The sequence below is a fragment of the Streptomyces sp. NPDC057137 genome (genome assembly GCF_042670825.1).
Taxonomy (GTDB): domain Bacteria; phylum Actinomycetota; class Actinomycetes; order Streptomycetales; family Streptomycetaceae; genus Streptomyces.
In genome coordinates this window covers 1-82,137 of record NZ_JBHUUW010000035.1, presented here as the reverse complement: position 1 = coordinate 82,137, position 82,137 = coordinate 1, and the positions used below count along the sequence as shown (strand labels likewise).

The 82,137-nt window shown below is 70.3% G+C and carries 71 protein-coding genes, 1 rRNA gene, 1 pseudogene and 1 riboswitch; of the genes and pseudogenes, 37 read left to right on the top strand and 36 right to left on the bottom strand.

Annotated features, from left to right (window positions below; genetic code table 11):
• Positions 1 to 83: 83 nt before the first annotated feature.
• Positions 84 to 1,949 (bottom strand): CocE/NonD family hydrolase, encoded by a 1,866-nt coding sequence (locus ACFT9I_RS25250; RefSeq protein ID WP_382567710.1) that lies wholly within the window; start codon positions 1,947 to 1,949, stop codon positions 84 to 86.
• Positions 1,950 to 2,386: 437 nt separating this feature from the next.
• On the opposite strand from ACFT9I_RS25250, the gene ACFT9I_RS25245 reads away from it, so the two are divergent.
• Positions 2,387 to 3,178, top strand: a complete 792-nt coding sequence (locus ACFT9I_RS25245) for an alpha/beta fold hydrolase (protein ID WP_382567708.1) — start codon at positions 2,387 to 2,389, stop codon at positions 3,176 to 3,178.
• Positions 3,179 to 3,258: 80 nt separating this feature from the next.
• On the opposite strand, the gene ACFT9I_RS25240 is transcribed toward ACFT9I_RS25245, so the two are convergent.
• A complete protein-coding gene (locus tag ACFT9I_RS25240) occupies positions 3,259 to 3,939 on the bottom strand; it encodes a TetR/AcrR family transcriptional regulator (RefSeq protein ID WP_382567706.1) in 681 nt (226 codons plus the stop codon).
• Between the two features lie 152 nt (positions 3,940 to 4,091).
• On the opposite strand from ACFT9I_RS25240, the gene ACFT9I_RS25235 reads away from it, so the two are divergent.
• Complete coding sequence (locus ACFT9I_RS25235) at positions 4,092 to 4,613, top strand: hypothetical protein (protein ID WP_382567704.1); 522 nt, start codon at positions 4,092 to 4,094, stop codon at positions 4,611 to 4,613.
• Positions 4,614 to 4,849: 236 nt separating this feature from the next.
• Here ACFT9I_RS25235 and ACFT9I_RS25230 read toward each other — a convergent pair whose 3' ends face one another.
• From ACFT9I_RS25230 to ACFT9I_RS25220, 3 genes are all read right to left on the bottom strand, one after another.
• Positions 4,850 to 6,415, bottom strand: a complete 1,566-nt coding sequence (locus ACFT9I_RS25230; protein ID WP_382567702.1) for an oxygenase MpaB family protein — start codon at positions 6,413 to 6,415, stop codon at positions 4,850 to 4,852.
• A complete protein-coding gene (gene uppS, locus ACFT9I_RS25225) occupies positions 6,325 to 7,122 on the bottom strand; it encodes a polyprenyl diphosphate synthase (protein WP_382567723.1) in 798 nt (265 codons plus the stop codon). The genes ACFT9I_RS25230 and uppS overlap by 91 nt, the downstream gene beginning before the upstream one ends.
• A 303-nt stretch (positions 7,123 to 7,425) precedes the next feature.
• Positions 7,426 to 8,415 carry a GlxA family transcriptional regulator gene (locus ACFT9I_RS25220; protein WP_382567700.1) on the bottom strand — a complete coding sequence of 330 codons (990 nt, stop codon included), beginning with the start codon at positions 8,413 to 8,415 and terminating at the stop codon, positions 7,426 to 7,428.
• Positions 8,416 to 8,539: 124 nt separating this feature from the next.
• On the opposite strand from ACFT9I_RS25220, the gene ACFT9I_RS25215 reads away from it, so the two are divergent.
• The 3 genes from ACFT9I_RS25215 (at position 8,540) to ACFT9I_RS25205 (ending at position 10,901) form a co-directional block, all read left to right on the top strand.
• Complete coding sequence (locus ACFT9I_RS25215; protein ID WP_382567698.1) at positions 8,540 to 9,424, top strand: NAD(P)-dependent oxidoreductase; 885 nt, start codon at positions 8,540 to 8,542, stop codon at positions 9,422 to 9,424.
• Between the two features lie 121 nt (positions 9,425 to 9,545).
• Positions 9,546 to 9,728: a hypothetical protein gene (locus ACFT9I_RS25210; RefSeq protein ID WP_382567697.1), complete on the top strand. Its 183-nt coding sequence runs from the start codon at positions 9,546 to 9,548 to the stop codon at positions 9,726 to 9,728.
• A 510-nt stretch (positions 9,729 to 10,238) separates the two neighbouring features.
• On the top strand, positions 10,239 to 10,901 hold the full coding sequence (locus ACFT9I_RS25205) for an O-methyltransferase (RefSeq protein WP_382567721.1): 663 nt from the start codon (positions 10,239 to 10,241) through the stop codon (positions 10,899 to 10,901).
• On the opposite strand, the gene ACFT9I_RS25200 is transcribed toward ACFT9I_RS25205, so the two are convergent.
• From ACFT9I_RS25200 to ACFT9I_RS25155, 10 genes are all read right to left on the bottom strand, one after another.
• Entirely contained in the window at positions 10,879 to 11,979 is a 1,101-nt protein-coding gene (locus tag ACFT9I_RS25200; protein ID WP_382567695.1) for an HAD-IIIC family phosphatase, read from the bottom strand. The genes ACFT9I_RS25205 and ACFT9I_RS25200 overlap by 23 nt on opposite strands.
• A gap of 83 nt (positions 11,980 to 12,062) precedes the next feature.
• Complete coding sequence (locus tag ACFT9I_RS25195; protein ID WP_382567693.1) at positions 12,063 to 13,187, bottom strand: acyl-CoA dehydrogenase family protein; 1,125 nt, start codon at positions 13,185 to 13,187, stop codon at positions 12,063 to 12,065.
• On the bottom strand, positions 13,162 to 13,509 hold the full coding sequence (locus tag ACFT9I_RS25190) for an acyl carrier protein (protein ID WP_382567692.1): 348 nt from the start codon (positions 13,507 to 13,509) through the stop codon (positions 13,162 to 13,164). Before ACFT9I_RS25190 ends, ACFT9I_RS25195 begins: the two co-directional genes overlap by 26 nt.
• Positions 13,506 to 14,399 (bottom strand): 3-hydroxyacyl-CoA dehydrogenase family protein, encoded by an 894-nt coding sequence (locus ACFT9I_RS25185; RefSeq protein WP_382567690.1) that lies wholly within the window; start codon positions 14,397 to 14,399, stop codon positions 13,506 to 13,508. The genes ACFT9I_RS25190 and ACFT9I_RS25185 overlap by 4 nt, the downstream gene beginning before the upstream one ends.
• A 65-nt stretch (positions 14,400 to 14,464) precedes the next feature.
• The gene (locus ACFT9I_RS25180) at positions 14,465 to 15,571 is read right to left on the bottom strand and encodes a Rieske 2Fe-2S domain-containing protein (protein WP_382567689.1); all 1,107 of its coding nucleotides are present in this window, start codon (positions 15,569 to 15,571) and stop codon (positions 14,465 to 14,467) included.
• A 4-nt stretch (positions 15,572 to 15,575) separates the two neighbouring features.
• On the bottom strand, positions 15,576 to 17,036 hold the full coding sequence (locus tag ACFT9I_RS25175; RefSeq protein ID WP_382567688.1) for a cytochrome P450: 1,461 nt from the start codon (positions 17,034 to 17,036) through the stop codon (positions 15,576 to 15,578).
• Positions 17,033 to 18,082 (bottom strand): 3-oxoacyl-[acyl-carrier-protein] synthase III C-terminal domain-containing protein, encoded by a 1,050-nt coding sequence (locus tag ACFT9I_RS25170; RefSeq protein WP_382567686.1) that lies wholly within the window; start codon positions 18,080 to 18,082, stop codon positions 17,033 to 17,035. Before ACFT9I_RS25170 ends, ACFT9I_RS25175 begins: the two co-directional genes overlap by 4 nt.
• A 50-nt stretch (positions 18,083 to 18,132) precedes the next feature.
• The gene (locus ACFT9I_RS25165) at positions 18,133 to 24,222 is read right to left on the bottom strand and encodes an SDR family oxidoreductase (RefSeq protein WP_382567684.1); all 6,090 of its coding nucleotides are present in this window, start codon (positions 24,220 to 24,222) and stop codon (positions 18,133 to 18,135) included.
• On the bottom strand, positions 24,219 to 25,649 hold the full coding sequence (locus tag ACFT9I_RS25160) for an acyltransferase domain-containing protein (protein ID WP_382567683.1): 1,431 nt from the start codon (positions 25,647 to 25,649) through the stop codon (positions 24,219 to 24,221). Before ACFT9I_RS25160 ends, ACFT9I_RS25165 begins: the two co-directional genes overlap by 4 nt.
• Positions 25,650 to 26,126: 477 nt before the next feature.
• On the bottom strand, positions 26,127 to 26,435 hold the full coding sequence (locus ACFT9I_RS25155) for a MarR family transcriptional regulator (protein ID WP_382567681.1): 309 nt from the start codon (positions 26,433 to 26,435) through the stop codon (positions 26,127 to 26,129).
• Between the two features lie 378 nt (positions 26,436 to 26,813).
• Between ACFT9I_RS25155 and ACFT9I_RS25150 the strand changes: the two genes are divergently transcribed.
• The 12 genes and pseudogenes from ACFT9I_RS25150 to ACFT9I_RS25095 all read left to right on the top strand — a co-directional run bounded on the left by ACFT9I_RS25150 (position 26,814) and on the right by ACFT9I_RS25095 (position 39,445).
• Positions 26,814 to 27,458: a GntR family transcriptional regulator gene (locus ACFT9I_RS25150; RefSeq protein ID WP_382567680.1), complete on the top strand. Its 645-nt coding sequence runs from the start codon at positions 26,814 to 26,816 to the stop codon at positions 27,456 to 27,458.
• Entirely contained in the window at positions 27,455 to 28,402 is a 948-nt protein-coding gene (locus ACFT9I_RS25145; protein WP_382567678.1) for a dihydrodipicolinate synthase family protein, read from the top strand. Before ACFT9I_RS25150 ends, ACFT9I_RS25145 begins: the two co-directional genes overlap by 4 nt.
• Entirely contained in the window at positions 28,399 to 30,162 is a 1,764-nt protein-coding gene (gene araD / locus ACFT9I_RS25140) for an L-arabinonate dehydratase (RefSeq protein ID WP_382567677.1), read from the top strand. Before ACFT9I_RS25145 ends, araD begins: the two co-directional genes overlap by 4 nt.
• Positions 30,163 to 30,236: 74 nt before the next feature.
• Positions 30,237 to 31,196, top strand: a complete 960-nt coding sequence (locus ACFT9I_RS25135) for a carbohydrate ABC transporter permease (RefSeq protein WP_382567675.1) — start codon at positions 30,237 to 30,239, stop codon at positions 31,194 to 31,196.
• Positions 31,197 to 31,204: 8 nt separating this feature from the next.
• Entirely contained in the window at positions 31,205 to 32,098 is an 894-nt protein-coding gene (locus tag ACFT9I_RS25130) for a carbohydrate ABC transporter permease (RefSeq protein WP_382567719.1), read from the top strand.
• Positions 32,095 to 33,237 (top strand): annotated as a pseudogene (locus ACFT9I_RS25125) (Gfo/Idh/MocA family protein); the annotation flags it as partial. The gene ACFT9I_RS25130 and the pseudogene ACFT9I_RS25125, both read left to right, overlap by 4 nt.
• Before the next feature lie 9 nt (positions 33,238 to 33,246).
• The gene (locus ACFT9I_RS25120; RefSeq protein ID WP_382567718.1) at positions 33,247 to 34,140 is read left to right on the top strand and encodes a PmoA family protein; all 894 of its coding nucleotides are present in this window, start codon (positions 33,247 to 33,249) and stop codon (positions 34,138 to 34,140) included.
• Positions 34,141 to 34,193: 53 nt separating this feature from the next.
• A complete protein-coding gene (locus tag ACFT9I_RS25115) occupies positions 34,194 to 35,531 on the top strand; it encodes an ABC transporter substrate-binding protein (RefSeq protein ID WP_382567674.1) in 1,338 nt (445 codons plus the stop codon).
• Positions 35,532 to 35,698: 167 nt separating this feature from the next.
• Positions 35,699 to 36,058 (top strand): hypothetical protein, encoded by a 360-nt coding sequence (locus ACFT9I_RS25110; protein WP_382567673.1) that lies wholly within the window; start codon positions 35,699 to 35,701, stop codon positions 36,056 to 36,058.
• A complete protein-coding gene (locus tag ACFT9I_RS25105; protein WP_382567671.1) occupies positions 36,051 to 37,103 on the top strand; it encodes a polyprenyl synthetase family protein in 1,053 nt (350 codons plus the stop codon). Before ACFT9I_RS25110 ends, ACFT9I_RS25105 begins: the two co-directional genes overlap by 8 nt.
• Before the next feature lie 86 nt (positions 37,104 to 37,189).
• Positions 37,190 to 38,389 (top strand): oxygenase MpaB family protein, encoded by a 1,200-nt coding sequence (locus tag ACFT9I_RS25100; RefSeq protein WP_382567670.1) that lies wholly within the window; start codon positions 37,190 to 37,192, stop codon positions 38,387 to 38,389.
• A gap of 138 nt (positions 38,390 to 38,527) precedes the next feature.
• The gene (locus ACFT9I_RS25095; protein WP_382567716.1) at positions 38,528 to 39,445 is read left to right on the top strand and encodes an endonuclease/exonuclease/phosphatase family protein; all 918 of its coding nucleotides are present in this window, start codon (positions 38,528 to 38,530) and stop codon (positions 39,443 to 39,445) included.
• Positions 39,446 to 39,462: 17 nt separating this feature from the next.
• Here ACFT9I_RS25095 and ACFT9I_RS25090 read toward each other — a convergent pair whose 3' ends face one another.
• A complete protein-coding gene (locus tag ACFT9I_RS25090) occupies positions 39,463 to 40,644 on the bottom strand; it encodes a 4-hydroxybenzoate 3-monooxygenase (protein WP_382567669.1) in 1,182 nt (393 codons plus the stop codon).
• Positions 40,645 to 40,890: 246 nt separating this feature from the next.
• Here ACFT9I_RS25090 and ACFT9I_RS25085 point away from each other — a divergent pair, with 246 nt between their 5' ends.
• The 10 genes from ACFT9I_RS25085 (at position 40,891) to ACFT9I_RS25040 (ending at position 51,340) form a co-directional block, all read left to right on the top strand.
• Positions 40,891 to 42,126, top strand: coding sequence for an amino acid ABC transporter substrate-binding protein (locus tag ACFT9I_RS25085; RefSeq protein WP_382567667.1), 1,236 nt, complete (start codon positions 40,891 to 40,893; stop codon positions 42,124 to 42,126).
• The gene (locus ACFT9I_RS25080) at positions 42,126 to 43,010 is read left to right on the top strand and encodes a branched-chain amino acid ABC transporter permease (protein WP_382567666.1); all 885 of its coding nucleotides are present in this window, start codon (positions 42,126 to 42,128) and stop codon (positions 43,008 to 43,010) included. Before ACFT9I_RS25085 ends, ACFT9I_RS25080 begins: the two co-directional genes overlap by 1 nt.
• The gene (locus tag ACFT9I_RS25075; protein WP_382567664.1) at positions 43,007 to 44,866 is read left to right on the top strand and encodes an ATP-binding cassette domain-containing protein; all 1,860 of its coding nucleotides are present in this window, start codon (positions 43,007 to 43,009) and stop codon (positions 44,864 to 44,866) included. Before ACFT9I_RS25080 ends, ACFT9I_RS25075 begins: the two co-directional genes overlap by 4 nt.
• The gene (locus tag ACFT9I_RS25070; RefSeq protein ID WP_382567661.1) at positions 44,863 to 45,675 is read left to right on the top strand and encodes an ABC transporter ATP-binding protein; all 813 of its coding nucleotides are present in this window, start codon (positions 44,863 to 44,865) and stop codon (positions 45,673 to 45,675) included. The genes ACFT9I_RS25075 and ACFT9I_RS25070 overlap by 4 nt, the downstream gene beginning before the upstream one ends.
• The gene (locus tag ACFT9I_RS25065; RefSeq protein ID WP_382567659.1) at positions 45,672 to 46,793 is read left to right on the top strand and encodes a hypothetical protein; all 1,122 of its coding nucleotides are present in this window, start codon (positions 45,672 to 45,674) and stop codon (positions 46,791 to 46,793) included. The genes ACFT9I_RS25070 and ACFT9I_RS25065 overlap by 4 nt, the downstream gene beginning before the upstream one ends.
• A 129-nt stretch (positions 46,794 to 46,922) precedes the next feature.
• The gene (locus ACFT9I_RS25060; protein WP_382567657.1) at positions 46,923 to 48,179 is read left to right on the top strand and encodes a DUF5624 domain-containing protein; all 1,257 of its coding nucleotides are present in this window, start codon (positions 46,923 to 46,925) and stop codon (positions 48,177 to 48,179) included.
• Entirely contained in the window at positions 48,176 to 48,997 is an 822-nt protein-coding gene (locus ACFT9I_RS25055; protein WP_382567656.1) for an HpcH/HpaI aldolase/citrate lyase family protein, read from the top strand. Before ACFT9I_RS25060 ends, ACFT9I_RS25055 begins: the two co-directional genes overlap by 4 nt.
• A complete protein-coding gene (locus ACFT9I_RS25050; protein ID WP_382567655.1) occupies positions 48,978 to 49,853 on the top strand; it encodes an amidohydrolase family protein in 876 nt (291 codons plus the stop codon). Before ACFT9I_RS25055 ends, ACFT9I_RS25050 begins: the two co-directional genes overlap by 20 nt.
• Positions 49,854 to 49,960: 107 nt before the next feature.
• Positions 49,961 to 50,656 carry a GntR family transcriptional regulator gene (locus tag ACFT9I_RS25045; protein ID WP_382567654.1) on the top strand — a complete coding sequence of 232 codons (696 nt, stop codon included), beginning with the start codon at positions 49,961 to 49,963 and terminating at the stop codon, positions 50,654 to 50,656.
• A 183-nt stretch (positions 50,657 to 50,839) separates the two neighbouring features.
• On the top strand, positions 50,840 to 51,340 hold the full coding sequence (locus ACFT9I_RS25040; protein ID WP_382567652.1) for a Rieske (2Fe-2S) protein: 501 nt from the start codon (positions 50,840 to 50,842) through the stop codon (positions 51,338 to 51,340).
• A gap of 7 nt (positions 51,341 to 51,347) precedes the next feature.
• On the opposite strand, the gene ACFT9I_RS25035 is transcribed toward ACFT9I_RS25040, so the two are convergent.
• Positions 51,348 to 52,271 (bottom strand): LysR family transcriptional regulator, encoded by a 924-nt coding sequence (locus ACFT9I_RS25035; RefSeq protein ID WP_382567650.1) that lies wholly within the window; start codon positions 52,269 to 52,271, stop codon positions 51,348 to 51,350.
• 73 nt (positions 52,272 to 52,344) lie between these two features.
• Between ACFT9I_RS25035 and ACFT9I_RS25030 the strand changes: the two genes are divergently transcribed.
• Positions 52,345 to 53,391: a DMT family transporter gene (locus ACFT9I_RS25030; protein ID WP_382567648.1), complete on the top strand. Its 1,047-nt coding sequence runs from the start codon at positions 52,345 to 52,347 to the stop codon at positions 53,389 to 53,391.
• On the opposite strand, the gene ACFT9I_RS25025 is transcribed toward ACFT9I_RS25030, so the two are convergent.
• Positions 53,382 to 54,713, bottom strand: a complete 1,332-nt coding sequence (locus tag ACFT9I_RS25025) for an aminotransferase class I/II-fold pyridoxal phosphate-dependent enzyme (RefSeq protein WP_382567647.1) — start codon at positions 54,711 to 54,713, stop codon at positions 53,382 to 53,384. The genes ACFT9I_RS25030 and ACFT9I_RS25025 overlap by 10 nt on opposite strands.
• 35 nt (positions 54,714 to 54,748) lie before the next feature.
• Here ACFT9I_RS25025 and ACFT9I_RS25020 point away from each other — a divergent pair, with 35 nt between their 5' ends.
• On the top strand, positions 54,749 to 55,429 hold the full coding sequence (locus ACFT9I_RS25020; protein WP_382567645.1) for a pyridoxamine 5'-phosphate oxidase family protein: 681 nt from the start codon (positions 54,749 to 54,751) through the stop codon (positions 55,427 to 55,429).
• A 25-nt stretch (positions 55,430 to 55,454) separates the two neighbouring features.
• Here ACFT9I_RS25020 and ACFT9I_RS25015 read toward each other — a convergent pair whose 3' ends face one another.
• The 3 genes from ACFT9I_RS25015 to ACFT9I_RS25005 all read right to left on the bottom strand — a co-directional run bounded on the left by ACFT9I_RS25015 (position 55,455) and on the right by ACFT9I_RS25005 (position 58,260).
• Positions 55,455 to 56,438 (bottom strand): DMT family transporter, encoded by a 984-nt coding sequence (locus ACFT9I_RS25015; RefSeq protein ID WP_382567643.1) that lies wholly within the window; start codon positions 56,436 to 56,438, stop codon positions 55,455 to 55,457.
• Positions 56,439 to 56,599: 161 nt separating this feature from the next.
• On the bottom strand, positions 56,600 to 57,625 hold the full coding sequence (locus tag ACFT9I_RS25010) for a DMT family transporter (RefSeq protein ID WP_382567641.1): 1,026 nt from the start codon (positions 57,623 to 57,625) through the stop codon (positions 56,600 to 56,602).
• A gap of 83 nt (positions 57,626 to 57,708) precedes the next feature.
• Positions 57,709 to 58,260 (bottom strand): Clp protease N-terminal domain-containing protein, encoded by a 552-nt coding sequence (locus ACFT9I_RS25005; protein ID WP_382567640.1) that lies wholly within the window; start codon positions 58,258 to 58,260, stop codon positions 57,709 to 57,711.
• A 233-nt stretch (positions 58,261 to 58,493) separates the two neighbouring features.
• Between ACFT9I_RS25005 and ACFT9I_RS25000 the strand changes: the two genes are divergently transcribed.
• A complete protein-coding gene (locus ACFT9I_RS25000) occupies positions 58,494 to 58,688 on the top strand; it encodes a hypothetical protein (RefSeq protein WP_382567638.1) in 195 nt (64 codons plus the stop codon).
• A 94-nt stretch (positions 58,689 to 58,782) separates the two neighbouring features.
• Here ACFT9I_RS25000 and ACFT9I_RS24995 read toward each other — a convergent pair whose 3' ends face one another.
• Positions 58,783 to 59,418, bottom strand: a complete 636-nt coding sequence (locus ACFT9I_RS24995; protein WP_382567637.1) for a PadR family transcriptional regulator — start codon at positions 59,416 to 59,418, stop codon at positions 58,783 to 58,785.
• Positions 59,419 to 59,693: 275 nt separating this feature from the next.
• Between ACFT9I_RS24995 and ACFT9I_RS24990 the strand changes: the two genes are divergently transcribed.
• The 3 genes from ACFT9I_RS24990 to ACFT9I_RS24980 all read left to right on the top strand — a co-directional run bounded on the left by ACFT9I_RS24990 (position 59,694) and on the right by ACFT9I_RS24980 (position 62,089).
• The gene (locus ACFT9I_RS24990) at positions 59,694 to 60,020 is read left to right on the top strand and encodes a hypothetical protein (protein ID WP_382567635.1); all 327 of its coding nucleotides are present in this window, start codon (positions 59,694 to 59,696) and stop codon (positions 60,018 to 60,020) included.
• Positions 60,021 to 60,092: 72 nt separating this feature from the next.
• Positions 60,093 to 60,563: a hypothetical protein gene (locus ACFT9I_RS24985; protein WP_382567634.1), complete on the top strand. Its 471-nt coding sequence runs from the start codon at positions 60,093 to 60,095 to the stop codon at positions 60,561 to 60,563.
• A 704-nt stretch (positions 60,564 to 61,267) separates the two neighbouring features.
• Positions 61,268 to 62,089 (top strand): PhzF family phenazine biosynthesis protein, encoded by an 822-nt coding sequence (locus tag ACFT9I_RS24980; protein ID WP_382567632.1) that lies wholly within the window; start codon positions 61,268 to 61,270, stop codon positions 62,087 to 62,089.
• 32 nt (positions 62,090 to 62,121) lie between these two features.
• Here the strand turns inward: ACFT9I_RS24980 and ACFT9I_RS24975 are convergent, their stop codons facing one another.
• Positions 62,122 to 62,862, bottom strand: coding sequence for a CPBP family intramembrane glutamic endopeptidase (locus ACFT9I_RS24975; protein ID WP_382567714.1), 741 nt, complete (start codon positions 62,860 to 62,862; stop codon positions 62,122 to 62,124).
• A 225-nt stretch (positions 62,863 to 63,087) separates the two neighbouring features.
• On the opposite strand from ACFT9I_RS24975, the gene ACFT9I_RS24970 reads away from it, so the two are divergent.
• Entirely contained in the window at positions 63,088 to 64,854 is a 1,767-nt protein-coding gene (locus ACFT9I_RS24970; RefSeq protein WP_382567630.1) for a substrate-binding domain-containing protein, read from the top strand.
• Positions 64,855 to 64,916: 62 nt separating this feature from the next.
• On the opposite strand, the gene ACFT9I_RS24965 is transcribed toward ACFT9I_RS24970, so the two are convergent.
• Positions 64,917 to 66,449, bottom strand: coding sequence for a glutamate--cysteine ligase (locus tag ACFT9I_RS24965; protein ID WP_382567628.1), 1,533 nt, complete (start codon positions 66,447 to 66,449; stop codon positions 64,917 to 64,919).
• 517 nt (positions 66,450 to 66,966) lie between these two features.
• On the opposite strand from ACFT9I_RS24965, the gene ACFT9I_RS24960 reads away from it, so the two are divergent.
• Together ACFT9I_RS24960 and ACFT9I_RS24955 are read left to right on the top strand one after the other, a co-directional pair.
• Positions 66,967 to 67,584: a hypothetical protein gene (locus ACFT9I_RS24960; protein WP_382567626.1), complete on the top strand. Its 618-nt coding sequence runs from the start codon at positions 66,967 to 66,969 to the stop codon at positions 67,582 to 67,584.
• Positions 67,585 to 67,938: 354 nt separating this feature from the next.
• On the top strand, positions 67,939 to 68,145 hold the full coding sequence (locus tag ACFT9I_RS24955) for a DUF5999 family protein (protein WP_382567625.1): 207 nt from the start codon (positions 67,939 to 67,941) through the stop codon (positions 68,143 to 68,145).
• A 139-nt stretch (positions 68,146 to 68,284) separates the two neighbouring features.
• On the opposite strand, the gene gcvP is transcribed toward ACFT9I_RS24955, so the two are convergent.
• Positions 68,285 to 71,170: an aminomethyl-transferring glycine dehydrogenase gene (gene gcvP / locus ACFT9I_RS24950; protein ID WP_382567624.1), complete on the bottom strand. Its 2,886-nt coding sequence runs from the start codon at positions 71,168 to 71,170 to the stop codon at positions 68,285 to 68,287.
• A gap of 178 nt (positions 71,171 to 71,348) precedes the next feature.
• Positions 71,349 to 71,446, bottom strand: a riboswitch (glycine riboswitch).
• Between the two features lie 112 nt (positions 71,447 to 71,558).
• Here gcvP and ACFT9I_RS24945 point away from each other — a divergent pair.
• The gene (locus ACFT9I_RS24945) at positions 71,559 to 71,954 is read left to right on the top strand and encodes a PRC-barrel domain-containing protein (RefSeq protein WP_382567622.1); all 396 of its coding nucleotides are present in this window, start codon (positions 71,559 to 71,561) and stop codon (positions 71,952 to 71,954) included.
• Positions 71,955 to 71,968: 14 nt separating this feature from the next.
• Here ACFT9I_RS24945 and ACFT9I_RS24940 read toward each other — a convergent pair whose 3' ends face one another.
• The 11 genes from ACFT9I_RS24940 to rrf form a co-directional block, all read right to left on the bottom strand.
• Positions 71,969 to 73,393 (bottom strand): DNA polymerase IV, encoded by a 1,425-nt coding sequence (locus ACFT9I_RS24940; protein WP_382567620.1) that lies wholly within the window; start codon positions 73,391 to 73,393, stop codon positions 71,969 to 71,971.
• Positions 73,394 to 73,477: 84 nt separating this feature from the next.
• Positions 73,478 to 74,044 (bottom strand): MerR family transcriptional regulator, encoded by a 567-nt coding sequence (locus tag ACFT9I_RS24935; RefSeq protein ID WP_382567618.1) that lies wholly within the window; start codon positions 74,042 to 74,044, stop codon positions 73,478 to 73,480.
• Between the two features lie 185 nt (positions 74,045 to 74,229).
• Positions 74,230 to 74,703, bottom strand: a complete 474-nt coding sequence (locus ACFT9I_RS24930; protein WP_031232239.1) for a bifunctional nuclease family protein — start codon at positions 74,701 to 74,703, stop codon at positions 74,230 to 74,232.
• 53 nt (positions 74,704 to 74,756) lie between these two features.
• On the bottom strand, positions 74,757 to 75,509 hold the full coding sequence (locus tag ACFT9I_RS24925; RefSeq protein WP_382567616.1) for a MerR family transcriptional regulator: 753 nt from the start codon (positions 75,507 to 75,509) through the stop codon (positions 74,757 to 74,759).
• Positions 75,510 to 75,526: 17 nt separating this feature from the next.
• Positions 75,527 to 76,438 (bottom strand): FHA domain-containing protein, encoded by a 912-nt coding sequence (locus ACFT9I_RS24920; protein WP_382567712.1) that lies wholly within the window; start codon positions 76,436 to 76,438, stop codon positions 75,527 to 75,529.
• A gap of 85 nt (positions 76,439 to 76,523) precedes the next feature.
• Positions 76,524 to 77,327 (bottom strand): DUF881 domain-containing protein, encoded by an 804-nt coding sequence (locus ACFT9I_RS24915; protein ID WP_382567614.1) that lies wholly within the window; start codon positions 77,325 to 77,327, stop codon positions 76,524 to 76,526.
• A 5-nt stretch (positions 77,328 to 77,332) separates the two neighbouring features.
• On the bottom strand, positions 77,333 to 77,665 hold the full coding sequence (locus ACFT9I_RS24910; protein WP_023543062.1) for a small basic family protein: 333 nt from the start codon (positions 77,663 to 77,665) through the stop codon (positions 77,333 to 77,335).
• Entirely contained in the window at positions 77,662 to 78,591 is a 930-nt protein-coding gene (locus tag ACFT9I_RS24905) for a DUF881 domain-containing protein (RefSeq protein ID WP_382567613.1), read from the bottom strand. Before ACFT9I_RS24905 ends, ACFT9I_RS24910 begins: the two co-directional genes overlap by 4 nt.
• A gap of 97 nt (positions 78,592 to 78,688) precedes the next feature.
• A complete protein-coding gene (locus ACFT9I_RS24900; protein ID WP_382567611.1) occupies positions 78,689 to 81,184 on the bottom strand; it encodes a sugar phosphate nucleotidyltransferase in 2,496 nt (831 codons plus the stop codon).
• 114 nt (positions 81,185 to 81,298) lie between these two features.
• Positions 81,299 to 81,907 carry a CDP-diacylglycerol--glycerol-3-phosphate 3-phosphatidyltransferase gene (gene pgsA, locus ACFT9I_RS24895; RefSeq protein WP_023543059.1) on the bottom strand — a complete coding sequence of 203 codons (609 nt, stop codon included), beginning with the start codon at positions 81,905 to 81,907 and terminating at the stop codon, positions 81,299 to 81,301.
• 138 nt (positions 81,908 to 82,045) lie between these two features.
• Positions 82,046 to 82,137: ribosomal RNA gene (rrf, locus tag ACFT9I_RS24890) — 5S ribosomal RNA — on the bottom strand; the annotation flags it as partial.

Here is an 82,137-nt window from a genome sequence, read left to right as displayed (position 1 = left end):
CCCACCCCCGCGCCCGCCCGCGGGGCCCGGGCGGCGCCCCGCTGCTCGGGTGGGCACAGGGTCGGCGGACGCCGACCCGAGGATCAGTGGCGCCCGGTGGTGGGAACCGTGAACGACGCGGGGCCGGCCGGCAGGTCCACCGTGTACTGGCGCAGATAGGTGTCCAGGAACGGTGAGCGAGCCCCGGCGGTGGGGCGGTCGTCGGCCGGGCCGTCCAGGGCCAGTTCGAGCCGCGCGTTCTTGACCTTGATCGTCTCGCCGGAGGGCGTGTCGCGCCATGAACCGGTCTGGATGGAGCCGATTTCCACCGCCAGGACGTGTCCGGAGGCCAGAGTCCAGTCGGTCGCCTTGAGGTCGACCGTCAGCTTGCCCGTGTCCAGCAGGGAGACCTGCTCGTCGAACATGACGGCGGTGCCGTCCGGGGCCACGTCGTACAGCTTGACCATGACATTGCCCCCGCCCTTGGCGGTCAGGGAGACCTGTGGGGTGCCGGTGACACGCACGGCCCGCTTGACCGGCTTGGACCACACGAAGAAGCTCGACGTGATCTCACCGGCTTTCTGGCGCTTCGCCTGCCCCTCGGCCAGGCCCTTCGGCGCGGCCGGGTCGAGCGCGGGAGCGTTCTCCATGTCCCACTCGCCGGACGGCTGTTGGCGGGGCCCCGGCGTCGCCTCGCCGGACGGGGCCAGGCCCACGCGTGCGGAGGCACCGCCGTCGTCCACGTACGAGCCGTCGCCGAGCGGGAGGGTGACGGGCCGTTCCACGACGGGCCACGTCTTCTGGGCACGCCAGGTGCCGGTGGAGTCCTGGACCGAGTAGGCCGGGTAGTCGACCTTGGGTTTGATGCCCTTGAGGTACTGGTCGTAGAAGGAGAGTGTCTCCTCGTACCAGCCCTCGCGTCCCATGGCCAGGCGCCCGTCGCCGGTGACGTCACCGCCACGCACGTGGTCCCACTGGCCGAGCCATCCGCGCTCGGGGCCCTGGTGATTGCCGAGGTACTCCTGCATCTCCTCGGGCTTGGTGTTGTTCTCGATGAAGCCCTGCGTGACGAACAGCGGGGTGTCGGTGCGCTTGGCCATCCTGGCCAGGTCGCGGGAGGTCCAGTGCTTGTCCCGCTGGTCGGCTATTCGGTATCCGGCCGAGTTCTCCGTGAGGCACTCCGGGTGGGTCTCCTCCCACCGGGAGTTGGCCAGGTAGCGCGGGTCGTCGTCCGCCATCTGGTCAGTGGTGGCGATGGAGTTGTAGGCGTTGGCGGTGCCGGTGACGTTCGGGCGGGGCACACCGTTGGAGTAGATGTACTGGTACATGTCCCACACGGGCTCCTGGGCGACGACGGCCTTGAGCGCCCGCTGGTCCAGGTTGTTGCCGATGAGGCCGGTGACGGCGTCGTACGACTTGCCGTACATGCCGACCGCACCGGTGGACCACGGCTGCTTGGCCGCCCAGTCGACGGCGGCCTTGACGTCGGCCTGCTCGCCCGGTCCGCCCCAGTCGAGGCAGCCGGTGGAGCCGCCGAAGCCGCGCAGGTCCACCATGACGAAGGCGTATCCCTCGTCGAACAGGTCCGTGCCCTCGATGAAGTCCTGGAAGCGGTTCGAGGGACCGGTGTGCGTCCAGTCCTCGGGGCCGGTCTGCCCCGAGTGGCCGAAGTACGGGCCGATCGACAGGATGACGGGCACGCGCTTCTTCTTGGCCAGTGCCTCGGGGAGCAGGACGTCGGCGTGCAGTTCGGTGCCGGAGTCGTCGGAGGACGGGAAGTAGCTCTGCGTCCAGACGGAGCCCTCGGGGACGCGGTCGTTCTCCGCGTGCGTGACGGGGTCGGTCGCGGTGGCGACCACCGCACCCGCCCGATCCTGCGCCGCGGCCACGGGGCCGGTGAGCGTGCCGGTCAAGGCGAGAGCTGCGACGAGTGATGAGGCGGCCCAAGTGGTCGCGCGACGTCTTTTCACATGCGTCTCCCAGAGTCGTGGGTGCGGAGCGGTGCGGCTGTAGCGGCTGTAACGGTCGAGCAGTGGCCCTGACCTGCGGTGGAGGAGGCGACGGCAACTCCCCCGCACTCGCGGGGGAGTTACGTCATGGACATGGCCGAAACCGACGGCGAGGCAGCCTACGATCATCGGTAAATCACGTCAACGGGGCAGCGTGTGAGGTGGGGGCGAAGGTCTCCCGGATCGACGTCGTGGCTCCGCCGGCCGACGCCCACCCCCGCGACTCCCCACGCGCGGGAGAACGTTCCGTCTACCGGCCCGCGCTCGGCGGCCCGCACGCTGGATCGTCTGACCTGCGAAGACGGGCCGGACGGCAGACAATGGACGGTAAGGGACCGACAGGTGGTTCGCCCTGAGGTCATGGCTACCGGCGTGACACCCCAGAGAGGGGAAACCTGGTGAACAGTACGCGGCACACGACCCTCGCCGGCCTCGCCGCCGACATCCACGGCACCTCCGACGCCCGGCGGCCGATCATCCTGCTGCACGGCCTCTCCTACGACCGGAGGCAGTGGGGCCCGCTCATCGACGAGTTGGACGCCGTGGACCCCGGCCGCCGCGTGCTCGCCGTCGACCTGCCGGGCCACGGCGGCTCGGCCCGCCGCCCCTCCTACCACCTGGACGTCGTGGCCGAGCAGGTGCACGACGCCGCGACGGAGGCCGGGTTCGACACTCCCGTCGTGGTCGGACACTCCCTCGGCGGCGCCCTGGCCACGGTGTACGCGGCGGCCCACCCGGCCGCCGCCGTCGTCAACATCGATCAGCCGCCGCTGGCCGGACCGTTCAGGGACGTACTCCTCCGGGCAGAACCGGTCCTGCGGAGCCCCGCGTACGGGGAGGTCTGGGAGACGATGCTCCAGGGCATGGGGATCGACCTGCTCCCGCCGACGGCACGCGAACTGGTCGGCACGGCGACAACTCCCCGGCAGGACCTGCTCCTCGGGTACTGGGACGAGATACTCACCACGCCGGCGGAGGTCCTCACCGAGCGGCGGACGCGGGACATGGGCGCCCTCCGGGACCGCGGAATCGCCTATCACCATGTGAGCGGGGAGGAGCTGCCGCCCCCGTACCGCCAGTGGCTGGAGACGGTGCTGCCGGACGTCACCGTGACGGTGATCCCCGGCAGCGGGCATTTCCCGCACCTGGCGCGCCCGGCGGAGCTGGCGAAGATCCTCGCCGCGTACTGACCTACGCCCCGCGACTTACGCCGCCGACGGGCCGCCGCCGGCCGGTTCGCGCAGCCGGCGGTGTTCGAGGTGAGCCCCCGCTATCCGCCCGCCAGACGGCGTTCGAACCCGTCCAGGATCGCCGTGAGGCCGAAGGTGAAGCTGTCCTCGGGCGCCTGGCCGTACTCCGTTCCCGAGGCCGCCTTTTCGACGCGCGCCCGCAGTCGTGGGTACCGCATCGCGAACTCCCCTGCCCGCTCTACCGTTTCCGCCATCAGCACGTCCGGGTCGCCGCCGGCGCGGGCCAGGCGCCGGGACAGGGCGACGTTGGCCGACGCGCCCGCCGCACCGCCGAGCGCGAACATGAAAACGGTCGCGGCGGCCTGGTCGGCGTCGGAACCCACGAAGCCCGCCTTCTCGTACACGGCGAGCATGTGGTCGTCGTGCCGGGCCTTCGCCTCCCCGTACAGCAGATGACCGGCGATGGCCTGCACCAGCCAGGGGTGCCGGTTCATCATCGCGTTCAGGCCGGCCGCCATCCGGGTCGCGGCGGTGCGCCAGTGGAGGGCGTCCAGATCGGGCAGCTCGACCTCCCGCCAGACCTCGTCGACGGCGAGCCGTACCAGGTTGTCCTTGCTCTTCACATGCCAGTAGACGGCCGTGGCGGCGGAGTCGAGACGGCCGCCGAGGCTGCGCATGTTCAGCCCGTCGAGCCCTTCCGCGTCGAGGAGTTCGATGGCGGCCCGGACGATCTGCTCTGCGGTGAGTGTGTTGCGTGCCATGCGAGCGAGCGTACTTGAACTTAGTACAGGAAGTTCGCGAACCCGTCTTGCACTTAGTTCAACTACTGGGCTAACTTCCTCTTGCACTTAGTACAAGGACTCGGGGGGATGCCCTCGGGACCACCCAGAACCCACACCCGACGGAGTCCGCCATGACCGCCATCACCGCAGTCGTCCAGTTCCTGGTCGCCCTCGCGTTCGTGACCATTCCGATGGTCCGCAGTCGCTACGGCGCACAGGCACAGGCTGCCGCCGAGGCCGAGCTGACCCGACAGGGTGTGCGCACCACGGTGCTCGCCGACAACGGGATACGGTTCGACGCCGGCGGCCACGAGACGATCGCCCCGGTGACCCTGGCCCTGATGGCAGCCGTCCCGGCCTGCCTGACACTGACGGGCGGCGACTTGGGCGAGACGCTCTCCTGGTATCTGATGCCGCTGGTCCTCCTCGCCGACGTCGGCATCCTGTACAGCCAGTTGACCGCCGAGAAGTCCGTCACGGCCGCCTTCGCCAAGAAGGGCGACCCGGAACTGACCCGGATCGACGTCCGATCCCTGCTCGACACGGCGGAACGAGCCTTCCCGTCCTGGGTCTTCCCCCACCTGCAGAACGCCCGGCACGGGGTGGTGATGGGCGGCGCGGTGCTGACCCTGGTACTCCTCGCCCTCAACTGAGGACGCCGCGCTCCCCGCACGCGCGGGGATGATCCCTCCCGAACTTCTCGGCGAACGCCTCCGCCGCGCCGCGTACACGCTCCGCCGTCGGACGACGAACGATTCCCGTGGTCTCCATGACGACCGACCCTGGACAGCGGGCGCGAAGCGCGCCTGAGGCGCAGGACCTACTCCAGCGACCGATGAACCCGGCACAAGCCCCCGGTGGCACCGGCGTCGCCCGGTCGCGTACAGATCTATGCCTCGGTGAGCAGTGGGTCGTAGGCGGTTGAGCGCTGACGGCCCGCCATGAAGGAGAGGAAGTCGTTCAGGAACGCGCTGCGCGAGTACGTTCCCCCGGGGCTGTCCATGTCCCGCTGGAAGCCGGTGCGGAACAGGGCCCGGTACTCGTCCGCGTCGATGGTCTGGTTGCCGTCCTTGTCGGTCGCGTCGAAGAGCACTTCGGCGACTCGGATGAGGGCGGGGCCGGCGAGGGAGGGGACGGCGGCGGCATACTCCTGGGCGCTGACGCGGCCGTCGCCGTCGGCGTCGAGGGCCGTCTGGAGTTCCTTCCACCACTGGGCGTACGCGTCGTAGAGGCGGGTCTCCTGTGGTTCGTCCAGGTCGAGGCGGCCGGAGAGTTCCCGGGCCATGGCGGCGAGGTCGGGCCAGTCCAGATACCCGTCGCCGGTCTGGTCCAGCACCGCGTGGAAGAACTCCTCGGCGCTGCGCCGCGGCGCGGGCGCGCGGGTCGGTTCGGGCTGTGCGGGAAGGGGCGTGATGAGCCTGATGAAGGCGCCGGCCCGTTTCATCACGTCCCGCACCGTGGTGACGCTTCGCGCCCGGGGGTCGTCGCTGTCGGGTGAGAGGAAGAGCAGTCCTGCGATGCCTTCGGCCTGGATCCAGTTGTCGGGCAGGAAGCGTGCCAGACCGGCGGCCAGATAGGCGCTCTGCATGAGCGTCTGCGCTCCGGGGATCTCGGGCAGGCCCGCCTTCCGGCGGAACGGTTCGGGAAGGGAAGCCACGGTGATGGCGCCGATGACGGGTCCGGCCAGCGTACGGCCGGCGGCCCACACCGTAGGCAGTCCGTCCAGTACCGGCGGCGCGGGAAGGTGGTCGAAGAGCTTGTACAGGATGATGCGCAGGGCTTCGGTGTTCTCCAACTCCTCCTCGACCGTGCGGTCGAAGTAGGGCCAGAATTCGTTCAGGGTCGGCGGCAGATGTCCGGCCTGGTCGCCCATGGTGGCGAGGAAGGCCTGGAACTCGGTGTACAGCTTTTCCATGGTGGCCTGTTCGAGGGGCTGTCCGCCCAGGCGGCACATGGTCACCGCGCTTTCGAACAAGGTCGCCACCACCCAGGCCCGCACCCCGGGCTCCATCGCGTCATAGGGCCGGCTGCGGGCATCGGTGCCGTTCAGGCGCGCGTGCAGCCGGTTCAGGCGGGCCGCCTCCCGCTGCCGGGCGTGGTCGTCGGCGCAGAACATGCGCTGCATGCTCTGGAAGGTGTTGCGCAGCCGCCGCCAGGGATGCGCCACGAAGGTCGAGTTGTCCAGGAGGGCGGCGCCGATCTGCGGGTGCGCGGCCTCCAGCACGGTCGCCCGGATCATGGCCAGCGCCCAGCGCGGGTCGTTGAACAACGCGTTGAACTGCGACCCCGGACCGAACAGGGGATCCGCGGAGGGAATGTCGGAGGTGCCGGGGCCGGGGCTGGAGGTGGGGGCGGCGGTGTTGGTCACGGTGGGGATACTCCGTCTGCTTGGGGTGCCGGTTGGGGTGCCAGACCGCCGAAACGACGGCTGCGCTGCCGGTAGGTGTGCAGGCATTCCACGAAGTGCGCGGCTCTGAAGTCCGGCCAGAGCACCGGGGGGAAGATGAATTCGGCGTAGGCGACCTGCCAGAGCATGAAGTTGGAGATGCGCTGTTCCCCCGAGGTCCGGATGACCAGGTCCACGTCGGGGGTGTCGGGGTGGGGCAGGTGCGCGGCGAAGCTCTCCTCGCTCACCGCTTCGGCCGGCACCTGGTTGCGGATCAGGGAGCGTGCCGCTTCGACGATGTCCGAGCGGCCGCCATGATCGAACGCCACCGTCAGCGTCATGCCGCGATTCCTGCTCGTCAGCGTCGTCAGATCGGCGAAGTCCCGGGCCAGTTCGGCGGGGATCTGAGAGTCGGTGACGCCGAGGAACCGGCAGCGGATCCCCCGGGCCTGCAGCAGTGGGGCATGCTTGCGCACCACGCGGCGCACCAGCCGCATGAGGTAATCGACCTCGCTGCCCGGCCGCTGCCAGTTCTCGGTGGAGAACGCGTACAGACTCAGCCACTGAACCCCGGCGGCCCGCGCGGCCTCGATGACATCGATCACCGTCGCCTCCGCGGCACGGTGACCCGATGTCCTCGGCAACGACCGGAGCGCGGCCCACCGGCCGTTGCCGTCCATCACACAGGCGACGTGCCGTGGAACCGGCGCCCGGGAGTCCGCGCCTCCCGGGCTGTGGGCGGCGGGGCCGACGGGCGCAAAGGCACTGGGGGCCATGGCTCGTTCAACCTTCACGCGGACTCCTCACCTGCCTCCACGAACACCACCGGCCTGAAGATCGGCGGCCACACCTCTGGGATGTGTGCGGTGCAGGTGTCAGACACCCGGATCGACAAGGAACAGCGTGCCGGGACCCGTCGGCCGGCAGAGCACGATCACTCGACATTCATCCCAACGTGGGCCATGCCGCACAGACGAACGACAAGCACCCGCTGATGCGGTCCTGGAGACCCGTGTCGTGGGTGTCGTGGGTGTCCTGGATGTCGTGGGTGTCGTGGGTGTAGTGGGTGTCGTGGCCCGCTACGTCCGAGGGAAGGCCCGCCGGTAGTCGCTCGGCGACACCCCGATCTGCTTGAGGAAGTGGTGGCGGAGGTTGTTCGCCGTGCCGAGGCCGCTCAGTTCTCCGATCCTGGCGATCGGCAGGTCCGTCGATTCCAGCAGGCCCTGGGCCCGTCGCAGACGCTGGTTGAGGAGCCACTGCAGCGGAGTCGTCCCGGTGGCCGCCTGGAGTCGCCGGTAGAAGGTGCGCGGGCTCACCGCGGCCTGCTGCGCCAGGTCCTCGACCGTCAGCGGTCGGTCGAGGTGCGCCCGCGCCCAGTCCAGTACGGGCCCCAGGCCCCTGTCGTCGGTGGCGGGCATGGGCAGGTCGATGAACTGCGCCTGGCCGCCGGGACGGTGGGCGGGGACCACCATGCGGCGCGCCAGCTGGTTGCCGACGTGCGGGCCGAGGTCGCGGCGTACGAGATGGAGGCAGAGGTCGAGTCCGGCGGTCAGGCCGGCGCTGGTGAGTACGTCGCCGTCGTCCACGTACAACACCGAGTCGTCGACGTGCACCTTCGGGTAGCGCGCGGCCAGTTGGGCGGTGTGCATCCAGTGGGCCGTGGCGCGGCGGCCGTCGAGGATGCCGGCCTCGGCGAGTGCGAAGGCGCCGGTGCACAGGGAGACCATGCGGGCGCCGGCGTCGTGGGCAAGGCGCAGGGCCGTGATCAGTTCCGGAGACAGTGGTCTGTTCTCGTCGACGCAGGCATCGGGTACCGAGGGCACGATGACCGTGTCGGCGCCGGCGATGTCGGAGAGGCCGTAGCGGGTGTTCAGGGACAGTCCGGTGCCGATCGCGGGAGTGTTCTGATCGGGCTCCTGGGCGCCGCACAGGCGCAGTTCGTACCAGGGGTCCGCCAGGTCGGGCTGCGGCTTTCCGAAGACGGTGCAGGGGATGCTCAGTTCGTACAGGCTCCAGGAGGGGACCCCGATCCCCTCGGTCACGACCACGGCGACAGAACCAGCGCTCATGCCTGTCAGCGTATGGCAGCAATTTGGTGGTCGCCGTCACCGGTGTCACTGTTCCCGGTCGCCGCGTGCTGCGAGCGTGGTGCGTACGTGATCAACCACGTACGTACAGAAAGGGAGTTGGGACATGGATTTCGATCGTTCGGCTGTGACCGTCGTCGGACTGGGCGCGATGGGTTCGGCGCTGGCCACCGTGTTGCTGGAGCGGGGCCACGCGACCACTGTGTGGAACCGTTCGGCGCACAAAGCGCAGCCGCTGGTCGACCGGGGCGCCAAGCTGGCCGCGACGCCCGAGGAGGCGGTCGCGGCGAGCCCGCTGATCATCGCCTGCGTACTGGACCACGAGGCGCTGCACGCCGCCCTGGACCCCGCCGCGGGCTCCTTGGCGGGCAAGGCCCTGGTCAACCTCACCTCCGGTTCCCCGGAGCAGGCCCACGAAGCCGAGGTATGGGCCCGCTCGCACGGCGCCGACTACCTCGACGGCGCGATCATGACCACCCCGCCGGGGGTCGGCAGCCCCGAGATGATGTTCCTCTACAGCGGGTCGCGGACCGTCTTCGAAGCCCATCGTCCGACGCTGGCGTCCCTGGGCGACCCTCTGCACCTGGGCACCGACCCGGGCCTGGCCTCCCTCTACGATGCCGCCCTGCTCGGCCTGATGTGGTCCGCCATGACCGGGTGGCTGCACGGCACCGCGCTGGTCGGCGCGGAGAAGACGGAGGCCACGGCCTTCACCCCTGTCGCGATTCGCTGGCTGAGCGCCGTGGCCGGTTTCCTGACCACCTACGCCTCCCAGGTCGACGCCGGCCACTACCCGGGCGACGACGCCACCGTCGACGTACAGATCGCGGCCATCGACCATCTCCTGCACGCCTCGGCGGCCCGCGGTATCGACAATGCCCTGCCCGAACTCCTCAAGGCCACCATGGAACGGACCCGGGCGGCTGGCCACGGCTCCGACAGCTACGCGAGCGTGATCGAAGTCCTGAAGAACCCGGCGGACGCCGAATGACCGTGGCACCGGCAGTGGCCGCTTCACGGTCGGTCAGCCAGAGGGCGGAGTGATCAGTGACCGATGAGCGGATCCGGCGTTGATCACCGCGATTCACCTCGTCCCCTGAAAGGAGCCAGCGATGCGTCATCGCTTCGCCGCCCTCGTATGCGCAACGGTCGCCCTGGCCGCCGCGTACGCCGTCCCGGCCCAGGCAGCGGCCAACCACTCCCCGGTGCCCCCCGCCGCTGAGTCCCTCCTCAAGGACGGGCTCACGATCGAGGGCCCTCTGATCAACAACCTCGACCTGCAGCAACTGCTGTAACGAGAGCGAAAAGCCCGGCTGGGGCGCCCCAGCCGGGCCTCGTGTGTCTGTGGAAGCGCGCCCGTCCGAGCGCTCGCGCGGCGTTTCGGTGACGGGCCGAATCAGGCAAGGGCTCAGAAGGTGAGGCCGCCACCAAGGTCGATACCGATGGCGGAGGCGGGCGCGGCAAGGGCGGTGACGAGGGCGAAGGCCCCGACCAGGACAGTGGCGATCCGACGGCGCATGGAGCTGCCTTTCTCTTCAGGAACTCGGAGTGAGCGCTGCCAGTCTGAAGATCACGGACGCCGAATTCCGTGAGAACCACGCCGGAAACACCTGAATGCATGGTTGAGGGGCGCATACACCTAGCGAGTCCCTGTCCGGAACGTGTCGATGTCCTCGCCGGACCCAGCTCGCGGAAGGGCCGTCCCGGTCCGTCCACGAGCTGGGTCCGGACACCCGGCAGAGCCCGCACTCCAGTGCGACAATGCGTTATTGAAACTCGCCGGAAGCTCACCTACCATTTTCCGTATGGCGAATCAGACTGCGGCCGGAACGGAACTTCTCACATACGTGCGGGAGTTCTCGCTCAGGGAAGATGACATTCTGCGCGAGCTGCGCCAGTTGACCGCGGAACTGCCCGGTGGGGAAGCGATGCAGGTCATGGCCGAGGAAGGGCAGTTCCTCGCGTTTCTCGTGGCGGCGACCGGTGTTACGGACGTGCTGGAGATCGGCACCTTCACCGGCTACAGCACCCTGTGCATGGCTCGCGCGCTTCCGGCGCACGGGAAATTGGTCACCTGTGACATCACTGAGCGGTGGCCCGACATCGGTGCCGACTATTGGCGGCGGGCCGGTGTTTCCGAGCGGATCGACGTGCGCGTCGGGGTGGCGACCGAAACTCTTGAGCAAATGCTCACCGACGGTTCTTCGAATAGTTTCGGTCTCGTTTTCATCGATGCCGACAAGGCGAATTATCCGCGTTATTACGAGCTGGCTCTGCGGCTCGTACGGCCGGGCGGGCTGGTGGTCGTGGACAACACGCTGTTCTTCGGACGGGTCATCGACCCGGCCGCCGACGACGCGGACACCGTCGGTGTCCGTGAGGTCAATGCCAGGATCCGGGACGACCGGCGGGTCGACGTCTCCATGCTCCCGATGGCCGACGGCATCACGCTGGTCCGCCGGAGGTGAGGTCCGGAGCGATGAGCCGGGCCGTCGTGGGGGCGTCGCGTCGCGTGGCGACCAGGTGCAGCAGTTGGACGTCCTCGCCGGAAATCCCCGAGAGCGGGCCCCGGCAGTCGCAGGGCCGGTCGTCGAAGCCGGCGAACCGGTAGGCGACCTCCATCATCCGGTTGCGGTCGGTGGGGCGGAAGTCCGCCAGCAGATGGACACCGGCGCGGGCGGCCTGGTCGGCCAGCCAGTTCAGGATGATCGTGCCGGCGCCGAACGCCACCACACGGCACGAGGTCGCGAGCAACTTGAGGTGCCACGCCTTCGGGTGCTTCTCCAGCAGCAGCACGCCCACGGCACCGTGCGATCCGAAGCGGTCGGTGAGTGTCGTGACCAGGACCTCATGGCCGGGGTGGGCGAGGAGCGCGCGCAGTGCCTCGTCCGGGTAGTGCACGCCGGTCGCGTTCATCTGGCTGGTGCGCAGGGTCAGTTCCTCGACCCGCGACAGCTCGTCCTCCGTGGCCCGCCCGATGCGCATCACCATGTCCAGGGAGCGGAGGAAGTCCTCGTCGGAGCCGGTGAACCGGGTCTGCTCGGCCGTACGCCGGAAGCCTGCCTGGTACATCTTCCGGCGCTGACGCGCGTCGACGGTCACCGACCTCGGGCTGAACTCGGGCAGGTCGAGCAGCGTCTTGGCGTCCTCCGCCGGGTAGCAGCGCACGTCCGGCAGATGGAAGGCGACCTCGGCCCGCTCGGCCGGCTGGTCGTCGATGAAGGCGAGGGTGCCGGGGTCGAAGTTCAGCCGCTCGGCGATCCGGCGTACGGCGTCCGACTTGCGGCCCCAGCCGATCTCCGGCACGACGAAGTAGTCGGCGACGCCGAGCGCCGCCAACTGGGCCCAGGCGAGGTCGTGGTCGTTGCGGCTGGACACCGACTGGAGTACGCCCCGCGCGTCCAGGCCGACGATCACCTCGCGGATCGCCGCGGGGAGGTCGACGTTCTCGTCCTCCAGCAACGTGCCGTGCCAGAGCGTGTTGTCGAGGTCCCAGACCAGGCACTTCACGGTCGTGGGCGGGACCGTCGGGGTGGTGTCGCCCATGTTCATCTCCCTGTGTCGACGTGACGGCGTGTCGATGTAACGGCGTGTCGGTGTAACGGCGAGACCGCCCGACGGCCTGACGGTCACCGCCGACTGAGCGCGTGGTCGGCCAGGATCAGCTGGCACACCTCGTTGCTGCCCTCGATGATCTCCATGAGCTTGGCGTCGCGGTACGCCCGCGCGACGACATGGCCGTCCCGCGCACCGGCCGACGCGAGCACCTGGACAGCGGCGGCCGCGCCCCTGGCCGCGTGGCCGGCGCTGACGTACTTCGCCAGCACGATGGCGGTGCCCAGGTCGGCGGCGTTCTCGTCCCAGCGGCGGCTGGCGTACTCACAGGCCCGGGTGGCGATCTGCTCGGCGGTCCACAGGTCGGCCAAGTGCCTGGCGACGAGCTGGTGTTGCGCGAGCGGGCGGCCGAACTGGTGCCGGGATCCTGCGTGTTCGACGGCCGCCGCCACGCAAGCGCGCAGGATCCCGACGCACCCCCAGGCGACGGAGATACGGCCGTAGGCCAGGGCCGTCGTCACCAGCAGGGACAGCGGCTGCCGCCCGCCGCCCAGCAGACTGCTGAGCGGCAACCGCACCTCGTCGAGCCGGAGATCCGCGTGCCCGGCCGCCCGGCAGCCCAGCGGATCGGCCACCCGCCGCAGTCGTACCCCGGGGGCCGTGCGGGGCACCACCACCACGGCGCCCTCCTCGCCCATCCGTGCGACGACCAGGAGGAGATCGGCGTACTCGGCGGCGGTCACCCACTTCTTGCGGCCGGTGAGCACCAGGGTGTCGCCGTCGACGGTGACGGTGGTCTCGATGGCCGACAGGTCGCTGCCCGCGCGCGGTTCGCTGAAGGCCACGGCCGCCGTGTCGCCGGAGGCCAGCCGAGGCAGCAGATCCGCCGCCTGTGCCGGGTCGCCGAGCCGCTCCACGGTCCACGCGGCCATGCCGCCCGAGGTCATGACGCTCCGCAGCGAGCTGCACAGACTGCCGACATGGGCGGTGAACTCGCCGCTGTCCGCGCTGCTCCAGCCGGGTCCGCCGTACGCCGAGGGGATCTGGGCGGTCAACTGCCCGGCCGCGCCGAGTTTGCGCACCACGTCCTCGGGCAGCCGGCCCGCCCGGTCCCAGTCGGCCGCCTGGTCGCCGACCAGTTCGGTGACCGCGGCGGCCGCCGCGGCGACGGCTTCACGCACCAGAACCACCGGAGCCACCGGAGCCACCGGAACCGCCACTGCCACCGGTGCCGCCGGACGCCGGCTGCCGCAGCCGTTCGACCAGCGCGGCCATCCGCAGCACGGTGCGGAAGTTCTCCATCCGCAGGTCGGCGCCACGGACGGCGATGCCGTACGTCCTCTCCAGGTGCACCACCAGCTCCATGGCGAAGAGGGAGGACAGCCCGCCGGAACCGAAGACGTCCGCGTCGGTCGCCCAGGTCTTGCCCGTCCGTTTCTCCAGGAACCGCAGCAGGTCCGTCTGGACGGTGTCGGAGCCGCCGATGGGTTCCGGCACCTGTCGGTCGGATGACGTGGTCATGCACGTTCTCCCTCGTACTCGTAGAAGCCGCGCCCGCTCTTGCGGCCGAGACGGCCGGCCCGCACCATCTCCAGCAGCAAGTCGCAGGGGCGGCAGCCTTCGTCGCCGGTTCTGCTGTGCAGCACCCACAGCGAATCGACCAGGTTGTCCAGGCCGATGAGGTCGGCGGTACGCAGCGGGCCCGTCGGGTGGCCCAGGCAGCCCTGCATGAGCAGATCGACCGACTCGGCGTTCGCGGTGCCCGCCGCGACCACCCGTACCGCGTCGTTGATCATGGGGTGCAGGAGCCGGCTGGTGACGAAACCCGGCGCGTCGTCGACCACGATCGACTGCCTGCGCAGCGTGGCGAGCAGGGCCCGCAGCGCGGCCAGGGTGGCCTCGCCGGTGTGCGTGCCCCGGATGACCTCGACCGTCCGGATCAGATAGGGCGGATTCATGAAGTGGGTGCCGATCAGATCGACCGGCCGTGCCATCGCCCCGGCCAGTTCGTCGATGGGGATCGCCGACGTGTTCGAGATGATCGGGGTGCCCGGCGCGACCAGTGCGCAGACGTCCGCGAGGACCTTCGCCTTGGCGTCGGGATCCTCGGTCACCGCCTCGATCACCGCGATGGGGGGCGCGTCGTCGGCCGTCACCAGGTCGGCGAGCGACAGGCCGGTGACCAGGGCGCCGGGGACGGCCCCGTCCGGCAGCGCGCCCATCAGCCGGGCCGTCCGCACCTGGTTGCCGATCCGCGTCGGGGCCTCGGCCAGCCGGCGCCGGTCCAGGTCGATCAACGACACCGCGACCCCGTGCCCGACCGCCAGCGCGGCGATGCCCGACCCCATCACCCCCGCGCCGAGCACCGCCAGTCGCCGCCCGGCGCCGGGCGTACCGTTCTCCGCTGCCATGTCCCCTCCCTCTCCATCCCGGCCCGGCCGGCTTCCGGGCCGGGCCGGGCCGTCGCGGCCGACGGTCACTCCTCGGAACTGCGCGCCTCGGTCCGGGCAGGCCGCGACACGAGGCCGCCCGCGGGTTCGGTGTAGAACTGCTGCGCCCACTGCCGGTAGCGGCCGATGGGGCCGTCGCCCTTGGCGAGCTTCGGGTGCTCGACGTGCTCCTGGTGGTGCCACATCAGCAGGTCGGCGCCGGTGTCGACGCTCGCCACCCGCTGGAGGACCGTGCTGAGCAGCCGGGCGGCGGGCATCGCCGCCGCGCGCCCGGCCTTCGCCGGCAGGCCGGGGACGCCGGTCAGCTCCAGCTTCGTGCCGAACCGGAGCTGGATGCGCCCCGGACTGGTCGGGGTCGCGTGGAGCATCACGTACAGGCTGCCCGCACCTCGCGGCAGGACCGTGCGTGCCGCGATGGTGGCCAGTCCGATCACCGTGAGGGTGTACGACTGGCGGGACCCGCGCATGACGGTGCCCCGGGCGGTCGCGGTGACGGTGCTGACCGGTTCCCCGGTCACCGGTGGGCCGTCGATGACGAGGTCCTTCAGACCGTGCAGGGCCGGCAGATGACCCCAGTCGAACGCGTTCTCGATGACGTCCTGCGGGTGCCCGGCGATGTCGAACGTGTCGTGGCTGAACGGCTGCCGGTCGTCCAGGGGCAGGGCCGGGACCTCCCACTCCGGGGGCAGGCCGAGCGCGTGCCACCACACGTAGATCCCGCCGTTGGCCTCGCACACCGGGTACTGCGTCAGGGACGCCTTCGGCGGCGCCTTGTCGTAGCCCGTACGTACGCAGACGCCGGCCGGGTCGAACGCGAACCGGTGGAAGGGGCAGACGATCTCCTCGCCCTCGACCGATCCGCCGACCCCGAGATGCGCTCCCAGGTGCGGGCACCGCGGCCGGACGGCCCGTAGCACGCCTTTGGTCGTCCGGTAGAGGACGACCTCCGCGCCCGCGAGGGGACGGGTGATGACGGATCCGCGTCGCAGCTCGTCGTTGAAGGCCAGGCAGAACCACCCGTTCGGGTACGGACGGGAGGGAGCGTGCAGGGCGTCGGCCGGGGTCGCGCCGAGCAGATCGGCCTTGCGGGAGGCGAGAAGGCGCTTCACCAGCGGCTTCAGGTGAGGCTTCATGGCATCACTCCTGGTGCGTCACCGGGCAGGTGGCGCCGCCCGGCTGCGTGGATGACTTGGCGGATGCGGACCGCGGCGACGCCACACGGAGCACAGCGCCGCCGGCGCCGCCCATGCGGCGCTCACTGAGCCGCAGGGTCAGCCCGCGCGAACTCAGACTGGTCTCCACCTTGGGCTTGAACGGCTCGTCGCCGACGGGGGTCAGCTCCCAGCGGGCGACGATGGCGGTGAGCGCCAGGATCGCCTCGGTGAGGGCGAATTGGTCCCCGATGCACTTGCGCGCGCCGGCGCCGAAGGGGATGTAGGTGGCCCGGTCGGGCTGAGCGCCGATCCAGCGGTCGGGGTCGAACCGGTCGGGATCGGTGTAGAGGTCGGGCCTGCGGTGCAGGAGGTACGGGCTGAGCACGATGGTGCTGCCGCCCTTGAGCCGTACCCCGCCCAGTTCGGTGTCCTGTCTGACCGCGCGCGTCATCATCCACGCGGGCGGATACAGCCGTAGCGTCTCGGTCACCACCCGGGCGGCCAGGTCGAGCGAGGGCAGGTGCTCGGCCTCCAGCCGCCCCGCCGCCAGGACGTCGTCGGTCTCGGCCTGGAGCCGGCGCTGGATGTCCGGGTTCGTGGCGAGCAGGTGCAGTGCCCAGGCCAGGGTGATGGCCGTGGTCTCCATCCCGCCGAGGAAGAACGTGAGGGCCTCGTCGGCCAGTTCGTCGTCGTTGAGCTGCTTCTGGCCGCCCTCGCTCTCCTCGTCGACCGCCGCGACCAGCGCGGAGAGCAGGTCGGCACGGTCGGTCGGATCGGCCCGCCGCTCGGCGACGATCTCCGCGATGGTGGCCGCAAGCCGGCTGCGCGCTTCGTCGTACCGGCGTTTCTGCCGGGTCGGCAGCTGGCGCAGCAGGGCCGGGGTCATCATCCGCCGGAAGAACGCGCTCACGATGGTGGCGGTGTCGGCCAGGGACTGCCGCATGGTCTCCGTCGGCAGCGAGCCGCTGAACATCGTCTCCATGGTGGCCCGCGTCGTCAGCGTCATCATTTCCTGGGTGATGTCGAGGACGTCGCCGTCGCGCCAGGATCCCGCCTTCAGCTCGGCCGCCCGCGCGAACACCGCCCCGTACCCGGCGAGCCTGGTGGGGTGGAACGACGGCTGGCACAGCCGCCGTTGCCGCCGGTGCAGGGAGTACGAGCAGGTGGACAGGCCGTCGCCGATGACCTCGCTGATCCGGTCGTAGATCGGCCCGCCCTTGTCGAAGACGCGGTCGTTGAGAAACACCTGCCGGGTCAGGGCGGGATCGCAGATCATCACGGCGGTGCTCGGGCCCAGCCGGACGCGGACCATCTTGCGGTACTCGGACAGGGACATGATGAACGCCAGCGGATCGCGCAGCAGGGGCAGTGCGTGGCCCAGCAGCGGCAGGGCCCGCGGTGCCAGCGGGATCGACGCGGTGGTCGCCGTACTCGTGTCTGTCATGGACGACTTCCTTCTGTGGGTGAGTGCCCGGCCGGTGCCGAGGTGACGGGATCGCGGGTGACTTCGAACAGTGCTGTGGTCCAGCGGAAGCCCACTCCGAAACTCACGACGAGGACGCGCTGTCCGGCCCGTAGCGTGCCGGAGCGGAACGTCCGGTCGAGGGCGAGCAGGACGTCGGACGGCCCGGCGTGGCCGAGGTGCCGGCCGTAGGTCCAGCTGGTGTCGTCGGCGCGGAGGCCGAGCCGTGAGCCGGTGAGCAGCAGGTCGAGCACGACCGACCCGATCGCGATGGGCACCACGTGCGAGACGTCCGCCGGTTTCACGTCGGCCTCGTCGAGGACGGTCTCGACGCAGCGGTGGGTGGCCCGTTGCAGCACGTCGATGTGGGGCATGAACCCGGTCTCCTCGACCGGGAACCGCCGGGCGGCCCCGGTGTACCCCACCCTGGCCCGGGTCTGCCCCTCCAACTGCGGCTCGGTGACATGGGCGGTCGCCACCAGGCGGGCGAAGCCCGTGCCTCGCGTGAGTACGGCGGCGGCGCCGGCGTCACCGGCCACATAACCCAACTCCCGCGAGTAGCCCCACCGTTCCTCCGGGAACCGGACACCGGTGGTGACCAGCGTGGCTTTCGCGGCGGGCCGGGCGGTGAGGTGTTCGGCCGCGGCGACGAGCGCGACGCCGCCGCCGTCGCTGGCGGCACCGATCTCGATCCCGGCGGTGTCCTTGCCCCCGAGCACCCGCATCAGATAGGCCGCGGGCGTGTAGTGGTCCACGTCCTGGAAGCCGGCGTGCACGAGCAGGCTCAGGTCGGCACTGGAGACGTCCGCGTGGCGCAGCGCCTTGAGGCCGGCGCGGGCCGCCATCTGCGTCGCCGTGTGGTCCGTCGAGACGGCGGCCGAGGTGAATCCGTTGAGCGCCAAGGCGGAAGGCTGCCCGTTGCCCGGCCCGCCGCGCGGCGTGTGCTCGGGTCTGATGGGGGGTACCCACGCGCCGGTCCCGGCGATCGTGATGTCCTGCCACAACACTGCTGTCTCCTTGGCTGTCACGAATCCTTGGCTGTCACGAAACGGGCGACTGCTGTCGCGAATCCTGGCCTTCACGAAACGGGCGCCTGGGGAACGCGGGGACGTGGCCGGATCAACTCCCCGCTGTGGTCCAGGGGGTGGGCGGTGACCCCGGTGATCCGGGCCAGCACCCGGCCGTCACCGGTCGCGGCGGTCAGGTCCCCGGTGGCGTAGTCGCAGTGCAGCCGGATGGCCGGGTCCTCCGCGCTGAGCAGGCAGTCGTTGCCCGGCCCGCTCAGATCGACCTCGTCGAGACCGGCCATCGGACCGACCAGCGGCGGGCTGTCACCGCGCGGTGGCAGCAGCAACAGATGCACCATCGCGTCCAGCAGGATCGTCGGTACGGTCATCCCGGCCAGGGCCGGGGCCCAGGCCTCGTGGTCCAGGCTGAAGCGGGCGCTGTTCCCGTCCGGCCCGCGCGCGTAGTCGCTGGTGCCGGCGAACGGGCCGGTGAGCGAGATCGGCGGGTCGGGCGAGTAGACCGGCATCGCGAAATCGGGTTCGGGCTCGTACGACGAGGAGTCGGGGGGCGCGGCGAGCACGGGGTAGCGATCCGCCAGCACGACCGTCGTCTCGCACAGCAGGTCGTTGAAGCGCAGCACCTTGCCGTTCTTGCCGATCCGGTGCGCCGTCATCCTGACGGCCACCTCGGTGCGACCGCGCTCGCGGCTCGTGACCCGGGCCTCCACCGCGACGGTACGAAGTGGCCCGGCGAGCCGGACCGTGATCGACGTCCGGCAGGCGAGACCGCGGAAGCCGGTGACCACCAGGTCGGGGCAGAGGGTCGCGGCCGCGGCGGCGGCTGCCTCAAGGGTGAAGGTGCCGGGCAGGGTGTACTCACCGTTGACCCGGTGGTGGCGCATCCAACGCCCGTCCCGCTCGGCCAGGGTGGCCGGGTCCCAGGTCTTGGTGAAGACGGCCCAGTTCCTGCCCCGGTACTGGACACCGTCGAGCAGCGGAGTGGTCAGCGCCGGATCCGCCGGGGCGGGCGGTGGGGCGTCGGGGGCGGGGATCCGTAGATTTCCGTCGTCGGCGTTGGCCGAGTTGCCTGGGTTGCCGAAATCGTGGGTGGTGATCCCGCGCCGGGCCAGCAGGACGCGTTCCTGTTCCCGGATGAAGAAGGCCACCCCGCCGGCCGGTGGCCGGGTCACGGCGGAGAGGAACTGCGCGCGTCCTTGCGCGGTGCTGATGTAGGCGTCCATCTGGTTGCGTTTGAGGGTCTCCCGCATGCTGACGCTGCTGGCGACACCGACCTCCCGCCAGCCGCTCCACAGGATCGCCATCTCCTGATGGCCCTTCGGTGCGTCCCGCTGGGCCTGGGCGCTCGCGTACGCCAGGTACTCGTTGACGGCGCAGTAGTCGATGTCTCCGGGCGCGGGGGCGAGTGTGGCCAGGGTGCTGAAGTTGCACCAGATACGGGGTGTGCGGCCGGCGAGGGCGCGTCTGAGGTTGCGGTAGCCGGTCGCCTTGGTGGCCCGGACCGCCCGGAAATCGGTCAGGGTCTTGGCGTGCAGCGCACGCGACCGCAGGTCGAGAACGGTGTTGATGAGCAGGTCGATCTGTCCGTGGCGGTCCAGGACTTCGTCCAGTACGGCGGCGGTGCGGTCGGCGTCGAGGATGTCGCACACGCGGTGGTGGACCCGGCCCGGACCGCACAGCTCCGCCAGCCGTCGCACCGTACGGTGCGCCTCCAGGCGTGCCTCGGCCTTCACGTAGGCGGCCCGCAGCTCACCCAGCGACGCGCCGGGGCGTCTGCGGCGTTCGGCGGCGATGAACTGGGCCTGTGGGGGCAGCGCGTCGCCGGATTCGGGCAGCGGGGTGCGGCCGATGACGTACACATGCGGCCGGTCGCTGGTCTCGGCGACCGCGTGAAGGAGTTCGGGGGTGATCCCCCGGGCGCCGCCGAAGGCGACGACGACCGCGCCGGGCGGCAGGGTGGGTTTCCCCGCCGGGAGCGGCGCCGCGGGGTCGTCGACGACGGCCAGGGTGAGCCAGTCGTCCCTGCGGCGGACGAGCGTGTGCGTCGGTACCTTGGCGCTGCCCGCCAGGGCGAGTTGGTCGAGGGCGGTCGCGGCGTCCGCCGCGTCGCTGAGCAGGATCACCCCGCCGCACTGCGGGACTTCGGCGCGTACGGAGCGGACGAGTCCGGTGAACAGCCCGCTCAGCGGGGGCGGCAGGTCGTCCGGTACGGCGCCGAGCAGGAGCGCGCCGAGTGTGCCGCCGGTACGAAGCGCGGGCAGCGCCGCCTGGAGTGTGGTGAACGTGAGGTCCTGGAGGTCTTCCAGCCGGGTGGCCTCGGCGTCGTCGTCCACGTCGTCGTGGGCGGGCAGCCGGGACAGGACCCTGATGTGGCGCGGGATGAAGGGCAGTTCGGCCAGGGCGCCGGCCGCCTCCTCGGGCGGAACGTGGTCGGCGGCCCTGACACCCGGCCGCGGCGACCAGACGGCGATGTCCGGTCCGGTGACCGCCGCGGCGAGATCCGGCGCGTCGGTGAGGACGACGGTGCCCGGTGGGATCGGCGGTGTGTCCGGGCCTCCTTCCGGCGGTGGGGGTGTCGGGACGAGACGAAAGGTCTGCCGGCGGCCGGTGAAGTCCTCGGAGTCGGAGTCGGAGTCGGAGTGGGCCGGGTCGCGGCGGTCGGTGGTGCTGGGCACCGGCTCGGTACGGACGGCCGGCGCCGGTTCCGTACGTACAGCCGCCGACTCCCCCGCCCGGCCGTGGTCGGACGGGCCGTCCGGCCGCGTGAACCGGATCAGCGGTGATCCGGCGGCGGCGGGTGTCACGACGGTGTCCGTTCCCGTGACGACGCCCTTGACGACCGCCAGCAGGGCGTCCAGCGACAGATAGGTGTGTCCGGCGCCGGCCAGGACGGGCAGGTCGTGCGCGGGCGTGGCCGGGTACGGCGGATCGGCACCTTCGATCGCGGTGGAGAGCGTGCCCAGGACGGGCAGGTCGTGCGCCAGCGCGGTGGAGCGCCGGGTGACCGCCAGGACGGCGGCGCCTTCCGCGATGGACCGGCCCTCCGGCACCAGACCGTCGAGGTGGCGGTCCCAGCCGCTGATCGGCCGCAGGCATACGGCTCCGACGAGGGCGAGGTCACAGGCCCGGTGCCGGAGCTGACGCAGGGCCAGGTCGACGGCGGTGTGCGCGGAGTCCCGCTGGGAGTAGAGGCTGGCTCCCATGGCCTGGAAGTCGTAGTAGTTGGCGGCGCGGCCCGACAGGATGCAGGACACCGCACCGGTGAAGTCGTCCTCGTTCAGGTCGCCGGGGATCACCCCCTTGGCCTCCGCCATCCCCTTCTCCAGGTACTCCCTCAGCGTCCGCGCCTGCACCGGGTCGGGCAGGATGTCGAAGGTGGTGGCGCACTCGCGGGCGTGTACCCGCAGCGCCGCCTGGGTGTTGTGCGTGGTCGGCAGCGTCGATCCGACCATCACCGCCGTGGTGGGCCGCAGGCTGGTGCCCGGCTCGCCGAGCTGCTCCAGCAGCGGGCCGAGGGCCTGGAGCATCATGAGGTGCGCGGCGTCCATGTGACGCATCGTCAGTGGCGGGATGCGTACGTCCCGTGGGGACGGCAGCGGGTACGGCGTACCGAAGCCGGACTCCGGGAGCGGACCGTCACCGCCCAGCCAGGCCGGTACCCGGGCGGCGTCCAGACCGGGCAGATGGGTGTTCCAGCCCACGACGACCAGGTCCTCCGTGTCGGTGGCCACGTCACGGCCCAGCCTCCGCGCGGGAGCGGCGGGTGACACGCGGTCGGACAGGACCACGTGCGCGTCCGCGCCGCCGAGGCCGAACGACGACACCCCGACCACTCGCGGCCGCGCGTCGTCCGTCGGCCAGGGCGCGTCCTTGACCGGCACGGTCAGCTGCTCGCCGTCACCCAGCAGGGGATGTGGATCGGTGACGACGGGCTGGCCGGGGACCGCCCCGCGTTCGAGGGCGACCAGCGCGTGCGCGACCGAGACCAGGCCCGCCAGCACACCGGTGTGCCCGAAGACCTGCTTGTTCGACGTGATCAGGCACGCCCGCTCCCGGGGCCCCAACCGGGAGAGCAGCGAGCGCAGTTCGATCTCGTCGCCCACCGGTGTGCCGGTGCCGTGTGCCACGACCCAGTCCACGTCGTCGGCCTCGACGCCGGCGTCGGCCCAGGCCCGGGAGATGGCCAGCTCCTGCCCGCGCGTGGCCGGGGCGTGGATGCCCTTGCCCCGGCCGTCGGCGGCGAGACCGGTGCCCCGGATGACACCGAGCACCCGGTCGCCGTCCGCCACGGCACGCGCGTAGGTCTTGAGGGTGAGTACGACCGCGCCCTCACCGATCAGGGTCCCGTCGGCCGCCCGGTCGAAGGGGCGTACCTTGCCGCTCATCGAGATGCCCTGGGCCCGGCAGAAGAGGGTGAACCCGATCGGCTCGATCACCGACGTACCGGCGGCCAGCGCCACGTCGCAGGAGCCGTCGCGCAGGGCCTTGACCGCCGCGTCGATGGCGAACAGTCCGCTGGCGCAGGCCGCGTCGAGGGTCAGATGCTGCGACTCGGCGGGGATCAGCCCGCGCAGCGCGTTCCGGGAGACGGACGCGGGGAGGTAGGCCTTCGGGTCCCCGCCGTCGCCGCCGTAGTGCGCGCTGATCGCGTGGTCGGCCAACTCGGCCAGCCAGTCGCCGTCCTGGCCGGCGGGGATCGCCTCGCGCACCATGCGGCGGTATTCGTCACCGAGGACGACGCCCTGGGTGCCGAGTCCCGTCTGGTCGTGGATACCGGTGGTCGCGGCGAGCCACCGGTCCGTCGGGTCTCGGCGTACGCCTGCCAGGGCCTGGACGGCGCAGTGCCGCAGCCAGCGGGTGGTCCGGGGCCATCCGGGGTGGCCGATGTTGCCGTCCGGTTCGGTGAGGGAGGCGGGGTCGGGGACGAAGTCGTGGAGGTAGCCGGCCTCGCGGACGTAGAAGGCGTCGGTCTCGGCCCGGGTGGGCGCCCAGAAGTGCTTGAGGTCGAAGGCGGACGGCTCGCTGGAGAGCAGGACGCCCTCCCGCAGGCGGTCCCAGAACTCGGAGGTGTTGTTGGCGCCGGGCAGCGCCAGGCCGAGCCCGACCACGGCCACGGCTCCTGGGTCGTGATCGGGGACCGGATCCGGGTCCGGGTCCGGCGGTCGGACCGACCGTCGGACCGACGCCGGGGTCGCGGTACGAGTCGCCGCCGGTGTCTCCACCGTTGCGGGCGGGGGCAGTTGGGTCGCCGCCGGTCGCTCGGGGGCGGGCCGGGTGGGCTCGGGCGGTGTCGTCACCTCAGCCCGCGCGGCCGGCTGACGTCGGGCGGGCGTGCTCACCTGGTCCGCCAGTCTGCTGTTCAGCCGCAGACCCTGCATCCCGCCGATGCCGATGCCTCCGTCGGCGACGATGGTCTGACCGGTGATGAAGCCGGTGTCCTCGTGCAGGAGATGGACGATCAACTTGGCCGCGTCCGGCGTCGAGAGGGTACGGCGCATGAGTTCACCGGCCCTGGCCGGGTCACCGAGCGCCGCCGCCGGATCGTCGAGATTGACGACAATCTCGCTGGCGACGGAGCCCAGCAGCACCGTGTTGACCCGGATGCCCTGGTCGACCAGTTCGAGCGCGAGATACCGGACCAGCGACTCCATGGCCGCCTTGGTGACCCCGCCGGGGCCGTATCCGGGCACCGGCTGGTGCGCCCCGACGCTGGACAGGCAGAGGATGTTCGCGCCCTCTCGTCCCGCCATCAGCTCGGCCGCACGGCGTGAACAGTGATAGGCGCCCATCACATTGGTGGACCAGGCCCGCTGCCAGTAGGTGTCGTCGATGTCGAACAGAGGCAGGAACGCCCCGCCCGCCGCGTTGTTGATCAGAATGTCCAGGCCGCCGTGCCGCTCCTGGATCTCGTCGAACATCCGGTCGATCTCGCTGGTCTTGGCCACCGACGCGCGGATGAACTCGCAGCTGTGCCCGGCTTCTTCCAGCTCGGCCCGCAGCAGCTTGGCCTGGTCGACGGAGTGGAAGTAGTTGACGATCACGTGGGCACCGCCCCGCGCCAGACGGCGGACGATGTCCGCGCCGAGGCTCTTCGCGGCCCCGGTCACGAGTGCGACCCGGCCGCGCAGGTTGTCGGAGGTCATCGCCCGGCGGCCTCCGCCCGGCCCGCCACGACGGATTCCGCGATCCGGCGCAGCGTGCCGACGGACAGCAGGGAGGAATTCGACCGCAGTTCCGGCAGGTCGAACTGGTCGGACACCCGCCCGAGCAGCACGACCTGCTTCAGCGACTCCACACCCAGCTCGGACTCCAGGCCGTCGTCCTCGCCGAGCAGGTCCGGTGGATAGCCCAGGAAGTCGCCGTAGAGCGTCTGCAACTCGGCCAGCACCGTCTCGTACTCCAACCCGTCGGACGCCGACGAGGTGACCGCGGGGGCAACGGTGGCCACGGCGGACGGAGCCGACGAAGCGGAGGGGGCGGACGGGGTGGAGGGGGCGGACGGGGCCGCCGACGGGGCGGGCTCGACCGGTCCGGCCGGCGCGGGCAGAGTCACCCGCACGACCGGGCCACGTCCGTTGCTCGGCGGCGCGGACGGACGCGGCCGGAACGGGGCTCCGCCGGCGGCCTCGGCCGACTCGGCGACCAGGGCCCGGACGACCTCGACGGGGTCGCTCTCGCTCAGCGGGACGACACACCGCACGCCCGGGATCGACGCCTCGACGAACTTGGTGACGACGGCCCACTCCCCGCACTCCACAAAGGCGTCGGCGCCCGCCGCGTGCAGCTGACGGATCGTGTGCAGCATCCGGACCCGGGAGGTGAGTGCGCCGGCGACCAGGTCGACCGGGTCGTCGTCGCCGACATCCCGGCCCAGCCAGGGTGAGCACACGCGCCAGCGCCCGGAGCCGTACGGAACCCGTGGCGCGGTCGCCCGCAGATCGCGCGCGGCCCGCGCCATCGCCGGGGTGTGGGTCGGATGCGGGACGTCCAGGGGGAGGCTCGGCCAGCCGAGCGAGTCGGCCACCCGCTCCACGTGCTCGATCAGTTGCCTGGGCCCGCTGATGACGCTCTGCCGAGGGGCGTTCTCGCAGGCCAGCACCAGATCGGGATGGTCCATCAGCCCGGCGAGCGATTCGGCCCGGCGTCCGTCCACTCCGACCGCGAGCATCTTGCCGTTCCAGCTCTGCCGGGTCAGTACCTCGGACCGGGCCACGGCCAGGCGCGCGGCGTCCTCCACCGACACGTGCCCCGCGGCGGCCAGGGCCCACAACTCCCCGATGCTCTGCCCGACGATCGCGACGGGCTCGGCGCCCTCGGCGATCAGCATGTGGTGCGTCGCGATACTGACCGCGAAGATCTCCAGATACTGCACCTCGGGGCCGCGCCGGTCGCTCGTCCCGTTGTGTTCGATGAGCCGGGTACTGATGTTGGGCAGCCCCATGTCGCGGGCCGCCTTGTCGATACGGGACAGCGCCTCACGTACGGTCTCGTAACGGTTGTGCAGATCGCGCAGGATGCCTCCGCGCGGGGCAGCCACCGTACCGGGCATGACAAAGACAGAATCCACCACGTTCATCACCCTCATCTCCGGCCCGATTGCCGGCGATGTCGCATCGGCTCAGCGGGTCCCTGAAACGCCACGACGGCGCGTTTCCTGTAAATGCGTGACTCTGAGCAGAGTTATCCCTGCTGAACGGGTTCGCTGGTCGAGGCGGCTACCCTCCTTTCGTTACGCATCTCCATGACGCAACGCCGGACGGAAATTGCGTTCCCGTCACTCGGTGCTGGTCAGGACCCCGAACTCCCCATAGAAATGGCCGGACTTCAGCGATCCGTATCGCCGAACGCCCATAGTGTGTTCCCGTACGGAACGACCTGACAAGCTTTTCGGTTCTGCTCGAAAAGAGCGCTCGAAATGCCAGAACCAGGCGGCGACGCACGCCCCCACGAGTTATCTGTGAGCACATATAAACTCGCTCAGGCATTCCAGCGCCCGAACAGCCCGCCGGGCAGCACAAGGCCGCGCGAAGTGCCTCTGTCCGGGTGTTCAGCGGGGGCAGCCCATGCCGTGGGCGTCCAGGACACCGCACCCCAGCGGGGTGAGGGCGTGGCGGACGCTGCCGCCGGTACGGCGCGTGGTGATCAGTCCCGACCGGCGCAGCACCGACGCGTGATGGGAGACCGTGGCAGCCGAGACACCCAGTCGGTGTACGAGATCGGTCGCCGTCGCGGCCGGATCGGCCGCGACGTGCAACAGCACCTGCGCACGGGTGGAGCCCAGTAGCGCCGCGAGCGCCTGCCTGCCCGCCGCGTTCGACCGACTCGTCCGGTAACCGCCGCACACACCTTGCTCCATGTCCTCTGCCGGGCCCGTCGATCGCCGCCCACGGAGGGCCGCGGACGGTCCGCCCGCACCGCCACACACGGGCCCTGCCTCCCGCGCGTACACCCCAACCCGCAACATCATCAACTGGCTGTAACCGAACGGCATATGACGCATCAGGCAGCCTGGACCAAAACGCACCACTCCGGTATAAGCCGCCGCCACCATCCACCAGGGGTGGAACACTCCGTGACCGGCACCCACTCCGGCGGCCGCCACCCGACCGCCCGCCCCCCTCGCGGAAGAACTTCTGCGCGAAGCATTGACGAAACATGTGCGCGGTCCTAGCTTCATCGCGTCGTACTTCGTACGTCATATATGAGACGCGATACGCGAGATGTGAGAGCGCCCATGGCCTTCGCTCCGAGTCCGATTCCCTCCCGCACCCAGTTCGTTCTGGAAGCGATCAAACACGGCATCCTGACCGGTGGTCTCAGCCCCGGTCAGGCCCTGGTCGAGACCGAACTGGCCGCGCGGTTCGGGGTGTCGAAAACTCCGGTCCGAGAAGCACTCAAGACGCTCGCCGGTACCGGCCTCGTCGTAATGAGCCAGTTCAAGGGCGTCACCGTGCGCACCGTCGACGCGGCCATGGCCCACGAGGTCTACGACGTACGGCTGTTGCTGGAGCCGGAGGCGCTACGGCGCTCCCTCGCCCGGCACGCCTCGCTGGACGCCGCCCGCGACGCCCTGCTCAGGGCCGACGAGGCGGTGGACCAGGCGGAACGGTCGCTCGCCAACCGGGCGTTCCACCGCGAGCTGTATCTCTCCTGCGGCAACCCGATGCTGACCCGGATGCTCGACGAGGTACGCGACCAGGCCGCGCTCGTCTCGACCGTCGCCTGGGCCGCCGACCCGTCCTGGGCGCGGGAGGCCGACGAGCACCGGGAGATCCTGCGCCTCGCGCTGGCCGGTGACGCCGCCGGCGCCGCGCTCGCCCTGCACGACCACATCGCCTCCTTCGTACGGCGGGCGTTCCCCGAGGGAGACCGCATATGACGAGCCGTCCGCCCGGTCGTACGACCGACCCCGGCCCCGGCCCCGGTCCCGACGCGTCGCGGGAAGCGCTCGCCGACGTCGTCGCGATCCCCGTCACGCCGTTCGCCGACGACGGCACCATCGACACCGAGGCGCACCGGGCCCTGCTGCGCCGGCTGATCGACGGCGGGGTGCGCACGCTCACGCCGAACGGCAACACCGGTGAGTACTACGCGCTCAGCCCCGACGAGCGCCGTACGGTCACCGAGCTGACCATCGACGAGGCCGCCGGACAGGCCACGATCCTGGTCGGCATCGGCCTTGAGGTACCGACCGCCGTGGCCGCCGCCGAGCACGCCCGGCACGCCGGGGCCGCGATGGTGATGGTCCATCAGCCGGTGCATCCGTACGTCTCGCAGGACGGCTGGATCGACTACCACCGCGCCATCGCCGAGGCGGTGCCGGAGCTGGGCGTCGTCCCGTACATCCGTGATCCGCGGCTGCGCGGCGAGAGCCTCGCGGAGCTGGGGCGGCTGTGCCCCAACGTCATCGGCGCGAAGTACGCCGTGCCGGACGCCGCGCGCTTCGCGGCCTTCGCGCGTGACGCGGGTCTGGAGCGGTTCGTCTGGGTGGCGGGACTCGCCGAGTTGTACGCCCCCTCGTACTTCGCGGGCGGGGCCACGGGCTTCACCTCGGGGCTCGTCAATGTCGCCCCGGCCGTCTCGCTGGGCATGCTGGAGGCTCTTCGCGCCGGGGACTACGACACCGCCATGAAGGTCTTCGAGCGGATCCGCCCCTTCGAGGACCTGCGCGCGGCACGGCAGTCCGCCGACAACGTGACCGTCGTCAAGGAAGCGCTCGCGGCGCTGGGGCTCTGCCGGCGCGACGTACGCCCGCCGAGCCGGGTACTGCCCGAGCCGGTACGCGCCGAGGTCGCCGCCCTGATCGCGGGCTGGCCGACATGACGACACCCGACGCGACCGCCCCCGACGCCACCGCCCCCGGCACGATCGCCCCCGAGGACCTGCGCAGCCACCAGTGGTACGGCACGGACGGACTCCGCTCCTTCAGCCACCGGGCCCGCACCCGCCAGCTCGGCTACCTCCCCGAGGAACACCTCGGCAAGCCGGTCATCGCGATCCTCAACACCTGGTCCGACATCAACCCCTGCCACGTCCACCTGCGCGAACGCGCCCAGGCCGTCAAGCGCGGCGTCTGGCAGGCGGGCGGATTCCCGCTGGAGTTCCCGGTGTCGACGCTCTCCGAGACGTTCCAGAAGCCGACCCCGATGCTCTACCGCAACATGCTCGCGATGGAGACGGAGGAACTGCTCCGCTCCTACCCCGTGGACGGCGCCGTCCTGATGGGCGGCTGCGACAAGACGACACCGGCGCTGCTGATGGGCGCCGCGTCCGTGGACCTGCCCACCGTCTTCGTACCGGCCGGGCCGATGCTCCCCGGACACTGGCGAAACGAAGTCCTCGGCTCCGGCACCGACATGTGGAAGTACTGGGACGACAAGCGCGCCGGGCTGATCGGCGACTGCGAGCTGGCCGAACTGGAGAACGGCCTCGCCCGCTCCCCCGGCCACTGCATGACCATGGGCACGGCGTCGACCCTGACGGCCGCCGCAGAGGCGCTGGGTGTGACGGTCCCCGGCGCCTCCTCGATCCCGGCCGTCGACTCCGGACACGAACGGATGGCGGCCGAGTCCGGACGGCGGATCGTGGACCTGGTCCGGCGCGGTCTCACGCTCTCGAAGATCCTCACGGCCGACGCCTACGAGGACGCCGTCGCCACCGTCCTCGCGCTCGGCGGCTCCACCAACGCCGTCATCCATCTCATCGCGATGGCCGGCCGCTCCGGCATCACGCTCACCCTCGACGACTTCGACCGGGTCGCCCGCACCGTGCCCGTACTCGCCAACCTCCGTCCCGGCGGCGCGTATCTGATGGAGGACTTCCACTTCGCCGGCGGGCTGCCCGGCTTCCTGTCCCGGCTCACCGACGTCCTGCATCTGGACCGCCCGACCGTCTCGCACGACACCCTGCGCGAACAGCTCCACGGCGCGCTCGTCCACAACGACGACGTCATACGCACGCGTGACAACCCCCTCGCCGACGAGGGCGGCGTCGCCGTGCTGCGCGGCAACCTCTGCCCGGACGGCGCCGTCATCAAGCACATCGCCGCCGAAGCCCACCTGCTGCGGCACACCGGACCCGCCGTCGTCTTCGACGACTACCGGCAGCTGCAGACCACCATCAACGACCCGGCGCTCGCCCTCACCCCGGACCATGTGCTGGTCCTGCGGGGCTCCGGCCCCAAGGGCGGCCCCGGCATGCCCGAGTACGGCATGCTCCCCCTCCCCGACTATCTGCTCAAGCAGGGCGTACGGGACATGGTCCGGCTCTCCGACGCCCGTATGAGCGGCACCAGTTACGGCGCGTGCGTGCTGCACATCGCGCCCGAGTCGTACGTCGGCGGGCCCCTCGCCCTCGTCCGCACCGGCGACCTCATCACCCTCGACGTCGAGGCGCGCAGCCTTCATCTCCATGTGAGCGACGAGGAGTTGACGAGCCGCCGGGCCGACTGGACGCCGCCGCCCGCCCGTTACCAGCGCGGCTACGGCGCCCTCTACCAGGACCAGATCACCCAGGCCGACACCGGCTGCGACTTCGCCTTCCTGGCCCGGCCGGGAGACGTACCCGATCCGTACGTGAGCTGACACACCCGTCGGCACGGCAGGAACGCACGCCCGCTTTCACCGAAGGACTTCACCGAAGGAACGGAGAACCGGTCATGGCCTCAGCTGTGGCGCAGGACTCGTCAGGCGCCCCACCAGGGGCTCCGAAGAAGCCGGAGGCCCGCAGAAAAGGCACGGGGCTCTCGCCGCGCCGGCTTCCGTATCTGCTGATCGCCCCGGCCGTACTGCTGATGGTGGGCTTCATCGCCTATCCGATGCTCAGCGTCTTCTACTACAGCCTGCAGAACTACAACGCCACCAAGCCCTGGCGGAACGGCTTCGCGGGTCTCGACAACTTCAAGCGGATCTTCACCGACGACCCGCTGTTCTGGGACAGCCTCGTCTTCTCCGGCAAGTGGGTCTTCACCGAGGTCACGCTCCAGCTCGCCCTCGGCCTGATCCTCGCGCTCCTCGTCAACCAGACGTTCGTGGGCCGGGCCGCGGCCCGCGCGCTGGTCTTCTCGCCCTGGGCCGTGTCCGGCGTCCTCACGACCACCATCTGGCTGCTGCTCTACAACCCCTCGACGGGCGTGGGCCGTTATCTCGCCGACGCGGGCATCGGCACCTACGGCTCGTCCGTTCTCTCCGACACCGGCACGGTCTTCTGGGCCGCCGTACTGGCCGAACTCTGGCGCGGGGTGCCGTTCTTCGCGATCCTCATCCTCGCCGATCTCCAGTCCATCCCCGGGGATCTGTACGAGGCGGCATCGGTCGACGGGGCGGGCAGGCTGCGTCAGTTCGTGCACATCACGCTGCCCCATCTACGGGACGCGATCATCCTCTCCACGCTGCTGCGCGCCGTGTGGGAGTTCAACAACGTCGATCTGCTGCTCACCCTCACCGAGGGCGGTCCGGCGGGCGTCACCACCACGTTGCCGCTGTACGTCGCGGTCACCGGGTTCGAGGCACACGACTTCGGCTACGCCACCGCGCTGACGACCGTCGCCTTCGGGATCCTCCTCTTCTGCTCGATTCTCTATCTGCGCCTGAGCAAGTTCGGAGGCGATCACAAGTGACCGCGGTCATGACCGAGAAGGGCACGTCCCCGGTGCCCGCGGGCGGCAGCCGTAAGCCACCCTCGGTAAGGAGGAAGCGGCGCGAGCGCGCCTTCGACGAGGTGCCCCGGTGGCAGATCTATCTGCCGCTCGGGCTGTATCTCCTCTTCACCCTCGTCCCCTTCTACTGGATGGTGCTGTTCTCGCTGCGGCCCGCCGGCTCCACGTCACTGGTGCCGTGGCCGATGACCTTCGACCACTTCGAGAAGGTCTGGAACGACCGCAGCTTCTCCGTCTTCTTCCAGAACAGCGCGCTGATCGGCGTGTTCACCCTGATCTGTACGACGGGGGTGGCACTGGCCGGGGGTTACGCGCTGGCGCGCTTCAACTTCCGTATCAAGCAGGGCTTCATGCTGGCGCTGCTGTGCTCCCAGTTCATCCCCGGCGCGCTCATGCTGGTGCCGCTGTTCCAGATCTTCAAGAACCTCTCGCTCATCAACTCCCCGCTGAGCGTGGTCATCGCGGAGACCGTCTTCCAACTCCCGCTCTCCATCATCCTGATCAGCGGCTTCATCAAGAACGTGCCGTACTCCCTGGAGGAGGCGGCCTGGGTGGACGGCTGTTCACGGCTCCAGGCCTTTCGCATCGTCGTACTGCCGATGCTGCGGCCCGGTCTGATCGCCGTCGGCTCCTTCGCCTTCGTCCACAGCTGGAACCACTTCCTCTTCGCCCTGATGTTCCTGATGGACCAGGACAAGCAGACGATCCCGGTCGGTCTCTCCACCCTGATCGGGGCGGACAGTGTCGACTTCGGCGCGCTGGCGGCCGGCGGTGTGATCTCCGCGGTGCCGGTCGTCATCGTCTTCGCCTTCATACAGAAGTGGCTGATCACCGGCTTCAGCGCGGGGGCGGTGAAGGGATGAGCCTGCCCGTGGTGCTCGCCGGGGCACGTGGCCACGGCCGCTCCCATCTGCGCAACATCCACCGGCTCGAACAGGCGGGCCTGGTACGGCTCGTGGGCGTCTGCGAGCTGACCCCGCTGTCCCCGGCGGAGCTGGCCGGTTTCGGCGCCCCGGAGCAGTCCGCCGATCTCGGTGAACTCCTCGACCGTACGGGCGCGGTGATCGCCGTCATCTGCACCCCCATCCACACGCATACCGATCTCGCGCTCACGGCCGCCGCCCGGGGGGTGCACACCCTGCTGGAGAAGCCGACCACCGCCTCGTACGCGGAGTACGAGCGGCTGCTCGCCGGGCTGGCCGCGACGGGCACTGTCTGCCAGATCGGGTTCCAGTCGCTCGGGTCCCATGCCCTGGACGCGACAAGGGAGTTGGTCGGGGGCGGCGCGATCGGACAGCTGCGCGGGATCGGCGCCGCCGGGGCATGGGTACGCGACGAGGCCTACTACCGCCGCGTCCCCTGGGCCGGGCGACGCTCGCTGGACGGCCGGGACGTCGTGGACGGGGTGCTCACCAATCCGCTCGCGCACGCGGTGGCGACAGCCCTGCGCGTCGACGGCAGCGATCTGGCCGAGTCCGTCACCGGGATCGAGCTGGAGCAGTACCGGGCCAACGACATCGAGGCCGACGACACGAGCTGTCTGCGGCTGACCACGGCGGGCTCCACCCGGATCACGGTCGCCGTCACGCTGTGCGCGGAGCGGAACGCGGAGCCGTACGTCGTGATGCACGGCACCCGGGGCCGCGTCACCTTCTGGTACAAGCAGGACCGGGTGCTCGTGGAGGCCGAGGGCCGGGAGCCCGCCGAGACGGTGTACGGGCGCACGGACCTGCTGGAGAACCTGGTCGCGCATCTGCGCGAGGGCGCGGACCTTCTCGTACCGCCGCACCGCACCGGCGCGTTCATGCGGATCCTGGAGGCCGTCAGGACGGCGCCGCTGCCCGCGCCGCTGCCCCCGGACGCCTGGTACGTCGCCCCCGGCGGGACGGGGCCGCGCCGGATCGTCAAGGGCATCGACACGCTGGTCACGGAGAGCGCCGAGACCCTGGCCACGTTCTCGGAACTGGGCGCCGGCTGGGCCGCGATCGAGGCCGGACCGCCGGCGTCGGACGTGCCGGTGCCGGACGCGACGGTGCCGGACGCGACGGTGCTGCGCTGCGACGGCCGCGCCGTGGCCGACTACGTCCACCGGCCACGACTGCCCGCGACGCTGTCCCCGCGCCCGTATCTGCATCCCGTACGGACCTTCGGCGGCCGGGTCGTCACCGAACTGCGGCCCGCCGACCACGCGCACCACCTCGGGGTGTCCGTCGCCGTACCGGACGTGGCGGGCGTCAACTTCTGGGGCGGCCGTACCTACGTACGCGACCGGGGCCCGGTGGCGCTCGACAACCACGGCGCGCAGGAGCACGCGGGCTGGCCGCGACGGGAGCCGGACGGCTGCGACGAGGAGCTGTCCTGGGCCCGGGAGGGACGTGAACTCCTCAGGGAGCGGCGCACGTTCGGCACGCGCGCGCTTTCCGCCGATGCCTGGGTCCTCCACTTCGCCTCGACGCTGACCAACGTGTCCGGCGCGGACCTGTCGATCGGCAGCCCGGCCACCAACGGGCGGCCGGGGGCGGGTTACGGCGGGTTCTTCTGGCGGGCTCCCAAGGAGGACGCGGCGGACCCGCCGCCCGAGGTGTTCACCGCGACCGCGAGCGGCGAGGACGCGGTGCACGGGAGCACCGCGGAGTGGCTGGCGCTGGCGGGCCGGGACTGGACGCTCGTCTTCGCCGGGGCCGACGAGCGGACGCGGCGGGACCCGTGGTTCGTACGCACCGGCCAGTACCCCGGCGTGGGCTCCTCGCTCGCCTGGGAACGGCGGCTGCCGCTGGCGGCGGGGGCCGTCGTCTCGCGGCGGTTCCGCACAGTCGTCGCGGACGGCCGGCTCGACCGCCCGGCCGCGGCGGCGCTCGCCCGTGCGGCGGCCACGCACTTCCCCGACGTTCGTATCACCGGCTGACACGCACTCCGGAAAAGACCCCTCGGAAAGACCCTCAGAGAGAAGAGCCGATCATGACAGTCTCGAAGGCGAACAGAGGGCGGACGGCCGCGGCCGTCTCCCTGACGACGGTGCTCGCCCTGGCGGCCACCGCGTGTGGCGACGACGGCAGCGGCGGAAGCGGCAGCGAAGGATCCGGCAAGGGGGAGATCACCCTCTGGGACAACAACACGGGCGAGCGCCGGGACATCTGGGCGCAGATCATCGAGGACTTCGAGAAGCAGAACAAGGACATCGAGGTCAAGTACGTCGGTCTCCCCATCGACCAGGTCCAGCAGAAGTACGACACGGCGATCGACGGCGGCGGGCTCCCGGACGTCGGCGGCGTCGGCACCGCCTACCTCTCCAACCTCGTGGTCCGGGAGGTCCTGGAGCCGGTCGGCGACCGTATCGACGCCGGTCCGCTCAAGGGCAAGCTGGTCCCGTCGATGGTGGACAGCGTGAAGGCGGCGGGCGGTCGCGGGGACGAGATGTACTCGGTGCCCAGCTCCACCAACAACGGCACGCTCTGGTACCGGACGGATCTGTTCGCGCAGGCGGGTCTTGAGCCCCCGACCACCTGGGACGCCTTCTACGAGGCCGCCGGGAAACTCACCAGGCCCGGGACGGACAGGTTCGGTTACACGATCCGCGGCGGCGCCGGGTCGATCGCCCCGGCGCTGGACGCCATGTACGGCCAGTCCGGCATCACGTCCTTCTGGAACGGCGACAGGACGACGGTCAACGACCCGAAGAACGTCGCGGCGCTGGAGAAGTACGTCGCCCTCTACAAGAAGGTGACGCCGTCCGCCGACGTCAACAACGACTTCATCAAGATGGTCGCCCAGTACGACAACGGCAGCATCGGCATGCTGATGCACAACCTCGCCTCGTACCAGGACCATGTGAAGTCGCTGGGCGAGGAGAAGTTCAAGGGCCTGCCCTATCCGGCGCAGGCGAACGGCGAGCGTGTCCAGGTCTCCAACCCGGTGGACGGCCTCGGTCTCTTCAAAAACAGCAAGAACAAGGCGGCGGCCTGGAAGTTCATCGAGTTCGCCGCCTCCCACAAGTCCAACAGCGCGTGGAACGAGTCGGCGGGCTCCATACCGGCGAACACCGACGCCGCCGCCGACGCCTGGATCCAGAAGGCGGAGCCGACGGCGGCGGCGATGAAGGCGCTCAGCGACGGCTCGACGAAGATCGTCGACCTGCCGTACTACCTGCCCGACTGGAACACGATCAGCAAGTCCGGCAACGAGCCGAACTTCCAGAAGGTGCTTCTCGGGGACATGTCCGCCAAGGAGTTCGCGGACAAGGTCGCCGAGGAACTCAACGCCGCCCAGGCGGAGTGGAACGAGCAGATGAAGAAGTGACCCCGGGGCCCGGGCTCCAGGTCCCGGGCCCCGGCCGACGCTCCCGTACGCGTGAACGAGTGATCACTTGATGGGGTATCCGGCGGGCGGGGGCGCCTGCCACCGGTCACTCTGCTGTCAGGGCCGGGCACGCACGTGTCCGGCCGTGGGGCAGAGGGGTGGGGACCGTGGGCTTGCCGGAGGACGACCGTGGCGACGGTGACAGCGGGGGCCGGCCGGTTCTTCTGCTGGCCGGACTGGCGGATCTGGCGCTGAGCACGTGCGGGTCGGCGCTGAAGGCGGCGCACGGTCTGCTGGGCCGCTCCGACATCGGCGCCCTGGCGGCGCAGGGCAGCCGGGACCTCCAGGCACGCGGCCGGCTGGCCCTCGACCGCCTCGGCACCGAGCGCCTGAGCCCCGACCGCCTGAGCGCCGGTCTCTTCGGCGCCGGGGGCGAGGCGCACATGGAGGTGCTCGCGCGCCACGCACAACGCCGGGCCGCCGCGGAGACCGCCGCGGACGCCGCTGCCGGCGGCACAGGTGACTGAGCCCCGCGAACAGGCGGCGTTGAAGTCCCGCGTCGACCGGGAACTGGAGAGGTTCGTACGGACCGAGGCCGAGGCGCTGCTCGCGCTGGACGACGAACTGGCGCCGCTCGTCGATGTCCTGACGGCCGTGACCGCTCGCGGGAAACGGCTGCGCTCGGCCTTCTGCTACTGGGGCTGGCGGGCGGCGGGCCAACCGGACAGCGACGCGATGGTACGAGCGGCGGCGAGCATGGAACTCGTCCACGCCGCCGCGGTGGTCCACGACGACATCATCGACGACAGCGCCCTGCGGCACGGCCTGCCGACCGCCCAGGTGGCCCTGCGCGGCGCGTTCTCGGCCGGATCGCGCCCCAAGTCGCGGGCACGGTCGATGGCGATGCTGGCCGGGGACCTGCTGATGGCGTGGGCCGGTCAGATGTTCGCCGGCTGTGGACTGCCCGCGGCCTATCTGGGGCAGGCCCGCGGCCTGTGGGCCGTACTGGCGCGCGAGTTGATCGCCGGGGAGGCGCTGGAGATCCTGCACCCCGAGGGCGAGTCCGACGTACGGCGGTCCCTGAAGGTGATCCGCTACAAGACGGCGAAGTACACCGTCGAGCATCCGCTGCACATCGGTGCCGGACTCGCCGGCGCCGATCCCGTCCTGCGCGAGGTGTTCACCGACTACGGCCTCCCGCTGGGTGAGGCGTTCCAACTGCGGGACGACCTCATCGGGTTGTTCGGCGAACCCGCGACCACGGGCAAGTCGAACACCGACGACATCTCCGCCGCCCGTCCCACCACGCTGATCGCCCTCACCCGGCAGGCGGCCACCCCCGCCGAACGCCGCGAGTTGACGGCTCTTCTCGGCCGCCGCACTCTGACGGCCACTCAGTTGGGTTGTGTGCGCGCCGTCGTGGAGCGCACCGGGGCGCGCGAGCGCGTCGAGGACATGATCACCGAGCGGGTCGGGCTCGCCGTCGGCGCGCTGGGCGGCGCCGGAATTCCCGACCTCGCCCACCGTTCCCTGACCCACCTGGCCACGGCGGCCACGAGCCGGCCCGACTGACCCGACTGACCCAACAGATCCGTCTGACCCGACCGACCGCCGTCCGCCGCCGGTTCCGGAGCCCCCACCTCTCGAAAGGGTCGACCGTGGCCTACACCGAACAGTCCCTCAACGCCCTGCGCGGGTACGGTGACGAACTCGCCGACGCCACCGTCGCGACCCTCTTCGAGCGCGGCGAGGTCGGCACGTTCAACTCCCTCATGCGCTACGTCTCCACCGTCGGTCAGGACCTCCCCGACGGGCTGCCGGACGTGGCCCGTGAGTATCTGCACGAGACCAACGGGCCGCCGGCGTGGGTGGACTGGGACGAGATGGAGAAGGCGCGGCTGTTCTTCATCGACAACAACGTGCACATCTCCACCGCGCTGTCCTTCGCCTCCATGCCCGCCTGTTACGTCGTACCGCACATCGCGAAGCTGCTGTCGGCGACCCACTCGCTCAAGTACCCCTCGAAGCGGATGGCCGAGACCGGTCAGTTCACGGTCCATCTCATGCAGCCGAACGCCTTCGAGGCGGGCAGCCGGTTCATCCCCGCCGCTCAGAAGGTCCGGCTCCTGCACGCGTCGATCCGCCATCACCTGGGGCGCGAGGGGCTCTGGGACGTGGCCGGGCTCGGAACGCCGATCTGTCAGGAGGACATGATCGGCGGGCAGATGATGTTCTCCATCCAGGTGCTGGACGCCCTGCACCGCCTCGGCATCCATATGAGCGTGAACGGGGCGGAGTCGTACTACTACGCCTGGCGGGTGGTCGGCGCGATGCTCGGTGTCGACCAGGACCACGCGCCCGCCGATCTAGGGGCGGCACGCCACTTCTCGGATCTGTACATGTCGCGCCACATGGGCCCCAGCCAGGAAGGCGCCGACCTCACACGGCAGTTGATCGACCTGTACGAGGAAGTGGTGCCCGGCACGCTCCTCGATCCCGTCGTGTCCGCGCTCATCCGCCATCTGATGGGTGACACGAGCGCCGACTGGCTGGAGGTGCCGCGCACCCGGTGGGACACGCTCGTGAAGGCGGTCCCCGTGCTGCTGAATCTGCTGGAGACCGTCGAGGACCGCTCGCCGTACGGCGCCTGGGCACTGGACCGGGTCGGTCACCTCACCACCCTGCTCGAACTCTCCTCCCTCACGCGCGGCCGCGTCATGCACTACGCCATCCCCGAGCAGCTCAAGAAGGACTACGGCCTCTCCTCCACCGTCCCGCGCACGCGCCGCTGGACTCCCCCGGCCCCCGCCGTGTCGAGCGCGGACCGGGAGCAAGCACTTCCCGGCAACGGCAGCTGATCGGCAACTGATCCACTCGCTCGTACGTCTTGATGAGCACGGTCGAGCGGATGGGAAGCCATGGTGGAGCAGGTGCGGGAGGACACGAGCGCGGACGCGCGGGACCGGTCGGCCTGGTGGGCCCGGCGGCGGGGACGGGTGCTCGCCGCGCTCGCGGTACTGACCGCCGCGCTCCTGGCGTTCCACCGGGCCGTGCCGAACTTCCCCGGCCGGCTGGGCAGTTCGCTGGAGGCGTTCCTGCCGTGGCTCGGCCTGGTGGTCGTGGTGCTGCTCGCTCTGGCGCTGCTGCGCCGTTCGACCGTCGCGCTGGTCGCCCTGCTGCTGCCGGTGGCGGCGTGGACGAATCTCTTCGGCGGGCTGTTCCTGCCCGGTACGGAGGCCGACTCGTACGACCTGGTCGTCGTGCAGCACAACGTCAGCGACGAGAACACCGACCCGGCGGGCACGGCCCGTACGCTGGCCGCCGCCGAGCCGGATCTCATCGCGCTGGAGGAGCTGGTGCCCCCGGCGCTGACGGTCTACGAGAAGACCCTCGCGCCCGACTACCCGTACCACGCGGTCCGGGGCACCGTCGGACTCTGGTCGAAGCATCCGCTCACCGGCACCCGGCTGCTGGACATCAGACCACGGGGGATCGCGGAGGGGTGGAATCGCGGGCTGCGTACCGTGGTCGACACGCCGCACGGCGAGATCGCGGCGTACGTCGCGCATCTCCCCTCGGTCCGCTTCCGGGCGAGCGGCCTCGCGTCGTCCTCGCGCGACGAGAGCGCCGGTCTGCTGGGCAGGGCCGTGGCCGCCGAGCGGACGGACGCGGTGGTCCTGCTGGGCGACCTCAACGGCACGGTGGACGACCGCGGACTGGCCCCGCTGACCTCACGGCTGAACGTGGCGGAACGGGGCTTCGCCCTCAGCTTCCCCACCGCCTTCCCGCTGGCCCGGATCGACCAGGTCATGGCCCGCTCGGCGACCGTCGCCCACATCCGCACCCTGCCCGCGACGGGCAGCGACCATCTGCCGGTCGCCGCGGGGATCACAGGTCTCGGTACGGAGTCCTAGACCCTGTGGGCCGCGCGTCACGCGTGCGGCAGCGGCAAGCCCGTGTAGTTCTCGGCGAGTTCGGCCGCCGCGTGCGGTGACGAGGCGATCCGGTCGAGCTGGGAGATCTGGAGGCGCGTCTCGAAGTCGCTCCGGCCGGGGTCGGTGTGGAGCGTGGTGGTCATGAAGTACGAGAAGTGCTCGGCGCGCCACACCCGGCGCAGGCAGGTGTCGGAGTACGCGTCGAGGAGGTCCGCCGAGCCGGTCTCCGCCCGGTGCGCGAGGGCGCGCGCGAGGACCACGACATCGGCGGCGGCGAGGTTGAGTCCCTTGGCACCGGTGGGCGGCACGATGTGGGCGGCGTCGCCCGCGAGGAAGAGCCTCCCGTAACGCATGGGTTCGGTGACGGAGCTGCGCATCGGCAGGACGGACTTGGCGGTGATGGGCCCGCGCCGTAGCCGCCACGCACCGTCGACGGCGAAGCGTGTGTCGAGTTCGTCCCAGATCCGCCGGTCGGACCAGTCGGCGGGGTCGGTGCCGTTGGGCACTTGCAGATAGAGCCGGCTGACGTGCGGCGTACGCATGCTGTGCAGCGCGAAGCCACGGGGAGAGTGCGCGTAGATCAACTCGTCGCAGGAGGGCGGGACATCGGCGAGGATGCCGAGCCAGGAGTAGGGATAGACCCGCTCGAAGGTACGCCGCAGGGTCGCGGGGACCGCGTCACGCGCCACTCCGTGGAACCCGTCGCAGCCCACCACGTAGTCACAGGTGAGGGTCTTCTCCTTGCCCTCGTGGGTGTAGCGGACGACGGGCCGGTCCGTGTCGGCGCCCTCAACCGCGTGGACCCGCGCGCCGAAGAACAGCGGTGCGCCGTCCGCCAGTCGCAACGCGATCAGGTCCTTGACGACCTCGGTCTGGGCGTACACCCACACGCGGCGCCCGCCGGTGAGCGAGGGGAAGTCGACGCGGTGGCCCCGGCCGTTCCAGCGCAGTTCGATGCCGTCGTGCACAAGTGCTTCGGCGTCCAGGCGCTGTGCGGCGCCGACGGCGCGCAGCGCGTCGACGGTGGCCTGTTCGAGGATGCCCGCGCGCTGGCGGCGCTCGACATGGGCGCGCTCCCGGCTCTCCAGGACGACGCAGTCGATGCCCGCCCGGTGCAGCAGCCGGGCGAGGAGCAGCCCGGCCGGGCCGCTGCCGATGATGCCGACGGTGGTGCGCATGAACGACGCCTCCAGCCTCTTGTTCGCATGATGAACTTTGATTCATTCATCGGCCCGGCCGGAATGTTCCGCCCGCCACGGGCTCCTGTCAACGGGACACCGCCGGGTTTCCGACGGGTTTCCGCACTTCCGGACGAGCCCTGTCACAACCCTTGTCATCCGTTCGGAACGCAATGTATACATTGCGCTCAACGAACGAGGGCAGGCCCAGCCGCCCTCTCCAACCGCCGGCCAGAGGTGAGTGCCATGCCAAGAAGTGGTCCCAGCGGGCTCCGGATCAGGAAGCTGACAGTGCCGGTCGCGCTGTCGGTGACGCTGCTCGTCGCCACGGCCTGCGGCTCGGGACAGGGTTCCGGCGACGGGGACGGGGCGATCAAGGTCGGCGCCTCACTGCCGCTGTCCGGCCCGGTCGCCGACTCCTCGAAGCCCGCCTACGAGGCGTACAAACTCTGGCGCGACGAGGTGAACGAGGAGGGCGGGCTGCTCGGCCGCGACGTCGAACTCAACGTCCTCGACGACGGCTTCGACCAGAACACCGTCGTCACCAACTACAACCGCCTGATCAGCCAGGACCGCGTCGACCTGCTCCTCGGCACCTTCTCCTCCAAGCTCAACCTGCCCGCCTCGTCGGTGGCCGAGCGCAACAAGATGCTCTACGTGGAGCCGTCGGGCGGCGCCGAGGAGATCTTCAACCGCGGTTACGACTACCTCTTCTTCGCGCAGCCCAGCACCTCGCTCAGCCTGCCGGACCAGTTCCTCGCGCTCATCGAGTCGCTGCCGGCCGACCAGCGGCCGAAGACCGCCGCCTATCCCACCCAGGACGATCCCAACACCGACGTGGCGATCGAGGCGTTCCGCACGGCGCTCACCAAGCTGGGCGTCAGAAGCGTCTACCACGAGAAGTACGCGCCGGAGACGGTCAACTTCGACCCGATAGCCGACTCGGTGGCCCGCGCCAAGCCCGACCTGATCGTGCACGGCGCCGTCAGCGCGGACGGGGTCGGCTTCGTCAAGGCGCTCCAGAAGCAGGAGTTCAGCCCCAAGATGCTCTTCCAGACGAACAGCCCCAGCGTCGTCCAGACGTTCGGCAAGGGCGTCGGCGAGAAGAACACCGAAGGCGTGTTCACCATCACGGCCTGGAGCCCGAAGGCCACCTACCCGGACAACCAGCGCTTCGTGAAGGACTACACGGCGAAGTTCGGTACGGCTCCGACGGAGGACGCCGCCAACGCGTACACCGCCGGTCAGGTGCTGGAGGCCGCGGTCAAGGGCGTGGGCAGCCTCGACCAGGACAAGCTCCGCGACTGGCTGCGTTCGCACACGGTGCAGACGATCGTCGGCCCGCTGAAGTGGGACGACCGCGGGGTGCCGGACGGCGACATGCTGCTGGCGCAGTGGCAGGGCGGAAAGCTGGAGTTCATCCTCCCCGAGAGCCAGAAGACGGTGGACGGCATCGTCAACCCGAAGCCCGGGTGGTCCTGATGGGGCAACTCGCCCAGACGCTGATCCTGGGGCTGCTGGTCGGCGGCGTGTACGCGCTCGCGTCGTCCGGCATGAACCTGATCTTCGGCGTGATGAAGGTGGCGAACCTCGCTCAGGGCGCGATGCTGATCCTCAGCTCGTATCTCACCTACTCACTGTGGGAGGCCACCGGCCTCGACCCACTGATCCTGGTGCTGCTGACAACGCCCTCCCTGCTGCTGGTGGGCTGGGTGACGTACTACCTGGTCGTCGAGCGCTCCCGTACGACGGACGCGTCGATGGCGCTGGTGACCACCTTCGGACTCGCGCTGGTCACCAAGGGAGTGGTCGCGCTCGTCTGGGGCAACGACCTGCACTCCGTCTCGCCGGGGTACGCCAACCGCTCCTTCTCGGTGCTCGGGATGAAGCTGCCGCAGGCGCAGGTGTACGCGACGATGGTCGCCGCCGTCGTGCTTCTCGCCCTGTACGTGCTGCTGACCCGCACCTGGCTCGGGCGCTCCATCCGGGCCACGGCGACGAGTTCGGAGGGCGCCCGGCTCATCGGTATCGACGTACGACGGACCTGGGCGGCCTCGTACGCGATCGGCATCGCCGCCGCCGGCGCGGGCGGGTCGCTGCTGAGCGTGCTGTACCCGTTCATGCCCAGCTCGTCCGACCACTGGATCGGGCTGCTGCTCTCCATCATCGTGCTCGGCGGCATGGGCAGTCTGCCGGGCAGCATCCTCGGCGCGCTGGTCATCGCGGTCGCCGAGTCGATGACCACGACCTATGTCTCACCGGACTGGGCGAGCGCCGTGCCGTACGTGGCGATCATCGCGGTGCTCGTCGTCCGTCCCCAAGGCCTGCTGGGCGCCCGGCTGCGAGAGGACATGAGCCGCGCATGAACGTGCCACGCATCAACGCCGGGAACACCTGGGCGACCCCGCGCCGGCTCCAGGCCGCCGCCCTCGCTCTCGCGGTGACGGTCCTGGTCCTCTTCCCCGTCGTCTCCGACAACGCGTACTACCAGAACATGGCGATCATGGTTTTCCTGCTGGCCGTCATGGCGTCCGGCTGGAACATCATCTCCGGGTACACCGGCTATGTCTCCCTGGGGCAGAGCGCCTTCCTCGGCATCGGCGCCTACACGACGGCCCTGCTGTCGATCCATCTGGGCTGGTCACCGCTGCTGGCCGCGCCGGTCGGCGGGCTCACCTCGGCCGCCGCCGCCCTGCTGCTCGGCCTCGTCGGGCGGCGCACCCGGGGCATCGCCTTCGTCATCGTCAGCTTCGCGTTCCTGGAGTTCGCGGCGCTGCTGGTGTCCAACTGGTCGTCACTGACCAACGGCAACCACGGGCTGGCGCTGCCGCTGCCGTCGTGGGACCGCGACCTGCTCAACATCCCCTTCTACTACGCCCTGTTGGTGCTGCTGATCCTGACGGTCTGGGCGTCGTGGGCCATCCGGCGGTCCACGTTCGGCATCGGGCTGCTCGCGATCCGCGACGACGAGTCGAAGGCCGACGGCGTCGGGGTGCGCACCGACCGGTACAAGATGCTGGCCTTCGCGGTCAGCGCGCTCCCCATCGGGATGGCGGGCGGGGTGTACGGCTACTACATCTCCTTCCTGGAACCGGCCGCGATGTTCGACATCGTCATCGCGATGCAGATCCTGCTGGCCGCGCATCTGGGCGGGGTGGGCACCCTGTGGGGTCCCGTGCTGGGCGCGTTCCTGCTGGAACCGCTCAACCAGTTCACCAACCAGACCCTCAGCGGCCCCGACGCCGGATCCTGGCGAATGATCATGTACGGGACGCTCCTGGCCGTGATCGTGCTCTTCCTGCCCCGGGGCATCATCACGGAGACCCGCGCGTGGCTGTCCCGGCGTCGCGGTACGGCTCCTCAGGCGCGGGCCGGGGTCCGGCTCACCGACGTACCGGCCGTCCTGCCGGCGCCGTCGGAGCCCCGACGGCCGAGCGAACTCCCCGCCGGTGAGCCGCTGTTGCGGGTGAGCGGGCTCGGGAAGGCGTTCGGCGGGGTGAAGGCGGTCGACGGCTGCTCGTTCACCGTGCGGGAGGGGTCGATCACCGGGCTCATCGGCCCCAACGGGTCGGGCAAGACCACCGTGTTCAACCTGCTCGACGGCAGCCTCGGCGCGGACAGCGGCACGATCGAGCTGGCCGGGCGGCGTGTCGACCGGCTGCCGCGGTGGCGGCGCGCGCACTCAGGGCTCGCCCGTACGTTCCAGGCGACCCGGGTCTTCCCCCGGCTGACCGCGCTGGAGAATCTGGCCGTGCCGAGCCGGTCGTACTCGACGCGCGGGCTGCGCGCCGGGGTGTTCAGCGGCGAGGAGGCCGAACGCGCCCAGGAGTGGCTGGAGTTCGTCGGCATGGGCGCGTACTCCCACCATCTGGCGGGCGAACTGTCCTACGGGCAGCAGAAGTTGATCGAGCTGGCGCAGGCTCTGGTGCTGGAGCCGAGACTGCTGCTCCTGGACGAGCCCGCCGCGGGCATCAACCCGGCGCTCGTCGAGCGGATCACCGACATCGTCCGCAAGCTCAACGAGGCGGGCACGACCGTCGTGATCGTCGAGCACAACATGCCGCTGGTGCTGTCGCTGTGCGACCACATCCATGTACTGGCGCAGGGTCAGGTGATCGCGAGCGGCCCGCCCGGCGAGATCGAGCGGGACCCGGCCGTCCTGGACGCGTACCTCGGAGACAGCCGACCGGCCATGGCGGGCACGACGGGAGCGACCGAATGATCACCTTCAAGGGCCTGGTGGCCGGCTACGGACGGGCCGGCGACATCCTGCGCGGAGTCGACTTCACCGCGGCCGAGGCCGCCATCACCTGTGTCGTCGGCCCCAACGGAGCGGGCAAGTCAACGGTGTTGAAGGTCTGCAGCGGCCTGCTGACACCCCGCGACGGCCAGGTGACGCTCGACGGCGAGGAGATCGGGCACCTGTCGCCCGCACACATCCTGCGGCAGGGAGTCGTCCAGGTACCGCAGCACCACGGTCTGTTCCCGTCGCTGTCCGTCCGCGAGAACGTGCTGCTCGGCGCGTACGTACGCAGGAAGGAACGCGACCGCAACCGCCGCCGGTACGACGAGATCGCCCAGATCTTCCCGATCGTCGCCGAGCGGGCGGCGGAGAAGGCCGCCGCGCTCTCCGGCGGTCAGCGCCGCATCGTCGAGTTCGCCCGCTCGCTGATGCTCAGCCCCCGTGTCGTCCTGCTCGACGAGCCGACCCTCGGCCTCGACCCCAAGGCGTGCGCGCTGATCGAGGAGTCGGTGCTGCGGCTCAAGGAGCAGGGGGTGACGGTGCTGATGGTCGAACAGAACGTGCGCTTCGGGCTGGCCCTCGCGGACGACGCCGTCGTCATGGAGGGCGGCCGGGTGATCCACACGGGACCGGCCGACACGCTGCTCGCGGACCCGGACATGGCGCAGCTGTTCTTCGGCGGGACGGCGCGGCCGGCCGAGCGGGAGGCCCTCTCGTCGCAGCCGCCCGAGCGGGCGGTCGTGACGATCCCCGTGACCCACGACGTGGAAGGCGACAAGGCGACATGACGAGTATCGACGGCGTCCGCGAGGCCCGGCTGACGGAGATCCAGACACTGCCGACCTCCGGTGCCCGCGCCGCGCAGCCCTTCCGGATCGGTGACGCGGAATTCCTGGCGATCCCCCAGCTCGCCTACGACATACCCGGCGCGCCCGCGCACATGAACGGCGGTGACAGCGAGACGAGCCTGCGCCTGTTGCGCCGCGCGGGTGAACGGTTCGTACCGTGGCGTGAGTTGGCCGCGCCGGGCGGGGAGGACGCCGAGTTCTTCACCGTGGGAGAGCGGGCGTTCCTGGCCGTGGCGAGCATCCGTACGGGTGCGGGCCCGTACAACTACACGGCACCGTCGACGGTGTACGAGTGGGACGGCGAGGGCTTCGCGCCCTTCCAGGTCTTCGACACCTTCGCCGCCAAGCAGTGGCGCCACTTCACCATCGGCGACACCCATTTCCTCGCGCTGGCGCAGGGGGTGGCGGTGCCGGGGAAGGAGACGGAGAACCGGCCCTCGGTCATCTACGCCTGGGACGGCGACCGCTTCGCCCACTTCCAGGACATCCCCTCCCGGTGGGCGTACAACTGGCACGCGTTCGACGTGGACGGCGCCCACTTCCTCGCGCACGCCGACCATGTCTCGCCGAGCGTGCTGTACCGCTGGGACGGGACCCGGTTCACGGCCCACCAGCAGCTCGCCGACACGGCGGGACGGGCCTTCGCGACCTTCGCCGACCCGGCCGACGGCACCCGCTACCTCGTGGTCGCCCGCATCGACGACGGCTCGCGGGTACTGCGCTGGGAGGCCGGCTCCGGGCGCTTCGTGGAGCACCAGCGGCTGGCGGGGGCGGGCGGCCGTGAACTGGCGGTGGTGCGGACCCCGAACGGGCTCCATGTCGTCCGGATCAACTTCATCCACGGCACCCCGGCCGATCCGACGACCGCACTGCGCTCGCAGATCTACCGCTGGGACGGGGCCCGGCTGGAGACCGTGGCGGAGTTCCCCACCACCGGCGGCACCGATGTCGCCGTGCTGGACGACCAATCGGCGCACCCGCTGCTGGTGGTGACCAACTCCCTGAGCGCCGACCTGCGTTTCGCCGCCGAGAGCGTGGTCTACCGCTTCACGGGCTGAGCCCGCCGCGTACGCCGAGTGACGGTACGCGCCACGTGGCCGTACCCGCCGAGTGGCCGTACGCGCCGGGTCGCCGAGTGCCCCGACCGCCCGTCTCCCCCCGCCCGCAGCAATCGGAGAGAACGCACCATGGCCTCATACGAGAGTCCTGAACTCATCGACCTGTTCACCACCTACACCGCCGGCCCCGACTCCATCGGCGCGCATCTGCGCGAGGCCGCCACGCGCGCCACCGACGGCGATCCGCTGCTCGTCGTGACCGGCGCGGACATGGCGCTCTACCCCGGCGACGGCCGCGCGCCGACCGTGCTCGGCTTCCGTCTGTCCACCCGCGGTTTCAAGGAACTCGCCGCCGTCTCCCACCTCGGCCCCGCCCTGGCCTCACTGGTCGCCCTGCGCGAACAGGACCCCGGCGGCGACGGCGACGGCCCGGCGGTGTGGCGGGCGGACGCGGAGCGACTGCTGAGCCAGGTGCGGCGCTCGCGCGCGGCCAACAGTCCGGGACTGTGGCGCGACGTCATCGCCGCGCCCGCCTACGCGGGCCGGGAACGGGCCATCGCGGCGATGGTCGACCACACCTGCGCCATGACCGAGCGCTATCTCGTCCGGTGCCTCGACGACCCCTCCTACCTCAACCACCGCTCGCTGCGCGAGTGTTATCTGGAGGACAGCGACGACCCCGGGCAACCGGTGTCCTTCAACCGGGTCATGGTCGCCACGTTCTTCCTCGTCGGCATGGACACCGCCCATCGCCTCATCGCCTGGTGCGACAGCCAGGCGATCGACTGGTCCCGCACGATGGTGGTCATCGCGGGCCAGCAGGGCCGGCCGACGGCGGGGGTGACCTGGCGCACGAGCAGCGTCGCGGCGATCGTGCTCGCCGCCTCGCGGCGCGAACTGCCCCTGGACCGGCTGTACATGGCGCCGCACGCCCCCGTGTTCCGCACTCCCGTCGACGGCGACCTCAGTGAGGTGGCCGCGCTGGAGCCGGTCATGCGCGCCCTGTGGTCGGGGACCCGCGCGACCGTCGAACTCGGCGCCTCGATGTTCGACGGCTATCCGGCGTTCTCCCCCGGCGATTACGGCGATTACGGCGAGCGAGAACGCCGCACGTCCGACGAGACCGCCACGGTCACCGAGATGCCCCCGATCCGCTCCGCCGACGACTGGTTCACGCTGGTCACCCGGCTGCGCCTGGTCATGGAGGACCCCCGCCAACTGCTCTCCGGCGCCGTCAGCGACTACGCCGCCCAGCAGCTCGTCGCCCACGACAACGACCCCCTCGCCATCACCGTGCCCGGTCTCGACGGCGAGCCGTACCCCGAACCGCCTTACGAACAAGGTGAGTTCGAGGACGACCGCACCACGGGCGGAGCCGGGTCATGACCCCCACGACGCACCCGGCCCCGGCACGCGGTCCGTTCCTGGACCGCCTCCACGCGGGCGAGTTGACCCTGATGCTGGGAATCCGTACCAGCCGCACGTCCGACGTGGTCCACATCGCGCACTCGACCGGCCATCACAGCATCATGGTCGACCTCGAACACTCCACCATGTCGACCGACGTGGCCGCCCAGCTCTGCGCCGCCGCCGGCAGCCTCGGCATGACCGCGCTCGTACGGATCCCCGAGCGCGAGTACGGCATGATCGGCCGCCTGCTGGACGGTGGCGCGCACGGTGTCGTCGCGCCTCGTATCGAGACACCCGAGGAGGCCGAACAGGTCGCCCGCGCCTGCCGTTTCCCTCCGCGCGGCCAGCGCTCACAGACCACGATGGTCCCCCAGCTGGGCCTGCGCCCCACGCCCGCACGGGAGTTGAACCCGGCGCTCGACGACACCACCGTCGTCCAGGTGCTCCTGGAAACACCGGCCGGCATCGCGAACGCCGACGCCATTGCCCGGCTGGACGGTGTGGACATGCTCGGCATCGGCGCGAACGACTTCACCGCGGAGCTGGGCGTACCGGGGCAGTACGGGGATCCACGGCTGCGCGACGCGGTCGTGACGGTCGCCGAGGCGTGCCGGCGCCACGGAAAGCTGATGATGATCGGCGGTGTCGCCGACCGGGCGGTCCTCGACTCCCTCCTCACGATCGGCGGCTGCCCGCTCCGGCTGACCGGGACCGACACCGCGTTGCTCTATCAGGCGGCCGACGCCAACGCCCGTAACGAGAGGGAGACCCACCATGGCCCCATCGCCCCTTGAGACGACGCCCATGCGCGCCGCCGAGACCAACACGAGGCCGCGCTTCGCGGTCCCGCCCGACAGCTGCGACACGCACTTCCATGTGTTCGAGCCCGGATACGCCCATGTGCCCGATCCGCTCTACACGTTCCCGGACGGCACGCTGGAGCAGTATCTGGCCCTGACGCGACAGCTCGGTATCCGGCGCATGGTGCTGGTCCAGCCGACGTACTACGGCACCGACAACAGTCTGCTGCTCCATGTGCTGCGCGCGGCGGGGCCCGACTGCCGGGCGGTCGCGCGCGTCGAGGACGACGCGGGTGTCGAGGAACTCGACCGCCTGCACGCGGCGGGGGTCAGGGCGATACGCCTCGATCTCTTCGCCCGCGCCGACTGGCCGACCGCGGACATCGTCGCGTACGTCCGGCGGATGGCGGTCCTCGCACGGCAACGCGGCTGGCACCTCCAGTTCTACGCGCCGGGCACGGTGGTCCGGGATCTGCTGCCCTTCCTCGCCGATCTGGAGGACAGGTTCGTCATCGATCACATGGGCTACATGAAGGAGTCGGACGGGCTGACCCAGGCCGACTTCGACCGGCTGCTGCGGGTCATGGACGGAGGCCGGTGCTACATCAAGCTGTCCGGTCCCTACCGGATCGCCAAGGACAAGCCCCTGTCGGTGGTGGGGCCCATCGGACGGGCCCTGGTCGCGGCGCGCCCCGACCGGCTCGTCTGGGGCTCGGACTGGCCCCATCTGCCGGACGGGGGGCGCGACACGGGCGAGTTGCTGAACCTGCTCGCGGACTGGGCGCCCGACGAGGCCGACCGCCGTCGGATACTGGTCGAGACACCCGCGAGACTGTTCTTCGCGGACTGACCGCCGGTGTCGTCGGGCGCTCCGGCGCCGTCCGGCTCCACCCCGCGCGGCCGTCCCGGTTCCGCCCCGCGTTGCCCTGAGGTTGGAATGCAATGTATACATACAGCATGCCTTCACCCCGCGACCGTTCCACCGAGCGACCAGGGATGCACAACCAGGCCGAACTCGCCTACCGGCGACTGCGCGAGCGACTTCTGTCCGGCCAGAACGACCCCGGCGACCGGCTCACCGAACTCGACCTGTGCGAAGAACTCGGCATGAGCCGCACCCCGGTCCGCGAGGCGCTGCGCCGCCTCCAGAGCGATGGGCTGGTCACCTCGACGGGCCGGGGCGTGGTGGTCAGCTCGCTCTCCCCGCAGGAGATGCGGCACGCCATGCAGCTCCACGGCGCCCTGGACGCGCTGGCCGCGAAGCTCGCCGCGACCGCCCAGCGCGACGGCCGGCTGTCGCCCGCCCAGCTCGGCGAGTTGAAGGACGCGTCCCGCCACGCGGCGAGGGAGGCCGGGGACGGGGGCACCGCCGCCGACGCGTGGCGTGCCAATCTCGACTTCCACATGCTGCTGGCGCGGCTGTCGGGCAATCCTCTGCTGGAGGACGCGCTCGACCGTATCTGGGCGAGGTTCGCGATAGTCAGCCGCACCAACATCAACCGGCGCCGGGACCTGTCGCCCGGCCAGCACGACGCGATCGTCCGGGCGATCGTCGCGGGGGATCCGGAGGCGGCGGAGGCAGCGGCGGCCGAGCACGTGCACGAGGCGGCCGCGGCGTCCGACGGCGACGCCGCCGAGCACGACGTCAACTGAACACGACGTCAACTGAACACGACGTCAACTGAACACCCGGGAATCCGCCCCTCCCCCGCACCTGATGTCCGAGGGAAGTCCTTGAAACTTTGAGAAAATCTTCCCGGGCTTGAACACCGCGCCCCAGCGGTGCGTACCCCTAAGGAACCGGCCGCCGGAGCCGGGCACGGACAGGGAGCAGACATGACGGGAACGCAGGGCACCGCGCCGACGGCCACCGGCCGGACGGTGGCACGCCGTACGGTCGTCGCGGCGGCGGGCGCCGTCGGCCTGGGCGCGGCACTCGTCGCCTGTGGCTCGGACGACTCGGCGGAATCCGCCGCCGAGAAGCCGGCGGGCAGCGGCGGGACGGACGACGGCGCGAACGGCGACAGCGACGGCGGATCCGGCGGGCAGGGAGAAGTGCTCGCCAAGACCGCCGACATCCCGGAGGGCGGCGGCAAGGTCTTCGAGGACAAGGGCGTCGTGGTCACCCAGCCGGCGGCCGGTGAGTTCAAGGCCTTCTCCTCCGTGTGCACCCACTCCGGATGCACGGTGGGGGACATCTCCAACGGCACCATCACCTGCCCCTGCCACGGCAGTCAGTTCGACGCGGCGGACGGCAGCGTGAAGAAGGGCCCGGCGAACAAGCCGCTGGGCGCCACCGCGATCACCGTCGAGGGAGACTCGATCTCGCTCGCCTGACGAGCTGTCAGTCCTTCGCCGGCTCGGCCGACTTCACCACCCCCGCCGCTTCTTCGAGCGCCTCGACCGCCGCCCTGATCGACGGGCGGCGGTCGGCGTCGGCGCGCCACACCGCGTACACGTGCCGGAACATCTTCTGCCGTACGGGCACCACCACGACGTTCCCGGGCAGTTGCCCGCGCCCCAGCCTCGGCGCGACACAGACCCCCAATCCGCCGCCGACCAGCTCCAGTTGGGTGTGCTGCTCACCGGCCATGTGCTCGATCCGTGGCTCGATCCCCTTCGAACGCAGCGTGAACACCAGCCACTCGTGACAGAACTCGCCCGTCGGCCAGGACACCCACGAGTCGTGGGCGAACTCCTCCAGATCGACATCCCGCCGGTCCGCCAGCGGGTGATCGGCCGGCATCGCCACATCGGCGGCGTCCTCCAGCAGCGACGCGGTCGCGAGCCCGCCGGGCACCGGCAGCCGTTTGTTGTTCCAGTCGAGTACGACGGCGAGATCGAGATCGCCCCGCAGGACCTGCCGGATCGCGCCGTCCGGCTCCAACTCCAGTGAGCGCACCCGCAGATCGGGATGCGCCTTGCGCAGCGAGGCGAGCGCGACGGGGAACAGACCGCGGGCGGCCGTGGGGAACGCGGAGAGCCGCACCTCACCGACCGCCTGACCGCGCTGCGCCTCGATGTCCGACTGCGCGAGTTCCACCTGGGAGATGATCCGTGCGGCGTGGTCGGCGAGCAGCCGTCCCGCGTCGGTGAGCCGGACGCCGCGCCCGTGCTTGGTGAGCAGTTGCTGGCCGACCTCCCGCTCCAGCTTGGCCAGCTGCTGCGAGACGGCCGATGTGGTCACATGGAGCCCATCGGCGGCGCCGCTCACCGAGCCGTGCCGGGCGAGTGCGTCCAGGATCCGCAGTCTCTCCAGATTCAACATGTAAGCGATGCTACGTGAACGGGTCGAGTTATTCTCGCTTGTCCTAAGAGGTCGCGACCCTCATCGTTGCCGTATGACCACAGCGACCCCGCCCCGCACCGGGCGCGCCGGATCCTCCGCCACCCCGTCCCGCCGCACCCCGATCGACTGGCGCATCCGGTTCGGCGTGCTCTCGCTGATCTGGGGCTTCAGCTTCCTGCTCATCAAGGTCGGCACCCAGAGCTTCGCGCCGTTCCAGGTGACCTTCGGCCGGCTGTTCTTCGGTACGGCGGTCCTGGCTGTCGCGATAGCGGTACGGCGCGAGCGGCTGCCCCGGGGCCTGCGCACCTGGGGCCATCTCACGGTGGCGGCGTTCATCCTCAACGCCGTGCCGTTCTCGCTCTTCTCCTACGCCGAGCTGACCATCCCGTCGACACTCGCGGGCATCTGCAACGCCACCTCGCCGCTGTGGGGCATGCTGCTCTCGCTCGTGGCGCTGTCCGAGGACCGCCCCACCCGGCGCCGGGTGGGCGGCCTGGGTCTCGGCTTCATCGGCGTACTGACCGTGCTCGGCGCCTGGCAGGGTTTCTCCGGGCTGGACTTCACCGGTACGGCCATGGCGCTGCTGGCCTCGCTCAGCTACGCCGTCGGCTGGGTCTATGTGCGCCGTACGCTGGCGGGCAACGGCAGCTCCCATCTCTCGCTCACCGGCGCCCAGTTGTTCATGGCGACGCTGCAACTGGCCGTGGTCACACCGCTGTTCACCGATCTACCGACGTCCTTCCCGGTGGTGCCGCTGCTCGCCGTGGTCGCGCTGGGCAGCCTGGGTACGGGCCTGGCCCTGGTGATCCAGTTCGGTCTCGTGGCCGAAGTGGGCCCGACGACCGGTCAGATGGTCACGTACTTCGTCCCCGTCATCGCGACGGCCGCCGGCGTGGCCGTCCTCAACGAGCCGCTGCACTGGAACACCCCGGTCGGCGCGGTCATCGTGCTCGTCGGCGCCGCGCTCACCCAGAACAGGAGCAGCGGCTCCCGCACCGCGCGCAAATCCGAACCGGAGCCCAAGCCCACGCCGACACCCGCGACCCGGTCCCCGGCCCTGGCCTCAACTCCCGCCCCGCTCACCGCGGATCAGCCGTAGCTCCGCGCCGGCGCGGCCCCCGCCGCGTCGGCCACCGCGTCCGCGACCGCCTCGATCTCCTCCTCCGTCAGGGCCGACACCGTCAGCCGTACGGCGGGACCCGCCGCCACCCGGAAGCGCGCCCCGGGCGCGACCGCCCACCCCGCGTGCAGCAGCCGGGCCACCGCACCGGTCTCCTCGGCCACCGGCACCCACACGTTCATCCCGCTCCGCCCGTGCGCCTCGACCCCCCGCTCGGCCAGCGCCTTCACCAGCGCGTCACGCCGCTCGCCATAAGAACGGGCGACGTCAAGAGTGTCGACCGCGTCCGTCGTCCACAGCTCCACGACCGCCCGTTGCAGCAGTCTGCTCACCCAGCCGGGCCCGAGCCGCTGACGGCCCGTCACCCGGTCGACTGTCACGGCGTCCCCGGTCAGCACGGCCAGCCGCAGATCGGGGCCGTACGCCTTCGCCGTGGACCGGACGAGCACCCAGCTGTCCGTCACGCCGGCCAGCGGATGGAGCGGCAGATCGACGATGCGGTGCCCGTGGTCGTCCTCGATGAGGAGTACGTGGGGGTGGGCCGCCAGCACGGTACGCAGCTCCCGCGCACGGGCCGCGCCGACGGCCGCCCCCGTCGGGTTCTGCGCCCGGTCGGTGACAACGACCGCGCGCGCCCCGGCCCGTAGCGCCCGCTCCAGCTCCGTCGGCAGCGGCCCGTCGTCGTCCAGCGCCATCGGCACCGGCCGCAGCCCGAGCGCGGGCACCAGGTCGAGCAGGCCGCCCCAGCCCGGGTCCTCGACGGCGACGGCGTCGCCCGGCCGCAGGTGCGCGGCCAGTACGCGCTCGATCGCGTCCAGCGAGCCCGAGGTGACGGCGACCGGCCCGTCGGGCACGCCGTCCTCGTCCAGCCCGGCGCGGGCGAGACGGGCCAGCTCGGGAAGGACGGCCGCGTCCCCGTACCGCCCCGGCCGCTCCGCGTGATCCCGCGCGGCGGCCGCGAGCGCGTCGTGCAGCGGCGGCAGCAGGGCCGGATCCGGATTGCCGTCCGACACCTCCCGTACCCCCGCGGGCGCGTCGACCCGGATCGAGCCGCGCGACGTACTCGACGGGCGCGCCCGTACACGGCTGCCCCTGCGGCCCGCCGTCTCGATGACACCCCGGTCGCGCAGTGTGCGGTACGCGGCGGCCACCGTATTGGGATTGACCCCCAGCTCCAGCGCCAACTCCCGCAGCGGCGGCAGCGATTGGCCGGGCGCCAGGTGTCCGGCGCCGATCCCCCGCTCCACGCTCGCGGAAATCTCGGCGGCGCGCCGCCCTTCGATCCGATACTCTCCTAGCACAAAGAGAACTATGCACTAGTACATAGGAGAACGCAATGCCGGAGCCCACGTCCTCCCCCTCCGCCGCCTACCGCCCCACCGACCGCACCGTCCCCACCCGCTCCGCCAACCGCGCGTCGTACGACCGCGAGCTGGTGCACGGGATACTCGACGAGACGTACCTGTGCCATCTCGGATTCGTCCGCGACGGCGCGCCGGTGGTCCTCCCCACCCTCTACGCACGGGTCGGCGAGCGGCTGTACGTGCACGGCTCGACCGGCTCCCGGCCGCTGCGGATGGCGGGCGACGCGGCGGACCCGGGCCTCGCCGTCTGTCTGACGGTCACCCATGTCGACGGTCTGGTGCTGGCGCGCTCCGCCTTCCACCACTCGATCAACTACCGCTCCGTCGTGGTGCACGGCACCGCGTACCAGGTGACCGATCTCGACGAGCGGCGCGCCGCGCTCGACGCCGTCGTCGACCATGTGGTGCCCGGCCGCTCCTACGACTCGCGGCCCGCGAACGCGAAGGAGCTGGCGGCGACCGCCGTCCTGAGCCTGGACCTCGCCGAGGTGTCCGCCAAGGTCCGCACCGGCGGGCCGAACGACGAGCCCGAGGACCTCTCGCTCCCCCACTGGACGGGTGTGGTGCCCGTCGTACGCGGACACGGCACACCCGTGCCGGCCGACGACCTGGACCCGGCCGTCGGCCTGCCCGACTATCTCTCCGTGCTCTGACGCGTGCGCCCGCCGCGCGGCGGGGTCACGCGAGAACCGTCGCCTTCCGCCGGTCCGACGCGAGTCGCGCCTCGGCCGTGGCGAGCCCCACCACGGCGGCGAGCAGCAGCAGTGTCCCCACCACCGTGGCGGCGGTCAGCCGTTCACCCAGCAGCGCCACCGCGATGACCGCCGCGCTCACCGGCTCCAGCAGCATGATCACGGAGACCGTCGCGGCGCGTACGACCGCCGCGCCCGCGAAGTACAGGGCGTACGCGAGGGCCGTCGGCACCGCGGCGACGTACAGCAACAGCCAGAGCACCTGCGCCGGTTCGGCCGTGTGCGGCAGCAGTCCTTCGGCGGCCGCGAGCGGCACGACGCACAGTGCCGCGACGGCGAACGCCCAGGCGGTGGTGACGAGCGCGTCGGCCTTGCCGCCGTCGCGGCCGAGCCGACGCGTGAGCAGGGTGATCGCCGCGTAACCGGCCGCCGACAGCAGCGCGTACGCGACGCCCAGGGGACGTACCGTCGCTCCGTCACCGCCGAGGACCAGGACGGCGAGACCGGCGAGAGCGCCGACGACGGCGAACAGACCGCTGCCGCCGAGCCGTTCGCCCATGGTCAGCCGCGCGCCGAGCGCGATGAGCACGGGCCCGGCGCCGAGGGTGACCACGGTGCCGACGGCGAGACCGGTCTCCTCGACGGCGGCGAAGTACGCGCTCTGGAAGACGGCGAGGCCGACGCCCGTACCGAGAACGCGGATCAGCCGGCGACGACGCGGCTCGGCGGTGGTCACCGGGGCGACGGGCGTCGCGACGCGCCCGCGGCGCAGCGCCAGTGCGCCGAGCAGCAGCACGAGCCCGCCGACACAGCGCCAGAAGGAGAGGGAGAGCGGACCGATGTCGCTGACGCGGTAGACCAGCGAGGCGGCGGCGCCGGCGGTCCCCCAGGCGACACCGGCGACGACGAGATAGAAGAGGCTGCGCCCGACCGACAGGCCGGGAGCAGCTGGAATCGCGGAAATCGACACGTGACTTCTCCGTGTGAAGAACGGGTTGGTGGTCGCTCACTGCGTCTCGCGGGCAGCGACGAGCCGCTCGGGGACTGCCCGAGCCCGGTCTTCGTCAGCGGATGGCCGCCCGCGGTCAGACGGCGGGAGGCGGAAGTACGGTCAATCGCATGATCGGCAGCCTATGTCGCCGTCCGGCCGGCGGACAACCCGTCCTCCTCGCCGACCACTTCAGCCACATCGCCCGCCTCGGCGCCCAACAACTCCGTGTCGCCCACTCCCCCGGCCCGCGCCGTCGTCGTGGACGTCTGGGCGATGAACGCACCGACGAGCACCACGAATCCGCCCAGGATCTGCGGCGCCGAAAGGTGCTCGCCCAGCAGGACCCACGCCAGCACGGTCGCGATGACCGCTTCCAGACAGGCGACGACCCCGGCCACCTGCGGCGAGAGCCTTCGTACGCTGACCACGCCCGTGCCGTACGCGAGCACGGTGGCCACCAGCACGATCCAGCCGAGCAGCAGCGGCGCGGCGACGTGCGACTCGCCCATGTCGACTCCGCCCGCCAGCAGCGACCAGTCCATGCCCCACGGCCGGGCGACGACGGTGAGGACGAGCGTGCCGATGAGCAGCCCGTAGGCGATGACGCCCAGCGGATCCACGGCCTCGGCCGGATCCGTCGGGTCGCCGCCCTGGTCGGAGAGGAGGAAGTAGCCGACCTGGCAGCAGGCCGCGCAGAGCGCCAGCAGCAGGCCGATCACGTCGAAGGAGAGCCCGGCCCACACCTCGACCACACAGGCGAGTCCGCCGACGGCCAGGACGACACCGACAGCCGCGGCGCGGGTGACGGGCCTGCGCCGGACGAAGCGCACCCAGAGCAGGACGAGCGCCGGCGCCAGATATTCGACGAGCAGCGCGACACCGACGGGGATTCGGGAGAGCGAGGCGAAGTAGAAGGCCTGCACGCCCGCGACGGCGAACAGCCCGAAGCCCGCCAGCAACGCGGGCCTGCGGCGGACCAGATCCCGGTGGCGCCAGGCGAGAGGCAGCATCACCAGCGCGGCTCCCGCGACCCGGAGCCAGACCACATGGAGTGGGTCGAGCCCCGCCTCGATCAGCGGCTTGGCCGCGACACCTGATCCACCGAACGCGAAGGCCGACAAGAGCGCGAGTCCCAGGCCGACGCTTCTCCCCTGAGACGCGTGCATGGACACATCATGTCAGTCGACGTCAGGAGCTTCAGCACTTTTACGCCTGTCGAGACGGGCCGTGACTCCAGGATCGACAGCGGTCACACTCCGTGAGACGCGTCCGCGATACGGCTGGTCAGTACGCGCGCGTCCACTCCGGCCCGCTCAAGCACCTCGACCGCACGGCAGGCGTGGTCGGACGCGAGCGCGGTCAGCAGATCGAGGCCGCCGGCCCGTGGCTCGCCGCGCCGCCGGGCGCGTTCGACGGTGCCCTCCATGACGGTGACGGCCGACGGCGACCAGCCGGGAACTCCGGGCGCCGACACGATCGGGACCGAACCCGATTCCTCCACCGTCCCCTGCCAGCGCAGCCCGTAGCCGATGCTCCGCTGGACGAGATAGCCGAGAACGCGGGCGACCTGCGGCCCACCGTCGAACGCGGCGCGCACCTCGGAATCCGACTCCAGGAGCGAGTGGAGGAGATGGGCGGTGTCGATCTGCCGGTCACCGTCGCGGTGCGCCCTCCTGCGCGCACCCGACACGACGGCCGCGAGCTCGGCGGAGAGTCCGTCGTCGATGTCCGCGCGGATCGATACGGCGGAGACAACGGTCGAATCGGACTGTTCGGGCAACCACGGGGTAGGGCTCTGCACCCTCTCACCTCATCACCCGGCCGACGGGTGGACATCCCCGGTGGGGAGCATTCGAGCATCCCACCGAAGTCGTGCACAGATGTGCGACCTCTCCTCCTTACGAATGAGATCCGGCTTCAACACGGGGCAGGGGCGCGCGCCCTCTTGCCTCACGCCTCTCACGCAACCGTCGCGCGGGGCCACTCGTCCCATTGGTACAACGATGTCGCGACGAGACCGCGGGAGCAGATCCGATGTGCTGGATGGTCGCCCTGCTCGCCGTGGACGGACAGCAGTACGTGTACCGCGTGTACGCCCCCGCCGACGCCCTGCGCGGCGATGTCTTCTGGGCCGCGTTCCACTGCCACGACGAGGGGCCGCACCCCCGGGCGAGCGACCGTTTCGACTCGGCGGAGTTCTGGCAGCTCCTGCCGGCGGCCCGGTCATGACGAAGGGGCCTCGTGACGATCTCGATGATCGCCACGAGGCCCCGCTCCCGTACGGCACTCATGGCCGTACGCCCCCACCGTCAGTCGGTTCGCCTCAGTCGGTCTTCGGCGCCGAGTCGTCGTCGGCGAGGATCAGATAGAGCTTCTTGCGGGCGTCGTTGATGACGGCGAGAGCCTTCTGACGCTGGTCGGCGGTGCCGGTCTTCCAGACCTGTCCGAACGCCTCCATCAGACCGAAGCCGGCCTGCCGGATCTCGTTCATCGTGTCCCAGTCGACACCACGCCCGGCCTCTTCCCACGGCGCGTCGGGCCCGGATTCGGCCTCGGCGCGACCGGCGTCGGTCAGCGTGAAGAGGTTCTTCCCGCCCTCGCTCCGGCTGACGATGAGACCCTCGTCCTCCAGCAACTGGAGGGTCGGATAGACCGAGCCGGGGCTGGGACGCCAGGCGCCCCCGCTGCGCTCGCCGATCTCCTGGATCATCTCGTAACCGTGCATCGGCCGGTCCTTCAGCAGCGCCAGGATCGACGCGCGTACATCGCCGCGCCGTGCCCTGCCCCTGCCTCCGCCGCGGCCTCGGCCGCCGCCTCCGAAGGGCCCGCCGAACGGCGGTCCGAAGTTCGGCCCGAACGGCCCGAAGGCCCCGCGCCGCCCCTCGGAGTCGCCCCGGCCTCGATGGCCGGGCCCGCACTGCCCATGTCCGTGATCGTGTTCGTGTCCATGTGAACGCATCGCTACGCTCCTTCCATCGATGATCAGTCGCGAATCTATCGCGATGCGTCAACGATATATCGGAACAGTTCGTTTGGCAACACCCTTCGGGGCCGGCCGTTGTCCTGTCTCAGCGAAGATTCACCGGTCTCACCGAAGATTGACGACCGTCTGGTTCGTCTCATCGAAGTTTGACCAGACAGGCCCGGCCGCCTTGTGTCACGAGGGATCTGGTGCCGCTCTCGATGGTCTGGTCCGGCGGCGGCGGGCTCCCATGGGGCGCCATACTGCATGTCGTGAATCGCGAAGACCTGGCTGCTGCCCTCGAACGACATGCGACCGGTGCCGCCCATGGGGTTGCCAAGGCCTTGCAGGCCGGGGCAGATTTCAAAGTGTGGGCAGAATCGCCGCTGTCGGCTCGCCGGTACCTCGATGTCTGGGCATGGCGGGCTGAATGCATGGCGGAGGACGGCGTCTCCACCTGCATGGACTTCGAGCAGGGGTTGCCGGCTCTTCGACGTGCGGGTGATGACCCAGTTTCCTTGGGACGAGTCGATGCCGCCGAAGGCACCCACCTGGTCTTCCTGGCCGTCGATCTGAAGTCATGCGTCGCCGTGCTGTAGGAGTGGCAATCGCAGGGAGGGCGACGGGCAGCCGGGGCTGGCCTGCGAAGGCCCCTTTGCGATCATGTCTGTATGGACCTTGAGCTCGTCCCGCCCAGAGGTGTCGGCTCTCTGGTGATCGGCATGCCGCGCCAGGAGGCAGACGCAGCACTGCTGTCCCTGCGTGACCCGTCAGTGATGTCCGACTCGGACCGGCCTGGGCAACACGTCTTCCGGCCGAGCGGCTTGATGATCAGCATCAGCTGCACTCGCGGCCTGCTGGAGGCAGTCGAGTTGGGACGTCCGTCGGACCCAAGCGACAGCGTGCGGTTCCGCGATGTTGACGTCTTCGGGCTGCCGGCACGCGAGGTCGTTCGCCGCATGCGCGAGCAGACAACGTTCCTCGTGGATGAAGAGGACCCAGCGTCTTTCGTGGCCCCGGACCTGCTGCTGAGTTTCTGGCGTCCCTTCGCGGCGGATGATGATCCCGATGAGGAGCAGGGCTACTACTTCAGCTCAGTCCTCCTGGCTCGTCCTGGGTATTACGACGGTCCCGGACTGTGACCGGCATCGGCAGGCACCGCAGGTGAAGGCTGACCAAGAGGCCTCGGTCGTGGAGGCATTCCGACGGTCTCCTCCGGGAAGAAGACGTCGTAGAGCCTGTAGCCATAGAAGTCCATGAACTTGCGGTGGAGCAGGTGGGCCTCGACCCATTGGAAGAGAGGGTCGGCCTCCTTGGTCCAGTAGCCCACCAAGATGCCGCGGCGCGTGACCTCTCCAGCCAACCAACCGACGTGTCCGGACCGAATGGCTCTCCGGACCCACTCCCCGTTGGCCAGAAGTCCGGCAAGGGTGACGATCTGAGGATGGAAGAGGATGCCGAGGGTCGTAGATGGCGGAGCCGGCTGGCCACCAACGTCACGTAGGTGGAGCTGCGCCTCAGCGATGACCCCGAAGGGATCGGCAGAGCGATCTTCGACCAAGCCGATAAAGGCTGATCTTGCGCCGGAGAAGGCGTCCCTGACCCGGCGCCGACCGTGGCGGGGGATGAGGTTCCGGTGGTGACGCTGAGCCCTGATGGTGCTGTGCAGAATGCTGATGTCGATCTGATCATCAGCCCCCGCGCATCCGTCACCAATCCAGAGACGGTGTCGTAGACAGACGTTCTTTTCGTGGGTCGTCCACCGGGGTCAAACTTCACTGAGACGAGTCAGCCGTCCCGAATTGGCCTTGGACTGCGGCTTCCGCCCTCTCCTACGGTCAGGGGCATGCGAATCCGAATCGTCGACACGTTCACCGACCGCCCCTTCGCCGGCAATCCCGCGGGGGTGCTGATCCTGGAGTCCGGCCCGTTCCCCGACGACACGTGGCTCCAGCGGGTCGCCACGGAGGTGAACCTCTCGGAGACGGCCTTCGCCCACCCCCTGCCGCCGGGCGGCGAGGCGGACTGGGCCCTGCGCTGGTTCACCCCGGGAACCGAGGTCGACATGTGCGGGCACGCCACACTCGCCACCGCCCATGTCCTGCGCACCGACGGCCTCGCGACCGGCACCATCCGCTTCGCGGCACGCTGCGGCGTCCTCGGCGCGACGGCGCACGAGGACGGCGGTCTGACGCTCGACTTCCCGACGTCACCGCTGACGCCCGTCACGGTCCCGGACGCGATCGCGGCGGCGCTGGGCGCCGTCCCGGTCTCGGTTCACGACACCGCGGCGCACATCGGGGACCTGGTGGTGGAACTGGCCGACGAGCGGACCGTACGGGAGCTGACCCCGGACCTCCGGTCGCTCGCCGCCCTCTCCCGGCGCGGCATCGTCGTCACCGCGGCGGCCGAGGACCCGGACAGCGGCTACGACTTCGTGTCGCGCGGCTTCTTCCCCGGCGTCGGCATCGACGAGGACCCGGTCACGGGCAGCGCGCACACGGCGCTCGCCCCGTTCTGGTCGGCGCGGCTCGGCCGCACCGAACTGACCGGCCTCCAGGGCTCCGCCCGCACCGGCCTCGTCCGTACCTCACTGCGCGGCGAGCGGACGCTCCTGACGGGTCACGCGGTCACGGTCATCGACGGCGAACTCCTCGCGACCCCCTGAGACCACCGCCAACGCCGCTTCCGGCGCTGGACCTACGGCGTGGGCAGCCAGCTCACATGCCCGGCGAGCAGCGCGTATCCGACGAACGCCACGATGTCGAGCAGCGCGTGCGCCACCACCAGCGGCCCGACCCGCCCCCAGCGCCGGTAGGCCAGCACGAACACCACGCCCATCACCATGTTCCCGATGAAGCCGCCGATGCCCTGGTACAGGTGGTACGACCCGCGCAGCACCGAACTGGCCACCAGGGCGGCCATCGGTGTCCACCCCAACTGCCCCAGTCTGCGCAGCAGATACCCGACGACGATGACCTCTTCGAGTACGGAGTTCTGCACCGCGGACAGGATCAGTACCGGGTACTTCCACCACACCTCGGGCAGCGATTCCGGCACCACGGTCAGGTTGAACCCGGCCGCGCGTGAGGCGATGTAGAAGGCGAGTCCGGCGCTGCCGATGCCGGCGGCGATCAGCGCTCCGCGGCCGAGATCGGGCCACGGGCGGCGCCGGTCGAACCCCAGATCGCGGAGTCCGCTGCCCTCTCGGAGCAACAGGTGCGCCACCAGTACCACGGGCACCAGTGAGCTGGCGATGCCGAACAGTTGCCAGGCCAGATCCAGCCATGGCCGCCCCGGCGCGTGCGAACCGTTGAGCGTGGCCGCCTGATCACTGAGACCGCCCGGCCTGGTGACCGACCCGATAAAGCTGATCAGCGCCGACACCCCGCTCGCCCCCAGCGAGAGCGCCAGGACGATCAGCACCTCGGAGCGCAACATCCTGCGCGACAGGGCCTCTTGGGGAAGAGAATCGGCCACGCGGCCCGGCTCCGACTGCACAGCTGCCTCCAGTTGACTAATCGCGCCTCAAGCCCCTTCCCGTCCCGCTAGGGTCTCGAATGCGGGTACGAAGATCGCGCGCGACAGGCCGGGGGGCGGGCGTCATTCAGCTGGCCGAGATTCCCCCCATTTTCCTTGTTCAGGTCAAGGAGGGGCACCACCGCCATGGAACGTCACAGCTTGCCCGACGACGAAGCGACGGACAGCACCAGGGGCCGTCGTCCGCGCCGTCGCAACGTCCTGATCGCCACGGCACTCGTCCTGAGCCTGGCCGCGGGGACCGGCATCGCGGCGCGGAGCGGTCTGCTGTCCTTCGCCGACGGCTGTACGGGCTCCGCCGTGCGGATCGATCTGGCCGCCTCGCCGGACATCGCCCCCGCCGTGGCGGCCGTCGCCGACAGCGCCCGGCGTGACAACGTCACCTCCGACGGCCGCTGCGTCGACGTCCGGGTCGAGGCCCGTGAGAACCACGAGATCGCCGACGACCTCGCCACCGCCACGGCAGCCCCGGAGTACGAGGTCTGGCTGCCCGACTCCGACGTCTGGGTCGAGCGCGCGCTGGACGCCGACGACGGCATCGCGCTGACTCCCGCGGGCAACGCGGCGACCACACCGGTCGCCCTGGCCGTGATCCCCTCCGCCGGCACAAGGCTCGGCTGGCCCGAGAAGACGTACACCTGGGCCGAGCTGACGGCGGCCACCTCCGGCAAGGACGCGGTACGGCTCGGAGCGGCCGATCCGGCGCGCAGCGCCACCGGGCTGCTCGCGTTCACCAGCGTCGTCGGGTCCACACGGAAGGCGGACCCGGACAGTGACGCGCGGATCGCCGCGACCGCCGAGGCGCTGGCCGCGCGTGCGTCCGGCTCCGACGACGAGGTGGTCCGGTCCCTGGCACGGGGCGGGTCGGACAGCGCCAAGGGCAACGAGGCGGTCTTCCTCACCGAACAGGCCGCCTTCACCCACAACTCCGCCGACAGCGGCGCCCTGAACCTGCAGCTGTTCTATCCGACGGACGCGGCCCCGGTCCTGGACTACCCGCTGAACCTCGTCGACGAGCCCGAGCTGACCACGGACGAGAGCCGCGCCGCGATGCGGTTCATATCCCTCCTCAACGAGAAGGGGGCCCAGCGCACCATGGCGGAGCACGGCTTCCGTACGGCCCACTCGGCGGTGTCGGACGACCTGGTCCGGGCATCCGGTGGCCGTGCGCCGCAGCCGTACGCCCTGACGAAGGCGCAGCCGCCGGCCACGGACATGGTCGAGGAGACGCTCGGCATGTGGACGGTCACCGTGCAGGACGCCCGGCTGACCGTCGTCGTCGACACCTCGGGCTCGATGGCACAGCCCGTGCCGGGGCGCACCGGTGAGTCCCGGATGGATGTCACGAAGGCTTCGATGCTCCAGACGCTGGCGCAGTTCACCCCGGAGGACGAGGTCGGCCTCTGGGACTTCGCCGCCGGTCTCGACGGCGGCAAGGACTTCCGCAAGCTGGCCGAGACGGCGCCGCTGGGCGAGCGCGCCAAGGACGGCGCCACCCACCGCGAAAGCCTCTCGGACGCCGTCTCCGCGCTGGCTCCCGTGGGGACGGGCTCGGCCGCGGCCACCGGTATGTACGACACGACGCTGGCCGCCTTCAAAGAGGCCCAGTCGTCGTACGTGAGCGGCAAGTGCAACGCGGTCATCCTGCTCACCGGCGGACCGGACACCGACGGCGCGGCGCGCACGGCCCTGGTGGACGAGCTGCGGAAGCTCGCCGACCCCCGGCGCCCGGTCCCGCTGATCGCGATCGCCGTCGGGCCGGGGGCGAACCGTGACGAGGTGAACGAGATCGCGAGGATCACCGGCGGCGCGGGTTACGAGGTGAGTGACCCGGCCGACATACAGGCGGTGATGATCAAGGCGATCATGTCGGTGGGCGGAGGCGAGCGCTAGAACTCCACCGAAGCCCGCAGAAAGCCCGCAGGAAGCCCGCCGGCATCCCCCGCGCTCGTTGTTCAGACGGTCAGGTCCGGCATCCGCGACGGCGCCGGGAAGCCGACCGGCCAGGTGTGCACCGGCTCCCCCTGGTGCATCAGCTCGGCGTAGCGGCGGGTCGTGGCGGCGAGCGCCGCCTCCCGGCGGAGCCCCGCCTCCTGGGCCCGGTGGAAGGTGTCCACCTGCCACGAGGCCCCGTTCACCCGGCGCTCGCAGCGCCCCTCGATCACCCCGAGGTAGAAGTCGCGGTCGGCCGGCTCCACGTTCCACGCGTCGAGCCCGGCCGCGGCGAGCGGCAGCAGTTCGTCGAGGACGAGCCGGACCGCCGACACCTCGGCGACGCCGTTGCCGGCCCGGCCGTTGCGCGGCCAGCGGAGCCGCGCCTCGATGCCGTCGCGGCACGCGGTCTCGAAGTTGCGCTCGGCGGTGGCGAACGGCAGCCGGGTCCAGACGGGCCTGGCCTCCTCGGCGAGCGCGCGCACGAGACCGTAGTAGAAGGCGGCGTTGGCGACGACATCGGTGACGGTCGGCCCGGCGGGCAGCACCCGGTTCTCGACCCGCAGATGGGGCTGTCCGTCGGCGACGTCGTACACGGGCCTGTTCCACCGGTAGACGGTGCCGTTGTGGAGCACCAGCTCCGCGAGGCGCGGCGTACCGCCCTCCTCCAGGACCTGGAGCGGATCCTCGTCGTCCGTCATCGGCAGCAGCGGCGGGAAATAGCGCAGATTCTCCTCGAACAGGTCATAGGCGGACTCGATCCAGCGCTCCCCGAACCAGGTCCGGGGCCGTACTCCCTGCGCCTGGAGCTCCGGCGGCCGGGTGTCGGTCGCCTGGAGGAAGAGCGGCGGCCGGGACTCGCGCCACAGCTCCTTTCCGAAGAGGAAAGGGGCGTTGGCGCCGACGGCGATCTGTACGGCGGCGACGCACTGCGCCGCGTTCCACACGTCGGCGAAGCGGTCGGGCGTGACCTGGAGGTGCAATTGCACGGACGTACAGGCGGCTTCGGGCGCGATCGACGGTGAACTGCAGGTGAGCCGCTCGACCCCCTCGATGTCGAGGGCGAAATCCTCGCCCCGCGCGGCCACCATCTCGTCGTTGAGAAGTGTGTAGCGGTCCGCGTCCGAGAGGTTCGTCGAGACGACGTCGTCGAGCGAGAGAGTCGGCAGAATACCGATCATCACGATCCCGGCGTCGACCTCATTCGCTTTGCGATGGGCATATCCGAGACCCGTTCGCAGTTCCTCGGCAAGCTGGTCGAGAACGCGTCCGCCAAGCCGATGGGGGGCGATATTTACTTCCAGATTGAACATTCCGAGTTCTGTCTGGAAATCACGACTCGCGATCCGTTCAAGAACTTCCGCATTCATCATGCGGGGCATCCCGTCGGAGCCGGCGAGATTCAGCTCGATCTCCAGACCCATCAGATTCCGGGGCCGGTCGAACCGCTTCTCCCCCAGGAGCCGCCCCAGCACCGCGAGGCACTGCTGGAGCTTCCTGCGGTATTTCTGCCGATCGGACACACCGCTACCGCCCGATTCGACCTTCTCCCCCATCGGAGGATCCCTCCTTCGCCTCGCCCTCCCGGCGGCACCGGGCATCGCTTCACGATCGATAGTGCCCAGACTGAGTGATCCATAACGCCCCGTTTGCGTGCCGCGCCCGGTAGAGTGGACAGAACGACCTAGCGGCACATTCCTTCGGCATGGGGCAGTGAGCAATTTCACTGTCCGCCCGGTCGTGAAAAACGCCGACGAGTTTCGGCCTACCGCTCCAGCCGAATCACCCCAGGCCACAAGCCTGCGTTCGCCGTTCATCTCACCGTTCTTCGACGCCGATTCCGTACGAGATGGACCGGATACCCCCTTGTACGCAATACGGGCGACAGCTAGAAGAAACATTCTGTGAACACGTATCGTATAAACTCTGTGCGAACGAGGCAGAGAGTCGGAGCCCGGCCATGGCCTGGGCCCTCCTCTGACCACGTGTGACCACGTGCCGACAGTGCCGTCCGCACCCGAACTCCGCACCACCTACGCTTCACTGTGCCTACTGAGCGAGAGGCAACCCACCATGCCGCTGCATGTCCCCCTGGCTCCAGCGCCCGCCCTGCGCAGCGTCCTCGCGGCACTCGGTTCTCCCACCGCCGTGCGCGAGGCCCGTACACCCGCTCTCCGGTCCGTCCAGGGACCGCTGAGCCCCGAACTGCCCCTTCCGGTACACGTACTGGAACAGATCGCCCCCAGCAGCGACGCGCCACAGACCCGGCTGGCCGGCTGGCGCTTCCTGATCCGCAGCGGCGAACGCGCCGTCGCGGCGGCCGACACGATGCTCACCCCGGACGGCTGGGCGTTCTCCCGCTTCTTCGAGGGCCCCTACATCTCCGCCACGGAACGCGCGGTGCGCCAGGCCGAGACGCTGAAGTCGCCGTACCAGCCACGGCTGCTCTCGGTGCCGGGCCTGTACATGCTCACGCTCTGGCTGCATCAGGACACCGAGGCGGACGCCTCGGTCGGCGCTCCCGCCCCGGCCGACCTCCTGATCCCGCTCGCTCCCGCCCCTCCGGGCATCGTGGCCCACCGGCCGCACCGGGTCGCCGACCTGCTTCCGATGATGGGTCTGCGCCTGACCTCGGGGCTCTCGGCGCCCCCCACCGCCACGTCCGCACCGCTGCTGAGTACCACCGCCTGAGCGCCGCCCGGCGGCCCGTCCTCGGAACGCCGACGTCCGGACCGTCTCCCGACCGCCCCACGCGCCATAGACTGCCCCGTGACCCCTCACCGGTCACGGGGCTCTGTGCTGGTCATCAGGACCAGTTGACTAGTCCGGACGGGCCACCCCGAACCACCCAAAGGGACAGCCAAGTTGGGCTGAACCGTCCGGGCGGGTGACACGTCCTTAAGCAGAGACAAGCGCTGCCGCGAAATCCCTGCGGATCGACGCCCGTGGGGCAACACTGGGGTACGGACCAATAGAAACCGGGGGGCGGCCATGAACACATCGAGCCGCAGGACACTCACCACGACGCAGCGAGAGAACCTACCCATGTGCCAGCACCAGCCAGCCTGCCCGACAGCCGACTCAGCCGACCGGGAAGCCGCCCATCTCGCGGCTCACCACCCGGAACAGGGCTGGAGCCTGCTGTGCAACGGCGTCCTGCTCTTCGAGGACACCGGTGAGCTGCTGCCCGACGGCCAGATCATCGCTCCGCACCGGCCGTCCGGGAGCGAGCAGGTGATGACAGCGGCCTGACGCCGCCCGTACGAAGGGGGCCGGCCCGGAGAGTTCACTCCGCACCGGCCCCGACCCACAGGTGGCCCCGAGCGCGCCGACCGAGCGGGGTACGCGGTCCGTCCACGTACCCCCCGGCCCCGCGGCCGTACGCCGTCCGTCAGTTGTCGTACTCGTCCAGCGGCGGGCACGAGCACACGAGATTGCGGTCGCCGAACGCCCCGTCGATCCGGCGGACCGGCGGCCAGTACTTGTCGGCCGCCGAGACCCCGGCCGGGAAGACCGCCTCCTGACGGCTGTACGCGTGCTCCCACTCCCCGCCCAGCGCGGCGGCCGTGTGCGGAGCGTTGCGCAGCGGGTTGTCGTCCGCCGGCCAGTGGCCCGACGCGACCTTCTCGATCTCGGCGCGGATCGCGATCATCGTCTCGCAGAACCGGTCCAGTTCGGTGAGGTCCTCGCTCTCGGTGGGCTCGATCATCAACGTGCCGGCCACCGGGAACGACATCGTCGGCGCGTGGAACCCGTAGTCGATGAGGCGCTTGGCGATGTCGTCGACGCTGACGCCGGTCTCCTTCGACAGCGGGCGCAGATCCACGATGCACTCGTGCGCGACGAGCCCGTGCGGACCCGCATACAGGACCGGGAAGTGCGGCTCCAGACGCTTGGCGATGTAGTTGGCGGCCAGTACGGCGACCTGCGTGGCGCGCTTCAGCCCCTCGCCGCCCATCAGCCGGACGTAGGCCCAGGAGATCGGCAGGATCCCCGCCGAGCCCCAGGGGGCCGCCGAGATCGGTCCGACGCCCGTCTCGGGGCCGGCGGCGGGCTGGAGCGGGTGGTTGGGCAGGTACGGGGCGAGGTGGGCGCGTACGCCGACCGGGCCGACACCGGGACCGCCGCCGCCGTGCGGGATGCAGAAGGTCTTGTGCAGATTCAGGTGCGACACGTCCGAGCCGAACCGGCCCGGCTTCGCCAGTCCCACCAGCGCGTTGAGGTTCGCGCCGTCGACGTACACCTGACCGCCGGCGTCGTGCACGGCCGCGCAGATGTCGGTGATGTGCTCCTCGAACACGCCGTGCGTGGACGGGTAGGTGACCATCAGGACGGCCAGTTCGTCGCCGTACCGCTCGATCTTGGCGTGCAGGTCGTCGACGTCGACGTCGCCGTCCTCGCGGGTCTTCACGACGACGACCTTCATGCCGGCCATGACCGCGCTGGCGGCGTTCGTGCCGTGCGCGGACGACGGGATGAGGCAGACGGTGCGGCCGGTGTCGCCGTTGGCGCGGTGGTACGCCCGTACGGCGAGCAGCCCGGCGAGTTCGCCCTGGGAGCCGGCGTTGGGCTGAAGGGACACCGCGTCGTAGCCGGTGACCTCCGCCAGGCGCTCCTCCAGCTCGCGGATCAGCGTGAGATAGCCCTGCGCCTGGTCGGCCGGCGCGAAGGGGTGCAGCGCGGCGAACTCCGGCCAGGTCACCGGCTCCATCTCGGTGGTGGCGTTGAGCTTCATGGTGCAGGAGCCGAGGGGGATCATGCCGCGGTCCAGCGCGTAGTCGCGGTCGGCGAGCCTGCGCAGATAGCGCAGCATCGCGGTCTCGGAACGGTACTGGTGGAAGACCGGGTGCGTGAGGTAGCTGTCGGTGCGCAGCAGGGCGTCCGGCAGCGCGTCGCGGGACGCGGCGTCCAGGGCCTCGATGTCGCCCTTGACGCCGAAGGCGGTCCAGACGGCGGCGAGCTGGGCGCGCCCGGTGGTCTCGTCGCAGGCGAGCGAGACGAGGTCGGCGTCGACGAGGCGGAGGTTGACCCCGCCCTCGCGGGCGGCGGCCACGACCTGGGCGGCGCGGCCCGGGACCCGTACGGTCAGCGTGTCGAAGTAGGCCTCGTGCACGATCTCGACGCCGCCGGCGCGCAGGCCGTCGGCGAGGACGGTCGCGTAGCGGTGGGTGCGCTCGGCGATCGCGCGCAGTCCGTCGGGGCCGTGGTAGACCGCGTACATCCCGGCCATCACGGCGAGCAGCACCTGTGCGGTACAGATGTTGCTGGTGGCCTTCTCGCGCCGGATGTGCTGCTCGCGAGTCTGCAGCGCCAACCGGTACGCCTTGTTGCCGTCCGCGTCCACGGAGACGCCGACGAGCCGTCCGGGCAGGCTGCGGGCGAACTTCTCGCGTACGGCCATGAATCCGGCGTGCGGTCCGCCGAAGCCCATGGGGACGCCGAACCGCTGGGTGGTGCCGACGGCGATGTCCGCGCCCAGCTCACCGGGCGAGGTGAGCAGCGTGAGGGCCAGCAGGTCGGCGGCGACGGTGACGATCGCGCCGAGTTCGTGCGCCTGCTCGATGACGGGCCTGAGGTCCCGTACGGCTCCGGAGGCGCCCGGGTACTGGAGCAGTACGCCGAAGACGCCGCGCTCGGCGGCCTCGGCCGGGATCCCGTCGGCCAGGTCGGCGACGACGACGTCGACGCCGGCCGGTTCGGCCCGGGTGCGGATGACGGCGACGGTCTGCGGCAGCGCGTCGGCGTCGACCAGGAAGACGCCGCCCTTCACCTTGCCGACCCGTCGGGCGAGCGCCATGGCCTCGGCGGCGGCCGTGCCCTCGTCCAGCAGGGAGGCGCCGGACGTCGGCAGGCCGGTGAGATCGGCGACGACGGTCTGGAAGTTGAGCAGCGCCTCCAGGCGCCCCTGGGAGATCTCGGGCTGGTACGGCGTGTACGCGGTGTACCAGGCCGGGTTCTCCATCACGTTGCGGAGGATCACCGGCGGGGTGAACGTGCCGTAGTAGCCGAGGCCGATCATCGGGGCGAGGACCTGGTTGCGGTCCGCGAGGCTGCGCAGCTCTGCCAGCACCTCGGCCTCGGTGCGCGCGGCGGGCAGCCGCAGGGCCTCGGCGCTCTTGATCACGTCGGGCACCGCGGCGGCGGTCAGCTCGTCGAGCGAGCCGTAGCCGACCTGCGCGAGCATCTTCGCCTGCGCGGCGGCGTCGGGGCCGACGTGGCGCCGCTCGAAGGGTGTGCCTCGCTCAAGCTGCGAGAGCGGTGTGCGGTGGGCTGTCATTCGGGAGGCCTCCTGGTCTGGCGCGACCTGCGAGGGGCACCGATACACGGGTGCCCGGACGGCCTCCCCCTCTGTCACATCAACCTGAGAGTTTCACCGGTCCGCCGCGAGGCGGGCCGGCTTTCACCGTCGGTGAGAGCGGATGCCGTCCGACACCTGCTCTGCTTTCCAGAGTGACCTCGTCCATGCGGTACGGGGGCCTGAGAGTTTCCGGGGAGGATTTGCTCCTTCGGCGCCTCCGGCAGTCTCACCGGACGGCTCTCCCGCACGGGGTCGACAGCCACTGACCAGCCTACCAGCGAGCTCTCGGCACGGACTTCGAGTGGCCGATACCCCCGATGTGCCCTTTCGTAGGGTGAGGGAGCATGTGCGACCAGTTGGAGGGACCGTGCAGACCGACATCGATCCGCGCAGCCTGATCGGCCGCAAGGCGTACGACCGCGACGGGCACAAGATCGGCACCGTCGACGAGGTGTATCTGGACGACGCCACGGGCGTGCCGGAGTGGGCGGCGGTACGGACCGGGCTGTTCAGCCGGGACGCGTTCGTGCCCCTGGCCCCCAGCACCTACCGCAACGAGTCCCTGCACGTCCCGTACGAGCGCGGCCTGATCAAGGACGCCCCCGACTTCGGTGTCGGCCGCCATCTCTCCCCCGACCAGGAGATCCAGCTCTACCACCACTACCAACTGGCCCTACCGGAACCGGCGGCCCCGGAACGCCCGGCGCGCCCGGCCGACCGTGACTTCGGCCGGGTGGCGGGCCGGGACGACTCCCCCGAGTAGTACCGCGCCCTTTCTCAGCCCCGCTGCCGGGGCGCCCGATCCGGTGGTGTCGCCACCAAAGGCAGCGGTTCCGACAGCTCCAGGTCGGGATCGTCCGTACGGAACGTGCGCACCCGGCCCGGAACGGCCTGGGTGGGCTCCTCGAACCGTACGGTGACCCGCCCCACGCCACTGCCCTGCACCCACCCCGCGCCGAACTCCGCATGGCGCACGTCGTGGCCCGCCGGCCAGTGGCGCTCGGCCACCGCGTCAGCCCCGGGCTCCGGCACCGGCACCGGCTGCTCAGGAGGCTCGTCCGCCGCCGCGGCGACGTCCGGCTCGTCCGCCACGACCACGACCGCCACCGCGGTCGCGGTCTCCGCGTCCGCCGCCGCCTGCGCGAACAGGTCCTCCTGCGTGTAGTCGGCCAGCCCCGTCACCCCCACCCCCAGCAGCCGCACCCCACCCGTGGTGTCCAGGGACTCCAGCAGCCTCCCCGCGGCCTCCCGCACCACGCCCGGGTCGTCCGTCGGCCCGCGCAGCGTCTCGGAGCGGGTGAGCGTCGAGAAGTCGTACCGCCGCACCTTGAGGACGATGGTCCGGCCGGAGTGCCCCGACTCCCGGAGCCGTCGCACACACCGCTCCGCCAGCCGGTCCACCTCCGTCCTGACCCGCACCCGGTCGTGCAGATCGACGTCGAAGGTGTCCTCGACGGAGACGGACTTGGTCTCCCGCTCGGCCACCACAGGACGGTCGTCGTGCCCCGACGCCATCCGGTACAGCGACGTGCCGTGCGCCTTCCCGACGAGCCGTACCAGCTCGTCCTCCCCGGCCTCCGTCAGATCGGCGACGGTGGTCATCCCGGCCCGGCGCAGATGCTCACCGGTGGCGGGCCCGACCCCGGGCAGCGTCCGTACGCTCATCGGCCCCAGCAGCTCGCGCTCGGTGCCCGGCTCCATGAGCACCAGACCGTCGGGTTTCGCCTGCTCGGAGGCGATCTTCGCGAGCATCTTGGATCCGGCGAGCCCCACCGAGCCGGTCAGACCGGTCACCGCCCTGATGTCCCGCCGCAGCCGCTCACCCGTCGCACGCGCGGACGCCGAGTCGAAAGCCGAGCCACCGGCCTCCAGATCGACGAACGCCTCGTCCAGGCTCAGCGGCTCCACCAGCGGTGACAGCCGGCCCAGCAGCTCCATCACCTGCTCGCTGACCGTGCGGTAGAGCGCGAAGCGCGGCACCAGATACGCCGCGTTCGGCGCGAGCCGGCGCGCCTGCGCCATCGGCATGGCCGAGTGGATCCCGAACCGCCGCGCCTCGTACGACGCCGTCGAGACGACCCCACGCGGGCCGAGACCCCCGACGACGACCGGCTTTCCACGCAGGCTCGGCTTCGCCGCCTGCTCGGCGGCGGCGAAGAAGGCATCCATGTCGAGATGCAGGATGGTCGGCGCGGGTCTCACCCCACCGATGCTCCCCTACGGCACTGACAATCGCCCTGAACCAGAACGAGAAGCAGAAGCAGGACCCGAGCCTGGACCGCCCGCTCAGACGGCCCGGTCACGGCGTCGGCGGGCGAGTTCGTCGGCGGGGTTGTGGCCGATCAGGGTCTCGCCGGTGTCGACGCGCTCCCCGTGCAGCTGCGAGAGCGCCGCTTCGACGTCCCGCCACACCACGCCGACGGCGATCCCGAAGATGCCCTGACCGCCCTGCAGAAGATCCACGACCTCGTCCGGCGACGAGCACTCGTACACCGTCGCGCCGTCGCTCATGAGCGTCATGCGCTCCAGATCCCCGGCCCCGCGGTCGCGCAGATGCTGAACCGCCGTCCGGATGTTCTGAAGAGCGACACCGGTGTCCAGGAAACGCTTCACGATCTTGAGGAAGACGACATCGCGGAAGCTGTAGAGCCGCTGCGTGCCGGATCCCTTCGCAGGACGCACACTCGGCTCCACCAGCCCGGTGCGCGCCCAGTAGTCCAACTGGCGGTACGTGATGCCCGCTGCCGCGCACGCGGTCGGTCCCCGGTAGCCGACCGTGTCGGTCGTGGGGTCGGACGTACTGCCGTGAAGCGGGTACGGGCCGTTCGCCGTACCGTCGCCGCTGCTTCTCACACCGACCTCCGTCCTTGACCTGCCCCGTCGACGGTAAGCAGTCCCTCCGGGTGCGTCAACGATCGCCACGCTAGGCACGCCGAGTGATAATCACCCTGAGAGTGGTTTCCCGTGTCTCGCCGCCGGGAAAGGCTGCTCGAATGCGCGGACGGAGTCCGGTATGACGGTCATCGACCGTTCGGCGCTCACTGGCTGTTGGTCCCGAAATCCTCCGGAGAGATCTGGTCGAGGAATTCGCGGAACTTCTCCACCTCGTCCTCCTGCTCGTCGGGGATGGCGATACCCGCATCGTCCAGCACCCCGTCGCTGCCGTAGATGGGCGTGCCGGTGCGTAGTGCCAGCGCTATGGCGTCGGACGGCCTGGCACTCACCTCGACACCGCTCGCGAAGACCAGCTCCGCGTAGAAGACTCCTTCGCGCAGGTCGGTGATGCGCACCTGCGTAAGTTCCTGGCCCACTGCCTCAAGGACATCCTTGAAGAGGTCATGGGTCAGTGGTCGGGCCGGTGCCATGCCCTGTTGGGCGAAGGCAATAGCGGTAGCTTCCCCAGGCCCGATCCAGATGGGAAGGTACCGGTCGCCTCCCACTTCACGCAGGAGCACGATCGGTTGGTTGGAGGGCATTTCCACCCGGACACCCACGACGTCGAGCTCGTTCACACAGCAACCCTAGGACGTGCCCGGTCGGTTTGGGTAGTCGGACTCCCCCAAGATCAGGTCAGCCGGACCCCGAGAGCCGTCTGCACCAGTGCCGCGTGGAGCCGTACCGAGAGAGCGGCCAGCTCCTTCGTCGCGGCCTCGGCATGGGCCCTGGTCTGCGGATTGCGGTGCCGGCGCAGGGGTGCGACGACCTGCTCGACCAGTCCGGCCTCGCGATCGGCGGCGGCTTTCACGGCGCGCAGATGCCGTGGTTCCAGACCGAATCTTCCGAGTTCCGCGACAAGTTTTGCCACGGTCACGGTCTCGGAGTCGTAGCCGCCCTCCGCCATCGGGGCGATGAGGCCGTACGACTCCCACTCGTCCAGCTCGCTCTCGCCCGCCTCCGTGGCCGCCAGCAGCTCCGCGCGGCCGATCTTCGGGGCGGTGGGCAGCTCGGGCTCCGCGTCCCACGTGGAGCCGAGGAGTTCCCGCTGAGGGCCCTGGGAGACCTGCGCGGGCAGCGGGAGCCGTTCACCGCGTGCCACGGCGTCGAGATGCTCCCTGATGACCTTGAGGGGCAGATAGTGGTCCCGCTGCATACGCAGGACCTGGGCGAGGCGCTCGACGTCCTCGGGGCTGAACTTCCGGTACCCGGACGGCGTCCGCCGGGGCTCGACAAGGCCCTCGGCCTCCAGGAACCGGATCTTGGAGATGGTGACCTCGGGGAACTCGTCCCTGAGCTGGTTCAGCACCATGCCGATGCTGACCAGACGGTCACCCGCGGGGGCGGTGCCGTGACCGGCACCGCCCGTCGGTGGTCGCAGCATGGACCTTCCCTGAAGGGTCACACGCCCCGCTGGCTCGCGTAGAAGACCAGCCGGTACTTGCCGATCTGGACCTCGTCACCGTTCGACACCGCGACGGCGTCGATCCGCTCCCGGTTGACGTACGTGCCGTTGAGACTGCCGACATCGGAGACCGTGAAGTGACCTTCCGGGCTCCTGCGGAACTCGACGTGCCGGCGGGACACCGTGACGTCGTCGAGGAAGATGTCGCTCTGCGGGTGCCTTCCGGCCGTCGTCAGGTCGCCGTCCAGCAGGAAGCGGCTGCCCGAGTTGGGTCCGCGACGTACGACCAGCAGCGCGGAGCCGAGCGGAAGCGCGTCCACCGCGGCCTGCGCCTCCGGCGACAGCGAGGGAACGGCCGTCTGGCCGGTCGCTTCCGCCTCGTACGCCTCAAGGCCTGAGATGGAGATGGTCGAGGTCGTCTCCGAAGGACGCTCCGCGGGCGTTCCGGCCCTCAGCGGCGCGCCACAGTTGGAGCAGAACCGACTGTCCTGGGTGTTGCGGTGCCCGCACCTCGTACAAACCGGCAAGGCCGCCATGGACGGACCCTCCTGACCGGGGGGAAACCCTCCACCCGTACTTGAGGCTGATGGTCCACCGAAACCTATGCCGCCGGAACTCGCGGGGTCAACAGACGACGCGCCGTGACCGCCCGAATTGTCCCCACCGGGGCTGCCGACCTCGTCGCGGAAGAGCGGGCGCTCGCCGCTCTGCTCCTCCTGGCCGTGGCGCGGTGCGCGATGCCGGGCGTTACCGCCGTCCTCGCGTGCACTCCTGCCGAACAACTTTCCAAACAACTTCACGGGCGATTCCCCTTGACCTGAACAGACCCGCCCGTGGGGCAGGACGAACCCTGAATGAACACACCTGCCGACTCGGACATCTTCACAACGTCCGTAACCATCAGACAGTTTCCACCACGCACCATGCGGAATGTGCGCCGACCCCCCGGAACCTTCTGCCCTGGTCCGCCGGTCCGCATGCGCCCCCGCCCCACTACGACGACGACCGAGCGTAGTCAGGCCGCTTCGCCGGTCGCAAGGCGTCGACGACGATCTCCTCATCAGCCGCCACCGTGGCCGTGGCCTGCTCCTTCTCCAACGTCTGCACCACACCTCCGGGAATGTTGAGCGCGGGCTCCAGATCCTGCGGTTTGCCGATCACCTTGAAAAGGTACGGCGCCTCGATCCGCTTCCCGTCCACCTCGATGTCGCCGTCGCTGCCGGAAAGGTACGTCGCGGCGACCACCCGGACCCCGTTCACCTGGATCGCCTCGGCGCCGGCCGCCCGCAGCTCCTGGATCGCGTCGAGCAGCATGTCGGAGTCGACGGTGCCGCCGGGGTCCTGGACGGTCATCGTGATGCCGGGGCCCTGAGCGGCGACCGTACCGGCCAGGATGCCGAGCTGCTGCTCCTTCTCCCGCGTCTGCTTACGCGCCTCCTCGGCCTGGTCGGAGCTGTTCTCCAGCTCCGTCTGCTGGTCGTCCAGCCGCTGCTTCTCGTCCTCCAGCCGCTCGGTGCGGCCGTCGAGCTCGTCCAGGATCCGTACGAGGTCCTCCTGGCGCGCGCCGCGCAGGGCGCTGTCGTCGTTGGTCGAACGGACCTGGATGGCCAGACCGAGTCCCAGCACGAACAGCAGGACGGCGACGATGAGTTGGGCCCGCGTGACGCGTGGCGGCCAGAGGCCCGCGGCAAGCCGCTGACGCCCCGTCATCTGCCGTGGCTCGGGGCTCTGCGGGGGCGGCGAGGCCCCCGCGGGCTGTGGGTTCTGTGAGCTCTGCGGGTTCTCTTCGCTGTTCATCGGCCTCACGCCCGGAAGACATGCCGGCGGATCGCGGCAGCGTTGGAGAAGATCCGGATACCGAACACGACGACCACACCGGTGGACAGCTGCGCGCCGACACCGAGCTTGTCACCGAGGAAGACGATGAGTGCCGCCACCACCACGTTCGACAGGAACGACACCACGAACACCTTGTCGACGAAGATCCCGTCGAGCATGGCCCGCAGCCCCCCGAAGACCGCGTCCAGAGCGGCGACGACGGCGATCGGCAGATAGGGCTCGACCACCGCCGGCACTTCGGGTCGAACCAACAGTCCGACCACGACTCCCACGACGAGGCCAAGTACCGCGATCACGATGTGCCCTTCCCTGTGTCTGCCGTGGCCCCTCCGTCGCCCTTCCCCGGGTCGGCGGCCTTCGGCTCTGCTGTACGTACGATCAGGCTCGGCGCGGCCGGAAGACGCACCGTCTCCTGATCGGAAATGCTCGTGCGGACACCGAAGTTCTCCTGCAACGAGTGCAGGTACTGGCCGTCGGCACTGTCCTGGAATGCGGTGCTCAGGTTCTTCCCGTCCCCCACGGCCAGCACCGTGTACGGCGGCACCAGCGGCTTGTTGTCGACCAGTATGGCCTCACCGGCGGCCCTGATCGCCGAAAGGGCCGTCAGACGCTGGCCGTTGATGGACACCGCCTCGGCCCCCGACTCCCACAGACCGTTGACGATCTGCTGCATGTCCCGGTCCCTGACCCGCCCCGTGTCCGAGAAGTTGCTGCTCTCCCGCGGCCCACCGGCGCTCTCGTCGGCGGACTTGGCGTCGTCGACCACAAGCTTGATGCCCGGCCCCTCGACCTCCGTGGAGCCCGACAGGAGAGCCACCAGTTCGCCCTGCTCGCCGCCGTGGTCGCGCAGCGCCTCGCGCTGCTGGGCGCCCACCTCGGCGCGGAGCTTGTACACCGCGCGTTCGAGGCTGTCCGCCGAGGACGTCTCGGCATCGATCCGGTCGATCAACTCTTCGCGCTCCTTGGCGACGACCGGCGCGTCGATCCGCGCCTCGGCCGCGCCCACGGTGACGACCAGAGCGGCCAGCAGGAGCCCCGCCGCAAGGCCCAGTTTCGCCCGGACCGTACGGGGCAGTCCGCGGTCCTCCGCGTCCCTGCGGGCCGCCGCCTCCGCGTAACCGTCGTCCAGGCTGTGGTCCATCACATCGTTCAGCAGCGACATGGACGCGTCGGGACGCCGGGGCGGCGAGGGAGTGCTCCGAACGGGGGGGTGCTGCGGCATGCCGCACATCGTCGCACGGCGCGGGTGCTACCGCCGAATGGCCCCACCGGTGTGCCGGAGGGCGTCGGCCACCCGCCTCCGGCACACCGTCATCAGGTCACTGACCTGCGCTGTCCACGACCGCCGACCACTCGTCGAGCAGCGCCTGGGCGGAGGCGTCGTCCGGTCCCTCGGCCCACAGATGGGTGACGGCCTCGGCGGGTGCCGGAAGCACCATCACCCACCGCCCGTCGGCCTCCACCACACGAACGCCGTCGGTGGTGTCGACGTCCCGCTCGCCGGCCGCCTCCACGACCCGGCGCATGACCAGACCCTTGACGGCCCAGGGGGTCGCCAGATCCCTGCGCAGCACATGGGCGCGGGGAATGCGGGCGTCGATCTGGCTGAGCGTGAGCTGCGTACGGGCGACCAGACCCAACAGCCGTACGAAGGCCGCCGTGCCGTCGAGCAGACTGCTGAACTCGGGAACGATGAACGCACCTCGGCCGTCACCGCCGAAGATCGTGGAATCCTCGCGGCCGACCCGTGTCAGGTCGTCGGGCGACGTCGTCGTCCACTCCACCTGGGTGCCGTGGTACGCGGCGACCTGCTCGGCGATCCTGGTGGTCGTGACCGGCAGCGCCACCCGTCCGCTGCGCCGCTCGGCGGCTACCAGGTCGAGCAGTACCAGCAGGGCCCGGTCGTCCTCGATGATCCGGCCGCGCTCGTCGACGAGCGACAGCCGCTCGCCCACGGGGTCGAACCGCACCCCGAAGGACGCCCGCGCCGAGGCCACGATCTCGCCCAGCCTGACCAGACCGGACCTGCGCGACTCGACGGTCTCGGTGGGCCGCGCCTCGTCGAGGCCGGGGTTGATGGTCAGCGCGTCGACTCCGAGCCGCCCGAGCAGGCTGGGCAGAACAAGCCCGGCACTGCCGTTGGACGCGTCAACGACGACCTTCAGCTCGGCCTCGGCGATCCCCGTCGTGTCGACGTTCCGGAGCAGTGAGCCGGTGTACGAGTCGAAGACGCTCGCCGGGAAGTGCAGGTCCCCGATCTCACCCGGGAACGCCCTGCGGTACTCCTGCCTCGCGTACACCCGGTCCAGCTTCCGCTGCCCGGCCTGCGAGAGGTCGGCGCCCCGTTCGTCGAAGAACATGATGTCGACGGAGTCGGGCACACCGGGCGTCGTCCGGATCATGATGCCGCCGGCACTGCCCCGGCCCGTCTGCTGCCGGGCCACCGGCAGCGGGACGTTCTCCAGGTCCCGTACGTCGATCGCGCTGGCCTGCAGCGCGGAGATCACCGCCCGCTTGAGAGCGCGCGCACCACGGGAGTGGTCACGCGCCGTGGTGACCGTGGAGCCCTTCTTGAGCGTCGTCGCGTACGCCCCCGCCAGCCGCACGGCCAGCTCGGGCGTGATCTCGACGTTGAGAATCCCGGAGACCCCGCGCGCTCCGAAGAGATGCGCCTGCCCCCTGGACTCCCAGATCACCGAGGTGTTGACGAACGCGCCGGCCTCGATGGTCTTGAAGGGATACACCCGGACATTGCCCTGGATGATCGATTCCTCGCCGACAAGACACTCGTCACCGATGACAGCGCCGTCCTCGATCCGGGCGGCGCGCATGATGTCGGTGTTCTTGCCGATCACACAGCCACGCAGATTGCTGTGCTGCCCGATGTACACGTTGTCGTGCACAACGGCTCGATGGAGAAAGGCTCCGGTCTTGACGACCACGTTGGACCCGATGACGGTGTGCTCGCGGATCTCGGCGTCCGCCTCGACCTTGGCGTAGTCACCGATGTAGAGCGGACCGCGGAGCACGGCGTCGGGATGGACCTCGGCGCCCTCGGCGACCCACACACCGGGGGAGATCTCGAAGCCGTCGAGATCGACGTCGACCTTCCCCTCCAGGACATCCGCCTGGGCCTTCACGTAGCTTTCGTGCGTCCCGACGTCTTCCCAGTAGCCCTCGGCGATATAGCCGTAGATCGGCTTGCCCTCCTTCATGAGCTGAGGGAAGACATCGCCCGACCAGTCGACCGAGGTGTCGGCCTCGACATAGTCGAACACCTCGGGCTCCATCACATAGATACCCGTGTTGACCGTGTCCGAGAACACCTGTCCCCAGGTGGGCTTCTCCAGGAAGCGCTCCACCTTTCCCTCTTCGTCCACGATCGTGATGCCGAACTCCAGGGGATTCGGCACCCGGGTCAGACACACCGTGACCAGCGCGCCCTTCTCCTTGTGGAAGGCGATGAGGTCCGTCAGGTCGAAGTCGGTGAGAGCGTCACCGGAAATGACGAGAAAAGCATCGTCCTTGAGCGCCTCTTCGGCGTTCTTCACACTCCCCGCAGTGCCGAGCGGCTTCTCCTCATTGGCATAGGTGAGCTCCATTCCAAGCTCTTCGCCGTCACCGAAATAGTTCTTCACGAGAGAGGCGAGGAACTGAACGGTGACGACGGTCTCACTGAGTCCGTGCCGCTTGAGCAAACGCAGCACATGCTCCATGATTGGCCGATTTGCCACCGGCAGCAACGGCTTGGGCATGCTCGAGGTCATGGGACGAAGGCGAGTGCCTTCGCCGCCAGCCATCACGACGGCCTTCATGTCGGAAGCGTCCTCCTTGAAGAGACGGTCTCGCCGACGTCACCCATCTGGACAGGCCGCATGGCAGGCATCAGGTGCGGGCCGGCGACACTGCACGGCACCACATCGACGAGCTCAATCGGCCACTCTGTCCGCTCTGACGAGCCGGCGGACCTGGACCACGTAGAGGATCCCTGCCCACCAGTAGAGAGTTGTACCCCATCCGGCGAACGCCCATCCGAAAACTTCGGCGAGTGATGCAAGCCATCCGTTCCCGTCGCTGAGTAGCAGCAGCGGGAAGGCGTACATCAAGTTGAAGGTAGCCGCCTTTCCCAGGAAGTTCACCTGGGGAGGCGGATAGCCGTGCCTGCGGAGGATTCCCACCATCACCAGCAGCATCAGCTCGCGCGCCAGAAGCGCCGCGGTGAGCCACAGGGGCAAGATCTCGCGCCAGGTCAGGCCTACCAGAGTGGAAAGGATGTAGAGCCGGTCAGCAGCGGGGTCCAGGAGGCGCCCCAGGTTGCTGATCTGGTTCCAACGGCGAGCAAGGTAGCCGTCGAGATAGTCGGTCACCCCGCTGAGCATCAGGACGAGCAATGCCCAGCCGTCACTGTTCGGCCCGCCGAACTCGGGACGGAGGATGAGCCACAGGAAGAGCGGCACGCCCAGGAGCCGAGCCATGCTCAGGATGTTGGGGATGGTGAACACCCGATCCGTCTGGACGCGGGTCTCCTGAACCTCCACCCGAGGGCCTCCTGTGCCGGAATGTACCAACGATGCCCCCTGACCCTACCCGGACGAACCGCCGGCCAACGCCGTGGGGTAGGGCCCTGAACGCAGAAATGCCCCGCACCAAAAGGTGCGGGGCATTCCCCAAAGATTGTTCGGCGGCGTCCTACTCTCCCACAGGGTCCCCCCTGCAGTACCATCGGCGCTGAAAGGCTTAGCTTCCGGGTTCGGAATGTAACCGGGCG

What these genes read in the sequence shown, in the direction of transcription:
- ACFT9I_RS25070 (WP_382567661.1), top strand. Translation starts at nt 44,863, where the DNA reads ATGATCACCTTCAAGGGCCTGGTGGCCGGCTACGGACGGGCCGGCGAC.
- ACFT9I_RS25190 (WP_382567692.1), bottom strand. Translation starts at nt 13,509, where the DNA reads ATGACCACGTCATCCGACCGACAGGTGCCGGAACCCATCGGCGGCTCC.
- ACFT9I_RS25060 (WP_382567657.1), top strand. Translation starts at nt 46,923, where the DNA reads ATGGCCTCATACGAGAGTCCTGAACTCATCGACCTGTTCACCACCTAC.
- ACFT9I_RS24925 (WP_382567616.1), bottom strand. Translation starts at nt 75,509, where the DNA reads ATGCTGCGACCACCGACGGGCGGTGCCGGTCACGGCACCGCCCCCGCG.
- ACFT9I_RS24975 (WP_382567714.1), bottom strand. Translation starts at nt 62,862, where the DNA reads ATGTTGCGCTCCGAGGTGCTGATCGTCCTGGCGCTCTCGCTGGGGGCG.
- ACFT9I_RS25085 (WP_382567667.1), top strand. Translation starts at nt 40,891, where the DNA reads ATGCCAAGAAGTGGTCCCAGCGGGCTCCGGATCAGGAAGCTGACAGTG.
- ACFT9I_RS24960 (WP_382567626.1), top strand. Translation starts at nt 66,967, where the DNA reads ATGCCGCTGCATGTCCCCCTGGCTCCAGCGCCCGCCCTGCGCAGCGTC.
- ACFT9I_RS25115 (WP_382567674.1), top strand. Translation starts at nt 34,194, where the DNA reads ATGACAGTCTCGAAGGCGAACAGAGGGCGGACGGCCGCGGCCGTCTCC.
- ACFT9I_RS24955 (WP_382567625.1), top strand. Translation starts at nt 67,939, where the DNA reads ATGTGCCAGCACCAGCCAGCCTGCCCGACAGCCGACTCAGCCGACCGG.
- ACFT9I_RS24970 (WP_382567630.1), top strand. Translation starts at nt 63,088, where the DNA reads ATGGAACGTCACAGCTTGCCCGACGACGAAGCGACGGACAGCACCAGG.
- ACFT9I_RS25130 (WP_382567719.1), top strand. Translation starts at nt 31,205, where the DNA reads ATGACCGAGAAGGGCACGTCCCCGGTGCCCGCGGGCGGCAGCCGTAAG.
- ACFT9I_RS25185 (WP_382567690.1), bottom strand. Translation starts at nt 14,399, where the DNA reads ATGGCAGCGGAGAACGGTACGCCCGGCGCCGGGCGGCGACTGGCGGTG.
- ACFT9I_RS25145 (WP_382567678.1), top strand. Translation starts at nt 27,455, where the DNA reads ATGACGAGCCGTCCGCCCGGTCGTACGACCGACCCCGGCCCCGGCCCC.
- ACFT9I_RS24995 (WP_382567637.1), bottom strand. Translation starts at nt 59,418, where the DNA reads ATGCGTTCACATGGACACGAACACGATCACGGACATGGGCAGTGCGGG.
- ACFT9I_RS25000 (WP_382567638.1), top strand. Translation starts at nt 58,494, where the DNA reads ATGTGCTGGATGGTCGCCCTGCTCGCCGTGGACGGACAGCAGTACGTG.
- ACFT9I_RS24915 (WP_382567614.1), bottom strand. Translation starts at nt 77,327, where the DNA reads ATGAACAGCGAAGAGAACCCGCAGAGCTCACAGAACCCACAGCCCGCG.
- ACFT9I_RS25040 (WP_382567652.1), top strand. Translation starts at nt 50,840, where the DNA reads ATGACGGGAACGCAGGGCACCGCGCCGACGGCCACCGGCCGGACGGTG.
- ACFT9I_RS24980 (WP_382567632.1), top strand. Translation starts at nt 61,268, where the DNA reads ATGCGAATCCGAATCGTCGACACGTTCACCGACCGCCCCTTCGCCGGC.
- ACFT9I_RS24905 (WP_382567613.1), bottom strand. Translation starts at nt 78,591, where the DNA reads ATGCCGCAGCACCCCCCCGTTCGGAGCACTCCCTCGCCGCCCCGGCGT.
- ACFT9I_RS25065 (WP_382567659.1), top strand. Translation starts at nt 45,672, where the DNA reads ATGACGAGTATCGACGGCGTCCGCGAGGCCCGGCTGACGGAGATCCAG.
- ACFT9I_RS25135 (WP_382567675.1), top strand. Translation starts at nt 30,237, where the DNA reads ATGGCCTCAGCTGTGGCGCAGGACTCGTCAGGCGCCCCACCAGGGGCT.
- ACFT9I_RS25180 (WP_382567689.1), bottom strand. Translation starts at nt 15,571, where the DNA reads ATGAAGCCTCACCTGAAGCCGCTGGTGAAGCGCCTTCTCGCCTCCCGC.
- ACFT9I_RS25075 (WP_382567664.1), top strand. Translation starts at nt 43,007, where the DNA reads ATGAACGTGCCACGCATCAACGCCGGGAACACCTGGGCGACCCCGCGC.
- ACFT9I_RS25210 (WP_382567697.1), top strand. Translation starts at nt 9,546, where the DNA reads ATGCGTCATCGCTTCGCCGCCCTCGTATGCGCAACGGTCGCCCTGGCC.
- ACFT9I_RS25200 (WP_382567695.1), bottom strand. Translation starts at nt 11,979, where the DNA reads ATGGGCGACACCACCCCGACGGTCCCGCCCACGACCGTGAAGTGCCTG.
- ACFT9I_RS25205 (WP_382567721.1), top strand. Translation starts at nt 10,239, where the DNA reads ATGGCGAATCAGACTGCGGCCGGAACGGAACTTCTCACATACGTGCGG.
- ACFT9I_RS25155 (WP_382567681.1), bottom strand. Translation starts at nt 26,435, where the DNA reads ATGGAGCAAGGTGTGTGCGGCGGTTACCGGACGAGTCGGTCGAACGCG.
- ACFT9I_RS25055 (WP_382567656.1), top strand. Translation starts at nt 48,176, where the DNA reads ATGACCCCCACGACGCACCCGGCCCCGGCACGCGGTCCGTTCCTGGAC.
- ACFT9I_RS25235 (WP_382567704.1), top strand. Translation starts at nt 4,092, where the DNA reads ATGACCGCCATCACCGCAGTCGTCCAGTTCCTGGTCGCCCTCGCGTTC.
- ACFT9I_RS25175 (WP_382567688.1), bottom strand. Translation starts at nt 17,036, where the DNA reads ATGACAGACACGAGTACGGCGACCACCGCGTCGATCCCGCTGGCACCG.
- gcvP (WP_382567624.1), bottom strand. Translation starts at nt 71,170, where the DNA reads ATGACAGCCCACCGCACACCGCTCTCGCAGCTTGAGCGAGGCACACCC.
- uppS (WP_382567723.1), bottom strand. Translation starts at nt 7,122, where the DNA reads ATGGCCCCCAGTGCCTTTGCGCCCGTCGGCCCCGCCGCCCACAGCCCG.
- ACFT9I_RS25150 (WP_382567680.1), top strand. Translation starts at nt 26,814, where the DNA reads ATGGCCTTCGCTCCGAGTCCGATTCCCTCCCGCACCCAGTTCGTTCTG.
- ACFT9I_RS25230 (WP_382567702.1), bottom strand. Translation starts at nt 6,415, where the DNA reads ATGCCTGCACACCTACCGGCAGCGCAGCCGTCGTTTCGGCGGTCTGGC.
- araD (WP_382567677.1), top strand. Translation starts at nt 28,399, where the DNA reads ATGACGACACCCGACGCGACCGCCCCCGACGCCACCGCCCCCGGCACG.
- ACFT9I_RS25030 (WP_382567648.1), top strand. Translation starts at nt 52,345, where the DNA reads ATGACCACAGCGACCCCGCCCCGCACCGGGCGCGCCGGATCCTCCGCC.
- ACFT9I_RS25020 (WP_382567645.1), top strand. Translation starts at nt 54,749, where the DNA reads ATGCCGGAGCCCACGTCCTCCCCCTCCGCCGCCTACCGCCCCACCGAC.
- ACFT9I_RS24985 (WP_382567634.1), top strand. Translation starts at nt 60,093, where the DNA reads ATGGACCTTGAGCTCGTCCCGCCCAGAGGTGTCGGCTCTCTGGTGATC.
- ACFT9I_RS25165 (WP_382567684.1), bottom strand. Translation starts at nt 24,222, where the DNA reads ATGACCTCCGACAACCTGCGCGGCCGGGTCGCACTCGTGACCGGGGCC.
- ACFT9I_RS25240 (WP_382567706.1), bottom strand. Translation starts at nt 3,939, where the DNA reads ATGGCACGCAACACACTCACCGCAGAGCAGATCGTCCGGGCCGCCATC.
- ACFT9I_RS25215 (WP_382567698.1), top strand. Translation starts at nt 8,540, where the DNA reads ATGGATTTCGATCGTTCGGCTGTGACCGTCGTCGGACTGGGCGCGATG.
- ACFT9I_RS25035 (WP_382567650.1), bottom strand. Translation starts at nt 52,271, where the DNA reads ATGTTGAATCTGGAGAGACTGCGGATCCTGGACGCACTCGCCCGGCAC.
- ACFT9I_RS25050 (WP_382567655.1), top strand. Translation starts at nt 48,978, where the DNA reads ATGGCCCCATCGCCCCTTGAGACGACGCCCATGCGCGCCGCCGAGACC.
- ACFT9I_RS25010 (WP_382567641.1), bottom strand. Translation starts at nt 57,625, where the DNA reads ATGCACGCGTCTCAGGGGAGAAGCGTCGGCCTGGGACTCGCGCTCTTG.
- ACFT9I_RS24900 (WP_382567611.1), bottom strand. Translation starts at nt 81,184, where the DNA reads ATGAAGGCCGTCGTGATGGCTGGCGGCGAAGGCACTCGCCTTCGTCCC.
- ACFT9I_RS25045 (WP_382567654.1), top strand. Translation starts at nt 49,961, where the DNA reads ATGCCTTCACCCCGCGACCGTTCCACCGAGCGACCAGGGATGCACAAC.
- ACFT9I_RS25080 (WP_382567666.1), top strand. Translation starts at nt 42,126, where the DNA reads ATGGGGCAACTCGCCCAGACGCTGATCCTGGGGCTGCTGGTCGGCGGC.
- ACFT9I_RS25220 (WP_382567700.1), bottom strand. Translation starts at nt 8,415, where the DNA reads ATGAGCGCTGGTTCTGTCGCCGTGGTCGTGACCGAGGGGATCGGGGTC.
- ACFT9I_RS25090 (WP_382567669.1), bottom strand. Translation starts at nt 40,644, where the DNA reads ATGCGCACCACCGTCGGCATCATCGGCAGCGGCCCGGCCGGGCTGCTC.
- ACFT9I_RS24965 (WP_382567628.1), bottom strand. Translation starts at nt 66,449, where the DNA reads ATGGGGGAGAAGGTCGAATCGGGCGGTAGCGGTGTGTCCGATCGGCAG.